91 protein-coding genes and 2 riboswitches (2 of these 93 running past the window's edge) are annotated in these 115,343 nt (G+C 71.9%); of the genes, 55 read left to right on the top strand and 36 right to left on the bottom strand.

What is annotated here, in order from left to right; genetic code table 11:
* The 3 genes in view from OG917_RS02875 to OG917_RS02865 are tightly spaced (each overlapping or abutting the next) and all read right to left on the bottom strand, a layout consistent with a single transcriptional unit that may run on beyond the window.
* Positions 1 to 235: the beginning of an acyl-CoA dehydrogenase family protein gene (locus OG917_RS02875; RefSeq protein ID WP_328315907.1), read on the bottom strand. 800 nt of this gene lie to the left of the window's left edge; the window shows 235 of its 1,035 coding nt (coding positions 1–235); the start codon lies at positions 233 to 235; its stop codon lies off the left edge, out of view.
* Complete coding sequence (locus OG917_RS02870; RefSeq protein ID WP_328315906.1) at positions 232 to 1,404, bottom strand: acyl-CoA dehydrogenase family protein; 1,173 nt, start codon at positions 1,402 to 1,404, stop codon at positions 232 to 234. The genes OG917_RS02875 and OG917_RS02870 overlap by 4 nt, the downstream gene beginning before the upstream one ends.
* Positions 1,404 to 2,255, bottom strand: a complete 852-nt coding sequence (locus OG917_RS02865) for an enoyl-CoA hydratase (protein ID WP_328315905.1) — start codon at positions 2,253 to 2,255, stop codon at positions 1,404 to 1,406. The genes OG917_RS02870 and OG917_RS02865 overlap by 1 nt, the downstream gene beginning before the upstream one ends.
* 114 nt (positions 2,256 to 2,369) lie before the next feature.
* On the opposite strand from OG917_RS02865, the gene OG917_RS02860 reads away from it, so the two are divergent.
* From OG917_RS02860 to OG917_RS02850, 3 genes are all read left to right on the top strand, one after another.
* On the top strand, positions 2,370 to 3,155 hold the full coding sequence (locus OG917_RS02860; protein WP_328315904.1) for an SDR family oxidoreductase: 786 nt from the start codon (positions 2,370 to 2,372) through the stop codon (positions 3,153 to 3,155).
* Between the two features lie 99 nt (positions 3,156 to 3,254).
* Positions 3,255 to 3,854, top strand: a complete 600-nt coding sequence (locus OG917_RS02855) for a TetR/AcrR family transcriptional regulator (RefSeq protein ID WP_328321621.1) — start codon at positions 3,255 to 3,257, stop codon at positions 3,852 to 3,854.
* A gap of 57 nt (positions 3,855 to 3,911) precedes the next feature.
* On the top strand, positions 3,912 to 5,069 hold the full coding sequence (locus OG917_RS02850; protein WP_328315903.1) for an acetyl-CoA C-acetyltransferase: 1,158 nt from the start codon (positions 3,912 to 3,914) through the stop codon (positions 5,067 to 5,069).
* Positions 5,070 to 5,150: 81 nt separating this feature from the next.
* Here OG917_RS02850 and OG917_RS02845 read toward each other — a convergent pair whose 3' ends face one another.
* Genes OG917_RS02845 through OG917_RS02830 form a run of 4 tightly spaced genes read right to left on the bottom strand, consistent with a single transcriptional unit; the run spans position 5,151 to position 8,681 of the window.
* Positions 5,151 to 6,272, bottom strand: a complete 1,122-nt coding sequence (locus OG917_RS02845; protein ID WP_328315902.1) for an NAD(P)H-dependent flavin oxidoreductase — start codon at positions 6,270 to 6,272, stop codon at positions 5,151 to 5,153.
* Positions 6,269 to 7,054 (bottom strand): CoA-transferase subunit beta, encoded by a 786-nt coding sequence (locus OG917_RS02840; RefSeq protein ID WP_328315901.1) that lies wholly within the window; start codon positions 7,052 to 7,054, stop codon positions 6,269 to 6,271. Before OG917_RS02840 ends, OG917_RS02845 begins: the two co-directional genes overlap by 4 nt.
* On the bottom strand, positions 7,051 to 7,899 hold the full coding sequence (locus OG917_RS02835; RefSeq protein WP_328321619.1) for a CoA transferase subunit A: 849 nt from the start codon (positions 7,897 to 7,899) through the stop codon (positions 7,051 to 7,053). Before OG917_RS02835 ends, OG917_RS02840 begins: the two co-directional genes overlap by 4 nt.
* Positions 7,900 to 7,931: 32 nt before the next feature.
* Positions 7,932 to 8,681: an enoyl-CoA hydratase family protein gene (locus tag OG917_RS02830; protein ID WP_328315900.1), complete on the bottom strand. Its 750-nt coding sequence runs from the start codon at positions 8,679 to 8,681 to the stop codon at positions 7,932 to 7,934.
* A gap of 120 nt (positions 8,682 to 8,801) precedes the next feature.
* On the opposite strand from OG917_RS02830, the gene OG917_RS02825 reads away from it, so the two are divergent.
* A complete protein-coding gene (locus OG917_RS02825) occupies positions 8,802 to 9,785 on the top strand; it encodes an SDR family oxidoreductase (protein ID WP_328315899.1) in 984 nt (327 codons plus the stop codon).
* Positions 9,786 to 9,950: 165 nt separating this feature from the next.
* Here OG917_RS02825 and OG917_RS02820 read toward each other — a convergent pair whose 3' ends face one another.
* Complete coding sequence (locus OG917_RS02820; protein ID WP_328315898.1) at positions 9,951 to 10,748, bottom strand: SDR family oxidoreductase; 798 nt, start codon at positions 10,746 to 10,748, stop codon at positions 9,951 to 9,953.
* 480 nt (positions 10,749 to 11,228) lie between these two features.
* On the opposite strand from OG917_RS02820, the gene OG917_RS02815 reads away from it, so the two are divergent.
* The 7 genes from OG917_RS02815 to OG917_RS02785 all read left to right on the top strand — a co-directional run bounded on the left by OG917_RS02815 (position 11,229) and on the right by OG917_RS02785 (position 21,216).
* Positions 11,229 to 12,704, top strand: a complete 1,476-nt coding sequence (locus OG917_RS02815; RefSeq protein WP_328321617.1) for an aldehyde dehydrogenase family protein — start codon at positions 11,229 to 11,231, stop codon at positions 12,702 to 12,704.
* 62 nt (positions 12,705 to 12,766) lie between these two features.
* Positions 12,767 to 14,326, top strand: coding sequence for a GMC family oxidoreductase (locus tag OG917_RS02810; RefSeq protein WP_328315897.1), 1,560 nt, complete (start codon positions 12,767 to 12,769; stop codon positions 14,324 to 14,326).
* Positions 14,323 to 15,444 (top strand): quaternary amine ABC transporter ATP-binding protein, encoded by a 1,122-nt coding sequence (locus tag OG917_RS02805; RefSeq protein ID WP_328315896.1) that lies wholly within the window; start codon positions 14,323 to 14,325, stop codon positions 15,442 to 15,444. Before OG917_RS02810 ends, OG917_RS02805 begins: the two co-directional genes overlap by 4 nt.
* 61 nt (positions 15,445 to 15,505) lie before the next feature.
* On the top strand, positions 15,506 to 17,497 hold the full coding sequence (locus OG917_RS02800; protein WP_328315895.1) for an ABC transporter permease: 1,992 nt from the start codon (positions 15,506 to 15,508) through the stop codon (positions 17,495 to 17,497).
* 3 nt (positions 17,498 to 17,500) lie between these two features.
* Complete coding sequence (locus tag OG917_RS02795) at positions 17,501 to 18,508, top strand: ABC transporter substrate-binding protein (RefSeq protein ID WP_328315894.1); 1,008 nt, start codon at positions 17,501 to 17,503, stop codon at positions 18,506 to 18,508.
* A gap of 261 nt (positions 18,509 to 18,769) precedes the next feature.
* Positions 18,770 to 19,570 (top strand): VOC family protein, encoded by an 801-nt coding sequence (locus OG917_RS02790; RefSeq protein ID WP_328315893.1) that lies wholly within the window; start codon positions 18,770 to 18,772, stop codon positions 19,568 to 19,570.
* Between the two features lie 194 nt (positions 19,571 to 19,764).
* On the top strand, positions 19,765 to 21,216 hold the full coding sequence (locus OG917_RS02785; protein WP_328315892.1) for an amidase: 1,452 nt from the start codon (positions 19,765 to 19,767) through the stop codon (positions 21,214 to 21,216).
* A 125-nt stretch (positions 21,217 to 21,341) separates the two neighbouring features.
* Here OG917_RS02785 and OG917_RS02780 read toward each other — a convergent pair whose 3' ends face one another.
* The gene (locus OG917_RS02780) at positions 21,342 to 22,406 is read right to left on the bottom strand and encodes an aldo/keto reductase (RefSeq protein WP_328315891.1); all 1,065 of its coding nucleotides are present in this window, start codon (positions 22,404 to 22,406) and stop codon (positions 21,342 to 21,344) included.
* Between the two features lie 116 nt (positions 22,407 to 22,522).
* Here OG917_RS02780 and OG917_RS02775 point away from each other — a divergent pair, with 116 nt between their 5' ends.
* A complete protein-coding gene (locus OG917_RS02775; RefSeq protein ID WP_328315890.1) occupies positions 22,523 to 23,356 on the top strand; it encodes a helix-turn-helix transcriptional regulator in 834 nt (277 codons plus the stop codon).
* Between the two features lie 165 nt (positions 23,357 to 23,521).
* On the opposite strand, the gene OG917_RS02770 is transcribed toward OG917_RS02775, so the two are convergent.
* Both OG917_RS02770 and OG917_RS02765 read right to left on the bottom strand, forming a co-directional pair.
* Complete coding sequence (locus OG917_RS02770) at positions 23,522 to 24,931, bottom strand: glycoside hydrolase family 76 protein (protein WP_328321615.1); 1,410 nt, start codon at positions 24,929 to 24,931, stop codon at positions 23,522 to 23,524.
* Positions 24,932 to 25,174: 243 nt separating this feature from the next.
* Positions 25,175 to 25,909, bottom strand: coding sequence for an SDR family NAD(P)-dependent oxidoreductase (locus tag OG917_RS02765; protein WP_328315889.1), 735 nt, complete (start codon positions 25,907 to 25,909; stop codon positions 25,175 to 25,177).
* A gap of 268 nt (positions 25,910 to 26,177) precedes the next feature.
* Between OG917_RS02765 and OG917_RS02760 the strand changes: the two genes are divergently transcribed.
* Positions 26,178 to 27,041: a universal stress protein gene (locus OG917_RS02760; RefSeq protein WP_328315888.1), complete on the top strand. Its 864-nt coding sequence runs from the start codon at positions 26,178 to 26,180 to the stop codon at positions 27,039 to 27,041.
* 143 nt (positions 27,042 to 27,184) lie between these two features.
* Entirely contained in the window at positions 27,185 to 29,584 is a 2,400-nt protein-coding gene (locus OG917_RS02755) for a phosphoketolase family protein (protein ID WP_328315887.1), read from the top strand.
* A gap of 100 nt (positions 29,585 to 29,684) precedes the next feature.
* Here OG917_RS02755 and OG917_RS02750 read toward each other — a convergent pair whose 3' ends face one another.
* Entirely contained in the window at positions 29,685 to 30,005 is a 321-nt protein-coding gene (locus OG917_RS02750; protein ID WP_328315886.1) for a hypothetical protein, read from the bottom strand.
* A 530-nt stretch (positions 30,006 to 30,535) separates the two neighbouring features.
* On the opposite strand from OG917_RS02750, the gene OG917_RS02745 reads away from it, so the two are divergent.
* The 4 genes from OG917_RS02745 to OG917_RS02730 are packed head-to-tail and all read left to right on the top strand — an operon-like array spanning position 30,536 to position 42,948.
* A complete protein-coding gene (locus OG917_RS02745) occupies positions 30,536 to 40,855 on the top strand; it encodes a non-ribosomal peptide synthetase (protein ID WP_328321613.1) in 10,320 nt (3,439 codons plus the stop codon).
* Positions 40,852 to 41,058, top strand: a complete 207-nt coding sequence (locus tag OG917_RS02740; RefSeq protein WP_328315885.1) for an MbtH family protein — start codon at positions 40,852 to 40,854, stop codon at positions 41,056 to 41,058. Before OG917_RS02745 ends, OG917_RS02740 begins: the two co-directional genes overlap by 4 nt.
* 58 nt (positions 41,059 to 41,116) lie before the next feature.
* Positions 41,117 to 42,160: an ATP-binding cassette domain-containing protein gene (locus OG917_RS02735; RefSeq protein ID WP_328315884.1), complete on the top strand. Its 1,044-nt coding sequence runs from the start codon at positions 41,117 to 41,119 to the stop codon at positions 42,158 to 42,160.
* The gene (locus OG917_RS02730; RefSeq protein ID WP_328315883.1) at positions 42,148 to 42,948 is read left to right on the top strand and encodes an ABC transporter permease; all 801 of its coding nucleotides are present in this window, start codon (positions 42,148 to 42,150) and stop codon (positions 42,946 to 42,948) included. The genes OG917_RS02735 and OG917_RS02730 overlap by 13 nt, the downstream gene beginning before the upstream one ends.
* 40 nt (positions 42,949 to 42,988) lie before the next feature.
* On the opposite strand, the gene OG917_RS02725 is transcribed toward OG917_RS02730, so the two are convergent.
* A complete protein-coding gene (locus tag OG917_RS02725; RefSeq protein ID WP_328315882.1) occupies positions 42,989 to 43,459 on the bottom strand; it encodes an ATP-binding protein in 471 nt (156 codons plus the stop codon).
* A 106-nt stretch (positions 43,460 to 43,565) separates the two neighbouring features.
* Between OG917_RS02725 and OG917_RS02720 the strand changes: the two genes are divergently transcribed.
* Complete coding sequence (locus OG917_RS02720; protein WP_328315881.1) at positions 43,566 to 44,417, top strand: DUF5753 domain-containing protein; 852 nt, start codon at positions 43,566 to 43,568, stop codon at positions 44,415 to 44,417.
* Positions 44,418 to 44,480: 63 nt separating this feature from the next.
* Here the strand turns inward: OG917_RS02720 and OG917_RS02715 are convergent, their stop codons facing one another.
* The 3 genes from OG917_RS02715 to OG917_RS02705 form a co-directional block, all read right to left on the bottom strand.
* Complete coding sequence (locus tag OG917_RS02715) at positions 44,481 to 44,663, bottom strand: CsbD family protein (RefSeq protein WP_328315880.1); 183 nt, start codon at positions 44,661 to 44,663, stop codon at positions 44,481 to 44,483.
* A gap of 125 nt (positions 44,664 to 44,788) precedes the next feature.
* The gene (locus OG917_RS02710) at positions 44,789 to 46,333 is read right to left on the bottom strand and encodes an alpha/beta hydrolase (RefSeq protein WP_328315879.1); all 1,545 of its coding nucleotides are present in this window, start codon (positions 46,331 to 46,333) and stop codon (positions 44,789 to 44,791) included.
* A 540-nt stretch (positions 46,334 to 46,873) separates the two neighbouring features.
* A complete protein-coding gene (locus OG917_RS02705) occupies positions 46,874 to 47,530 on the bottom strand; it encodes a transglycosylase SLT domain-containing protein (RefSeq protein ID WP_328315878.1) in 657 nt (218 codons plus the stop codon).
* Positions 47,531 to 48,167: 637 nt separating this feature from the next.
* Between OG917_RS02705 and OG917_RS02700 the strand changes: the two genes are divergently transcribed.
* Positions 48,168 to 48,623, top strand: coding sequence for a cyclic nucleotide-binding domain-containing protein (locus OG917_RS02700; RefSeq protein ID WP_328315877.1), 456 nt, complete (start codon positions 48,168 to 48,170; stop codon positions 48,621 to 48,623).
* Positions 48,624 to 48,699: 76 nt separating this feature from the next.
* On the opposite strand, the gene araB is transcribed toward OG917_RS02700, so the two are convergent.
* From araB to OG917_RS02680, 4 genes are all read right to left on the bottom strand, one after another.
* A complete protein-coding gene (gene araB, locus OG917_RS02695) occupies positions 48,700 to 50,433 on the bottom strand; it encodes a ribulokinase (RefSeq protein ID WP_328315876.1) in 1,734 nt (577 codons plus the stop codon).
* 128 nt (positions 50,434 to 50,561) lie between these two features.
* Complete coding sequence (locus tag OG917_RS02690) at positions 50,562 to 52,070, bottom strand: right-handed parallel beta-helix repeat-containing protein (RefSeq protein ID WP_328315875.1); 1,509 nt, start codon at positions 52,068 to 52,070, stop codon at positions 50,562 to 50,564.
* 99 nt (positions 52,071 to 52,169) lie between these two features.
* The gene (locus tag OG917_RS02685; RefSeq protein ID WP_328315874.1) at positions 52,170 to 54,347 is read right to left on the bottom strand and encodes an alpha-N-acetylglucosaminidase; all 2,178 of its coding nucleotides are present in this window, start codon (positions 54,345 to 54,347) and stop codon (positions 52,170 to 52,172) included.
* A gap of 129 nt (positions 54,348 to 54,476) precedes the next feature.
* The gene (locus OG917_RS02680) at positions 54,477 to 55,148 is read right to left on the bottom strand and encodes a TetR family transcriptional regulator (protein ID WP_328315873.1); all 672 of its coding nucleotides are present in this window, start codon (positions 55,146 to 55,148) and stop codon (positions 54,477 to 54,479) included.
* Positions 55,149 to 55,270: 122 nt separating this feature from the next.
* On the opposite strand from OG917_RS02680, the gene OG917_RS02675 reads away from it, so the two are divergent.
* From OG917_RS02675 to OG917_RS02665, 3 genes are all read left to right on the top strand, one after another.
* Positions 55,271 to 56,035, top strand: coding sequence for an SDR family NAD(P)-dependent oxidoreductase (locus OG917_RS02675; protein ID WP_328315872.1), 765 nt, complete (start codon positions 55,271 to 55,273; stop codon positions 56,033 to 56,035).
* A gap of 207 nt (positions 56,036 to 56,242) precedes the next feature.
* Complete coding sequence (locus OG917_RS02670; RefSeq protein ID WP_443059052.1) at positions 56,243 to 57,076, top strand: VOC family protein; 834 nt, start codon at positions 56,243 to 56,245, stop codon at positions 57,074 to 57,076.
* A gap of 560 nt (positions 57,077 to 57,636) precedes the next feature.
* Positions 57,637 to 58,857 (top strand): S53 family peptidase, encoded by a 1,221-nt coding sequence (locus OG917_RS02665; RefSeq protein ID WP_443058899.1) that lies wholly within the window; start codon positions 57,637 to 57,639, stop codon positions 58,855 to 58,857.
* A gap of 111 nt (positions 58,858 to 58,968) precedes the next feature.
* Here the strand turns inward: OG917_RS02665 and OG917_RS02660 are convergent, their stop codons facing one another.
* Complete coding sequence (locus OG917_RS02660) at positions 58,969 to 59,565, bottom strand: TetR/AcrR family transcriptional regulator (protein ID WP_328315870.1); 597 nt, start codon at positions 59,563 to 59,565, stop codon at positions 58,969 to 58,971.
* Between the two features lie 112 nt (positions 59,566 to 59,677).
* Between OG917_RS02660 and OG917_RS02655 the strand changes: the two genes are divergently transcribed.
* Both OG917_RS02655 and OG917_RS02650 read left to right on the top strand, forming a co-directional pair.
* Positions 59,678 to 60,868, top strand: a complete 1,191-nt coding sequence (locus OG917_RS02655; protein ID WP_328315869.1) for a cytochrome P450 — start codon at positions 59,678 to 59,680, stop codon at positions 60,866 to 60,868.
* Between the two features lie 4 nt (positions 60,869 to 60,872).
* Positions 60,873 to 61,088 (top strand): ferredoxin, encoded by a 216-nt coding sequence (locus tag OG917_RS02650; protein WP_328315868.1) that lies wholly within the window; start codon positions 60,873 to 60,875, stop codon positions 61,086 to 61,088.
* A gap of 282 nt (positions 61,089 to 61,370) precedes the next feature.
* Here OG917_RS02650 and OG917_RS02645 read toward each other — a convergent pair whose 3' ends face one another.
* The 3 genes from OG917_RS02645 to OG917_RS02635 are packed head-to-tail and all read right to left on the bottom strand — an operon-like array spanning position 61,371 to position 64,206.
* Positions 61,371 to 62,306, bottom strand: coding sequence for an alpha/beta hydrolase (locus OG917_RS02645; protein WP_328315867.1), 936 nt, complete (start codon positions 62,304 to 62,306; stop codon positions 61,371 to 61,373).
* A complete protein-coding gene (locus tag OG917_RS02640; RefSeq protein ID WP_328315866.1) occupies positions 62,303 to 63,082 on the bottom strand; it encodes an SDR family NAD(P)-dependent oxidoreductase in 780 nt (259 codons plus the stop codon). Before OG917_RS02640 ends, OG917_RS02645 begins: the two co-directional genes overlap by 4 nt.
* The gene (locus OG917_RS02635; RefSeq protein ID WP_328315865.1) at positions 63,079 to 64,206 is read right to left on the bottom strand and encodes an LLM class flavin-dependent oxidoreductase; all 1,128 of its coding nucleotides are present in this window, start codon (positions 64,204 to 64,206) and stop codon (positions 63,079 to 63,081) included. Before OG917_RS02635 ends, OG917_RS02640 begins: the two co-directional genes overlap by 4 nt.
* Before the next feature lie 235 nt (positions 64,207 to 64,441).
* Here OG917_RS02635 and OG917_RS02630 point away from each other — a divergent pair, with 235 nt between their 5' ends.
* Positions 64,442 to 64,972, top strand: a complete 531-nt coding sequence (locus tag OG917_RS02630; RefSeq protein ID WP_328321609.1) for a PadR family transcriptional regulator — start codon at positions 64,442 to 64,444, stop codon at positions 64,970 to 64,972.
* Here the strand turns inward: OG917_RS02630 and OG917_RS02625 are convergent.
* A complete protein-coding gene (locus OG917_RS02625; protein ID WP_328315864.1) occupies positions 64,900 to 65,454 on the bottom strand; it encodes a flavin reductase family protein in 555 nt (184 codons plus the stop codon). The two genes, OG917_RS02630 and OG917_RS02625, sit on opposite strands and share 73 nt — an antisense overlap.
* Before the next feature lie 110 nt (positions 65,455 to 65,564).
* Here OG917_RS02625 and OG917_RS02620 point away from each other — a divergent pair, with 110 nt between their 5' ends.
* From OG917_RS02620 to OG917_RS02610, 3 genes are all read left to right on the top strand, one after another.
* Positions 65,565 to 67,181, top strand: a complete 1,617-nt coding sequence (locus OG917_RS02620; RefSeq protein WP_328315863.1) for a FadD3 family acyl-CoA ligase — start codon at positions 65,565 to 65,567, stop codon at positions 67,179 to 67,181.
* Entirely contained in the window at positions 67,178 to 68,251 is a 1,074-nt protein-coding gene (locus OG917_RS02615; RefSeq protein ID WP_328315862.1) for an acyl-CoA dehydrogenase family protein, read from the top strand. Before OG917_RS02620 ends, OG917_RS02615 begins: the two co-directional genes overlap by 4 nt.
* 76 nt (positions 68,252 to 68,327) lie before the next feature.
* A complete protein-coding gene (locus OG917_RS02610; protein WP_328315861.1) occupies positions 68,328 to 69,494 on the top strand; it encodes an acyl-CoA dehydrogenase family protein in 1,167 nt (388 codons plus the stop codon).
* A 37-nt stretch (positions 69,495 to 69,531) separates the two neighbouring features.
* On the opposite strand, the gene OG917_RS02605 is transcribed toward OG917_RS02610, so the two are convergent.
* The gene (locus tag OG917_RS02605) at positions 69,532 to 70,464 is read right to left on the bottom strand and encodes a tyrosine-protein phosphatase (RefSeq protein ID WP_328315860.1); all 933 of its coding nucleotides are present in this window, start codon (positions 70,462 to 70,464) and stop codon (positions 69,532 to 69,534) included.
* Positions 70,465 to 70,874: 410 nt separating this feature from the next.
* Here OG917_RS02605 and OG917_RS02600 point away from each other — a divergent pair, with 410 nt between their 5' ends.
* From OG917_RS02600 to OG917_RS02575, 6 genes are read left to right on the top strand one after another with little or no spacing between them, the layout of a single operon-like run.
* Complete coding sequence (locus tag OG917_RS02600; protein ID WP_328315859.1) at positions 70,875 to 71,657, top strand: 2-keto-4-pentenoate hydratase; 783 nt, start codon at positions 70,875 to 70,877, stop codon at positions 71,655 to 71,657.
* A 7-nt stretch (positions 71,658 to 71,664) separates the two neighbouring features.
* Complete coding sequence (locus OG917_RS02595; RefSeq protein WP_328315858.1) at positions 71,665 to 72,576, top strand: acetaldehyde dehydrogenase (acetylating); 912 nt, start codon at positions 71,665 to 71,667, stop codon at positions 72,574 to 72,576.
* A 10-nt stretch (positions 72,577 to 72,586) separates the two neighbouring features.
* Positions 72,587 to 73,609: a 4-hydroxy-2-oxovalerate aldolase gene (gene dmpG / locus OG917_RS02590; RefSeq protein WP_328315857.1), complete on the top strand. Its 1,023-nt coding sequence runs from the start codon at positions 72,587 to 72,589 to the stop codon at positions 73,607 to 73,609.
* Positions 73,610 to 73,668: 59 nt separating this feature from the next.
* Positions 73,669 to 74,805: a Rieske 2Fe-2S domain-containing protein gene (locus tag OG917_RS02585; protein ID WP_328315856.1), complete on the top strand. Its 1,137-nt coding sequence runs from the start codon at positions 73,669 to 73,671 to the stop codon at positions 74,803 to 74,805.
* Position 74,806: 1 nt separating this feature from the next.
* Positions 74,807 to 75,007 carry a hypothetical protein gene (locus OG917_RS02580; RefSeq protein ID WP_328315855.1) on the top strand — a complete coding sequence of 67 codons (201 nt, stop codon included), beginning with the start codon at positions 74,807 to 74,809 and terminating at the stop codon, positions 75,005 to 75,007.
* On the top strand, positions 75,000 to 76,052 hold the full coding sequence (locus tag OG917_RS02575; RefSeq protein WP_328315854.1) for a ferredoxin--NADP reductase: 1,053 nt from the start codon (positions 75,000 to 75,002) through the stop codon (positions 76,050 to 76,052). Before OG917_RS02580 ends, OG917_RS02575 begins: the two co-directional genes overlap by 8 nt.
* Positions 76,053 to 76,126: 74 nt before the next feature.
* On the opposite strand, the gene OG917_RS02570 is transcribed toward OG917_RS02575, so the two are convergent.
* The gene (locus OG917_RS02570) at positions 76,127 to 77,005 is read right to left on the bottom strand and encodes an IclR family transcriptional regulator (RefSeq protein ID WP_328315853.1); all 879 of its coding nucleotides are present in this window, start codon (positions 77,003 to 77,005) and stop codon (positions 76,127 to 76,129) included.
* Positions 77,006 to 77,107: 102 nt separating this feature from the next.
* Between OG917_RS02570 and hsaA the strand changes: the two genes are divergently transcribed.
* From hsaA to OG917_RS02540, 6 genes are all read left to right on the top strand, one after another.
* Complete coding sequence (hsaA, locus tag OG917_RS02565; RefSeq protein ID WP_328315852.1) at positions 77,108 to 78,283, top strand: 3-hydroxy-9,10-secoandrosta-1,3,5(10)-triene-9,17-dione monooxygenase oxygenase subunit; 1,176 nt, start codon at positions 77,108 to 77,110, stop codon at positions 78,281 to 78,283.
* Positions 78,280 to 79,140, top strand: coding sequence for a 4,5:9,10-diseco-3-hydroxy-5,9,17-trioxoandrosta-1(10),2-diene-4-oate hydrolase (gene hsaD / locus OG917_RS02560; RefSeq protein WP_328315851.1), 861 nt, complete (start codon positions 78,280 to 78,282; stop codon positions 79,138 to 79,140). The genes hsaA and hsaD overlap by 4 nt, the downstream gene beginning before the upstream one ends.
* A gap of 14 nt (positions 79,141 to 79,154) precedes the next feature.
* Positions 79,155 to 80,048, top strand: a complete 894-nt coding sequence (locus OG917_RS02555; protein WP_328315849.1) for a VOC family protein — start codon at positions 79,155 to 79,157, stop codon at positions 80,046 to 80,048.
* Entirely contained in the window at positions 80,036 to 80,533 is a 498-nt protein-coding gene (locus tag OG917_RS02550) for a flavin reductase family protein (protein ID WP_328315848.1), read from the top strand. Before OG917_RS02555 ends, OG917_RS02550 begins: the two co-directional genes overlap by 13 nt.
* Before the next feature lie 103 nt (positions 80,534 to 80,636).
* On the top strand, positions 80,637 to 82,325 hold the full coding sequence (locus tag OG917_RS02545) for an FAD-dependent oxidoreductase (RefSeq protein WP_328315847.1): 1,689 nt from the start codon (positions 80,637 to 80,639) through the stop codon (positions 82,323 to 82,325).
* 323 nt (positions 82,326 to 82,648) lie between these two features.
* Positions 82,649 to 85,462 (top strand): PDZ domain-containing protein, encoded by a 2,814-nt coding sequence (locus OG917_RS02540; protein WP_328315846.1) that lies wholly within the window; start codon positions 82,649 to 82,651, stop codon positions 85,460 to 85,462.
* A 96-nt stretch (positions 85,463 to 85,558) separates the two neighbouring features.
* On the opposite strand, the gene OG917_RS02535 is transcribed toward OG917_RS02540, so the two are convergent.
* Positions 85,559 to 88,783 carry an alpha-L-rhamnosidase gene (locus OG917_RS02535; RefSeq protein ID WP_328315845.1) on the bottom strand — a complete coding sequence of 1,075 codons (3,225 nt, stop codon included), beginning with the start codon at positions 88,781 to 88,783 and terminating at the stop codon, positions 85,559 to 85,561.
* A gap of 382 nt (positions 88,784 to 89,165) precedes the next feature.
* On the opposite strand from OG917_RS02535, the gene OG917_RS02530 reads away from it, so the two are divergent.
* Positions 89,166 to 91,385 carry a LamG domain-containing protein gene (locus OG917_RS02530; protein ID WP_328315844.1) on the top strand — a complete coding sequence of 740 codons (2,220 nt, stop codon included), beginning with the start codon at positions 89,166 to 89,168 and terminating at the stop codon, positions 91,383 to 91,385.
* Complete coding sequence (locus tag OG917_RS02525; RefSeq protein ID WP_328315843.1) at positions 91,385 to 91,663, top strand: DUF6332 family protein; 279 nt, start codon at positions 91,385 to 91,387, stop codon at positions 91,661 to 91,663. Before OG917_RS02530 ends, OG917_RS02525 begins: the two co-directional genes overlap by 1 nt.
* A 64-nt stretch (positions 91,664 to 91,727) precedes the next feature.
* On the opposite strand, the gene tsaD is transcribed toward OG917_RS02525, so the two are convergent.
* Positions 91,728 to 92,798, bottom strand: a complete 1,071-nt coding sequence (tsaD, locus tag OG917_RS02520) for a tRNA (adenosine(37)-N6)-threonylcarbamoyltransferase complex transferase subunit TsaD (protein ID WP_328315842.1) — start codon at positions 92,796 to 92,798, stop codon at positions 91,728 to 91,730.
* Positions 92,799 to 93,045: 247 nt separating this feature from the next.
* Between tsaD and cbiE the strand changes: the two genes are divergently transcribed.
* On the top strand, positions 93,046 to 94,314 hold the full coding sequence (gene cbiE, locus OG917_RS02515; RefSeq protein ID WP_328315841.1) for a precorrin-6y C5,15-methyltransferase (decarboxylating) subunit CbiE: 1,269 nt from the start codon (positions 93,046 to 93,048) through the stop codon (positions 94,312 to 94,314).
* The gene (gene cobM / locus OG917_RS02510) at positions 94,311 to 95,063 is read left to right on the top strand and encodes a precorrin-4 C(11)-methyltransferase (protein WP_328315840.1); all 753 of its coding nucleotides are present in this window, start codon (positions 94,311 to 94,313) and stop codon (positions 95,061 to 95,063) included. Before cbiE ends, cobM begins: the two co-directional genes overlap by 4 nt.
* A gap of 131 nt (positions 95,064 to 95,194) precedes the next feature.
* On the opposite strand, the gene OG917_RS02505 is transcribed toward cobM, so the two are convergent.
* The gene (locus tag OG917_RS02505) at positions 95,195 to 96,319 is read right to left on the bottom strand and encodes an FAD-dependent oxidoreductase (protein WP_328315839.1); all 1,125 of its coding nucleotides are present in this window, start codon (positions 96,317 to 96,319) and stop codon (positions 95,195 to 95,197) included.
* 585 nt (positions 96,320 to 96,904) lie between these two features.
* Here OG917_RS02505 and OG917_RS02500 point away from each other — a divergent pair.
* From OG917_RS02500 to OG917_RS02490, 3 genes are all read left to right on the top strand, one after another.
* Positions 96,905 to 97,312: a hypothetical protein gene (locus tag OG917_RS02500; protein WP_328315838.1), complete on the top strand. Its 408-nt coding sequence runs from the start codon at positions 96,905 to 96,907 to the stop codon at positions 97,310 to 97,312.
* A 157-nt stretch (positions 97,313 to 97,469) separates the two neighbouring features.
* On the top strand, positions 97,470 to 98,027 hold the full coding sequence (locus OG917_RS02495) for a quercetin 2,3-dioxygenase (RefSeq protein WP_328315837.1): 558 nt from the start codon (positions 97,470 to 97,472) through the stop codon (positions 98,025 to 98,027).
* Positions 98,024 to 98,908: an alpha/beta hydrolase gene (locus tag OG917_RS02490; RefSeq protein ID WP_328315836.1), complete on the top strand. Its 885-nt coding sequence runs from the start codon at positions 98,024 to 98,026 to the stop codon at positions 98,906 to 98,908. Before OG917_RS02495 ends, OG917_RS02490 begins: the two co-directional genes overlap by 4 nt.
* A 107-nt stretch (positions 98,909 to 99,015) precedes the next feature.
* On the opposite strand, the gene OG917_RS02485 is transcribed toward OG917_RS02490, so the two are convergent.
* Complete coding sequence (locus tag OG917_RS02485) at positions 99,016 to 99,624, bottom strand: TetR/AcrR family transcriptional regulator (protein ID WP_328315835.1); 609 nt, start codon at positions 99,622 to 99,624, stop codon at positions 99,016 to 99,018.
* A gap of 287 nt (positions 99,625 to 99,911) precedes the next feature.
* Between OG917_RS02485 and OG917_RS02480 the strand changes: the two genes are divergently transcribed.
* Entirely contained in the window at positions 99,912 to 100,841 is a 930-nt protein-coding gene (locus OG917_RS02480) for an SDR family NAD(P)-dependent oxidoreductase (protein WP_328315834.1), read from the top strand.
* Between the two features lie 132 nt (positions 100,842 to 100,973).
* Here OG917_RS02480 and OG917_RS02475 read toward each other — a convergent pair whose 3' ends face one another.
* Positions 100,974 to 102,101: a cobalt-precorrin-5B (C(1))-methyltransferase gene (locus OG917_RS02475; RefSeq protein WP_328315832.1), complete on the bottom strand. Its 1,128-nt coding sequence runs from the start codon at positions 102,099 to 102,101 to the stop codon at positions 100,974 to 100,976.
* Positions 102,102 to 102,112: 11 nt separating this feature from the next.
* On the opposite strand from OG917_RS02475, the gene OG917_RS02470 reads away from it, so the two are divergent.
* Positions 102,113 to 102,853, top strand: coding sequence for a cobalt-precorrin-6A reductase (locus OG917_RS02470; protein WP_328315831.1), 741 nt, complete (start codon positions 102,113 to 102,115; stop codon positions 102,851 to 102,853).
* Between the two features lie 46 nt (positions 102,854 to 102,899).
* On the opposite strand, the gene OG917_RS02465 is transcribed toward OG917_RS02470, so the two are convergent.
* The 3 genes from OG917_RS02465 to cobG are packed head-to-tail and all read right to left on the bottom strand — an operon-like array spanning position 102,900 to position 106,361.
* Positions 102,900 to 104,399 carry a precorrin-2 C(20)-methyltransferase gene (locus OG917_RS02465; RefSeq protein WP_328315830.1) on the bottom strand — a complete coding sequence of 500 codons (1,500 nt, stop codon included), beginning with the start codon at positions 104,397 to 104,399 and terminating at the stop codon, positions 102,900 to 102,902.
* Positions 104,400 to 104,407: 8 nt separating this feature from the next.
* Positions 104,408 to 105,034 (bottom strand): precorrin-8X methylmutase, encoded by a 627-nt coding sequence (locus OG917_RS02460; RefSeq protein WP_328321607.1) that lies wholly within the window; start codon positions 105,032 to 105,034, stop codon positions 104,408 to 104,410.
* A gap of 19 nt (positions 105,035 to 105,053) precedes the next feature.
* Positions 105,054 to 106,361 (bottom strand): precorrin-3B synthase, encoded by a 1,308-nt coding sequence (gene cobG, locus OG917_RS02455; RefSeq protein ID WP_328315829.1) that lies wholly within the window; start codon positions 106,359 to 106,361, stop codon positions 105,054 to 105,056.
* Between the two features lie 154 nt (positions 106,362 to 106,515).
* Positions 106,516 to 106,612, top strand: a riboswitch (cobalamin riboswitch).
* A 92-nt stretch (positions 106,613 to 106,704) separates the two neighbouring features.
* Here cobG and cobN point away from each other — a divergent pair.
* The 5 genes from cobN (at position 106,705) to OG917_RS02430 (ending at position 114,903) form a co-directional block, all read left to right on the top strand.
* On the top strand, positions 106,705 to 110,301 hold the full coding sequence (cobN, locus tag OG917_RS02450; RefSeq protein WP_328315828.1) for a cobaltochelatase subunit CobN: 3,597 nt from the start codon (positions 106,705 to 106,707) through the stop codon (positions 110,299 to 110,301).
* 157 nt (positions 110,302 to 110,458) lie between these two features.
* Positions 110,459 to 110,661, top strand: a riboswitch (cobalamin riboswitch).
* 29 nt (positions 110,662 to 110,690) lie between these two features.
* Positions 110,691 to 111,779 (top strand): HoxN/HupN/NixA family nickel/cobalt transporter, encoded by a 1,089-nt coding sequence (locus OG917_RS02445; protein ID WP_328315827.1) that lies wholly within the window; start codon positions 110,691 to 110,693, stop codon positions 111,777 to 111,779.
* A gap of 373 nt (positions 111,780 to 112,152) precedes the next feature.
* Positions 112,153 to 112,830 carry a polysaccharide deacetylase family protein gene (locus tag OG917_RS02440; RefSeq protein WP_328315826.1) on the top strand — a complete coding sequence of 226 codons (678 nt, stop codon included), beginning with the start codon at positions 112,153 to 112,155 and terminating at the stop codon, positions 112,828 to 112,830.
* Positions 112,831 to 112,931: 101 nt separating this feature from the next.
* The gene (locus tag OG917_RS02435) at positions 112,932 to 113,843 is read left to right on the top strand and encodes a TIGR03619 family F420-dependent LLM class oxidoreductase (protein WP_328315825.1); all 912 of its coding nucleotides are present in this window, start codon (positions 112,932 to 112,934) and stop codon (positions 113,841 to 113,843) included.
* A 262-nt stretch (positions 113,844 to 114,105) separates the two neighbouring features.
* Positions 114,106 to 114,903 (top strand): hypothetical protein, encoded by a 798-nt coding sequence (locus OG917_RS02430; protein ID WP_328315824.1) that lies wholly within the window; start codon positions 114,106 to 114,108, stop codon positions 114,901 to 114,903.
* A gap of 147 nt (positions 114,904 to 115,050) precedes the next feature.
* Here the strand turns inward: OG917_RS02430 and OG917_RS02425 are convergent, their stop codons facing one another.
* Positions 115,051 to 115,343: the 3' portion of a hypothetical protein gene (locus OG917_RS02425; protein WP_328315823.1), read on the bottom strand. Its footprint extends 895 nt past the window's final position; only the last 293 of its 1,188 coding nucleotides appear in the window; its start codon lies beyond the right edge, outside the window — the gene reads right to left on this strand; its stop codon occupies positions 115,051 to 115,053.

Genomic DNA, 115,343 nt, shown 5'->3' with positions numbered 1-115,343 from the left:
CCAGCTCCACGAACGCCACCGCGAGCTCGACGGGCAGCGACCCCATGCCCTCGTACTCCTGCGGTACGGCGAGGGCGAAGACCCCCGTGTCGGCGACCCGCTTCCACAGGGCCCGGCCCGGCCCGGTGTCGCCCGCGCTCCAGGCCCGCACCGCCGCAGGGGTGCCGGCCGCGGTGAGCATACGGTCCAGGGTGCGGCCGAACTCGGTCTGCTCGTCGTCCAGCAGGAATCTCATGCCCGGCGTCCCTTCGGCAGGCCCAGCAGCCGCTCGGCGATGATGTCGCGCTGGATCTCGTTGGTGCCCGCGTAGATGGGGCCGGCCAGCGAGAAGGTGTAGCCGTCGGCCCAGCTGCCTCCGGCGGGAGCGTCCGCGGCCTCGTCGGCGAGTTCGCCCCGGGGGCCGAGCAGGTCGAGTGCCGTCTCGTGCAGGCTGATGTCCAGCTCCGACCAGAAGACCTTGTTGAGACTGGACTCGGCTCCGATGGACCCGCCCGCCGCGATCCGTGAGGCGTTGGCGTAGGTGAACAGCTGATAGGCGCGGGAGCGGATCACCGCGTCGGCGACCCGGTCGCGCAGAGCGGTGTCGCCCGGGTCCGCCTCGGTGCGCCACAGCGCCGTGAGCCGGTCGGCGGCTGCGGTGAAGCGCCCTGGGCTGCGCAGGGTCAGACCGCGTTCGTTGCCCGCGGTGCTCATCGCGACCTGCCAGCCGCGGCCCGGCTCCCCGATGACGTCCGCGTCGGGCACGAAGACGTCGTCGAGGAAGAGCTCGGCGAAGGCGGGCTTGCCGTCCAGCCGCCCGACGGGCCGTACGGTCACGCCATCGGCGTCGAGCGGGAACATCAGATAGGTGAGGCCGCGGTGCGGCCGGTCGGCTTCCGGGTCGCTGCGGAAGAGCCCGAAGGCGCGGTCGGCGAATGCGGCCCGCGACGACCAGGCCTTCTGACCGTTGAGCAGCCACCCGTCCGTCGTCCGGGTCGCGGTGGAACGCAGCGAGGCCAGGTCCGAGCCGGACTCCGGTTCGGACCACGCCTGCGCCCAGATCACCTCACCGCTCGCCATGGCCGGCAGGATCCGGCCGCACTGTTCGGGGCTGCCGTGCTCGAACAGGGTGGGGGCGAGGAGGTTGATGCCGTTCTGGCTGACGCGGCCCGGTGCGCCCGCCGCGAAGTACTCCTCCTCGAAGATCAGCCACTGCAGGACCGACGCGTCCCTGCCGCCGTGCCGGGCGGGCCAGGAGACCACCGACCAGCGGTCGTCCGACAGGGTGCGCTCCCACGCGCGGTGCGCGGCGAAGCCGTCGGCCGTCTCCAGGGAGGGCAGGGGTGCGACGGGGACGTGTGCGGCGAGCCAGTCGCGCGCCTCGGCGCGGAAGGCGTCCTCGGCGGCGGTGAAGTCCAGATCCATCAGCGTCCCGCTTTCTTCATCGCACCGATGTCCATACCGCCGAGCGGGTCCGCCGCCGTCTCGGCGTTGTGCGCGTGAGCGAGGTGGTGGAGGCCGAACACCGAGTCCAGACCGCTGTGCAGACCCTGCAGGTCCTCGGCCTGGTTGACCGCACGCTTGGTCAGGGCCAGCCCCATCCGGGGCATCCCGGCGATACGGGTGGCGAGCTCACGGGTGGCACCGGCCAGCTCGGCGCCGGGCACGACCCGGTTGACCATCCCGACCTCGTAGGCCCGCCGGGCGCTCATCCGGTCGCCGGTGAAGAGGAACTCCTTCGCGATGCGCGGGGGCATCACCCACGGATGGGCGAAGTACTCGACGCCTGGGATCCCCATCCGTACGACCGGGTCCGCGAAGAAGGCGTCGTCGGAGGCGACGATCAGGTCGCAGACCCAGGCGAGCATCAGCCCGCCCGCCACACACGCGCCCTGCACGGAGGCGATCAGTGGCTTCGGCAGCTCGCGCCACCGCCGGCACATGCCCAGGTAGACCTCGGACTCCCGGGCGAACCGGCTCTCGGCACCCGTCTTGTCCGAGTGGTCCCACCACAGTCCCGCGGTGCGGTCGAAGGGGAGGTGCGCATCGCGCTCGGGGGTCCCGATGTCGTGGCCCGCGGAGAAGTGCCGGCCCGCGCCCGCAAGGACGACGGCCTTGACCTCGTCGTCGTCGGCGGCGCGGTAGAAGGCGCGGTCGAGTGCGTAGGTCATCGCGGAGTTCTGGGCGTTGCGGTAGTCCGGGCGGTTCATGGTGATGAGGGCGACAGGGCCCTGCCGCTCGTAGCGGACCACGGGCTCTGCATGGTCGGCGGTCATCGGCGACTCCTTCCCTAACAAGTGTTTGGTAGGTTAACGTACGGCCATGAGCAGCGTCGAGGAATCCGGCACCGGGCCCGCCCGGCCGCGGACCGCATCGCGAGGTGGACATCCGTGAACAAGCCCCCGCAGTACCTCCCCGGGCACCAGCTGCTCGACGGCCGTACCGCGGTGATCACCGCGGCGGCCGGGGCGGGGATCGGCGGCGCCACCGCTCGCCGGTTCCTGGAGGAGGGCGCCCGTGTCGTCCTCGGTGACAGCCACGCCCGCCGCCTCGGCGAGACCGTCCGGACACTCGCGGACGAGTTCGGCGCCGGCCGGGTCACCGGCACCGCCTGCGACGTCACCGACGAGGAGCAGATCGGTGCGCTCTTCGACCTGGCGCAGGAGCGGCACGGCCGGCTCGACCTCGTCGTCAACAACGCGGGGCTGGGCGGAACCGCCGAGCTGACCGAGATGACCGACGCGCAGTGGGACAAGGTCATCGACGTCACTCTGAACGGGACCTTCCGGTGCACCCGCGCCGCACTGCGCCGGATGAAGGCAGCCGGCGGCGGAGGGGTCGTCGTCAACAACGCCTCCGTCGTCGGATGGCGTGCCCAGCGGGGGCAGGCGCACTACGCGGCTGCGAAGGCCGGTGTCATGGCCCTCACCCGCTGCGCCGCCGTGGAGGCCGCCGCGTACGGCGTACGTGTCAACGCGGTCTCGCCCAGCCTGGCCATGCACCCGCACCTGGTGAAGGTCACCACTCCCGAGCTGCTCGAACAGCTCACCGAGGCCGAGGCCTTCGGCCGGTACGCGGAGCCCTGGGAGATCGCCAATGTCATCGTCTTCCTGGCCAGCGGCTACTCCTCGTACATGACCGGCGAGACCGTGTCGGTCAGCAGTCAGCACGCGTGAGCGGGGAACGACAATGGGTCTGTGCCTACCCCCAAGAATGCGCCCGCCGCCAAGAACATGCCCGCCGCCACGAGAGCTCCCGCGGCGAAGAAGAGCGCGATGAGCCCCTCGCCTGAGCGGCGCAGCGAGCTGCTCGCCACCGCTGCCGAGGTGTTCGCAGCCCAGGGCTACAACGCCACCACCGTGCGCAAGATCGCGGACGAGGCCGGGATCCTGGCCGGCAGCCTCTACTACCACTTCGACTCCAAGGAGTCGATGCTCGATGAAATCCTGACCACGTTCCTGGACGAGCTGTGGGCCGGGTACGACTCCGTACTCGCCTCCGGCCTCGGCCCCAGGGAGACCATCGAAGCCCTTGTCACCGAGTCCTTCCGGGAGATCGACCGCCACCGTGCCGCGGTCGCCATCTACCAGAAGGAGTCCAGGTACCTCTCGCTGCAGCCGCGCTTCGGCTATCTCGCCGACTCGCAGGAGAAGTACGAGAAGGCCTGGCTCGGAACGCTCGAACGCGGGGTCTCCGAAGGGGCCTTCCGCGGCGACCTCGACGTCCGCCTCACCTACCGCTTCGTGCGGGACACCGTCTGGGTCGCCGCGAGCTGGTACCGGCCGGGCGGACAGCACAGCCCGGAGGAGATCGCCCGCCAGTACCTCGCGATGGTGCTTGAGGGCATCGCGTCCGGGCCCCACCAGCACTCGTAGACCGGCCGCCCCCCACCGGGCGGCCGGCACCACCAGGTTCCCCATGGAGGAGCAGTCATGGCCGAGGCCTACATCGTCGAAGCGGTACGCACCCCGGTCGGACGGCGCAAGGGCGGGCTCAGCACCGTCCACCCGGCCGACCTCGGCGCGCATGTGCTCAGGGCGCTCGTGGAGCGCTCCGGTATCGACCCGTCCGCCGTCGAGGACGTCGTCCTCGGCTGCCTGGACACGGTCGGCCCGCAGGCCGGGGACATCGCCCGGACGAGCTGGCTGGCCGCCGGGCTCCCCGAGGAGGTGCCCGGGGTGACCGTCGACCGGCAGTGCGGCTCCTCCCAGCAGGCCGTGCACTTCGCCGCCCAGGGAGTGCTCTCCGGCACCCAGGACCTCGTGGTCGCGGGCGGCACCCAGAACATGTCGATGATCCCGATCGCCTTCGCCAGCCGGCAGGCCGCCGAGCCGCTCGGGCTGACCGAAGGGCCGTACGCGGGATCGCGGGGGTGGCGGGCGCGCTACGGTGACCGGCCCGTCAACCAGTTCCACGGCGCCGAACTGATCGCCGAAAAGTGGGGCATCTCCCGTACCGACATGGAGGAGTTCGCGCTCCGCTCGCACCAGCGCGCGATCCGGGCCATCGACGAGGGGCGCTTCGCGCGTGAGACCGTCGCCCATGGCGAGGTGACCACCGACGAGGGGCCGCGCAGGGACACCTCGCTGGAGAAGATGGCCTCTCTGAAACCCGTCGTGGACGGCGGCCGGCTCACCGCGGGCGTCTCGTCCCAGGTCTCCGACGGTGCGTCGGCCATGCTGCTCGCGTCCGAACGGGCCGTACGCGAACACGGGCTGACGCCGCGCGCCCGTATCCACCATCTCTCGGTGCGCGGCGAGGACCCCATCCGGATGCTGTCCGCGCCGATCCCGGCCACGGCGTACGCGCTGAAGAAGGCGGGCATGTCCATCGACGACATCGACCTGGTCGAGATCAACGAGGCGTTCGCCCCGGTGGTGCTGGCCTGGCTGAAGGAGACCGGCGCGGACCCGGAGAAGGTCAATGTCAACGGCGGCGCCATCGCGCTGGGCCACCCGCTCGGAGCGACCGGGACCAAGCTGATGACGACCCTCCTGCACGAACTGGAGCGCACCGGCGGGCGCTACGGCCTCCAGACCATGTGCGAGGGCGGCGGCCAGGCCAACGTCACCATCATCGAGCGCCTCTGACGCCGTGGAGACGGACGACGGCCGTGCGGCCCCGGCATCCGCGGATGCCGGGGCCGCACGGCCGCCGGCCGGTCCGGCGTCTCAGCCGGTCCCGGCAGCCGCCTGCGGGACGGCCGCCGCCGCTTCCAGCGCCGCCAGCGAGCGCAGGGTGTCCCGCGCCTCCGACATGACGCGGGCGACGAGTTCCGCGCAGGACGGCAGATCATCGATCAGGCCGGCCACCTGTCCTGATGCCATCACGCCCAGATCGGGGCGGCCGTCCACCATGGACGCCTTGAGCATCATCGGTGTGTTGGCCGCCAGCAGCACCTGGCTCCAGGTCAGGTCCTTCCCGTGCTTCATGGCCAGGCCGTCGCGGACCATCCCGGCCCAGCCGAGGCCGGAGTGCGCCTTGAAACCGGCTGCGTGCCGCAGTGCCCGCAGCAGGGCAGCGGCCCGCCCCGAGCGTTCCAGTGAGGCGACGAGAGGGGTGCGGAGCATCCGGTGCGGCAGCCCGTCGACCTTGGTGGTGACGGTGATGTCCCTGACGCCCGCCGCGAGATACTCCGCCTTCACGGCGTCCGGCACCGTACTGTCCGACGTGAGCAGGAAGCGGGTGCCCATCGCGATGCCGGCCGCGCCCTGGGCGAGGGCCGCCACCAGGCCGCGGCCGTCACGGAAACCGCCCGCGGCGATGACCGGGATGTCCACCGCGTCGACGACCTGCGGAAGCAGCACGGTGGTGGCGACCTCGCCGGTGTGCCCGCCGCCCTCGCCGCCCTGCACGATGACCGCGTCGGCGCCCCACGCGGCCACCTTCTCGGCGTGCCGGCGCGCACCGATCGACGGGATGACGACGACGCCCGCTTCCTTCAGACGTCCGATCAGCGCCTCGGAGGGCGCGAGCGCGAAGGATGCCACCCGTACGCCCTCCGCGATGATGAGGTCCACCCGCTCCCCGGCGTCGCCCGCGTCGGCGCGGAGATTGACGCCGAAGGGCTGCTCCGTACGGGACTTGACCTCCCGCACCGCCGCGCGCAATTGCTCCACAGTCATGGTCGCGGAGGCCAGGATGCCCAGCGCCCCTGCGTTGGCCGATGCCGACACCAGACGGGGGCCCGCGACCCACCCCATGCCGGTCTGCACGATCGGATGGCGTACGCCGGCCAGCTCGGTGAGCGGGGTGGACAGCGTGGCGCACGGACCGGCGCCGGGCCCGGTCATGCCCGCACCTCGCGGTCCCGCAGCCCGTTGGGGTCGATGACCGTACGGATCAGCCGGAGTTCCTCCGCGCTCGGTTCGCGGGTACGGGGGACGTCGTCGGCGATGGCGAGCGGGAACCCGGTGGCCTCGCGCACCCGTTGCGCGCTCACCCCCGGGTGCAGCGAGCGGACGCGCAGTGTCCCGTCCGGCGTCTCGAAGTCCAGCACGGCCAGATCGGTGACGACCCGGCGGAGCTGGTGGAAGCGGGTCGCCGAAGGGCCCGCGGCGGCGGCGCGGTCATGGCCGACGCCGCTGACCATGTCGACCTTGTCGACGAAGACCCGGGCCGAGTGCCGGGGCACCCAGTAACTCGTCGGGTTGTTGATGGTGTTGACCGGGGCACCTCGTACCCCGAGCAGCTGTCTGGCGGGCTGCTTCCAGTCTCCGATGCAGCTGATGTTCTGGTTCCCGTACCGGTCCAGCTGGCTGGCGCCCATCATCACGTGGCGCTTGCCGCCGGTCACCATGGCCAGGTGCCGCCGGTACGGCAGCCAGCCCTCGACGACCTCGGCCGCGGCGCCGATGGCGGGGACGTCGCCGATCACCAGGGCCTCGCCGTCGGTGAGCAGCAGGCCGGGGGAGAAGGTCAGCCGGGCGAGCCTGGCACCGGCGGAAGGTACGGTGCCCATCGGGCTGGCCAGGATCTCGCCGTCGCCGCGCCATGCCTCGGCGCAGGCGATGACGCAGTACTCGGCGCGGGTGACATCGGTCCCCGTCCCTGTGGTGGCGTCCTGTGTGGTCATGCGTCCTCCCCGGCGAACGCCGCGACCGCGGCCTGATAGGTGTCCTCGTCCCCGGAGAGGAAGCGCGCGGTGAACTCCCGCCAGGCCGCCGGGTCCGCCGCGGCCTTCGCGTACGCCGCCTGGAACGGCTCGTCCCGCCCGTAGTCGGGCACGCAGGACGTGAAGTGGGCGCCGTTCGGTGTCTCGACGACCCCGGTCACCGACTGCCGTCCGACCAGCAGGGTCTGCGGCGGGCCCGCAGCGGCGAACTCCGTGCTCGGCACGATGCGTTCGCAGGAGACGTAGGCGTCGGTGGCCGCGTCGCAGAAGAGGTCGTCGAAGTACGGATCGGGGCCCAGGTACTGGGCGTTGCCCCGCGCGTCGGCCCGGTTGAGGTGGACGAGCGCGGCGTCCATCCGCAGTGCGGGCACCGCCACCAGCTCCTCGCCGTCCGGGTAGGGCGAAGTCACCGTCCGCAGCTCGGGGTTGACCCGCATCACGTCCGAGCCGAGGCCGGCCCGTACCGGCAGGAACGGCAGCCGGTGGGTGGCGGCGGTCAGCCCCCACATGAACATCGCCTCGTCCAGCTCGGTCAGTTCGAAGTCCCCGCGCTGGCGTGCCGCACGGAAGTGCGGTTCCAGCGGAATGGAGTCGAGCGTGGCGAAGGCGGCCACCAGTTTGCGGATCTTCCCGGCGGCGGCCAGCAGGCCCACATCGGGGCCGCCGTACGAGATGACGGTCAGGTCGGTGACGTCCGACCGCAGCAGGGCCCGGACGAGCGCCATCGGCTTGCGCCGCGAGCCCCAGCCGCCGATCCCGATCGTCATCCCGCTGCGCAGCCGGCCGGCGACCTCGTCCGGCGTCATGATCTTCCCGGTCTCCCCGGGGACATCGCCGCTCACGACTTCTCCTTGCTTCCGAAGGTGTCACGGACGCGGTCGGCGACGCCCAGCAGATTGGCCTCGAAGGTGAAGCCCTGCTCGAAGCGGTAGCTGCGGCGGACGTCGACCGGGTCGATCCCGTTGATGGCCGCCTTCGCGAGGCGGATCAGGGTGCCGTCCTTGGCGGCGATCTCGGACGCCAGCCGCACGGCCGCGTCCAGCAGTTCCGCACGGGGGACGACCTCCCAGACCGAGCCGTGGTGGTGCAGCTCCCGGGCGGTGGCCGTGCGCGAGGTGTAGTAGAGGGTGCGCATCAGGTGCTGGGGGACCAGGCGGGCGAGGTGGGTCGCGGCGCCGAGGGCGCCCCGGTCCAGCTCGGGGAGGCCGAACGTCGCGTCGTCGCTCGCCACGATGGCGTCGGCGTTGCCCGCCAGGCCGATCCCGCCGCCCAGGCAGAAGCCCGCCACGGCCGCGACCACCGGCACCTCGCACTCGTACACCGCGGCGAACGCCTCGGCGCAGCCGCTGTTGGCGCCCACCAGGGCCTCGTGGCCATCGGTGCGCTGCATTTCCTTGATGTCGACTCCGGCGTTGAATCCGCGCCCGGCGGCGGTGAGCACCACGCAGCGCACGGCCGGGTCGGCGCCCGCCGCGCGTACGGCTGCCGCCAGGTCGTACCAGCCCTTGACGGGCAGCGCGTTGACCGGGGGGAAGTCGACGGTGACCACGGCGACGCCGTTGTGCGGGCTTGAGGTGGAGACACCCATGAGCAGATCAGCTACCTTTCCACCAAACATTTGTTAGGTGAGAAGGTAGCAGTGGATCGCGTACCGCGGGAGGGGGCGCCCGGCGCCCCACCCGTACGACAGCCGAAGAGGAGAAGTGGGATGACGGCAGCACAGAACACGGAAGGCACCGGGGCCCGCCCGGGGGAGACGGCGGACGGCGTCACGGGGGCGAGTCGGGGGATCTGCGCGGGGCGGGTCGCCGTCGTCACGGGCGCCGGCCGCGGTCTGGGCCGCGCCCACGCGCGCGCCCTGGCGGCCGAGGGCGCCCGGGTCGTCGTCAACGACCTGGGGGTCGGGCTCGACGGAGCCGGCGGCTCGGCAGGACCGGCTCAGGAGGTGGTGGACGAGATCGTGGCGGCGGGCGGCGAGGCGGTCGCCCACGGCGGCGACATCGCCACGACGGACGGTGCGGCGTCGCTGGTCGCCACCGCACTCGATGCCTTCGGACGGCTGGACGTCCTCGTCAACAACGCCGGATTCCTGCGGGACAGGATGCTCGTCAACCTCGACGAGGAGAGCTGGGACGCGGTCATGCGCGTCCACCTCAAGGGGCACTTCCTGGCGCTCAAGCACGCCGGGGCGCACTGGCGTGCGGAGGCCAGGGCCGGGCGGATGCCGCAGGCCAGGGTGGTCAACACCAGTTCCGGCGCAGGGCTGCTCGGCAGTGTGGGGCAGGGCAACTACGCGGCGGCCAAGGCCGGGATCCTCGGGCTGACCCTGGTCGCCGCGGCCGAACTGGGGCGTTACGGCGTGCAGGTCAACGCCATCGCCCCGGCGGCCCGCACCCGGATGACCGAGACGGTCTTCGCCGACGCGATGACCGCGACCGGTGACGGCGGTTTCGACGCGATGGCCCCGGAGAACGTCTCGCCGCTCGTGGTCTGGCTCGCCTCCGGGGCGTCCGGCGGGGTGACCGGCCGGGTCTTCGAGGCGGAGGCCGGGCGGATCACGGTCATGGAGGGGTGGCGCCCGGGTCCCGGCGCCGACAAGGGGGCGCGCTGGACACCGGTGGAGGCGGGCGAGGCGGCGCTGCGGCTGCTCGCCGCTGCCGAGCCCGCGCAGCCGGTGTACGGCGCGCGGTGAGCGCCGCCGTGCGGGCGCCGCGGGTGCGCCCGCACGGAGTCCGGCGCACCCGGTGCGCCCGCGGCGGCCGGGTGCGGCCACGGGGACAGGGTGGCGGGAGCGGACCGGTGCGGCCCGTCAGCCTGCCGGCCCGTCGGCCCGTCGGTCCGTCAGCATGTCGGCCCGTCAGGCGGTCGCTGCGGCGGCCGGGGCCGAGCGTGCCGCAAGATAGCGCCCCGGGACGTCGCCGCCCCCGTGGACCGCGAGGTCGGCCCCGTTCACGTACGACGCCTGACGGCCCGCCAGGTACAGGCAGGCGTCGGCCACGTCGGACGGGACGGCCATCCGCCCCATGGGGATGGTCCGCGCTACTGCCGCGCCCCCGTCGCCGCCGTAGACGGCTGCCGCGTTCTCGGTCCGGATCAGCCCCGTCGTGATGTGGTTGACGCGGACCAGCGGCGCCCACTCCAGTGCCAGGGCGCGCGTCAGGCCGAGCAGCCCGGCCTTGGCCGCCGAGTAGGCGGCCGTACCCGGCTGCGGGTCGTGCCCCGAGACGCTGCCGATGTTCACCACCGAGCCGCCCTGCTCCTGCGTCCGCATGACGCGGTTGGCCGCCTGGGCCGTGTAGAAGGGTGCCAGCAGATTGAGTGCGACGATCCGCTCGACGAACCGCGGCGAGACGGTGGCGGCGTCCGATTCGGGTGAGCCCCCCGCGTTGTTGACGAGCGTGTCCAGCCGGCCGAACAGGGCTGCCGCGTGGTCGACGAGGCCCGCCGCCGCGTCGGGATCGCGTACGTCCGCCGCGAGGAAGGCCGCGGTGCGCCCGTCTGCGGCGGGCAGCGAACCTGGTTCGCCCCGGCCGCAGACGAGCACTTCGGCCCCTGCGGCGAGAAACGCCTCGGCGATCGCGTATCCGATGCCTTTGGTGCCGCCGGTGACGACGACTGCTCGTCCGGTGAAGTCCGCCGGGTTGCTGATGGTCATGAGCCGCCTCCGTGCCGTCCGGGCCCGGCATCGACAGGGACGGCCGGGGGAGCTGGTGCACAGTCAACCTACCAAGCGTTAGGTAGGTGAGCCAGGGTGTGCCGGATCCCGGGCGTTCCGCCGGCGGGCGGGGGAATCGCCCACGGGGTGGGTCTCCGCCGGACCGCGAGGCGCCGTGCGATGCCGTGCTGCTCGACGGCAACCGGCGGGTGGCCGGGCCCCGTCCGCCGACTCCGTCCCGAATTCGGCGGCTGCGGACGTTTTGTGGTGCCCGGGCGGAGTTCCGGTTCACCTTGTGACCGCTCCGGCCGGGCCTATGCGGTGCACGGTGAGTGAGCCGGGTCACTTTCTGTTGATGTTCAGGCATAGGTAAAGGCCCAGCGGGGAGGTGACCAGACCGCTGGTTGAACCAGCGGCATCGGTTCAGTGAGGAAAGGCAGAACACACGTGTCGGCAAGCGAGACCATTCATGTAGACGGGATGTGGCGGGGCGCCGCATCCGGCGCCACACGGGAGGTCCTCGACCCCGCCGACGCAACCCCCTTGCAGAGCGTGGCCGAAGGCGGCGCCGCGGACGCGGACGCCGCCGTACTGGCCGCGCACACCGCCTTCGCGGGCGGCCGGGGGGACTGGCCGAGCACCCCGGTGGCCGAACGCGCCGCGCTGCTGCGCCGGGTCGCCGGGCTGCTCCAGCGCGACCGCGAGGAGATCGCGCTCATCGAGAGCCGCGACACCGGCAAGACCCTGGAAGAGGGCCGGGTCGACGTGGACGACGTCACCAATGCCTTCCGGTACTTCGCCGATCTGGTCATGAACGAGAGCGGCGGCCGGGTCGTGGATGCCGGCTCGCCCGATGTGCACAGTGTCGTCGTCCATGAGCCGGTCGGCGTCTGCGCGCTGATCACGCCCTGGAACTACCCGCTGCTTCAGGCCAGCTGGAAGATCGCACCGGCGCTCGCCGCGGGCAACACCTTCGTCGTCAAGCCCAGTGAGGTCACCCCCCTCTCCACGGTCCACCTGGTGAAGCTCCTTGCCGAGGCCGGACTGCCCGCCGGAGTGGCCAACATCGTGACGGGGCCCGGTGTCCCGGTGGGTGCCCGGCTGGCCGAACACCCGCAGGTCGACCTGTTCTCCTTCACCGGGGGCCTGGCCAGCGGCACCACGGCCGCGAGGGCGGCCGTCGCCGGTGCGAAGAAGATCGCCCTGGAACTGGGCGGCAAGAACCCCAACGTCGTCTTCGCCGACGCCTGCGCCACCGAGGAGGGCTTCGACACCGCCGTCGACCAGGCGCTGAACGCCGCCTTCATCCACAGCGGCCAGGTCTGCTCGGCGGGTGCCAGGCTCATCGTCGAGGAGTCCGTCCGCGACCGCTTCGTCGCCGAACTGGCCCGCCGCGCCGAGCGGATCAAGCTGGGCCGCGGCACCGCCGACGGCGTCGAGTGCGGACCGCTCGTCTCCCAGCAGCAGCTGGACAAGGTCGAGGCGTACGTGGCGTCCGCGCTGGCCGAAGGGGCGCAGCTGCGCTGCGGAGGCAGCCGCCCCGAACCGTCCGGCGACCGGCCGGCCACCGGGTACTTCTACGCGCCCACCGTCCTCGACGGCTGCCACCGCGAGATGAAGGTCGTCCGCGAGGAGACCTTCGGCCCGATCCTCACCGTCGAGACCTTCCGCGACGAGGAGGAGGCGGTGACACTGGCCAATGACACCGAGTACGGGCTGGCCGGCGCCGTCTGGTCGGCCGACACCGCCCGCGCCCGCCGCGTCGCGGCCCGGCTGCGGCACGGCACCGTCTGGATCAACGACTACCACCCCTACCTCCCGCAGGCGGAGTGGGGCGGCTTCGGCAAGTCCGGTATCGGCCGTGAGCTGGGCCCCACCGGCCTGGACGAGTACCGCGAGTCCAAGCACATCTACGAGAACCTCCGGCCCGCACCGGTCCGCTGGTTCACGGGCTGACTGCCCGTCTGTTCCCAGTAACACGTACGACCGTCAGCACTTTGCAGAAGGAGCAACGCCTCATGCCACCGGAGCACTCCACGGTCACCGCCGACTACGTCATCGTCGGCGGCGGCACCGCCGGCTCGGTCATCGCCTCCCGGCTCACCGAGGACCCCGACGTCAGCGTCGTCGTCGTCGAGGGCGGCCCGACCGACATCGACCGCGACGACGTCCTCACCCTGCGCCGCTGGCTCGGCCTGCTCGGCGGTGACCTGGACTACGCGTACCCCACCACCGAGCAGCCGCGCGGCAACTCGCACATCCTGCACAGCCGCGCCAAGGTCCTCGGCGGCTGTTCCTCGCACAACACCCTGATCTCGTTCAAGCCGCTGCCCGGCGACTGGGACGAGTGGGCCGAGCACGGCGCGGCCGGCTGGGACGCGAAGTCCATGGACCCGTACTTCTCCAAGCTCCGCAACAACATCGTCCCGGTCGGCGAGAAGGACCGGAACGCCATCGCCGGTGACTTCGTTACCGCCGCGCAGAAGGCGGCGGGTGTCCCGCGCGTCGAGGGCTTCAACAAGAAGCCCTTCCACGAGGGCGTCGGCTTCTTCGACCTCGCGTACCACCCGGAGAACAACAAGCGCTCCTCGGCCTCGGTCGCCTATCTGCACCCGCACATCGAGGCGGGGGACCGGCCCAACCTCACGATCATGCTGGAGACCTGGGCCCACCGCCTCGAACTGGACGGCACCCGCGCCACCGGGGTGCACGTGCGCACCAAGGACGGCGACGAGGTGCTGCTGCGGGCCGCCCGCGAAGTACTGGTCTGCGCGGGCGCGGTGGACACCCCCCGGCTGCTGATGCTGTCGGGCATCGGCCCGAAGCGGGACCTGGAGGCCCTCGGCATCCCCGTCGTGCACGATCTGCCGGGCGTCGGCGAGAACCTCCTCGACCACCCCGAGTCCGTCATCGTGTGGGAGACCGACGGGCCCATCCCGGAGAACTCGGCGATGGACTCCGACGCCGGACTCTTCGTCCGCCGTGACCCCGGATCGCGCGGTCCGGACCTGATGTTCCACTTCTACCAGATCCCCTTCACCGACAACCCCGAGCGGCTGGGCTACGAGAAGCCCGAGCACGGCGTGTCGATGACGCCCAACATCCCCAAGCCGCGCAGCCGCGGCCGTCTCTACCTCACCAGCGCCGACCCCGAGGTCAAACCGGCCCTGGACTTCCGCTACTTCACCGACGAGGACGACTACGACGGCCGGACACTGGTCGACGGCATCCGCCTCGCCCGTGAGATCGCGAAGACCGAACCGCTCGCCCACTGGCTCAAGCGCGAGGTCTGCCCGGGCCCCGATGTCACCTCCGACGAGGACATCAGCGAGTACGCCCGCAAGGTCGCGCACACCGTCTACCACCCGGCGGGCACGTGCAGGATGGGCGCGCCCGACGACGCCCTGGCCGTGGTCGACCCAGAACTGCGGATCCGCGGACTCTCCGGGATCCGGATCGCCGACGCGTCCGTCTTCCCGACGATGCCTTCGGTCAACCCCATGATCGGAGTCCTCATGGTCGGCGAGAAGTGCGCCGAACTCCTGACCGCCACCCCCGCCCAGGGCGGTGCGGCATGACAGCGACCACCCCCGCCGCCGGCGGACCGGCCACACCGCCGGCACCGGACCCGGCGGACGGCAAGCGCGGCACCGTCTTCTCCGTACGCAACCTCTGGAAGGTCTTCGGCCCCCGCGCCGAGCGGATTCCCGGCGACAGCTCGCTGACCGGCCTGTCCGCCGGAGAGCTGCGAGAGCGCACCGGCTGCACCGCCGCCGTGCGTGACGTCTCCTTCGACGTCCGTGAGGGCGAGGTCTTCGTCGTCATGGGCCTCTCCGGCTCCGGCAAATCGACGCTGGTGCGCTGTCTGACCCGGCTCATCGAGCCCACCAGCGGCGACCTCACCATGGACGGCGAGGACGTCCGTGCCATGGACAAGACCGCGCTGCGCGAACTGCGCCGCCACCGCGCCGCCATGGTCTTCCAGCACTTCGGTCTGCTCCCGCACCGCACCGTCCTGGACAACGTCGCCTACGGGCTGGAGATCCAGGGCGTCGGCCGCGCCGAACGCCGCGCCAAGGCCGCCGAGTTCATCGAGAAGGTCGGCCTGACGGGCCTGGAGGACCGGCGCCCGAGCGAGCTCTCCGGCGGCCAGCAGCAGCGGGTCGGCCTGGCCCGCGCACTCGCCGTCGACCCCGAAGTCCTGCTCTTCGACGAGCCGTTCAGCGCGCTCGACCCGCTCATCAGGCGGGACATGCAGGAGGAGGTCGTCCGGCTGCACAGGGACGAGGGCCGCACCATGGTCTTCATCACCCACGACCTGTCCGAGGCCCTGACCCTGGGCGACCGCATCGCGCTGATGCGCGACGGCAGGATCGTGCAGCTCGGCACTCCGGAGGAGATCGTCGGCTCGCCCGCCGACGACTACGTCCGCGACTTCGTCCGCGACGTGCCGCGTGAACAGGTCCTCACGGTCCGCCGTGCCATGCGCCAGGCGCGCGGAAACGAGGCGGAGGAGGGCGAGTCGGTGGCCCCCGGCACGCTCATATCCGACGCCATCGACACCGTCGTCCGCTCCGGAGGCGCCGTGCGCGTCGTCGAGGGGGAGCGGTGCCTGGGCATCGTGGACCACGCCTGCCTGCTCGCCGTGGTGGCCCGCCTGGACGAGAACCCGGACCCGAGCGGGGTGGCCGCCTGATGTGTACGCACCCGGCCTCCGCGCCCGTCCCCCCGGCCCGCGCGGCGATGCGGAGGCGCGCATGACAGCCGCCACCGCCGCGCCCCCGCGCACCGAGAGCCCGGCCGCCCCCGGCAGGGCCGCCAGGATCCGTACCGCGCTGCTCCACCGGGGCGCGGGCAAACTCGTGGTGCTCGCCGTCGCCGCCGCCGTCCTCGTACCGATCGCGAACGCCGTCTGGTCCAGCGGGCTGTGGCCCGGCGCGCTCACCGTGGACGTCTCGGCGCCCCTGGGCCACGTCAGCGACTGGATCATCGACAACCGCGACACCCACCCGCTCTTCCTCTACTTCCTCGGCTATCTGAGCAACGCCGTGGTCATCGCCGTACGCGCCGTCTACCTGGTGCTGCTCGCCCTCGGCTGGACCGGGGTCACCGCCGCGGTCACCCTGGTGGCCTGGCGGGTGGCCGGATGGCGCATCGCCGCCACCGCACTGGTCTCCTTCCTGGTCAGTGGCGTGCTGGACATGTGGGTGCCGACCATGCAGACGCTCGCACTCATGGTGGTGGCCGTCGTGGTGTCCGCCGTCGTCGGAGCGGTGCTGGGTCTTGCGGGCGGTCTCTCCGACCGGATGTTCCGCATCCTGCGCCCGGTGCTCGACACCATGCAGGTGCTGCCCGCCTTCGCGTATCTGCTGCCCGTGGTCCTGGTGTTCGGCATCGGCGTCCCTGCCGCGCTGCTCGCCACCGTCGTCTACGCGGCGCCGCCGATGGCCAGGCTCACCGCGCTCGGGCTGCGCGGCGCCGACGCCGGGGTCCTGGAGGCCGTCGCCTCGCTCGGCTCCACGGCACGCCAGCGACTCGTCACCGCCCGGCTTCCGCTGGCCCGCAAGGAGCTTCTCCTCGGCCTCAACCAGACCATCATGATGGCGCTCTCGATGGTCGTCATCGCCTCCCTCATCGGAGCCGGCGGCCTCGGTGACCGCGTCTACCAGGCGCTGGCCTCCGTCGACGTCGGCGGGGCGCTGGCCGCGGCCATCCCGATCGTGCTGCTGGCCATCGTCATGGACCGCACCACCGCCGCAGCCGGGACCCGGCTCGGCACCGAGCCCTCCGGGCCCGCCGCACTGCGCGGCCCGCGCGGCTGGGCGCTCGCGGCCGTGGCCACCGCGCTTGTCGCGGTGGCCGGCCGGCTGGCGGGCTCCACGCTCTGGCCCGGGGGATACACGGTGGCCATCGCACGGCCGGTCGACGACTTCAAGGAGTGGATGGTCGACCACCTCTACTCCGGAGTGCCCGTCGTCGGCGGCACCGCCGACTGGGCCGCGCACTTCACCTCGTGGATCCTGGACCCGCTCAGGGACGGACTGACCGGCCTGCCCTGGTGGGGCGCGCTGCTGATCGTCGCCGCCCTCGCCTGGCTGATCGGCACCTGGCAGACCGCCCTCACCGCGGTACTCGCACTCTGCGCCATCGGCGTCCTCGGCATGTGGAAGCCGTCCATGGACACGCTCTCGCAGGTCCTGGCCGCACTCGTCGTCACACTCGTCATCGGATTCGGCGCCGGGATACTCGCCGCGGGCAGCCGCCGCGCCGAGGCCGTACTGCGCCCGGTCCTGGACGTCATGCAGACCATGCCGCAGTTCGTGTACCTCATCCCGGTCGTCGCGCTCTTCGCTGTGGGCCGCGCCCCGGCCGCCGCGGCCGCGGTCGTCTACGCCCTGCCCGCCGTCATCCGCATCACCACCCAGGGCCTGCGCCAGGTCGACCCCGCCGCCGTGGAAGCGGCCAGGTCGCTCGGCGCCACCCGGCTGCAGACGCTGCGCCAGGTCCAGCTGCCGCTGGCCCGCCCGGCGCTGCTGCTCGCCGTCAACCAGGGCGTGGTCCTCGTTCTCGCCGTGGTCATCATCGGCGGTCTGGTCGGTGGCGGGGCGCTCGGCTACGACGTTGTCACCGGACTGGCCACGGGCGACCTGGCCGTCGGGCTCGTCGCCGGTGTGGCCATCGTCTGCCTCGGCCTCATGCTCGACCGCGTCACCCAGCCCACCGAACGCCGCACACGGAAGGGAGCCTGAGCCGTGACCCGTACACGTACCCGTGGCACCCGCCGCGCCACAACCGGCCTCGCCGCCCTGGCCTCGGCAGCCCTGCTGGTCTCGCTCAGCGGCTGCGGAGCCGCCGATATGACGAAGCAGTCCTCACCGTTCGCAGCGGCCAAGGGCGCCAAGTCCGTCACACTCTCGGTGCAGAGCTGGGTCGGTGCCCAGGCGAACGTGGCCGTCGCCAAGTATCTGCTCGAACACCGGCTGGGCTACCGGGTCGACACCGTCCAGGTGGACGAGATTCCCGCCTGGGACGCCCTCAGCCAGGGCCGCGTCGACGCGATCCTGGAGGACTGGGGCCACCCCGACCAGGAGAAGCGGTACGTCAAGGACAAGAAGACGATCACGGCGGGCGGCGACCTCGGAGTCACCGGTCACATCGGCTGGTTCGTCCCGAAGTACTGGGCGGACAAACACCCCGACGTCACCGACTGGAAGAACCTCAACAAGTACGCGGGGCAACTGCGTACGGCGGAGAGCGGCAGCAAGGGCCAGCTCATGGACGGTTCGCCGTCCTATGTCACGAATGACAAGGCGCTGGTGAAGAACCTCAAGCTGGACTACGACGTGGTCTTCGCCGGGTCGGAGGCCGCGCAGATCACCCAGATCCAGCAGTTCGCCAAGGAGAAGAAGCCCTTCCTCACCTACTGGTACGAACCGCAGTGGCTCTTCAACCAGGTGCCGATGAAGGAGGTCAAGCTCCCCCGCTACACCGCGAAGTGCGCGGACAAGGGGGTGAAGGACCCCAAGTCCGTCGACTGCGCCTACCCGTCGACGCCCCTGCAGAAGTACTTCAACACCGACTTCACCAGGACCGGAGGCGCCGCCGCCACGTTCCTGAAGAAGTTCAAGTGGACGAAGGACGACCAGAACAAGGTCTCCGCGATGATCGCGTCGCAGGGCCTCTCGGCGGACGAGGCGGCCAAGCGCTGGGTGGACCAGAACCCCGCCGTCTGGAAGAAGTGGCTTCCGGGCACGGAGTGACGGGAGCAGGGCCACGGCGCGGGAGCCGCGGCCGACGAGCGCGGCCGGCCGCGGTCCTTACGGGCCGCGGCCGGCCGCGCTGCGCCGTCCGGGTGGGGGCCGGGAGCCGTCCGCAGGGCCCGGCCGCCCATGCTGTTTCGGCGGCGGGGCACGCCGGTACCCATGGGACGACAGGTCAGTGGCCGCCGTGCTCACCGGGCGCGAGAGGGAATCCGGTCCGTGTACGGCCGGCCACCACCACGCGTACACCGGAGGTTCCCCGTGCTGACGACCCACTACGTCCCTGGCTCGCCGAACTGGCTCGACCTCGGCGCCCCGGACATCGACGCAGCCGTCGCGTTCTACACCGGCGTGTTCGACTGGACCTTCCAGTCGGCGGGTCCCGAGGCGGGGGGCTACGGCTTCCTCCAGAAGGGCGGCAGAACGGTGGGAGCCATCGGCCTGCTGACGGAGGAGGGTGCGAGCTCCGCCTGGACGGTGTACTTCCACACGGCCGACGCCGAAGCCACCGCCCGCGCCGTGGAGCAGGCCGGCGGTACCGTCCGCTTCCCGGCGGCCGACGTCTTCACCGCCGGTCGCATGGCGGGCTTCACCGACCCGGCGGGCGCCGACTTCGCGGTCTGGCAACCGGGCGATGTGCAGGGCCTGGACACCGTCATGGAGCCGGACGCGATGTGCTGGACTGAGCTGCACACCGCCGACACGGCGGCGGCGAAGTCCTTCTACCGTGCGGTCTTCTCCTGGGAGTACCAGGACATGTCCATGGGCGACGGCATGGTGTACACCATCGTTTCCGCGCCGGGCGGAGGCAAGGGTGACGACACCAGCCACGGCGGCATCATGCAGCTTCCCCAGGAGAACCTGGACGCCGGAGCGCGGCCGGAGTGGCACCCGTACTTCGGTGTCGAGGACTGCGACGCCACATTCGCCGCGGCCACCGGACGCGGCGCCACGGCTCTGATGCCGCCGAGCAGCGTTCCGGGCGTCGGCCGGCTGGCCCTGCTCACGGACCCGGCAGGCGCGATGTTCGCACTGATCAAGGGCGACCCGTCCATGACCTGACCTGACCTGACCTGACCTGACCCGACCCGACCGGGCGGGCTCGGCCGGGCCGGGTCAGGCTCGCCCGGTTCCGCCCGGCGGCCCGGGAGGCTCTCTCTCCGGCCGGAGAGAGAAGTGACGTGTGATCAGCTCTCGTTCCCGTTGCGCGAAATGGTATTTCGTGGCTCCTGGCAGGGGCCGCTACGGTCGAAATCATGGAGTCGAAATTTCGGACGGCCGGAGAAATCGCGGCTGCCTTGCGTGCTGGTGAAGTGAGTTCGGCGGAACTGACCGACGAGGCGATCGCCCGCATCGAGCGGGACGACGAAGAAATCAATGCGATCTGCGTGCCGGACTTCGACCGTGCACGGGCCGCCGCGGACGGCGCCGACCAGGCGCGCGCCCGCGGAGAGGACCGGCCGCTGCTCGGTATTCCGGTGACGGTCAAAGAGTCCTACAACATCGCAGGCCTGCCCACGACGTGGGGACTGCCGCCGCACCGGAACCACCTGCCGGCCGAGGACGCGGTCCAGGTGGCCCGGCTCAAGGACGCGGGCGCGGTGGTGCTGGGCAAGACCAATGTGCCGCGGGGCCTGCAAGATGTGCAGAGTTTCAACGAGATCTACGGCACCACCAACAACCCCTGGGATCACCGTCGTACGCCCGGTGGGTCCTCCGGCGGCTCAGCGGCGGCCCTGGCGTCCGGATTCGGTGCGCTCTCCATAGGCTCCGACATCGCCGGTTCCTTGCGCACCCCCGCACACTTCTGCGGTGTCTACGCGCACAAGCCGACCCTCGGACTCGCGGCGACCCGCGGCATGGTGCCGCCGGGCGTCCCGGCGCTGCCGGGGGATCACGACCTCGCCGTCGTGGGTCCGATGGCCCGCACGGCCCGCGACCTCACGCTGCTGCTCGACATCATGGCCGGGCCGGACCCGCTGACGCTCGGTGTGGCACACACGTTGAAGCTGCCGCCCGCGCGTCACGAGCGGCTCCGCGACTTCCGGGTCCTGGTCCTCGACCAGCATCCGTTCATCCCGACCGGATCCGCCGTGCGCGCGGGCGTGGACAAGGTGGCCGGTGCGCTCGCCGACGGCGGCGCCCGTGTGGAACGGCACAGTCCGCTGCTGCCCGATCTGACCGAAGCAGCCCTCCTCTACACGCAGTTGCTGTTTTCGAGCACCGTCGCACGTTTTCCCGTCGAGTCGTACGAGCAACTGCGGACCCGCGCCGCCGGGCTGAGCCCGGACGACCGGAGCCTTGATGCGGCCCGGCTGCGCGGCATGGTGTTCCGGCACCTCGACTGGATCGACGCCAACAACCGCCGCGAGGTCCACCGGCACGGCTGGCGGCACCTGTTCGCCGAGTTCGACGTGGTGGTGTGTCCCATCACGCCCACTCCCGCGTTCCCGCACGACCACAACCCTCATCCGGAGGAACGCCGGCTCGACATCGACGGCGTCCCGTACCCGTACTTCGACCAGCTCGTCTGGGCCGGTCTCGCCACCATGCCCGGACTGCCCGCCACCGCCATACCGACGGGCCTCTCCCCGGAGGGCCTGCCGGTGGGAGTGCAGCTCATCGGCCCGATGTCCGAGGACCGCACCCCGCTGCGGCTGGCCGAACTGCTCGAACAGGAAATCGGCGGCTTCCAGGCACCCGCGTAGGGCCTGTCGGGGCTGCTGCGAGCCGGATCGCGGGGAGGAGGAAGGAAGAGCGTCGACCACCGGACAAGTGTGCCGGTGATTGCCCCGGGGGCGGTGGTATCCCCGCCCCCGGGGCCCGGGCGATTTCAGCGGCGGGTCTCGACGCTCATGGTGCCGTGGGTCACCGCGCGCATCCTGTCACCGGCGAGCATGGCGTGCGGGTAGCCGGGCTCGATCGCGCCCGCCGCGTCGAGGCGGGCCAGTTGGGAGGCGGTGAACTCGACCTCCAGGGCGCCCAGATTGTCCTCCAGCTGAGCGGGGGTACGGGCGCCGATGAGTGACGTCGTCACACCCGGGTTCTGCAGGGTCCAGGCCAGACCGACCTGGGCGGTTGTCCGGCCCAGCTCCGTGGCGACGTCCTTCACGACATCGGCGACGTCCAGGTTGCGTTCGGTGAGCCCGCCGTTGGCGATGTTGAAATTCCTGCGCGTGCCGTCGTCGGCCGGGGCGCTCGCCGCGGTCAGGTCGTCGCGGCTGTACTTGCCGGTGAGCACCCCGCCGGCCAGCGGAGAGTACGGCACCACGCCCAGGCCCATCTCGCGTGCCATGGGGATCAGGTCACGCTCCCCGGTACGTTCGACCAGGTTGTACTCGATCTGCAGTGCGACAAGCGGCGACCAGCCGCGCAGGTCGGCGATCGCCTGCATGCGCGACACCTGCCAGGCCGGGGCGTTCGAGATCGCGACGTACAGGACCTTGCCCTGCCGGACCAGATCGTCCAGGCCGCGCAGGATCTCCTCGACCGGTGTCGTGAAATCCCACACGTGCAGGTAGAGCAGATCGATGTACTCCGTATTCAGCTGCCGCAGACTCGCCTCCACCGACGCGAACAGGCTCTTGCGGTGCGGGCCCCCGGAATTAGGGTCGCCGGGGCGGCGCAGTGCCGTGTATTTCGTTGCCAGCACCAGGCTTTCGCGGTTGGTTCGGGTGAATTCGCCCAGCAGCCGCTCGGAGCCGCCATTGGTGTAGGTGTTGGCGGTGTCGATGAAGTTGCCTCCGCGCTCGACGTAGAGGTCGAACAGCTTGCGCGCCTCGTCCTGCTCGGCGCCCCAGCCCCATTCGGTGCCGAAGGTCGCCGCGCCGAGTGCCAGGGGTGAGACTCGCAGCCCGGAGCGGCCCAGCAGCCGGTAGCTTTCGAGGGTGAGCGGCATCGTGTCCTCCTGAGTCGGTGATCCGTCGTCGAGAACAAGACTGTGACGGCCGCCGGCCAGAGGTAAGGGACGGAAGTTCCTGGGAACACGAGTCCTACCCAGGCTGTTGGACGGGCATGACGACCCGCACAGTGGACACGACACAGGAGCTGGCCGCGTTCCTGCGGACCCGGCGCGAGCGCCTGGACCCGGACGACTTCGGCCTGCCGCCGCGCAGGCAGGCCAGGCGGACCCCGGGGCTGCGCCGCGAAGAGGTCGCCGAACTGGCCGGGGTCAGCGTCGACTACGTCGTGCGGCTGGAGCAGGGCCGCGGACTGCGACCCTCGGCGAGCGTGGTGGAGGCGCTGGCCGGGGCGCTGCGCCTGGCCCCCGACGAACGCGCCTACCTCTTCGACCTGACCCGGCAGCGCCCCCGCAGCGCCGGCAGACCCGTAACCACTGCGGCCCCTTCGCTGGCCCGGCTGGTCGCCGATCTGTCGCCGCTGCCGGTCATGCTGCTGAACCACCGCTACGACATCCTGGCCTGGAACGGCGAAATGGCGGGGCTGCTGACGGATTTCGACACGCTGCCGCCGGAGCAGCGCAACGCGATGTGGCTGTGCCTGATGCATCCGCGGATCCGTGAGCTCTATGTCGACAGGGAACGCGTCGTGCGGGAGGGGATCGCCCACCTTCGCGCCGCCTGGGCCGCGCATCCGGAGGACCGGGCGCTGGGCGATCTCATCGCCGGACTCACCACGTCCAACGAGGAATTCGCACGACTGTGGGCCGAGCGGGATATCAAGGTCAACGGCCGTGGGAACAAGGTGATGCGGCACCCGGTCGTCGGTGTGATCACCGTGCAGTTCGAAGTGCTGACGCCGCTTGAGGATCCGGGCCAGCGGTTGGTGATCTACCGCGCCGCGGACGACGAGAGCCGCGCGGCGCTGGGCCGGTTGTGCGTGGGGTGAGAGGGGGCCGTCCTTCCGTACGCCGAGCCGGAGAACCACTCCGGCGTGCTTCCGGACGCGGTCTCGCGACCGGTTCCGGAAGCACGCAGGAATGAGCGCTCGGGCGTGCCGGGCAGCGGGCGCGGCGCGAGGGGAGGCGACCGGTCCCGGGCGCAGCGGCCGCCCTCAGCTCGCGGGAGCGGCGTTGAGCAGGTCGAGCGTGCTCTGCTGGCAGCCGTAGTCGGGTGTTCCGGCCCAGGGGCCGTTCCAGTGCGGTCCGTACAGGTCGAGCGCGTTGCGGTCCTTGCTGTGTGCGGCCTCCGCCCACCGCTTCAGCGCCGTGCTGTACGGGTGGTCCGACAGCTCCCCGTCGAGCGTGCCGAGCCCCCGGACGTAGGCTCCCTTGAACGACGGGCCGTCGCCGGTGCACCCGTCGGACTCGCCGGGCTCGCGGAGCACTCCGTCGGTCTCCAGCCGGGTGGTGGAGGCGCCGGCCAGGGTCCGCGCGGTGTCCAGCAGTGTGCTGTCACCGGTCGCCCGGTGCAGTTCGGTCAGTCCGCCGAGGACCACACCCTGGTTGTAGGTCCAGGTCTGCTGGCCGTTGTTGGAACAGTCGTCGTTCAGACCGTCGTTGATCATGTGGTCCGAGTTGATCATGCCGCTCGCGCTGAACCACTTCCACTCGTTCTCCGCCCGGTCCAGATAGGCGGAGTCGCCGGGTATGCGGTTGTGCAGAGCGGCGTTGAGCTGGAGGAACAGTTCATTGGTGATCGCGTTCTTGTATGTCTTGGTCTCGTTCCACAGCACTCCGCCCCCGCAGGCGTCCGTCCAGTTGGCGAACATGTGGTCGGCGTCGGCGCGTGCGGTGGTGAGGTAGCGGCTGTCGCCGGTCAGGTCGTACGCGGCGACCCAGGCGAGCCCCCACCAGCCGGTGTCGTCGAGGTAGTCGTTGGTGAAGTTGCCGCCCTGCGCGCCGATGTTCTTGTCGTAGGTGCTGGACACGGCGTACGTGTAGCTGGACATGCCACTGGTCCGGATGTTGTCGATGACGGCCGTCAGTGCGTTGGCACTGGTCCACCAGCCGTTGCCGCCGAACAGGCCGGTGTTCCTGTCGTACGACATCATCAGCGCGGTCGCGGCGGCGGTGCTCCTGCTGCCCGCGTTCCAGTCCGTGCGGGCCCACTCCGTACAGGCGACCTCGGCCCGGTCCCCGGCCTTTCCGCAGGCGCGGAGTGCGCCCACCCCGGCCGTGTTCCAGTCGTCGACGTTGTACATCTGGGTGCGCCAGCCCGCCGATCCCGACGGGGTGCTGGTGTCCCCCAGTTTGCTGCCCGACGACCAGGTTCTGCCGCCGTCGAAGGAGCGGTCCAGCCATACCTCGTCGCCCGCGTTGCCGTTGTCGATGGAGGCCCACCCCATGACATCGTTGTCAGAGAGATGCAGGGCGACGGTGCGCGAGTAGATCGAGGCGGTGACCGGCGTTCTGTCCCCCGTCGCACCGGAGGGATCGCGGGCATCGCAGTACTTGTTGCAGATCGCCGCCTCGGTTCCGGCGGAGGCGGCCTGCGGAAGGAAGCCGAGGAGCAGGCACGACATGGCGGCGAGGAGGGTCAGCCGTCTGGGTGTGGGGGACATGTGAGCCTTCCGGGTGGGACGGAGGGCGTCGGGTCGGCGCCCGGGCGAGCGGCGAACAAGATATCAGGGGCATGTCAAAAAGGGACCCTGTGTCACAGACCGGCTCCGTCACAGACCGGCTCCGTCACGGACCGGGCTCCGTCGCGGCCGGATCCGATCCGGCCGCGACGGAGCCGGTCCGTGACGGAACAGCGGCGACGGGTGTCACCTGCCGCCCGCCACCCGCAGGATCGCCCCGGTGGCGTACGACGCGTCGTCCGACAGGAGCCAGGAGACGGCGCCCGCGATCTCGTCAGGGAGGCCCGCCCGGCCCATCGGCACGGTGGAGGCGAGCTTGTCGGGGCGTTCGGGGTCCAGGTGGAACTCCGTCCTGATGACACCCGGCGCGACGCAGTTGACGCGGATGCCCGCAGCGGCCGTCTCCTTCGAGAGGCCGATGGTCAGGGCGTCCACGGCTGCCTTGGCGGCGGCGTAGTGGACGTACTCGCCCGGGCTGCCGAGGGTGGCGGCGGCGGACGAGATGTTGACGATGGAACCTCCGCCGGACGGTGTCATGACACGGATCGCCTGACGTGCGCAGAGCAGATAGCCCACGACATTCACGTCCAGGGCCTGACGGATACCCGCCGCGTCCGCGTCGGCGAGCGGGCCGACGGGTCCGCTCACCCCGGCGTTGTTGACCAGTCCGGTCACCACACCGAGTTCGGCGGCCGCGGTCTCGAAGAGCCCGGCCACCGCGGTCTCGTCGGTGGTGTCGACCTGGACCGCCACGGAGCGGCGGCCGGTCGCGCGTACCGAAGCGGCGACGGCCTCTGCCGCGGTGGCGTCCGACCGGTACCCGACGGCGACATGGTGGCCGTCAGCGGCGAGCCGCAGGCAGGCCGCGGCGCCGATGCCGCGACTGCCTCCGGTGACGACGGTGACAGGACTGCGGGTCATGGGATACCTCGGGCTTCCGTGATGCGGGCGTCCTGCGACGGGATATCCACCCTAAGGAGCGGGGCGGCAGCAGGCCCGGCCGGGGTTATCCTCCGCGGGCCGCGGAGGGCCGCTGCGTTTGCGGGCGTGTGTCCCTCGCGCCGAGAATCGGATGCAGTACGGTCCTGGCGCCGGCGGTGCGAGCGTGGATCGACCGTAACCGGGCCACGCCGCGGCAGCGTGCGGGGAGAACTCGCGCGGAGACCCGCGCGGAGAACGGAGCACGGCCATGAAACCGATCGTCACCGTGGGTCTGGACAGCAGGGCCGAGTCGCTCTCCGCGGCACGCTGGGCCGCGCGTGAGGCGCAGCTGCGCGGCGCGACGCTGCGCATCCTGCACGCACGGGCGCCCCGCCCCGAAGGCCCCGGGGGGCCGGCGGACGGGGGAGGCCCGCAGGATCTGCCCCGCTGGATCATGGAGCGGGCACGTGTCGTCGTCGACGAGCGGTGTCCCGGGCTGCCCGTGGTCGAGGAACTGTCGGACGGCGACCCGGTGGAGTCCCTGCTGGAAGCGGCGGGTGACTCGGACGCGGTGGTGCTCGGCTCGCGGGACATGGCTCCGCTGGCCAGTTACTACCTGGGTGACATCGGCCTGCATGTGGTGGCACGCGCCGGGGCCCCGGTCGTCCTCGTACGGGCGCGCGAGGCCACCGGGCCGGTGGCTGACGACGGCGCCGTGGTCCTGGGGCTGTCGCTGCACGGCCCGTGCGACGCGTTGTGCGCGTTCGCCTTCGACACCGCAGCCAGACGCGGCGTCATGCTGCGGGCCGTGCACGGGCGGAGCCTTCCGGAGCACGCCTACACCCGGAGCGGAATCGACGCGCGCGCCTCCGGGCGCACTACCGAACGCGCCCAGCAGGAGCTCAGTGAGGCGCTGCGGCCATGGCAGGAGAAGTTCCCGCAGGTGAGGACCGCCGGGAGGGTTCGGACGGAGAGCCCGGCCCAGGCCGTCGTCCGCGGCGCGGCGGGCGCGGGGCTCCTGGTGGTCGGGCGCCGCACCAACCGTCCCCCGCAGTCGCCGCCGGTCGGCCCTGTCCTGTCCTCGGCCGTGCACCACGCGCCGTGTCCGGTGACGGTGGTCCCGCACGACTGAGCGGCCACGGCATCCGGTCAGCCGTCACGGCGGCGGTCATGACGCCGGGCAGGCGCGGGGGCGGGCCGGCCAGGAGATACGGGGCACACATACCGGACCCCCCGCAGGCACCATGCGGCACCACCCATGAGGCGAGGAGCACCATGCACGAGACCAGCACGGAAGCGCCGGCGGCGGTCGGCGACGAGGAACTCGCGGGGCTGGTCGCCCACTGGCGGGCCGCGAACTACCTGTCGGCCGGTCAGATCTACCTCATGGACAACGCGCTGCTCACCGAGCCGCTCCGGCCGGAGCACATCAAGCCCCGGCTGCTCGGCCACTGGGGCACCTCACCGGGGCTGAACCTGGTCCACACCCATCTGAACCGCGTCGCACGGGCGCGCGGCCAGGACACGGTGTGCGTCTGGGGCCCCGGGCACGGCGGCCCTGCCGTGCTGGCCAACTCCTGGCTGGACGGCAGCTACTCCGAGACGTACCCCGACGTCGGCCGGGACGCGGAGGGCATGGCCCGGCTCTTCCGTCAGTTCTCCTTCCCGGGCGGGGTGCCCAGCCATGTCGCGCCCGAGACCCCTGGCTCGATCCACGAGGGCGGTGAGCTGGGGTACTCCCTCTCCCACGCGTACGGCGCGGCCTTCGACAACCCGGATCTGCTGGCCGCGTGCGTCATCGGTGACGGGGAGGCGGAGACCGGCCCGCTGGCAGGCTCGTGGCACTCCAACAAGTTCCTCGACCCGGTGCGCGACGGCGCCGTCCTGCCGGTCCTGCACCTGAACGGGTACAAGATCGCCAATCCGGCGGTTCTGGCGCGCATCCCCGAGGCGGAGCTGGACGAACTGCTCCGCGGGTACGGCCATGACGTCCTGCACGTCACCGGCGGCGACCCGGACACGGTCCACCGGGCCATGGCCGCGGCGATGGACACCGCCCTGGACCGCATCGCCCTCATCCAGCGCGCCGCCCGCGCGGAGGGCAGCACCGAGCGCCCCCGCTGGCCGATGATCGTGCTGCGCACGCCCAAGGGCTGGACCGGCCCCGTCAGCGTCGACGGACTGCCGGTGGAGGGCACGTGGCGGGCCCACCAGGTGCCGCTGCCCGCAGTCCGCGAGAACCCGGAGCACCTCGCGCAGCTGGAGACGTGGCTGCGCTCCTACCGGCCGGACGAACTCTTCGACGCGGCGGGCCGGCCACGTCCCGAGGTGCTGGCCTGTGTCCCGGACGGGCCCCTGCGCCTGGGAGCCAACCCGCACACCAACGGCGGGCTGCGGCTGCGCGACCTTCCGGTGCCGGCCCTGGAGGAGTACGCGGTGGAGGTCGCGCACCCCGGCGCGGCCATGCACGAACCGACCCGCGTCCTCGGCGGCCTGCTGGAGGCGGTCATGGCGGCCACCGCGGAACGGCGCGACTTCCGTGTGGTGGGTCCCGACGAGACGGCGTCCAACCGGCTGGAGGCCCTGTACACCGCCACCGGGAAGGCCTGGCAGGCGCAGACCCTCGGGGTCGACGAACACCTCGACCGGCACGGCCGGGTGATGGAGATCCTCTCCGAACACACCTGCCAGGGCTGGCTGGAGGGTTACCTCCTCACCGGGCGGCACGGGCTCTTCTCCTGCTACGAGGCCTTCGTCCACATCGTCGACTCGATGGTCAACCAGCACATCAAGTGGCTCAAGGTGTCCCGCACGCTGCCGTGGCGCCGCCCCATCGCCTCCCTCAACTACCTGCTCACCTCGCATGTCTGGCGGCAGGACCACAACGGCTTCTCCCACCAGGATCCGGGCTTCGTGGACCACGTACTCAACAAGTCACCGGAAGTCGTGCGGGTGTACCTCCCGCCGGACACCAACACCCTGCTCTCGGTCGCCGAACACGTGCTGCACAGCAGGGACTACGTCAATGTGGTCGTGGCCGGCAAGCAGCCGACCTTCGACTGGCTCACCCTCGACCAGGCGCGCGCCCACTGTGCGCGCGGAGCCGGGGTCTGGGAGTGGGCCGGTACCGAGCGGGAGGGCGAGGAGCCCGACGTCGTGCTGGCCTGCGCGGGCGACGTCCCCACCCAGGAGGTACTCGCCGCGGCCCAGCTGATCCGCCGCCACCTGCCCTGGCTCGCGGTCCGTGTGGTCAACGTGGTCGATCTGGCCCGGCTGCTCCCGGAGTCGGAGCACCCGCACGGGCTCTCCGGCAAGCAGTACGACGCGCTCTTCACCCGCGACAAGCCGGTGATCTTCGCCTACCACGGGTATCCCTGGCTGATCCACCGCCTCGCCTACCGCCAGGCGGGCCACGACAACCTGCACGTACGCGGCTACAAGGAGTCCGGCACCACGACCACCCCGTTCGACATGGTGGTACGCAACGACCTGGACCGCTACCGGCTGGTGCTGGACGTCATCGACCGGGTCCCCGGGCTCGCGGTACGCGCCACCCGTGCCCGCCAGGCCATGGAGGACACCCGCCTCAGGCACCACGCCTGGATCCGCGAGCACGGCACCGATCTCCCCGAGGTGGCCGACTGGGCCTGGGAGCCGCGGCCCGCCGGGAGCTGAGACCGGCCGGCCGAGCGGTACGGCCCGCACGGCTCCGTCAGGAGGACCGTGCGGGCCGCGTTCCGTCAGGGGCGGTCTGCCGGGGCTGTCTTCCGATCCGTCAGGGGCGGACGGTGCAGACGGCAAGCAGGCAGAAGTTCGCTCCCTGTGTGTTGCTGGGGCCGGTCGAGCCGCTATCCGACCCCTGGTCGCCGACCGTGCACCGGGCCAGCAGGCAGAAGTTGACCCCCTGTATGCCCCGGTAGGCGTCTGCGAGTGACCGCGCGACCGGTGCCTGCCGCCCTGTGCTGTGTGCCGGGGCCGCGCTCGGCTGTGCTCCTGCGGGGGAGGCTGCCGCGGCCCCGCCGGCGGACACCAGCAGGAGCAGGCCGGCGGCCGCGGTCGCGGTCCCCCAGCGGGGCAGGGAAACGGGAATCCTCAAGGGGTCTCCAAGTCTCGTACGGGCCATACGGTTTCGCAGTCGTTCGGCGCGGAGGCCGGCGCGGTTTGGCCGCAGGGCTCGGTGTGACCCAGCTCTCTTCCCGGGTGCCCCGGGCTCGACTCGCTGATGGACAGGCCCGATTCGCCCGGCTGATGACCCGGAATGTGATCTGAGGCACAGGCGCAGTCCATGGTGCTCCCGGCTCCGAACGATGTGTTGATGGCGCAGATGACGCGATGTCGGCATAGGAGGCAGAAGCTGTGGTTCGTCGTGGAGGGGCTGGAGTACCGACCGGTCGAAGGGGCTTGCGGCGGGCCCGCCGGGGACCGGTGCACGGGGACGCGTACCCACCGGGGCGGCCCACGGGATGAACCCGCTACCGCCCTCCCCCTTCCCGGCCGGCGCCCCGCATCCTTCGTCGGCCCTCCGGCCCCCAGTCCCGAGGTGAGTTCCGCTTGACCCACGCACAGACCGACGACAGCCGTGTTGACGACAGCCGTGTTGACGACAGCCGGGGCGCGGTCCTCCCGCTGACCGCCGCTCAGCGGGGGCTGTGGTTCGCGCAGCGACTCGACCCGGGCAACCCGTCGTACAACGTGGCGGAGTACGCCGTCATCCCGGGCCGGGTCGATCCCGTTCTCCTCGGGCAGGCGGTGCGGCACGTAGCCGGCGAGACGGACGCGATGAGACTCACCTTCGGTGAGCACGACGGTGTCCCCCATCAGCGGATCAGTGGGGACAGCGGGATCGAGGTACCGCTCGTCGACCTCTCCGGCCACTCTGACCCGGAGCGCGAGGCGCAGCGCCTGATGGCAGCTGACCTCGCGACGGCCGCCGACCCGGCGGTGGGGCCGCTCGTGCGGATGACGCTCTACCGGCTCGCCGCCGACCGTCACTTCTTCCACCAGCAGGTGCACCACCTCGCCCTGGACGGATACAGCGCGGTCCTCGCACTCGGCCGTATCGCCGACGCGTACACGAGGCTGACCCTGCCGGAACCGGAACCCGTCGCATCACTGCCCGCGCCGCTTGAGCCGCTGATCGACGAGGACCGCGCCTATGAGGTGTCCGGACTCCGTTCCACCGACAAGGAGTTCTGGGACGGATACCTCGACGGTGCTCCCGCCGCGGTGGGCCTCGCGGAGGAGGCGTCAGGCATCGGCCACGGATTCCTGGCCGTGAGAGGGGCGATGGGCCCGGACGCGGCGGAACGGCTGCGCACGGCCGCGCGCACCTCCGGTGTGGCCTGGCCCGCCTTCTTCATGGCAGCGGTGGCCGCCTACCTCCAGCGGAGTCGCGGGGTGCGCGAGGTCGTGCTCGGGCTGCCGGTCACCGGGCGGCGGACCGCCGTGGCGCGTACGACGCCCGGCATGCTGTCCAACATCCTGCCGCTGCGGCTGCCGGTCTCCCCGTCCGACCGGGTGAGCGAGGTGGCGAAGCGTGCGTCGGCGCGGGCCCGTGAGGTGCTGCGGCACCAGCGCTACCCCGCCGAGGACCTGCGCCGCGACCGCGGGCTCGCCGGCGCCGGTGGCCGCCTGGCCGGGCCCTCGGTCAATGTCCTGGCGTTCGACGACACCCTCCGCTTCGGACCCCACACGGCCGCACTCCACAACCTCTCCGTCGGCCCGGTCGACGACATGGTCGTGGCTGTGCACGCGTCCTACGGGGGCGGCGGGCTGCGGATCGATCTGCTGGGCAACCCCCGGCTGTACACGCAGCGGGAACTGGCGGACCACCACGACCGGCTGCTGCGCCTGGTCGAGCGGTTCACCGAGGACCCCCGCAGGCAGATCGGCTCGCTGCGGACCGTCGGCGACACCGAACAGCGACGGCTCATCGACCTGGGCGCCGGGGACTCCGGAGGCCCGGGCGGGCCCGGCGCCGCCGCCACCGGGACGCTGCCCGAGCAGTTCGCCGCGCAGGCCCGCGAGCGGCCGCAGGACACCGCCGTGGTGTCCGGCACCGTCCGGCTCACCTTCGGTGCGCTCGACGCGCGGGTGAACGCGCTCGCCGCACGGCTCGCAGCCGTCGGCGCGGGGCCTGGCACCCGGGTCGCGGTCGGGCTGCCCCGCTCGGCCGACCTGGTGGTCGCGATGCTCGCCGTCATGCGTACGGGCGCCGCCTATCTGCCGCTCGACCCCACCTACCCCGCCGACCGCATCGCCTACATGATCGAGGACTCCCGCCCGGTCGCGCTGGTCGCGACGCGGGAGTCGGCGAGCCGTACGGACCCGGCGGGCGTGCTGCCGCTGGTCGGGCCGGACGCCGCTGGCCCGCCCGGCCCGGTCGGCCGCACGATGCCCGGGCCCCGTGACTCCGCGTACGTCATCTACACCTCGGGCTCCACCGGCCGCCCCAAGGGCGTGGTCGTCGAGCACCGGTCCCTGAGCAACCTGCTGGCGCACCACCGCAGGGAGGCCCACACCCTGGCGGAGCGGGCGCTGGGCCGGCGCCTTCGGGTCGCTCTCACGGCGGCGACCTCGTTCGACGCGTCCTGGGATCCGGTCCTGTGGATGCTGGCAGGACACGAGCTGCACATCGTGGACGACGACACCCGCAGGGACCCGGAGGCGCTCGTGGCGTTCCTGGTGGACCGGCGCATCGACGCCATCGAGACCACGCCCAGCTATCTCCGGCAGATGATCACGGCGGGACTGCTCGGTTCTCCCGTGCACCGGCCCCGGGTCATCGCACTCGGCGGGGAAGCGGTCGACGACGAGCTCTGGCAGCAACTCGCCCGCCACCAGGATCTGTTGGTGTTCAACTTCTACGGTCCCACCGAGACGACCGTCGACGCGGTCACCACCCGGATCTCCGGCGGTGCCCCGACGATCGGCCGGCCGGTCTCCGGTGCGCACGCCTACGTCCTGGACTCCGCGCTCCACCCGCTGCCCGTCGGCACCGTCGGTGAGCTCTACCTCGCGGGCGAGGGCGTCGCCCGCGGATACTCGGGCCGCCCGGGACTGACGGCGGACCGCTTTCTCCCCGACCCGTTCGGTGCGCCCGGCAGCCGGATGTACCGCACCGGGGACCTGGCGAGCTGGAGCGACGAGGGCACCCTGGAGTTCGCAGGCCGCAGCGACCAGCAGATCAAGGTGCGGGGATACCGCGTCGAGACCGGCGAGATCGAGTCCGCACTGCGTGCCCTGCCCGGTGTCGACGAAGCCGCGGTGACACTCTTCGCCCCGGCGGACGGGGGAGTGGAGCGGCTCGCCGCCTACCTGGTGGGGCGCCCGGGGTCCGTGCCGGTGTTCTCCGACGTACGACACGCCCTCGCCGACGTGCTGCCCGAACACATGGTGCCCACTGCGTACGCGGCCGTCGACCGCCTGCCGCTCACTGCGAACGGCAAGCTGGACACCGCCGGGCTCCCGAGCGCCGTACCCGTGGCGGCCCCGGGAGGTGGCGAGCCCCGCACGCCCGACGAGGCAGCGATGTGCGCCCTCTTCGCGGAGTGTCTGGAGCTGCCGCGGGCCGGCCGCGACGACAACTTCTTCGCGCTGGGCGGCCACTCCCTGCTGGCGACCCGGCTGGTGAGCCGGGTGCGTGCGCGCTTCGGTGCCGAGATACCGATCCGCTCACTCTTCGAGGCGCCCACTCCCGCGGGCCTGGCCGCGCTCCTGGACACCGCGCGCGGAGCACGGCCCGCCGTGACACCCGCGGCGCCGCGCCCCGCACGGATCCCGCTCTCCTTCGGCCAGCAGCGCCTCTGGCTGCTGGAGCAGATGGGAGAAGGGGGCCGTGCCTACCACCTGCCGGTCGCACTGCGGCTGACCGGATCGCTGGACCGGGAGGCGCTGTCCGGCGCGCTCGACGACGTCGTACGACGGCACGAGAGTCTGCGCACCGTCTTCGCCGAGGACGGGGAGGGCCCCTACCAGCGGGTCCTCGCACCGGAGGACATCCGGGTGCCGTTGCTGACCCCGGCCGGCGCCGCCGCGCCCACCGGCACCGACCGGAGCGGGTTCGCCCTGGACCGTGACCTTCCGCTGCGGGCGGAGCTGACGTCCGAGGGCGCAGGGACGCACCTGTTGATCCTGACGTTGCATCATATCGCCGCTGACGGATGGTCGATGGGGCCGCTGCTGCGTGATCTGTCGGCTGCCTACGCCGCACGCTGCGGCGGCGCGGAACCGGACTGGGCTTCGCTGCCGGTGCAGTACGCCGACTACGCACTCTGGCAGCGGGCTCTCCTCGGCGACCCGGAAGCCCCGCAGAGCCTGGCGGGCAAGCAGCTGGAGCACTGGTCGACAGCCCTGGACGGGCTGCCCGCCGAGGTTTCCTTCCCCGCCGACCGGCCCCGCCCGGCGCGCCCTTCGGGCCGGGGCGCCACCGTTCCGCTGCGGATCGACGCCGCCACCCACCGGGCCCTCGCGCAGCTGGCCGCCACCGGCAGTGCGAGCAGCTTCATGGTGCTGCACAGCGCCCTCGCCGTCCTGATGGCCCGTCTGGGGGCCGGGGACGACATCGCGGTGGGCACCCCGGTCGCCGGGCGCACCGACGAGAGCCTCGCCGATCTGGTGGGCTTCTTCGTCAACACCCTCGTCCTGCGCACGGACATCTCCGGAGCGCCCGGCTTCCATGAGGTGCTGAGGCGGGTCAGGAGCGCGGACCTGAGCGCCTACGCCCACCAGGACCTGCCCTTCGAGCGACTGGTCGAGGCGCTCAACCCGCCGCGTACCCCCGCACGCCACCCGCTCTTCCAGGTCATGATCAGCCTCAACAACGCGCCCTCCCCGGTGGTCTCCCTGCCCGGGCTGCAGGCTCGCCACGACTCCGCGATCGGACGCACCGGTGCGAAATTCGACCTGACCTGGGACCTGTCCGAGCACCATGACGCGGCGGGGGTGCCCGCCGGGATCACCGGTGAACTGGAGTACAACGAGGACCTCTTCGACCGGGCGAGCGCCGAACGCTTCGCCGGGCACTACGCCCGTCTCCTGAGCGCCCTGCTGGACAGCCCGGACCTGCCGGTCACCGACGCGGACTTCCTCACGGACCCCGAGCGCACCGCCGCGCTCGGCGCCCCGGCCGACGGCGACGCTCCGTCCCGGGACGGCCACCCCGGCCCCGGTGACACACCCGGAACGGTCGTGGACGTGCTCGGGACGCAGGCCACCGTCACCCCCGGCCGTACGGCCGTGGTCGACGGCAGCCGCACCCTCACCTTCGGCGACCTCCACGACCGTACGGAGGAACTGGCCCTTCTGCTGCACGAGTCGGGCATCCGGCACGGTGACCGGGTGGCCGTCGCGCTGCCGCGCACCTCGCTGCACATCGTGGCCATGCTCGGTGTGCTGCGGGCGGGCGCGGTCTATGTCCCGCTCGACCCCTCGCACCCGCACACCCGCAACCGGCTCATCCTCGACACCGCCGCACCGGCCCTGGTCCTGGCCACCGGTGACACGGCCGCCGCCCTGCCCGCGACGGAGCACAGCAGACTCCTCATCGGCGACCGGACGCCGCGGCCTCGCACCGCAGGCCCGGCTCCGCGACCGCCCCGCCCCTGCGACGCGGCATATGTGCTGTACACCTCGGGGTCCACGGGGCGCCCCAAGGGCGTGGTCGTCGAACACCGGTCGCTCGCGGCCCTGCTCGCCAGCCACCGGCAGCGGCTGATCGGACCAGCGGAGCGGGCCAACAACGGGCTCGCGCTGCGAGTCGCCCTCACCGCCGCGACGACGTTCGACGCTTCCTGGGACCCGCTGCTGTGGATGGTCGCGGGCCACGAACTGCATCTCGTGGACGACGCCGTCCGGCGCGATCCCGAGGCGCTCACCGGGTATCTGCACACGAGCATGACCGACGTACTGGAGACCACCCCTTCCTTCCTCGAACAGCTCCGCGCCTGCGGCCTGTTCGCACCCGGACGACCTCGCCCCCGGGTGCTCGCCCTGGGCGGTGAAGCGGTCAACGAAGCGCTCTGGGACGAGCTCGGAGAGCTGGAGGACGTCACCGTCTGGAATCTGTACGGGCCCACCGAGGCCACCGTGGACAGCGTCATGGGACAGATCACCGCCGGGACCAGGCCGCACATCGGCCGGCCGGTCGACGGGATGAGCGCGAGGGTGCTCGACTCCCGGCTGCGTCCCGTCGCCCCCGGCGTGACCGGAGAGCTCTACCTCTCCGGAACCGGGCTCGCCCGCGGGTACGAGAACCGGGCAGCGGCCACCGCCGCCCGCTTCCTGCCCGACCCCTTCGGCGCCCCGGGCGTGCGGATGTACCGGACCGGCGACCTGGTACGCCGCCGTTCGGGACACCTGGAGTACACCGGCCGCGCCGACGGCCAGGTCAAGGTCCGCGGCTTCCGGGTCGAGACCGGCGAGGTCGAGGCCGCGCTCCTGCGGCACGCCGGAGTGGCCCAGGCCGCTGTGGCCGTACGCCCCGACGCGTCCGGCACGGGACGGCTGGTGGCGTGGGCCGTCCCCTGCGACGGTCAGGATCTCTCGCCGCGCGTCCTGCGGGAGTTCGTGGCCGGGCGCCTCCCCGCCTACATGGTCCCGTCGTCGGTCGTTCCGGTCCCCGGGCTGCCGCTGACCGTGCACGGCAAGGTCGACTTCGCCGCCCTGCCGGACACCGTGGCCGAGAGCGACGAGACGGCCGACCCGCCGCGCTCGGCGCAGGAGGAGATCCTCTGCGCGCTGTTCGCCGAGACCCTCGGACACGCGCGCGTCGCCCGCACGGCCGACTTCTTCGACCTGGGCGGGCACTCCCTGCTGGCCACCCGCCTCGTCGGCCGGATCCGCTCCGCCTTCGGCGGGGAACTGCCCGTCCGTACGCTCTTCGAGGCCACCACACCCGCCGCCCTGGCGGAACGGCTCGGGGAGGCCGGTGCCGCACGGCCCGCGCTGCGCCGGGCTGCCCGCCCCGACCGGCTGCCACTCTCCCCTGCCCAGCAGCGCCTCTGGTTCCTGCACCGCATGGACCCCGGTGACGCGGCGTACCACATCCCCGTCGCGATCCGGCTGACCGGGAGGCTCGACCGCGCCGCCCTGCGTGCCGCGCTGGCCGACGTGGTGGCCCGGCACGAGAGTCTGCGTACGCTCATCCAGGAGACCGGGGGCGAACCCCACCAGACCGTGCTCGCCCCCGGCGGAGCGCGGCCCGAACTCCCGGTCACACCGGCCGACCCGTCCGGGCTTCCCGACGCGCTCCGCGCCGGCGCTGTCCGACCCTTCGACCTCGCACACGAACTGCCCCTGCGGGCCGAGCTGTTCGCGCTGTCCGATGACCGCCATGTACTATTGCTGACGGTCCATCATGTCGCTGCTGACGGCTGGTCGATGGGACCGCTCGCACAGGACCTGGCCGGTGCCTACAGTGCCCGGCTGGCAGGCCGCGCACCCGCCTGGGCGCCGCTGCCCGTCCAGTACGCCGACTACGCGCTGTGGCAGCGGGCCGTTCTCGGCGCCGCCGACCGCCCCGACAGTCTCGCCGCGCGCCAGCTGGCCTACTGGCACAGGCAACTGGTCTCCGCACCGGCCGACACGGTTCTGCCGGCCGACCGCCCCCGTCCCGTACGTCCCAGCGGCCGGGGCGGCACCGTCCCACTGCGGTTCTCACCGGAGACCACCGACGCGGTGACCCGGCTCGCCCGCTCCACCGGCACCAGTACCTTCATGGTGCTGCACGCGGCGCTGACCGCCCTGCTGCACCGGACCGGCGCCGGCGACGACATCACCGTGGGGACACCGGTCGCCGGACGGACCGACGAGGAACTGGACGGGCTTGTCGGGTTCTTCGTCAACACCCTGGCCCTGCGCGTCCGCACCACGGGCGCGCCCACCTTCCGGGAGCTGCTGGGCCGGGTCCGCGAGACGGACCTGGCGGCCTACGCCCACCAGGACGTTCCCTTCGAGCGGCTCGTGGAGGAGCTCAGGCCCGATCGCTCGCTCAGCCGGCACCCCCTCTTCCAGGTCATGCTCACCCTCAACAACACCTCCCAGCCCCAGCTGGAACTGCCGGGCCTGCAGGCGCACATGAGCGGGGTCGGCACCGGGGGAGCCAAATTCGACCTCTCGCTGAGCCTGACCGAGCAACGGGAGGCCGGCGCCCACCGGCTCGAAGGGACGCTGGAGTTCAGCCGGGACCTCTTCGACACCGCCACCGCCCGCTCCCTGGCGGACTGGTTCGTACACCTCGTCGAGGGCGCGGCCGCCGCGCCCGACACCCCGTTGCGCGACCTCCCGCTGATCTCCGCCGCGGAACAGGGCCGTCTGCTCGCCCTCGGTGACGGACGGGCCGCACCGGAGGAAGCCGGAACCGTACTCGACCGCTTCGCCCGGACCGTCGCCACCGCGCGCACCGGTGACATCGCGGTCACCGCGCCCGACGGCAGCCTCTCCTTCACCGAACTCGACTCCCGCTCCGACCGCATCGCAGCGCTCCTCACCGGCGACGGGGTGCGCCCCGGTGACCCGGTCGCGGTCCTGTTGCCCCGCTCCACCGACTCGGTCGCCGCGCTCATCGGCGTACTCAAGGCGGGAGCCGTGCACGCTCCGGTGGACGAGAGCCTGCCGGCCGGGCGCATCACCGCGATACTCGACGACGCCCGCCCGCGGACCGTCGTCACCGTGGCGGACACCGCCGGGCGGATACCCGGGCCGTGGCACCGAACGGTCCTCGACAGCGACCGGTCGGCGCGGACCCTGGCCCTCTCCGCTCCGAGCCCTGCGCACCGCCCCGCGCCGGGCGACCCCGCGTACCTGATCCACACCTCGGGTTCGACCGGCAGGCCCAAGGGTGTGCTCGTCGCGCACCGCTCCCTGGCCCGCCTCCTGGAGCACCACCGTGACCACGTCTTCACACCGGCCGCGCGCACCGCGGGCCGCGCCCGCCTGACCGCCGCGCTCACCGCGACGCTCTCCTTCGACGCCGCCTGGGACCCGGTGCTCTGGATGTTCGCGGGCCACCACCTGCACCTCGTGGACGACCTCACCCGGCGCGACCCGGAAGCCCTGGTCGCGAGCGTCAGGAAGGACCGCATCGACGTACTGGAGACCACCCCCACCTATACGCGGCAGCTCCTGGACAGCGGGCTGCTCGCCGAGGGGGAGCACCACCCGGCCGTGCTGATCCTGGGAGGCGAATCGGTGCCGCAGGAGCTGTGGAGTGAGCTGAGCGCCGCCCCCAGAACGCAGAGCTGGAACTTCTACGGTCCTACCGAGGCCACCGTCGACACCCTGGAGGCCCTGCTCACCGCAGCGGCCCGCCCGGTACTGGGCTCCCCTGTGACAGGCACCCGTGTGCGTGTCCTCGACGACGCGATGCGGCCGGCACCCGCGGGCGTCACCGGTGACCTCTACCTGGCGGGCGACAGCCTGGCGCTGGGATACCTGGGCCGCCCGGCCGAGACCGCCCGCGCTTTCCTGCCCGACCCCTACGGACCGCCCGGCAGCCGCATGTACCGCACCGGTGACCGGGCCCGCAGGACCCGGGACGACGCGCTGGAATTCGCCGGACGCTCCGACAACCAGGCCAAGATCCGCGGTTTCCGCGTGGAGCCGGACGAGATCGCCGCGGTACTCGCGGCGCACCCGCAGGTCGACGAGGCCGCGGTGGTCGTGCACGAGACCGCCGGTGCCGGGGCCGCGCTGGCCGCCTATGTGGTGCCCGCCGCGGGCGCCGACCCGGCCGGCTTCGCCGTCCTCCGCGATCACGCGGCCCGCCTGCTGCCCGCGTACATGGTCCCGTCCGGCTGGCTCGCCCTGGACAAGCTGCCGCTCACCCCGAGCGGCAAGCTCGACCGCGCCGCCCTCCCGCCGCCCGCGCCCCGCACCCGGGACGACGGAACAGGCCGGGTGCCGCGCACCCCGCGTGAGGACGTGCTCTGCCAGCTGTTCGCCGAGGTGCTCGGGCTCGAACAGGTCCTCATCGACGACGACTTCTTCGCACTGGGCGGGCACTCGCTGCTGGCCACCCGCCTCATCGGCCGCATCCGCACGGCGCTCGGCGCGGAGCTCGGCATCCGCGCCCTGTTCGAGTCCCCGACCCCCGCGGGGCTCGCTGACCGGCTCGACGGAGCCGCCGACAGCGCGCTGACCACGCTGTTGCCGCTGCGTACGGCGGGCGACCGCCCCCCGTTGTTCTGCGTCCACCCCGCGGGCGGCCTGGCCTGGTCGTACGCCGGCCTGCTTCCGCACCTGGACGAGGGCCGCCCGCTGTACGGGCTCCAGGCCCCGAATCTGGACGGCGGTGCCCCGTTCCCTGACAGCATCGAGGCGATGGCCGCGGTCTATGCGGCGGAGCTGCGGAAGGTCCAACCGCACGGCCCCTACCACCTGTTCGGCTGGTCGTTCGGCGGGAACGTGGTCCAGGAAGTCGCCGTCCAGCTCCAGGAGGCCGGGGAGCAAGTGGCTCTGCTCACCATCCTCGATGCGTTCCCGGTGGCACCGCTCGACGACCTGGACAGCGCCGACCGGGACACGGTCTTCCGCGCGCTGCTCGGCAACCTGGGCGTGGACGGCGCCGCGCTCGACGGCGAGGGGGCCGTGGACGCCGCGACCGTACGCGACGAGTTCCGGCGCACCGGCAGCCCCCTGGGCGCACTCGAACCGGCCACCATCGACCACATGGTGGACAACTTCGCAGGCCAGGCACGGCTGATGCGGGCTTACACACCCCGCACCTTCGACGGCCCCGCGCTCTTCTTCACCGCCACCGAGGGCCGCCCCGCCGGCACCTTCGGCACCGGCCTCTGGGCGCCGTACATCACCGGCCCCATCGACAACCACGACGTGCCCTGCGCCCACGCCCGCATGATGCAGCCCGCTGCCCGCGAACAGATCGGAACCACCGTGGCCGCAGCCCTGCGCGCCACTCACCGCACCGCACAAGGAGATCCGTCATGACGAACCCCTTCGACGACCCGCAGACCCAGCACCGCGTCGTGGTCAACGACGAGGGGCAGCACGCCCTGTGGCCGTCGTTCGCCCTGGTGCCCGCCGGGTGGGACGCGGTGTACGGCCCCGCGGAGCACGGTGCCTGCCTCGCATACGTCGACCAGCACTGGACGGACCTGACACCGCGCAGCGCACGTATCCCCGTCGGCTGACCCGCCGCCGGGAGACCCGGTGTACGAGACGCGCCCCCGCCCCCGACGAAAGGCAGTGATGACGGCTCAGCCGACGTCCCCAGCGATCCAGGCAGAAGGGATCACCAAGAGATTCGGTGCGAAACAGGCCCTCCGGGGCGTCGGTCTCGAAGCCCAGGCCGGGACCGTCCTCGGCGTACTCGGCCCGAACGGGGCCGGCAAGACCACCCTGGTGCGGATCCTGTCCACGCTGCTGAGGCCCGATGCCGGACACGCCCGGATAGCCGGCCGCGACGTGGCCGTGGACCCGGACGGTGTACGCCGCAGGCTCGGTCTTTCCGGACAGTACGCCGCCGTGGACGAGAAGCTCACGGGGCGCGAGAACCTCTACCTGGTGGCCCGCCTCTACGGAATGCGGCGGGCGGCTGCCCGGCGCCGGGCAGCCGAACTGCTCGCCGACTTCCGCCTCGACGAGGCGGCCGACCGGCCGAGCGGCACGTACTCCGGCGGCATGCGCCGACGCCTCGACCTGGCCGGCGCCCTGGTGGCAAGGCCTCCGGTGGTCGTGCTTGACGAGCCCACCACCGGGCTCGATCCCCGGGGCCGGGCCGACACCTGGCACTCCATCCGCCGACTCGTGGGTGCGGGCACCACCGTCCTGCTCACCACCCAGTACCTGGAGGAGGCGGACCAGCTGGCCGACAGCATCCTCGTCATCGACGGGGGCACCGTCATCGCCCGCGGCCCGGCCGCCCAGCTGAAGGCCCGGGTGGGCGGCGAACGTCTCGCGCTGACCGTCCCCGACCCGGACGCCAGGTCGCGGGCCTTCGGGATTCTCGGCTCGCTCGGGGTGCCCGAACCCGAACTGGACCAGCGCACCGGCCGGTTCACGGTCACCACCGAATACGGCGCGCACACCCTGGAGTACGCGCTCGGGTGCCTGAGGCTGGCCGACATCACCGTCCAGGACGTGGAACTGGCGCCGCCCACACTTGACGACGTCTTCCTCGCACTGACCGGAGGCCCGTCGCCGCGAACCGCCGCTGACGGTCTCCCGGCGGAGCCCGTGGCAGCGGTCGTCACCGCCGGAGGAGCAGAGGAGGAAAAGCCGTGGCAGCGCTGAACCGGGTGGCGAGGGACGCCACCATCATCGCCTGGCGCAATCTGCTCAACCTGCGCCGTACCCCCGGGTCGGTGATCGCCGCACTCGTCCAGCCGGTGATGTTCGTCCTGCTCCTGGCCTATGTGTTCGGCGGCAGCCTCGGCGGGGTGCACTACCGGACCTTCCTGATGGGCGGGATCTTCGCCCAGGCGGTCACGTTCAACGCGGCCTTCACCGCGCTCGGACTCGCCCACGACATGGACAAGGGCATCGTCGACCGCTTCCGCTCGCTGCCGATGCCCAGAATGGCGGTGATCCTCGGCCGGACCCTCTCCGACCTGACCATGAGCGTCGTCACGCTGACCGTGACATCGCTCTGCGGGCTGCTCGTCGGCTGGCGCATCGCCAACTCCGCGGCCGAGGCGGCCCTCGCCTACCTGCTGGTCCTGCTCTTCGCCTTCGCCATGTCCTGGGTCGGCGCCACCATCGGTCTGATGGCCCGCAGCGTAGAGGTGGCGCAGAGCGCGGGACTCATCTGGCTCTTCCCGGTGACCTTCATATCGTCGGCGTTCGTGTCGACGGACACGATGCCGGGGCCGCTGAAGGCTGTCGCGGAGTGGAACCCGGTGTCGGCCACCGCCACCGCGGTCCGCGCGCTTTTCGGCAACCCGCCGCCCGGTGGAGTACCGGTGGACGCCGCGTGGCCGGTGGTGCACGCGCTGCCGTACGCGCTGCTGTGCGCGTGCGCGATCACCGGAGCCTTCATGGCACTGGCGTTGCGGCGCTTCCACCGGATCACGGTGCGCTGATCCAAGGCGTCCGCCGGGGCCGGGCGGGCTGTCGCCCGGGTCAGATGTCGGCCCAGACCAGCCTGCCGCCGGCTTCCTGGCTGGTGCCCCAGGCGGCGGCCAGGGCGGTCACGATCAGCAGACCGCGGCCGCGCTCGGAAAGTTCGGGGTGGACGCTTCCGTCCGGCTCGGTCTCGCACTGCGGCGCACGGCGCTGCGAGGGGATGCCGTCGCCGCCCGCGTCCCACACCTGGATTCTTATCCGGGAGCAGGTGCGCCGCAGGCAGCACCGTACGGTCGCCGAACGGGCGCTGTAGCGAACGGAGTTGGTGACGAGCTCGGAGACGAGCAGGACGGCGGTCTCGGTCCGCTCCTCCGCTTCCCCCCAGGCTTGCATGGCATCGCGGACGTGCCGGCGGGAGTCGACGACCCCCTCGGACAGGCGCGGCATCGACCAGCGGTACGCCGTGTCGTCGGTGTCGTCGGTGTCGTCGGAACGCGCGTCAGTGGCATCACCATCGAATTCGGCCATATACGCACTATCAGCATATTCGGCATACTCTGCAAGTGTCAGAGTGTGAATCATACGGAATGTGACAGGACGGTCGCCCGGATTCGCCGCGAAGGAGAGGGACGCCGTGAGAGCCCGCTCAGGCCCGACCCTGGAGCACCGTGTCGTCGCGGAACAGCTCAGGCTGGCCCGCGAACGCGCCGGTTGCGGCCTCGCCGCGGTCGCCGCCGCGCTGGATCTTTCCGAGGCCACCGTGCGGCGCGTCGAGCGGGCGGAGACCGCTCTGGACGCCGGGCAGGTCAGGGATCTCCTGGCGTACTACGACCATCCGGCGGACGACTCCCGGCGGATCATGGCCAGCCTGGCCAGGGCGAACGAGCCCGGCTGGTGGCACCGCTGGCGGGACGTCCTGCCGGCCTGGCAGCGTGACCTCATCGGGATCGAGTCGTCGGCCGGTGTGATCCGCATGTGGCACCCCGCCCTGGTCCCCGACCTGCTGCGCACCCCCGCGTACGCCGCCGCTGTCGATGCCGTGAGGCGCCCTGGGGCATCACCCGCCGTACTGGCGCGGCGAGCGGAACTCCTCCGGGCCCGGCAGGAGCGCCTCAGGGAGCGGGGGGCCGTCCTGTGGGCGCTCATCCCCGAGGCGGCGCTGTACACCTCCGTCGGCTCCCCGGATGTCATGCGGGAGCAGCTGGACGCCCTGCGTCAGGAGACCGCGCGGCCGGACATCACCCTCCAGGTGATGCCGCTGACGGCGGGGCCGCACGCGCTGACCGGGGCGCCGTCGCTCGAACTGATCCGGCTCCCCGTCCCGGAGATCCCGGACCATGCCGTCGTGGGCGGTCCCGGCGGCGAAGCGGTGGTCACCCAGGACCGGGCGGTCGTCTCCGCGTACCGGATGCTGCTGGACTCCGCCTGCGGCGTGGCGCCCGCGGCAGGCACCGCCCTGCCCGCGGTGGCCGTGGATCCGGCGTGACGAGCAGGGCACACGGAGTGCGGGCCCCGGCCGGACGGCAGGGGCCCGCACTCCGTGCGGGGCTCAGTCCTTGAACGAGTCCTTCATGCCCTCCGCGCGGTCCTTCGCGTCATCGAGAGCACCCTTGGACTTGCCCTTCGCCTGGTCGGTCTTGCCCTCGGCCTCCTGGCGCTTGTCGCCGGTGGCCTTCCCTGCTGCTTCCTTGGCCTTGCCCTTGATCTTGTCCATGGCGCTGTCGTCGCCCATTGCTGCTCCTCATGCGGTGCGGATCACTGACCAGCCCACGGTAGGACCGTTCCCGGCATATCGCCCGATATCGCATCCGATCGCGCAGCTGCACCGCTGCCCGGCCCTTACCGCACTCCCGGCCCTTACCGCGCCCCCCGGCAGTGCCGCGGCCGCACGGGCGACTCGCTCAGCAGGAAGTCCGCCACGGCATCGGCGGCGCACCCCTTCGTCATGGCCACACCGTGCCCGGTCGCCTCGACGGTGACCATGGCGGCCCGGCCGCCGAAGGCGCGCAGCGTCCGGCGGGCCTCGCTGAGCGGGGTCGACGGGTCTTCCGTGTTCTGGGTCAGCAGGATGTTGTGCGGACCGTCTGCCACCGGCTTCGGCGGATGGTCGGAACCGGCCACGGGCCAGAAGGCGCAGGGCCAGATGTTCGCCGGGGACCCAGCCGTCAGCGGGAACCGCGCCGCGCTGCCGGCGACGGCCCGCCGGTAGCCGGGGACATCCTTCGGCCAGACGCTGTCGTTGCAGGCGATGGCGTCCTGTGCGCTGACGAAGTTGTCCGGGAGCACGCTGCCGAAGGGGAGCTTCGACGTCACCCCCGCCGGGATCGAACCGGTGTGGGCCGCGGCGAGCAGTTCGGCGAGCCCCGGGAAGTTGCCCTGCTGTTCGAGCAGTACCTGCTCGGCCTCCAGCAGCAGATTGCCGGTGAGGCTCTCCCCGGTCATCAGGCGCAACGGTGCCGTGTTGAGCTCCCGCACGGTGGACAGGACCATTCGCCGCACGTCCTTCGCCGAACCGCCCAGGTGGTAGCTGCCGTCCCGGGCCGATGCCCACCGTGCGAAGCCGCCGAAGGCGTCCTCGACGCCACGTCCCTTGTTCTGGATGGCCGCTTTCACGCCGCCCGGCGGGACGACGCTGTCCAGGAGCACACGGCCCGAGGTCACCGGGTACAGCGAGGCGTAGACCTGCCCGACGAAAGTTCCGTACGAGGTCCCGGTGTACGACAGTGTCCGCAGCCCCAGCGCGGTCCTGATCCTGTCGATGTCGCGGGCGATGTTCACCGTGTTGAAGAAGGGCAGCGCGGCTCCCGCGCGCCGGGCGCAGGAACCTGCGATGCGCCGGGCCCACGCGGCATTCGCATCGATGCTCCCGTCGGCCGCCGGATAGGGGATACCGGTGGCCGCGGTGCGGTCCGTCCCCGCGATACCGCAGTTCAGCGGGGTGCTGTGACCGATACCCCGGTAGTCGAGTCCGTACAGGTCGGTGGCCCGGGTGACGCGCGGGGGGAGCGTGGACACGGCCAGCGACGGCAGGTCCAGCCCGCTGCTGCCCGGGCCGCCCTGACCTGTGATGAGGGACAGCGGCCTGTGGGCACCGGAGCGGATCCGGGAGACCTCGACGGTGAGACGGCGGCCACCGGAGTGGTGGTAGTCGAGCGGTACCCGGACGGCCGTGCACTGCTGGCGCGGGTCACGGCGCACCGGGGTGCCCGAACCGGCCTCCGTCGCCGGACAGGCGCCCCACTTCACCCCCGCCCCGCCGCGCATACCCGCGGTGGGAGGACCCGCCGTACGGCGCTCGGCGGAGCCGGTGCACGCGACCGCCCCGGCCAGCAGGGAGGCGACGACTGCCAGCGCGAGCCGTGTCCGGCGCGGCCCGTACCTGTGCTGGGGCAGGGCCTTCATGCGGCGGCCGGCCGGCGGGTGGCCTGCCGGATCCGTACGACGTCTGCGACAGCGGCGTTGTCGACACCGGAGCTATCCACGGAGATGAACCTTTCAGCACGACGATGGGGCGTTCACTCCCTGAGTGTGTCGTCTGAGTCCCGTGAGAACGCTCAACCTGATGGAGTGTTGGACGGGTGTCTGTCCCGGTGAACGCCGATGCCGGAACGCGGACGGCTCATGGCGGGCAGCCGTGGAGGCCGCCCGCCATGAGCCGTGCGGGGCTGTGCTGGTGTCGTCCACTCAGGCGGACGGCACGTCCGTCGTCACCGTGGGCCCGGGAGGCCGTGCGCGGTGGTGTCCGGGTGGGTCTGCGGGCCGGGCGGAACGGCGGGGCCTGTTCCGTGTGGCTTCCGCAGCCCAACGCGGATACTGGTCAAGTGTGTTGAGCCCGGATCTGCTCACCGGGCCGGTGTTCCGGCCGACTTCGCTGTCGGCCGGGGACGGACCGCGCGGGCGGGGGCGTCACGAGCCCGCCGGTGATCGCGGTGGATCTCCGTCTCAGTAAGCCGAGTTGACGTTGTCGATGGAGCCGTAACGGTGGGCCGCGTAGTTGGCGGCGGCCGTCAGGTTCGCGACGGGGTCGGTCAGCTTGTCAGCCGTTCCGGAGACATGGTAGATGTCGAAGGTGGGCTGGATCACCTGCAGCAGGCCCTTCGACGGGACGCCGTTCTGGGCGTTGATGTCCCAGTTGTTGACGGCGTTCGGGTTGCCGCTGGACTCACGCATGATGTTGCGGTGCAGGCCCTCGTAGGTGCCGGGGATGTGCTTGGCCTTCATGATGGCCAGCGACTCCCTGATCCAGCCGTCGAGGTTGTTCGTGTAGCGCTTGGGCGCGGCGGCCTTGTGCTTGACCGCACCCTTCTTGGCTGCGCTCTTCTTGGCTGCGGCCTTGCTCTTCGCGGCCTTCTCGTCCTTGTCGTTCTTCTTGGCGGGCTTGGCCGCGGCCTTCTTCGTGGTGTCCTTCTTCGGCGCGTCCTTCGCGGGAAGGCCGTTGGCGGAGACCGGCTTGACCGAGACGGCGGCGTGCGCCGCGGGTATCTGGGCGCTGCTCGGCTCGGCGGTGGCGGCCAGCGCGGTGCTGGCTCCCACGGTCACGAGGACGGCGGCGGCGATCTTGTGCGTACGGGTCGAGCGGGGGATGGAGATGCGGGGCATGCTGGCCTCTTCCAGGTGGGGGACGTGACGTTGCGGCCTTCGGCGGCGCAATGGATGGGAACCGAGGGTCTTCTGCCGCGTTCGCCGTCTGGCGTGGGTCGCTGGCTCGTACTCGGTGCTTGCCGGGATCTATGGTTAGCGCCCGGTTTCGGCGGAGGCAATGCCCCTCTGTACTACCTCTCATCGTGAGATGAGGTGAAATGCCCGAAATCATGCCTGTTCTGCCGTGCGGGGCGGGGGATGCGGTACGACTATCGCGGGTCGTAAGTGACCTAGGTCCTGTGGCTGGTGTCACCTGGCGAAGAGCCCCGAATCGCCAACGGAGTTGTGTGGGTCACAGGGTTGGGGACGCGTTCCGGCCGCCGGCGCGGGTAGACGGGGGCGCCGCAGCCGGTGGGCGGAGCCCCCGTCGGCCCGCCCCGCCCCTGGCATCGCCGCGCGCGGCGGTGAGGCTCTGCTGAGCCCGGTCCTCCGTGCCCGGCCCGCCCGGCGGACCGGGCTCAGCAGAGGGGAGATGAGGGGCCCGGAGCCGGAACGGAGGGCGGCACCGGAGCTACCCTCGAAGCAAGGGCATCCCGCCTGTCACCCGGCGGTACGGCGGCCATGGCGCGCGGGACACTCAGCGAGGAGGCTCCCCATGACTTCCACTTCACGGCTGATGACCGTTCTTCCCGCATCCCACCGCGACCGGCTGATGGACCTTGCCCGTGACGTCTTCTTCCCTCAGGACACCCGGATCTTCGAAGAGGAATCGCCCGCGGACAAGTTCTGGATCATCCACACGGGCACGGTCTCACTCGATCTGCACGTACCCCAGCGGGGGAGGGTGATGGTCGACACGCTGGAGGTCGGCGACCTGCTGGGCTGGTCCTGGCTCTTTCCCCCGCACCGCTGGCATTTCGGGGCCGAGGCCTTCAGTCCGGTCCGGGCCCATGAGTTCGACGCCGTCACCGCCCGGAAAGTGTGCGAGAGCGACCACGAGCTCGGCCTGGCGCTGGCCAGCTCCGTCGCCGAGGTGCTCGCGACCCGTCTTGAGGTCGCCCGTACGAAGCTGCTCGACCAGTACATGCTGCACGGGACCGTCGGTATATAGGGCCCGCCGGGATCTGCCGGGCCCGGCGGACGAGTCGGCCGGGGACTGACGAGGGCTGTGGGGGCAGCGCCGCGGCTCAGGGCTGCGACGGCAGAGGCGCGGCGCGGTCCGCTGCGCTCCGCGCCCGGGCGGTCACGGCTGCGCGCCGCAACTCTCTGAGCCGGTGCATCACGTCGTTCGCGCCCCGGCCGAAATAGTCGTGCAGCAGGCAGTACTCGGCATAGAGCCGGTCGTACGCCGCCGACCTGGCCGGGTCGGGCTCGTGCACGGTCCGGCGGGTCCCGCCCATCGCGGCGGCCGCGGCGTGGATGTCCGGCATGGCCCCAGCGGCCACCGCCGCGTGCATGGCCGAGCCCAGCGCCGGACCCCGGGACGAGCGGATCAGGCTGAGGGGCCGCCGGGTGACGTCGGCGTACAGCTGGGTGAGGAAGGTGTTCTCCAGCAGACCGCCGGCGAGGGTGATGCCGGTGACCGGGACTCCCGCCTCCTCGAACGACTCGATGATCCGGCGGGTACCGAAGGCCGTCGCCTCCAGCAGCGCCCGGTAGACGTCCTCGGGCCGGGTGGCGAGCGTCAGGCCCACGACCGTGCCGCTGAGTTCATGATCGACGAGGACCGACCGGTTTCCGCTGTGCCAGTCCAGGGCCACCAGACCGTGTTCGCCGACCCCCTGTGCGGCGCCGAGCACGGTCAGGTGCTCGTGGAGCGTGCGGCCGAGGCGCCGTGCCTCCTGCGCGTACGACTCGGGCACCGCGGTCCGTACGAACCAGCCGAAGATGTCACCGACACCGCTCTGACCTGCCTCGTACCCCCAGAGCCCCGGGACGATCCCGCCGTCGACGACCCCGGACATGCCCGGCACGGGGCGGAGGCCGGGCGAGCTCACCATGTGGCAGGCGGAGGTGCCCATGATCAGGACCATCCGGCCCGCTCCGGCCGCGCCCGTCGCGGGCACGGTCGCATGCGCGTCGATGTTCCCCACACACACCGCGATCCCTTCGGGCAGCCCGGTCCAGGCAGCCGCCCGCGCGGTGAGACCGCCCGCCCGGGCGCCGAGCGCGCCGGCCGGGTGGTCGACCTTGTCGGCCACGAAGCCCCGGAATCCGGGGTCGAGTGCGGCGAGGAACTCCGCGCTGGGGTGGGAGCCGTCCTGCAGCAGCCCCTTGTAACCGGCGGCGCAGGCGCTGCGGACGTAGCGCCCGCACAGCTGCCAGACGATCCAGTCGGCTGCCTCCACCCAGTGCTCCGTGCGGGCGTACAGCTCCGGGTCCTCCTCCAGGAGCTGCAGGCCCTTGGCGAACTGGCCCTCCGACGAGACCCTGCCCCCGTAGCGCTCCAGCCACGGCTCCGCCCGCTCGGCCGCCAGGGCGTTGATCCGGTCCGCCTGGGGCTGCGCCGAGTGGTGCTTCCAGAGCTTGACGTAGGCGTGCGGCCGTTGCGCGAACTGCGGCAGTTCGCACAGCGGTGTGCCGTCGGCCGTCACAGGGATCATGGTGCACGAGGTGAAGTCCGTCCCCACCCCGATCACCCGGTCCGCCGGTACCCCGCTCGCGGCCAGGGCCTGCGGAACCGCGCTGCGCAGTACGCCGGTGTAGTCGGAGGGGACCTGGAGTGCCCACTCGGGCGGCAGCCGGGGGCCGCCCCCGGGAAGTGCTTCGTCGATCACGCCGTGCGGATAGACGTACTCGGCGGCCCCCAGCTCGGCGCCGTCCCGGACGCGGACCACCACCGCTCGGCCGGACAGGGTGCCGAAGTCCACCCCCACGACGTACGACTCCTGGTCCCTGCCGCTCCCCGGCGCTGCGCTCACGGCTCACTTCTCCTGCCCATAAGGAGGGGCCGGCCTGCGCTGCCGGTCCGGTCGGCGGCGGACGCACGGGAGCGCCGCTCGCCGCAGGTCATCGTACGCGGCAGGCCTCCGTCACCCCGTGGTGTCGTTCACCCCTGGTCCGCGCCCAGGCTGGGGCGGGCGGGGATCGGGTGACCGAAGAAGTCCCGGACCGTTCCGTCGTCCACCGCGGTTCCCGCGCCCCGCGCGGGAGAGCCGGGGCGCAGCCGGACATCGTCCGGCGCGGCGGGGTGGGCGGAGCGCAGCAGCGGGTCCGCGTCGACAGCGGAGGGGTCGCGGGGCTGCGCCGTGTTCCAGTACAGGTTCCCGGAGTAGGTGCTGAGCGTGTCCGCCACCGGGGAACCGCTCCCGGCGCCGACGAAGACATTGCCGGAGAAGGTCACCCCGCTCTGGCCGTTGTCGGAGACCATCGCGGTGTCCGGACGGGAGGTGACGACGGTGTTGCGGTAGACACGGGTGTCCGTGGTGCTGCCGCAGACCACCGAGATCACCCCGTAGGGGGCCGAGGTGTTTCGGTCGTCGATGCTGATGTTGTCGTGTACGCGGTTGCCTTCGGTGGTCGTCGTCGCGCCGTTGCAGACGAGCAGGAAGCCGCCCTCGTTGTCGTGGCTGTAGTTGTAGCGGTAGACGTTGCGGGTGTTGGCCCCGTCGATGTCGTAGGCCATGGAGTCCCGGGTCCCGTGGCCGCCGCTCACCTCGTTGTACTGGTAGAGGACGTCGTCCGAGTTCCAGGCCCACACCCCCGCGTTGTAGGCGGCGGAGCGCATGTTGAAGCCGTCCACCCGGTTGTGCTCGACCAGTGCCCCGCGCGCGTTCTGCACGACGATCCCGTCGCCGCCCGCGTCGGAGACCGTGTTGCGGTCGATGACCAGCCCCGTGATGGCCTCCCAGCTGCTGCCGGTCCCGTCCGGGTTCTCGGCGCGGTGGCTCCACGTCGAGGCCGTTCCGATCCCGGTGCGGTCCGTGTGCCTGACCGTCGAGCCCGTGATCCGTACCCCGTCGAAGCGGGTCGGCACGCCGGAGCCCTGCACCACGAAGAGGATGCCGCCGCTGGGGTCGGGGTCCTTGCTGTCGGAGCCGTTGACGTCATGGACGTCCACACCGTCGACGACGTAGTGGTGGCCGACGCCGAAGTCCCGCAGCAGGACGAGCAGTCCGGCCCGGCGGTCCGTGGTCGTGGCCGGGCCCGTGTCGGAGAGGTCCAGGTCGCGGATCTCCCAGCCCTCCGCGTCGCGCAGCAGCACGGCGGCCCGTGCGCCCGCGCCCTCGATGTGCGGTTTGGCCCCGCTGCCGTAGGCGCCGAGCCGGATGGGGGCATCGGCCGTGCCCGAGCCGGTGGGGGCGAGCATCCCCGTACAGCTGCGCCCCCGGGCCAGCAGCAGCCGGTCGCCCGGGCCATAGGCACGCGAGGCCTTGGCCAGGCTGCGCCAGGCGTGGGCGGCGCTGGTGCCCGCAGCGCCGTCACTGCCACCGCGGCAGTCCACGTAGTACGTGGTTCCCGCGGGGTGCTCGGCGGCGGCAGCGGTGGGCGCCAGGCCGGCCACGGTGGCCGCCAGCGCGGTCAGTACGGCCTTCGTTCGCAGCAGTTCTCTGAGCATGGCCGGACGCTAGCCACCGCCCCGCGGCCCCGGCCATGGACATACGTGTGCGGCACTTGGACCTCCGTGCACGCGACTTGGCGGTCGCGGGCGCACGCCTCAGCCCCGCCCCGCCCCGGCGACGCGGCGGGCGATACGCACGATGTCGCCGGACGGCGCCGCCCGGTACGGGGGGTGGTCGCGGATCCAGCCGTCCTCGACGGCGTACCAGTCGATGTCCCGGGGAGCACGCTGCTCGGTCAGTGCGGTGTCCAGCTCCTGGAAGTAGGTCTTCCAGCGCAGTGTGTAGAGACCGCCGACCAGCCCCGCCCACTCGCGGTTCGCGTAGTCGCGCAGCCCGCCGTCGTCGGCCGCCGCGCGGCCGCCCCAGACGGTGAGGAGCGATACCGCGTCCCCGGCCAGCCGGTCCTTCTCGGCGCTGTCCGCGCCCCAGGAGCGCGCGTCGGCGATCCAGCGGCCCAGCAGGAACCGGTCGCCGGTGGCGACGGTCTCCTCCAGGAGTCCCATCCACACGAACCACTCCGCGGTGAGCCGCCGGAACTCCGCACGGTCGGCACTGTCGCAGGCGGCCTTGATCCGGGGCAGCAGGGTGCGGCTGTGGTGCGAGAGGGTCTGCCGGGTGACGTCGAGAAGGTCGTACCGGTAGGCGCTGCTGCGCCGCAACGAGGCGGGTACCGCGAGGAGTTCGGGCAGCGCGCGGGCGAACTCGGCAGTGTCGTAGCGCAGGCCGCCGGGGGACCAGGCCGCGCCGCTGCGGGCGGTCAGCGAGGGGCGGGCGCCGAAGAGGCCGTCCGGGGCCTCGCTCCAGCCGTCCTGACGGGTGGTCCCGTACGCCGTCCGGCGCAGGATGTCCCAGGCCGCGGCCGCGTGCCGGTCGGGCGCCCCGTACCGCTCGGCCGACCACCGGTCGAACCAGGCGGTGAGGGAGACGGGCCCGTCGCTCCAGGGCAGATCACTGAAGAGCGCGAAGGCGGCCGGGTTGTTGTCCGCACCCTCGGGCATCAGCGCGATCCCGTCGAGCGCGCTGCCCCGCCTGGTGCGCCACTTCTCGTACAGGGCGGTCCAGTCGGGGGTGTTGGCGCCCATGGTGGTGTGCCCGCCGAAGTTCCAGATCGAACCGAAGGCGTACGGCGTTCCGGCCCAGTCCTGCTCGCGGTCGGTCACCGTCGGATAGCGGTCCGAGAGGCCGTCCACGATGAACATCCGGGACTTGTCGACGGCGTCGATGATCTCGCGGCGGGGGTTGGTCTGCCAGCCGAGCACGTTCCAGAGGGCCCCGGGGTGTGCGGTGCGCAGGGCCTTCTCGACCGCCTTCGCGGCGTCGCCGACGGGGACGTCCCCGGGGTCCCCGCCCTCGTGCAGAAGGTCGACCTTGTACATGTCCGAGTCGCCGAGCAGGGCGCTCTGGATCCGGTAGAAGGTCTCGGCGACCCGCCCGAAGACAGCGGTCCGCGGATCCAGCCAGTCGGGGCGGGTGAAGCCGGTCCACGCGCCCTGCGGTACGACATGGGCGCCCGGGTTCCGGTCCGCGAAGCCGGGCGGGACCGTGCCGAAGTACCCGGGCAGTACCGGGGTCATGCCCAGCTCGCGCAGCCGCCCGGCGATCCGCTGCGCGAGCCGCAACCGCCGGTCCAGGAGCTGCTGGGACACCGGTCCGCCGAACGCCGACATGTTCTGCAGCAGCCACCACGGCTGATGCGCCGGCCCCGGGATCCACGACCTGAGCTCGGCGTCGCCGTAGCCGAACTCCCGGAATGTGCGGTGGTAGACGGTGTCCGCGCCCAGGTAGACCAGGACCTCGTTGTAGCCGTGCAGGGCCAGCACGTCGAGTTCGTGCTCCCAGTACTCCCAGCCGCTGTACGGGCCCGTGTAGCCGTCGCTGGTGTCGTTGAGGACGAACCGGTGCGCCACGTTGGCGGACTTGACCAGCGGCTCCCGCGGGGCGGGGAGCCGCCGGGGGAGACGGGTCTGCTCGCCGTTCCACGAGAAGTGCGCGTACGCCGTCTCTCTCAGGTAGTGGTGCACCCCGGTGAGCTGCACGGCGGGAGTGGTGCCCTCCACCAGGATCCGGCCGGCCGTCCCGGACACCCGGAAGGCGTCCGCGCCGTCCTTGGCCGGCACGGTGCGGAAGGTGACCTGGTCGCAGTGGCGGGGGAGGAGCCGCGCCAGCGCCCGGGCGGCGGGCGGCGGCGACGCCGCCTGTGCGGCGCCCTGTCCGGCGCCGAGTGCGGCGGTGGCACCGAGAGCGGTGAGGATCGTGCGTCGGCCGATGTCCATGGGGGCTCCCTGGAGGCAGTGGGACGGACGGGGATCACTGGCCGGGGATCTTAGGCCGGGTCGGGGACGGCCGGTCAAGGTGCGCGTACAGGGGAAGCCGGGTGTCCGTGCCCGGTCCGTCCCGCTCGCTCAGCGGGCGGGCGCCTCCCCGCCGGGGCCGTCCCACAGGCGAAGGCCCGCGGTGAGGCCGTGGACGCAGCGTGCCGCGAGCTCGGCGGGCCCGCCGGGACCGTGGTCCGGTGCGTCCGTGGTGGCCCAGACCTCGACGGCGACGCGCATCGCCGTGTTGGCTGCCGCGGAGGCCAGTCTGATCTCCAGTGGATCGGCTTCCCGGCCCGCCAGCGCGGCGAGGACCGGGGCGAGTTCCTGTTCGGCGTCGTGCGTCACCCGCAGCCATACGGAGAGCAGAGCCGGATGGGTCTCCATCGCCCGGATCAGCCCGCGCGTCCAGTGCAGGGCCTGGGCCTCGGCCTCGTCGTCCGGGGTGAGCGCCCGCAGCGCGGCCCTTTCGAGCGCCCGGGGCGCGGGCAGGTCACCCGGGCTGTCACGCAGATCGGCAATCCACTGCCTGACCCCGCTGGACAGCAGCGGGGCGACCGCGTCCTCCTTCGTCCTGAAGTACCGGTAGAAGGTGCGCAGCGCGATGCCCGAAGCGCGGGCGATGTCCTCGGCCGTGGTGGTGTCGGCGCCCTGTTCGGCGAAGAGGGCGGCGGCGGTGCGGGCGATCTCCAGCTGGGTCGCCGCCTTGCGCCGCTCGGTCAGTGAGGGCCGGGTGGCGGCCGTCCGGGACGTGTCTGGCATGTCCACAGGGTATGTCCCGATGCCCGCGATCCGCTTGATCTGCCTATGTGGCACAACGTGCCAGTTAGGCGTACCGTGCAGGAGACGGGCCCGGAGGCGAGCCCGGAACGGAGACAGGGACAATGAACCGCTTTGACGGACGCCGCGTACTGGTCACCGGTGGTGGCTCGGGCATCGGGCAGGCCACAGTGGCCCGCATCCTCGCCGAGGGCGGCACCGTCGTCGCCGCCGATATCGTCGAGGCGGGGCTCGGCGCCACCCGCGAGCAGGCGCGCGCCGCAGGGGTCGAAGACCGGCTCACCACAGTCGTCGCCGACATCTCGGACGAGGTGTCGGTGCACTCGGCCATCGGCACCGCCATCAGCGACCTCGGAGGCCTCGACGCGCTCGTCAACGCGGCCGGCATTCTGCGGTCGTCGCACACCGCCGACACCACCCTGGAGTTCTGGAACAGGATGCTGGCGGTGAACCTCACCGGCACCTTCCTGGTCACGCGCGAGGCACTGCCCGCCCTGCTGGCCGGCGGCAAGGGCGTGGTGGTCAACTTCAGCTCCACATCGGCGACCTTCGCGCACCCCTACATGGCGGCCTACGCCGCGACGAAGGGGGGCATACAGTCCTTCACCCACGCCATCGCCATCGAGTACGCCAAGCAGGGGCTGCGGGCCGTATGCGTCGCGCCTGGCTCGATCGCCTCGGGGATGACCAGCGACCCGGGCCTGCCGGCGGACGCCGACCTCAGCCTGCTCGCGAAGCTCTCCCCGGCCATCGGCCAGGGCTTCGCGGGGCCGGAGACAGTGGCCGGTGTGATCGCCATGCTCGCCTCCGACGACGGCGCGTTCGTCACGGGCACCGAGCTCCGTATCGACGGCGGTACCCACGCCTGACCTGCCCGGCGGGGACCGCAGCAGCCACCGCCGGCGGTCGTCCCGCACATCTCTCCACCGGGTGATCAACGAGCGGTGACTGCCGTCCGTGGGACAGACTGGGAGAACCGGACGAGGCGCCGTCGTGGCGCCGCGCCCTACCGCGCCGCCGCACCGGCACCGCAGGCGGCGCGGAGCGGTGGACGGTTCCCGGCGGACGAGGAGGGCATCCCGGTGGATACCGCAGGCGTGGAGTGGAGCGACGCGGTGTCCGGGGCACCCTGCTGGGTCAATCTGACCGCACGGGACCTGGCAGCCGCCCAGGACTTCTACGGCTCGGTGATGTCCTGGGACTTCCGGCCGGCGAAGCTCGGTGAGGAATTCAGCGTCGCCCTCCTGGACGGATCGCCGGTCGCCGGTATCGGCGCGCTCGCGCAGACCCTCCAGGTGGCTGTCGCCTGGACGCCCTACTTCGCCGTCTCCGACGCGGACGTGGCCGCCGCCCGGATCAGGGAGCGCAGTGGCACGGTGGCCATCGGGCCGGTCTCTCTCGTCTCCGGGCGGGGCGCACTGGCAGCGGACCGCGACGGAGCGGTCTTCGGTATCTGGGAGGGGCAGCTCCTCTCCGGCTGGGAGGCGTGGCGTGACAGCGCACCCGCGTGGATGCGGCTGCGTACCCGCAACGCCTTCGACGCGGCGATCTTCTACGGGGGAGTGCTCGACTGGGCCAGCGGGCTCCCCGGCAGCTGTGAGGTCGAGTACGAACAGGACGAGGTCGTGCTGCGCAGCGGCGGGCATGTGGTCGCCCGGCTCAGCTCGGGCGCGCTGGAGGCGGCGCGCGATCCCGCGATCCGGCCTCACTGGCAGGTGCACTTCCCGGTACGCGACGTGGCTGCCTGCGCGGAGGCGGCGCTCGCGCACGGCGGCACAGTGGTCGCCCGCCATGCGACACCCTCCGGTACGGAGGCGACGCTGCGCGACCCGGACGGCGGCCTCTTCACGGTGACCCCGCTGCACCCCGGGGACGTGGGTGCCAGGCTCTCGCCCGGCCCGGCCGAGTAGCAGGCCCCGGGTCCGGAACCCGGCCTGCCGGGTCACCGCATTCACGGCTTGCGCCGGAGTGCTCCGGCCGGTGCTCCCACGGCCGCACCGGCCGGCCCCGGCATGTGTCCCGCCCCGGCGGGGCGGACCCGGGCCGCCCTGTCCGCCGGAGGCTGAAGGTCATCGTCTCCCGGATGTGAACCGCTGTAGCGCCGCCGTCCCAGCGCGGTAACGCCGTCGTCCCCAGCAGGGGGCGACGGCTTCTTCGCGTGGCGCCGGATTCCCGGGGTGCCGTGCCGCCCCCGCCCTTGCACACCCTCAACACTCCTGTGTGCAGCTGTCGTTGGGCGTCACGTCGGTACCGTGTCTGCTCACTCTCCCCAGCAGGCAAGCCTTTGGCCATGGGATGCCCATCGGTCGCCCCCGAGAGTAAAACGCGCGTACAGACGACCCCGGTCATCTTGTTGACGTGTTCCTGGCGACCATAAGTTGTGGCCGCCCGGCTGCGTACCCCGCCGGCCCGGGCTGCAAGCGCACTCCCCCAGCTCCTCGTTCCCCCACAAGACGGAGGCAGAACGTTGTTGCGCAGATCCCTTTCCCTCACGGCGGTGGCCGGCATGGCCACCGCCGCGCTCGCCCTGGCCGCACCCATTGGTCAGGCGGCGCCCGCCTCGGGCTCATCCGCCCACGGCATCAAGGTCGCTCGCTCGTGTGCGCAGCCGACGAAGAAGGACTACATGGCGTGCAACGCACTCCATGTCACGTCCGGCACACCCGCGTCGGCGAATGCGGAGCGTAACCTCACCGCCGCCGCTGCTCCTTCGGGCCTCGGCCCGTCCTCGCTGCAGGCGGCGTACAAACTCCCCTCCGCCACCGCGGGTTCGGGAGCGACCGTCGCGATCGTCGACGCGTACGACGACCCGAAGGCCGAGTCCGACCTGGCGACCTACCGGTCGCAGTACGGACTCTCCGCGTGCACCACGGCCAACGGCTGCTTCAAGAAGGTCGGCCAGGCCGGTACGTCCTCGCTGCCCTCGGCGGACGGCGGCTGGGCCGAGGAGATATCCCTCGACCTGGACATGGTCAGCGCGGCCTGCCCCAACTGCAAGATCCTCCTGGTGGAGGCCACGTCCCCGACGATGGCCAACCTGGGCACCGCGGTCAACTCGGCCGTCAAGCTCGGCGCCAAGTACGTCTCCAACAGCTACGGCGGCGGCGAGTCCTCCTCCGACAGCTCGTACGACACCAAGTACTTCAACCACCCCGGTGTGGCCGTCACCGTGAGCTCCGGTGACGACGGCTACGGCGCCGAGTACCCGGCATCCTCGCGCTACGTCACCGCTGTCGGTGGTACGTCGCTCAAGACCGCTTCCTCCACCCGCGGTTGGGTGGACACGGTGTGGAGCGGCGCCGGATCCGGCTGCTCGGGCTACGACGCGAAGCCGACCTGGCAGAAGGACACCGGCTGCGCCAAGCGCACGGTCGCCGATGTCTCCGCCGTCGCCGACCCCAACACCGGCGTGGCCGTGTACGACACCTACAGCCCGGGAACCGGCTGGATGGTCTTCGGCGGCACCAGCGCGTCGTCGCCCCTGATCGCGGCGGTCTACGCACTCGCGGGCACCCCGTCGTCCGGCTCGACCCCGGCGTCGTTCCCGTACGCGCACACCGGCTCGCTCAACGACGTCACCAGCGGCTCGAACGGCAGCTGTGGCTCGTCGTACCTGTGCACCGGCAAGGCCGGCTATGACGGCCCGAGCGGCCTTGGCACCCCCAACGGAACCGCTGCCTTCACCGGCTGACGTCCGTTGCTCCGACTCCTCGCGGGGCGGTCCCTCACCGGACCGCCCCGCGAGGCTGTCCGCGTGCGGTGGCGCGGCTGAGCGGCGGCCCGTTCCCCGGGACCCGGCCCGTCAGTCCTCCGCCGGCGGCAGATACTCCAGCAGACCGCCCAGCGCACCGAGCACCAGCCGGGAGATCTCCTCCGGTGCGGCGCCTGCCAGCGGCTCCTTGGCCACCACCACCCGCATCAGGCCGATTCCGAGCAGCCATGCCATGGCCAGGTCCGCGCGCAGCAGGCTGTCCTCCTCGCCGGACAGCGTGGAAAGCGCCGCGGAGTACTCCTCTCCCAGCGCCTTGACCATGTCGCCCGCTCCGCCGCCGGTCCCGATCGACCGCAGATAGACCGCCAGCGGGAGGTCCGCCGCCTCTTTCCCGCCACCCGTGAGCATCCCCCGCAGCGCCGTGGCGAACAGCTGCTCCGGCGCCGTCGTACGTACCTGCTCCTGGCCCCCGGATGCCATCACCTCGGTGAGCAGCGCCTGCTTCGAGCCGAAGTACCGGAAGAGCAGGGCCTGGTTGACCCCGGCCTCCGCGGCGATCTCCCGCACGGTAGCGGCCTCGTATCCCCGTTCGGCGAAGAGCCTCGCTGCCGCTTCGGGGAGCAGTCGCCGCGTCCCCTGGGCGTCGCGGCGCCGCTCGGCGGGTCCGGTGCTGGGGCGTTCCGCCATGGTCGGCTCCTCCTCGGTGAGGCGTCAGCATAACGGCCGTATCCCGCCGTTGACGGTGCCCTGATGCCCGCCTACGGTTTGTAAGCAGGTGCTTACAAAAGAGGAGAGCAGTGTGACCACAGCCAGCACGGAACCTCTCGCCTATCCCTTCAACGCGGCCGAGGGCCTCGCCCTGGCCGAGGAGTACGAACAGGTACGCAACCAGCCGGGCCTGCTGCGGGTCCGCATGGCCTACGGCGAACCGGCCTGGCTCGTCACCCGTTACGAGGAGGCCCGCTTCGTCCTGGGCGACCTGCGCTTCAGCCGGGCCGAGGGCTACAAGCACGACGAACCCCGCCAGGGCGAGGGGCGCAGGGACAGCGGGATCCTGGGCATGGACCCGCCCGACCACACCCGGCTGCGCTCGCTGGTGGCCAAGGCCTTCACCGTCCGCCAGGTCGAGAAGCTCCGCCCCCAGGTGCGGGAGCTGACGGCTGGGCTGCTCGACCGGATGGAGGCCGCCGGGCCACCGGTGGACCTGGTGGAGGAGTACGCGCTGCCCATCCCGGTTGCCGTGATCTGCCGGATGCTGGGTGTACCGGAGCAGGACCGGCCGAAGTTCCGTGTCTGGAGCGACGCCGCGCTCTCGACGAGTTCGCTGACGGCCGAGGAGTTCGACGCCAACCGCGACGAACTCCGCGCCTATATGGCCGGATTGATCGCCCAGCATCGCGCCGATCCGCAGGATGACCTGATGACGGCCCTGATCGAGGCCCGGGACGGCGGCGACCGGCTGTCGGAGCTCGAACTGGTCGACCTCTGTGTCGGCATCCTCGTCGCCGGCCATGAGACGACCGCCAGCCAGATCCCCAACTTCGTCCACACGCTGCTCGACCACCCCGGGGAGTGGCAGCGGCTGGGGTCCGATCCGGCGCTCATCGACAGCGCGGTCGAGGAACTGCTCCGCTTCGTACCGCTGGGCAGCGGTGCGGGCCAGCCCCGGTACGCGAAGGAGGACATCGAGGTGGGCGGCACACTGGTGCGCGCGGGCTCTCCCGTCCTGGTCGCGGTGGGTGCGGCCAACCGGGACGCGCTGCGTTTCCCGGCCCCCGGCAAACTGGACCTCTCCCGCGCCACCAATCAGCACCTCGGTTTCGGACACGGAGTCCATCACTGCCTCGGTGCCCCGCTCGCCAGGCTCGAACTCCAGGAGGCGCTCGCCGCGCTCACCGCCCGCTTCCCGGATCTGAGGCTGGCGGGTGACCTCGTCTGGAAGGGCGAGATGCTGGTCCGGGGCCCCCGAGTCATGCCGGTGGGGTGGTGAGCGGATGACCTGGCACGTCGAAGTGGACCGGCAGCAGTGCATGGCGTCGGGGATGTGTGCGGGGGCCGCCCCCGACCTCTTCGTCCTCGACCACGACCGGGCCCGCGCACGCAGCAGCGACATCGCGGAGGACGAGCGGGCCCTGGACGCCGCGGACATCTGTCCGGCGATGGCCATCACGGTCCACGACGGGGAGAAGCCCATCGGGCCACGCGACTAGGAACTGTCCGGCGGGTCCTCGCGGGCTGATCCGCGGAGGTCGGCAGACCAGGGCCGGGCGCGCCATCGGCCGCCCGGGTCCCGTGCCCGGTTGCGGGCCGCCCCGCCAGGGCCGCGCGACCGGAGCCTCAGCGCTGCCCGGTCACCGGGCATGTACCCACGGGCATGCGCACACGGGTATGTACACACGGGTATGCGCACACGGGTATGCGCACACGGGCCTCCCGCCGGACACGCCGCCGCCCCGCCCCTCCTTCCGAGGTCCGGGGCGGCGGGGCACCTCTCAGATGCCGAGCAGCCACCGGGCCGCCGCGCCGAGTGCCGCGTCCGCCTCCGGCAGGACACCGGTGGCGCCGAGGAATCCGTGGAACATCCCCCGCTCCAGCCGTACTTCGGCCGGGACGCCGGCCTCGCGCAACTGCTCCGCGTAGCGGATCCCCTCGTCGCGCAGCGGGTCGCACTCGGGCAGTATCAGCAGGGCGGGGGGCAGCCCGGCCGGATCGGCGGCGCGCACCGGCGAGGCGCGCGGGTCCGCACCGTCGCCCTGCGGGCCGAGATACTGCTGCCAGTACCAGCGCATATGGGCGGTGGTGTGGAAGAACCCGGTGGCGTACTCGGTGGCAGAGGCCGTCTCCAGGCGGTCGTCCAGGGCCGGGTAGACCAGGAGCTGTGCGGCGATGGCGGGCCCGCCCGAGTCCCGTGCCGTCAGGGCGACGGCCGCTGCCAGATTGCCTCCGCTGGAGTCGCCGGCGACGACCACGCGGTCCGGGTCGCAGCGCAGCTCGCGGGCGCGCCCCGCTGCCCAGTCCAGGACGGCGTACGTGTCGAGCAGCGCGGCAGGGAAGCGGTGCTCGGGCGCGCGACGGTAGTCGACCGACATCACCAACGCGCCGGTGCGGGAGGCGAGTTCACGGCAGAGCCCGTCGTGCGTGTCCAGGTCGCACATCACCCAGCCACCGCCGTGGCAGAAGACGACGAGAGGCCTGCCGTCGGCCGTGCCGTCCGGGTCGGGATCGTAGATCCGTACGGGCACGGACGGGGCACCCGGCGGCCCCGGTGCGGCGGTGTCGCTCACCCGGGCGACCCCGGGGAGCCCGCGGACCGGTCCTGCCGAAGAGGCCCGGCGCAGGGCGGCCACGTCCAGGGGCCCGTCCGCCGGATCGGGGAAGCCGTGGGACAGCGCGTCGGCGAAGCGGCGCGCGGCGGGTGTGAGGCTCATCCGGTGGTCAGCCCCCCGTCCACGGTGAATTCGGCGCCCGTGATGTAGGAGGCGGCGTCGGAGGCCAGGAAACGGACGAGCTCGGCGACCTCGTACGGCCGGCCCATACGCCGCAGCGGCACCCGCGGGTGCTCCCGCCGGCCGGCGTCCTCACCCAGCGCCCCCGCGACCATCGGGGTGTCGACCATCCCCGGGTGCACCGAGTTGACCCGGATGCCGTCGGCCGCGAGATCCAGTGCGACGTGTTTGCTGAGTCCGCGCAGCCCGAACTTGCTGGATCCGTAGGCCGCGTGCTGGGCGATGCCGACCAGGCCCGCGGTCGACGAGATGTTGACGACGGACCCGCCGCCCGCCTTCCGGAGTTCGGGGAGCGCGGCCTTGATGCCCAGGAAGGGCCCGAGCAGATTGACGCGGAAGAGCAGCTCGAAGTTCTCCTGCGTCTCGGCATCGACCGGGGCCGTCCGCCACAGGGCCGCGTTGTTGACGAGGACGTCCAGCCGCCCGAAACGGTCTGCCGCCGTCGCGACCGCTGCCGCCCAGCTCTCCGCGTCGGTGACGTCGTGCCGGACGAACACGGCGGCGCCGCCCAGTCCGGCAGCGACTTCGCGCCCTTCGTCCTCGCGGACATCGGTGAGTACGACCCGTGCGCCCGAAGCCACGAACAGCCGTGCCTCGGCGGCTCCCTGGCCCCGGCCCGCACCGGTGATCAGGGCCACCTTGCCGTCCAGCCGGACGCCGCCCCCTGCCGCGTCCGCGTCCGCCGTCCGGGCGGTCACTTCCCGCCCTCCGTGGTGCGGAAGTGCGGGATGACCTTCTCGCCCCACTGGCGGATGGTCTCCATGCATGCCTCCTGCGGCACCGTCCCCATCTGGATCAGGCACATCACCTCGTCCACCCCTGTCTCGCGCAGCTTCTCGACATACGCGATGGCGGTCTCGGCACTGCCGTAGGCGTGGTCCGCGTTGTAGGTCCCGGTGTCGACCGGGCGAGCCGGGATATCGGCGTCGTGCAGCTTCGCTACCAGGGCGTCCCGGTCGCGCGCCATCACCGCCACATGGTCCTCGTCCTCGTCGTCGCCGGTGGGAGCGGGCGAGTTCCCGTACCAGTGCGCGATGGACTCGGCGAAGAAGCGCTGGCCCCGGGTCCCGATGCGCAGCGCGCGCTCCGCGTCGTCGAGGACGATCGTCGGGCAGAGCGCCGAGAAGTGGTCGTTGACCTCGGTGGACACGCACCGTTCGCCGGTCCTGGCCGCGATGGCCTTGTCGTACACCGCACGCATCGCACGGACGTCGTCGGCCCCGGCGAAGCCCATCACCAGTGCGCCGATGCCCAGTTCGGCGGCCAGTTTGAGGGTCTCGTGCTTGCTGCACGCCATGAAGAGCGGCGGGTGCGGGCCCTGGACAGGGCGGGGCAGCACGGCGCCGGGGCCGATGTCGATGGAGCCGTGCCACTCGAACTGCTCCTCCCGCCACGCGGCGGAGAAGATCCGCAGCGCCTCCTCCATCTGCGGGTAGGTGTCCTCGGGGCGCACCCCGTACATGGACATCTCCTGCTTCGTCGCACCGCGTCCCGAGCCGATGTCGACGCGCCCGCCGGAGAGCACGTCGAGCATGGCCGCGCGCTCGGCGACCCGGACCGGGTGCTGGTAGCCGAAGGGCATGGTGACGACGCCGTGCCCGATCCGGATGCGGGAGGTCCGGGCGGCGACCCAGGTCAGGAAGATCTCGGACGCGCTCATGTGCGCGTACTGCGTGAGCGAGTGGTGCTCGACCGCCCAGATCCGGTCGAATCCCATCTCCTCGGCGTACACGGCCTGTTCGACGCAGTCGTGGATGACCCGGCGTTCGCGCTCCGGGGTCGGGTTCGAGAGCTGTGCCTCGAAGATCATGGAGAACTTCACGGAATGCCTCCGAGTATTTCGATTAGGAATACTTCTATCAGGCATAGATGTCCGACGGAAGGGGCCGGGTCCGGCACTGGGACGCGATGGGCCGCCGCGGCGCAGTGGGACGCGGCCGGACCGTAGACTGCGGGACGTGGCGGAGAAGCGGACGAGCAGCGAACAGAGCGGCGAGCAGGGTGGCGAGCAGGGCTCTGAGCCCGGCGGGCCGGCGCTCCCGGCGACCAGTTGGGCCGTGCTCGGGCTGCTCTCCTTCGGTGAGGAGCTGTCCGGCTACGACCTCAAGAAGTGGTCGGACTGGTCACTGCGGTTCTTCTACTGGAGCCCGTCGTTCTCGCAGATCTACGGTGAGCTCAAGCGGCTGGAGAAGGTCGGCTATGTGACGTCCCGGATGGTCGCGCAGGAGACCGGGAACCGGGACAAGCGCGTCTACGCCATCACCGCGGGCGGAATGGACGCTGTGCGGACCTGGGCGCGCGAGGCACCCGTCGAGCCGCCCGTGCTCAAGCACGGCGTCATGCTCAGGATCTGGCTCGGCCACCTGCTGGAGGGTCAGCAGATGCGCGATGTGCTGGGCACCCACCGCGAGTACGCGGAGAAGATGCGGCAGCGCGCCGAGGTGGACATCGCCGGGGCGCGGGAGGAGGAGGCGTGGGCGTACCCCATGCTCACCCTCAAGTGGGCCGAGCGGTACTACGCATCGGAGCGTGACCTCGCCGACTCGATGCTGACCGACCTGGAGGAGCTGGAGCACAGGCGGCCGTAGCCCCGCCTGAAGTACAGCAGCGGCTCGGCGTCACCGTGCCGCTCCAGTGCGGTGACCCGGCCGAGCGCGATCAGATGGTCCCCGCCGGGGAAGGTGCCCGCGAGGTCGCATTCGACGGTGGCCAGTGCTCCGTCGAGCAGCGGGGCCCCGTTGGCGCCGGGGTGCCAGCCCACGCCCTGGAACTTCTCCTTCCCGGTCACCGCGAACTGCCTGCACAGGTCCTGCTGTCCGGCCGCCAGGATGTTCACGGCGAAGCGGCCCGCCGCGCGGATGTGCGGCCAGGTCGTCGAGGTGAGAGCCGGGCAGAAGCAGATCAGTGGCGGCTCCAGGGAGACCGGTGAGAAGGACTGCACGGCCATGCCCGCGGGGCGGCCGTCGGCCCGGACTGCGGTGACGACCGCGACTCCGGTGCAGAAACGGCCGAGGACCTCCCGCATGGAGTCGTCGGATCCCGGAGTGGGGTGAGGGGTGAGGGTCGGCATGCTGCGCCTCCTATATTCCTACTAGGTATATGCCTAACCGAAACATGTGTGATTGGATACCGGCCACGCTCGCACGTCAAGTAGGGAGGGTCATCATCAGCGCACACCAGGTGCCACCACCCACCACCCTCGCGCAGCTGGCGGACTTCTCGGCCCGCGCGTACCGGGGTCGCGAAGCCCTCGCCGACGGAGAGGTCCGCTGGAGTTTCGGACAGCTGAATGACGCGGCCCGCGCCGCGGCGCGTGCCGTCATCGCCCACGGTGTGGAACCGGGCGACCGGGTGGCCGTCTGGGCCTCCAACAGCCGGGAATGGATCTCGGCCGCCCTCGGCCTGCTCGCCGCCGGCGCCGTGCTCGTCCCCCTCAATACCCGGTACAAGGCAGCCGAGGCCGCCGACATCATCCGGCGCAGTGGCGCCCGCACCCTGCTCACCGAACGCGGCTTCCTCGGCATCGACTACGTGGCCATGCTGAGCGACTCGGGAGAGGACCTCGGCCGCCTCGAATCCGTCGTCGTACTCCGGGGCGGGGCGACCGGATCCGCGGTGAGCTGGGCCGACTTCCTCGCGCGCGGCCGTGACGTCTCCGAGGCCCTGCGATCGGACCGCGCAGCGGCCGTCCGCCCCGACGACCTCGCGGACATCCTCTACACCTCCGGAACCACCGGGCACCCCAAGGGCGTGATGGGCACCCACCGGCAGGTACTCGCCGGAATCGAGGCCTGGTCGGAGGCTGTCACGCTGCGCCCCGGCGACCGCTACCTCCTGGTCAACCCCTTCTTCCACACCTTCGGGTACAAGGCCGGGTTCGTCGCCTGTCTGCTGCGCGGCGCCACCATGGTCCCCGAGGCGGTCTACGACGTGGACCGGGTACTGCGCCGCGTCGCGGACGAGCGCATCAGTGTGCTGCTGGCCCCGCCGACCGTCTTCCACGAGCTGGTCCGCCACCCGCACCTCGCCGGTCACGACCTCGGTGCCCTCCGTCTCGCGGGGACCGGGGCTGCCGCAGTGCCGGTCTCGCTCGTCGACGAGATACGTGAACGGCTCGGCGTGCCGGGGCTGTTCACGGCCTACGGACTCACCGAGTGCATGGGCGTCGTCGCGGTCTGCCCTGTCGACGCCGACGCGTGGAGCATCTCGCACTCCGTCGGCCTGCCGCTGCCCGGGACCGAGATCCGTGTCGTCGGCCCCGGCGGTCCGGACGGCGGGACACTCCCCGTGGGCGGCGTGGGGGAGATCGCCGTACGCGGCCCCCAGGTCATGTGCGGCTATCTCGACGACCCGCAGGCGACCGCCCGCGTCCTGGACGGCGACGGCTGGCTGTACACCGGTGACATCGGCGTACTCGACGCACGCGGTTACCTCTCGATCACCGACCGGCTCAAGGACATGTACGTCGTCGGCGGCTTCAACGCGTATCCCGCCGAGGTCGAGAATGTCCTGCGCGGCCACGCGCTCATCAGCGAGGCGGCAGTGGTCGGCGCCCCCGACGAACGGCTCGGCGAGGTCGGCGTCGCCTATCTCGTCACCGAGGACGGACAGTGCCCCGACCCGGCCGAACTCACCGCGTGGACACGGGAGCGGCTCGCCAACTTCAAGGTGCCGCGCCGTTTCCACGTCATCCCGGAGCTGCCGAGGAACGCGGGCGGCAAGATCCTCAAGGCCGGACTGCGCCGTGCCGCCCGGGAGGACGTCCTGCACCACCAGCCGGAGGGAGAGAGCGGATGAGGCTCGGCGAAGAGCACCAGGAGCTGCGCACGGCCGTACGGTCGCTGCTGGCCCGGCACGAAGGGGCCGCCGCCTGGGGGCCGCTGACCCGGCAGATCGGCGCGGCCGGGCTCGCCGTTCCTGAGGAGCACGGCGGCGCGGGCTGCGGCCCCGTCGAGGTCCACGTGGTCATGGAGGAGCTGGGACGGGTGCTCGCCCCGCTCCCTTACCTGGGCTCCGCTGTCCTCGCCACCCAGGCACTACTCGCCGCGGGCGACACGGAACTGCTGCCCGTGCTGGCGGACGGCCGGGCCACCGGGACGCTCGCCTGGGCGGAGAACGGGTCGTGGTGCCCGGAGGACGTACACGCCCGGGCCGTGCACGGCCCGGGCGGCTGGCGGATCACCGGGGTCAAGGAACACGTCCTGGACGGGGCCGGCGCCGGGGTCCTGCTGGTCGTGGCCCGCACCGACGCCGGGCTCGCGCTGTTCCACGTCCCGCCGGAGTCCGGGGGCGTCACCCGCACGGCGCTCACCACCATGGACCTGACCAGGCCGCAGGCGACGCTCAGCTTCGACGGGGCCGAGGCCCGCGCGGTCGGCGGCGACGCCGGGCAGGCCCTCGCCCGGGTCAGGGACCTGGCCTGCACGGCGCTGGCAGCCGAGCAGGTCGGAGCGGCGGAACGCTGCCTCGAAATCACCGTCGCCCATGTGAAGGACCGTGTGCAGTTCGGCCGGCCGATCGGCTCGTTCCAGGCCGTGAAACACCGGCTCGCCGACGCCTTCGTACGCGTCGAGTCCGCGCGCTCCGCGGCGCTCGGCGCCTCCTGGGCAGCCGCGGACGGCTCGCCTGACCTGCCCCGCTACGCGGCCGTGGCCAAGTCCGTCTGCTCCGAGGCGTTCTCCGCCGTGGCCGGGGAGATGATCCAGCTCCACGGCGGGATCGGCATCACCTGGGAGCACGACGCCCACCGCTACTTCAAGCGGGCCCACGGCTCGGCCCAGCTCCTCGGCTCGCCGGCCCGGCACCGCGGCCGGATGGCCGAGTCCGTGATCGGACCGTGCGGCCCCGGCGCCGGCCGCTCTGCCTGATACGGCGCGGCCCGCGGGTGGCCGCGGCGCCGGCCGGACCTCATCCCCCAGCGATCGTTTGGCAGGTGTATGCGTCATGAGCAGTACCGAGACCTTCCGCTCCGGATTCCGTACGTGGCTGCGGTCCGCGCTCACCGGCGAATTCGCCGCGCTGAAGGGGCGCGGCGGACCCGGCCGCGAGCACGAGGCCTTCGCCGAACGGCTGGCCTGGGAACGGCACATGGCGGCCGACGGCTGGACGTGTATCGGCTGGCCGCCCGCGTACGGCGGACGCGGCGCGACGCTGGAGGAGCAGGTCGCCTTCCACGAGGAGTACGCCCTGGCCGATGCCCCGGCCCGGGTGGGACACATCGGGGAGCAGCTTCTCGGCCCCACGCTCATCGCCTTCGGGACGGCCACGCAGCGGGAGCGCTTCCTCCCGGGCATCAGGTCCGTCGGTGAACTGTGGTGCCAGGGCTACAGCGAACCCGGCGCCGGGTCCGATCTGGCCGGCGTCCGTACCCGCGCCGAACGGGACGCGGACGGCTGGTCGGTCACCGGGCAGAAGACCTGGACCTCGCTCGCCCATGAGTCCCAGTGGTGCTTCCTGGTCGCCCGTACCGGGCCGGGCACGCGCCGGCACGCGGGCCTCTCCTGTCTGCTGGTGCCCATGGGGCAGCCGGGGGTCGAGGTGCGGCCCATCACTCAGCTGACCGGCACCAGTGAGTTCAACGAGGTCTTCTTCGACGGGGCCCGCACCGGTGCGGACAACATCGTGGGGGAGCCGGGCGACGGCTGGAAGGTGGCCATGGCCACCCTCGGCTTCGAGCGCGGTGTCTCCACACTGGGCCAGCAGGTCGGGTTCCGGCGCGAGCTCCAGGAGCTGATCACCCTGGCGCGCCGCAACGGGGCGGCGGACGACCCGCTCGTCCGCGACCGGCTGGCCCGTGCCTGGACGGGCCTTGAGATCATCCGGTTCAACGCGCTGCGGATGCTCGACGGCGCCGCCGCCGGCGCCCCCGGCCCCGACGCGTCCATCAGCAAGATCTACTGGGCGACGTGGCACCGGGAGCTCGGCGAACTGGCCATGGACGTCTGCGGCGCGGGTGGCATGCTGGCCGACGGGGCGCCGTACGAACTCGGCGACTGGCAGCGGCTGTTCCTCTTCTCGCGCGCCGACACGATCTACGCGGGATCCAACGAGATCCAGCGCAACATCATCGCGGAGCGGGTGCTCGGCCTGCCGAAGGAGGCGACGGCCTGACCGCGAGGGGCTCCGCCGCGGCGCCGCGGCGGAGCCGCTACCGCAGCAGCCTCGCGCGGAGCCTGCGCAGCGTCCCGACGTCCAGACCGAGCCCCTTCGTGAGGTAGGCGCCGAAACTGCCGTACCGCCGGCCGGCCTCGGTGAGTGCGGCGCCCAGGTAGTCCTTGCGGACCTCCTGCAGCGGGACGATCAGCTGCGGATCCCGCATGATCCCCGACTTCCTCAGGCCTTCGCGGGTCCGCATGTCGGCGGTCCTGCGGATGCCGTTGGAGAGCAGATAGTCCGCCTCGGCCGTGCGGGCGGGGACGCCTGCCGCGCGCAGCAGGACGTAACTCATCCACCCGGTGCGGTCCTTGCCCGACGTGCAGTGGAAGAGCAGGGGCAGCCCCTTGCCGTCGGCGACGGAGGCGAGGACCCGGGCGAACTGCCGCCTGGCCCCCGCCTCGGTGACGAAGGTGCGGTAGATCCGCCGCATGGTCGCGGCGCCCAGGCCGTGTCCCAGCGCCTTCTGCTGTGCGGCCGGGTCACGGCTGCCGATGGCCGCCGTCGTCCGCTCGTAGAGTCCGGTGTCGTCGATCGGCAGTGCTACGGCGGACACCCCCTCCGGCAGCCGGTCGGCGCCGTCCGTCCTGACTTCGAGGGGCAGCCGGAAGTCGACGACCGACCCGAGCCCGAGCTTCGAGACCGCGGTCAGGTCGGCGGGGGTGAGCTTGCCGAGTGCGTCGCCGCGGAAGACGACCCCGTAGCGCAGCTGTTTGCCGTCGTCGGTCCGGTATCCGCCCAGGTCACGCACGTTGACGGCGCCCTTGAGCGCGATACGCCCTGCGGCGGGTGACGTCTCGTGCGAGCCGACGGCGGGGTGCGGGGAACGCGTGGCGGGTCCGGAACACCCGGTGACCACCAGGGTCGTGCTGAGTACGGCCGTGACGGCGCGGGTCAGGGTCCGGCTTCGGTTCGGGGTACAGCGCATCGGAGCGACTCCCAGAGGGCGGGGGCGGGGTGGCATGCGGGGCCGGAGCGGTGCGGACGCGCAGCGCAGTGCGGCCGGGCCGCCCGGCGCCGGGCAGAGACCCGGACGGAGCAGGGCTGTGCACGGCACCGGGGGCGGGGCCGCTCGGGCGGCCCGCGCCGTACGGGCAGCGGCGACCGGCGGCCCCGTGGGGCTGGGGGCCGGGCGTCTCCGCTGCTCCGCCCGGTGCGGCGGACGGGTACTGGACGGGAAGGTAGCAGCGGATCAACGCCCCCGGGAGGTGCCGTCGGCGCCGACCGTGCGGGATTCCCACTCAGCGGGAGAAGCCGCTCGGCCGCTCGGGGTGGCCCGGCCTAGCCTCGGCGCACTGTCCCACCAGCCCGTCCCATCACCCCCGCGGAGGACCGCCCATGCTCACGGCCAGTGAACGGCAGACCGCCGCCGACGCCCTCGGCGCTGCCGAGCGGGACCGGCAGCCCATCGCCCCGCTGACCGAGCGCTTCCCGGGAATCGACACCGAGGACGCGTACGAAATCCAGTTGCTCGGCATCGGCCGCCGGGTCGCCGGGGGGGCCGAGGTGCACGGTCACAAGGTCGGACTGTCCTCACCGGTCATGCAGCGCATGATGGGCGTCGGCGAACCGGACTACGGCCACCTCCTGGATGACATGCGCCTCTCACAGGACCGCCCGGTCCCCGCCGACCGGTACTGCGCGCCGCGTATCGAGGCCGAGGTCGGCTTCGTACTGGGCGACGACCTGCCGGGCGAGGGCTGCACCGTGGCGGACGTACTCGCCGCCACCGAACGCGTCGTCCCCGCGATCGAGTTGATCGACAGCCGGATCGCCGACTGGCGCATCGCCATCGCCGACACCGTCGCCGACAACGCGTCGTCCGCCGGATTCGTCACCGGCGACGGCCGCGACCCGCGCGAACTGGACCTCAAGTCCATCGACGCCGTACTGCGACGCGGCAGTCAGCGACTCGCCGAGGGCCGGAGCGACGCCGTACTGGGCGACCCCGCGGCCTCCGTCGCCTGGCTGGCCCGCACCGTGGCCCGCTTCGGCGTCCCGCTGAGGAAGGGCCATCTGATCCTGCCCGGCTCCTGCACCCGCGCGGTCGACGTCACCGCCGGGCACACCTACACCGCCGACTTCACCGGGCTCGGCCCGGTCTCGCTCTCCTTCATCTGAGGTGATGATGACCCACAGGACCAAGGCGACCGCCGCCATCGTCGGCTCCGGCAACATCGGGACCGACCTGCTCCACAAGCTGTTGCGGTCCCCGTACATCGAGCCCCGCTGGATGATCGGTGTCGACCCGGCCAGCGAAGGGCTCGCCAGGGCCCGGGCGGCCGGGGTCGAGGCCGGTTCCGACGGCGTGGGCCCGCTACTCGACGGGGACGAGCGGCCCGACCTCGTCTTCGAGGCGACCTCCGCCGCCGTGCACCGCGCCAACGCGCCGCGCTACGCCGAACTCGGTATCCGTGCCATCGACCTCACCCCGGCCGCTGTCGGTCCGGCCGTCGTGCCGCCCGCCAACCTCCGCGCCCACCTCGACCAGTCGAACGTCAACATGATCACGTGCGGCGGCCAGGCCACGATCCCGATGGTGTACGCCGTCTCACGGATCGTCCCCGTGCGGTACGCGGAGATCGTGGCGTCCGTCGCCTCCGTGTCGGCAGGGCCCGGAACCCGCGCCAACATCGACGAGTTCACCCGGACCACTGCCCGCGGTATCGAGGACATCGGAGGCGCGGAACGCGGCAAGGCCATCATCATCCTGAACCCCGCGGACCCGCCCGTGATGATGCGCGACACCGTGTTCTGCGCCATCCCCGAGGACGCCGACCGCGACGCCATCACGCTCTCCGTCAAGCAGGTCGCCGAGGACGTGGCCTCGTACGTACCGGGCTACCGGCTGCGCTCCGAGCCGCAGTTCGACGACCCCACCCCGGAGAGCGGCGGCATGGCACGTGTCGCGGTCTTCCTGGAGGTGGAGGGCGCGGGCGACTACCTCCCGCCGTACGCCGGGAACCTCGACATCATGACCGCCGCCGCCACCAGGGTCGGCGAGGAGTTCGCCAAGGCGCTCCTCGCTCCCGGCCTCTGAGGAGTACCAGATGCCCTACTCGGACACGCTCGACATCCGCGTCACCGACTCCTCGCTGCGCGACGGATCGCACGCCATGCGCCACCGGTTCACCGAGGAGCACGTACGGTCGATCGTCACCGCACTCGACGGCGCGGGGGTTCCCGTCATCGAGGTGGCACACGGTGACGGACTCGGCGGCTCCTCCTTCACGTACGGCTTCTCCGCCACGCCCGAACAGGACCTGATCAAGGCCGCGGTGGAGTCGGCGCGGCAGGCCAGGATCGCCTTTCTGATGCTGCCCGGACTCGGCGTCAAGGACGACATCCGCGCCGCCCACGCCAACGGCGCCGCCATCTGCCGTATCGCCACGCACTGCACCGAGGCGGACATCTCCGTCCAGCACTTCGGGCTGGCGCGCGAGCGGGGACTGGAGACCGTCGGCTTCCTGATGATGGCGCACTCCACCACCCCCGGTGCTCTTGCCCGGCAGGGCCGCATCATGGCCGACGCGGGCTGCCAGTGCGTGTACGTCGTCGACTCGGCCGGCGCCATGGTCATGGACGACGTGACCGACCGGGTCGCCGCCCTCGTCGCCGAACTCGGCGAGGACGCACAGGTCGGCTTCCACGGCCACGAGAACCTCGCGCTCGGCACCGGCAACTCGATCGCCGCGATCCGGGCCGGAGCCGTCCAGATCGACGGCTCGACACGGCGCCTCGGCGCCGGTGCGGGCAACACCGCCGTGGAGGCACTCGTCGCCGTCTGCGCCAAGATGGGCATCCGGACCGGCATCGACGTGCTCAAGATCATCGATGCGGCCGAGGACGCCGTCCGCCCCGTGATGGACGACGAGTGCCGGCTCGACCGGCTCGCCCTGCTGATGGGACACGCGGGGGTCTACTCCAGCTTCCTCAAGCACGCCTACCGCCAGGCCGGCCGGTACGGCGTGTCCGGCGCCGAGATCCTGCTGCGGGCGGGCGAGCGCGGGCTCGTCGGCGGCCAGGAGGACCAGCTCATCGACATCGCGCTCGAACTCTCCGCCGGCCGCTGACGCAGATCCCCCAGCGGAGCAGACGCCCCGGCGCGTCACCCTCACCAAGGAGGCACAAGATGTCCGCAGCAAGCGAAGAAGTCCGCGTCATTGAGGCGGCAGCGCCGCCCACCCGCTTCGCACGGGGCTGGCACTGCCTGGGCCTCGCCGACTCCTTCAAGGACGGGCAGCCGCACGAGATCGAGGCGTTCGGTACCCGGCTCGTGGCCTTCCAGGGCCAGGACGACGGCGAGCTGCACGTCCTCAACGCGTACTGCCCGCACATGGGCGGCAACCTCGCGCAGGGCACGGTCAGGGGGGACGCCGTCGCCTGTCCCTTCCACGACTGGCGCTGGTCGGGCAACGGCCGCTGCGCGGGGATCCCCTACGCGCGCCGGGTGCCGCCGCGCGCCAGGACCCGCGCCTGGACCACCGTCGAGGAGAACAAGCAGCTGTTCGTCTGGCACGACCCCGAGGGGAACCCGCCGCCGCCCGGTGTCACCGTTCCGCGCATCGAAGGAGTCTTCAGCGACGAGTGGAGCGACTGGAGCTGGAACGCCCTGCGCGTCGAGAACTCCAACTGCAGGGAGATCGTGGACAACGTCGTCGACATGGCGCACTTCTTCTACGTGCACTACTGCTTCCCGACGTACTTCAAGAACGTGTTCGAAGGGCACACCGCCACCCAGTACATGGAGAGCTCACCCCGCGGCGACATCGACCTCGGCACCCTCAGCACCGAGGGCGTGCTCCGCTCCGACGCCTCCTACCACGGCCCCTCCTACATGATCGACTACATGTGGAGCGACGTCGGCGCCGACGTGGACATGGAGAGCGTACTGATCAACTGCCACTATCCCATCGACGCCGGCAGCTTCCTGCTGATGTACGGGGCGATCGTCAAGAAGATGCCCGGCATGACCGACGAGCAGGCGGCGGACGCCGCCCGGCTCACCTCCGAGGGGCTGGCCGTCGGCTTCGAGCAGGACGTGCACATCTGGAAGAACAAGACCCGCATCGACAACCCCCTCCTCTCCGACGAGGACGGTCCGGTGTACCAACTGCGCCGCTGGTACGAGCAGTTCTATGTGAACAGCGGCGACGTCAAGGACGAGATGACCCAGCGCTTCGAGTTCGAGATCGACACCTCCCGCGCCACCGAGGCGTGGCAGCGCGAGGTCGACGCGAACGTGGCGCGCCACCGGAGCGAGGGCTGAGATGACACCGGTCGAGTGCGCGGCCTGCGGCAACCAGGTCCTGTGCGAGAAATTCTCCATGGCCCACACCTCCGTGCAGTGGACGGCCGACGCGGCAGCCGTCTGCGGTGAGTACCGGGACCGGATGCGCACCTGCGCGGCCCTGCGCGACAGCATCGACCGGGCCGTCGGCGACGGCCGGCTGGCGGTGGCCGATGCCTGAGCTGCCCCAGGTGCCGGGGGCCCGGACGCACCGGGTCCGGGTCGCCGCGGTGGTGGCCGAGACGGCCGACGCGCGCTCCTTCGTCCTGGCCCCCGCCGACGGCGCACTCGCCTACCGGCCGGGCCAGTTCCTGACCCTGAGACTGCCGGGCCCGGACGGGGGAGTGACCGCACGCTGCTACTCCCTCGCCGGTTCTCCACACTCCGGCGACCCGTTGAAGATCACGGTGAAGCGGGTGGCGGGAGGCCACGGCTCCAACTGGCTCTGCGACCACGTCGTCGAGGGCGACGAACTGGAGGTGCTGCCCCCCGCCGGTACGTTCGGCTCCGGTCCGCTGGACGGCGATCTGTTGCTGGCGGCCGCGGGCAGCGGCATCACCCCGGTGATCTCCCTCGCCAAGGCGGCGCTGGCCGAGGGCAGCGAGCGCGTCGTGCTCCTGTACGCCAACCGCGACCAGGAGTCGGTGATCTTCCGGGACGAGCTGCGCGCCCTCGCGGTGGAGCACCCGCGGCGGCTGCTCGTCCTGCACTGGCTTGAGGCGCTCGACGGCCTGCCGACCGCGGAGCGCCTCGCTGTTCTCCTGGCCCCCTACGCCGGCCACCGGGCGTACCTCTGCGGGCCCGCCCCCTTCATGGACGCGGTGGACGACGCCCTCCGCGCGGCGGGCGCCGCCCCGTCCGCCATCCACCGGGAGCGGTTCTTCTCGCTCAGCGGCGATGTCTTCCGTGAAGTCCCGGCAGCGCCCCCGGAGTCCGCAGGGACTGCGGCCGGTGCGGCCGAGGCGGTCGTGGAGCTGGACGGCGAGACCCACCGGGTGCCGTGGGGCGCCACCACCCCGCTGCTCGACGCCCTGCTCGCCGCGGGAGTCGACGCCCCGTACTCCTGCCGGGAGGGTTCCTGCGCCGCCTGTGCCTGCCGGGTCGTCGAAGGAGAGGTCACCGTCGTCCGCGACGGCGTACTGGACGACGAGGACCGCGCGGACGGCTACGTCCTGGCCTGCCAGGCGCTGCCGGCCAGTGAGCGGATCACCATCAGCTACTCCTGAACAGCCGCCGCAGGCCCGGCGCCCCCGCCCACGGCTCCCGGCCGTCTCCTCGGGCACGGCACGACGCTCCGGCCTCACATCCAGTCGGCGAACCGCAGCCACGACATCATGTTGTCCATCTCGGCGGCGCCGACGGGCGTGGCCGCCGCGGGGGCGGGCGATGGCGCGGGATCGGGAGCGGGATCGGTCCGCTTCCGGGCCGCATCGGCGCGCCCCGGCCCGAAGAGCGAGCGCCACACCGCCCGGGAGGCGGCCAGCACCACGGGCGCCAGCCGCTCAAGTTCGCGGTGTGTGCCATTGCCGCAGAGCGACACGGAGGCCACCGCCCGCCCCGCGCCCCGCAGGGGAGCGGCCACGCACGACACCCCCCGGAACGCCTCCTCGACGTCGAACGCCACGCCCCTGTCACGGATCCGGCGCAGCTCCTCGTGGAAGGCCGCGGGCCGGGTGATCGTGCGGGTGGTGCGCGGCCGCAGCCCCGCCCGGACGGCCTCGGCGACGAGCGCGTCCTCGCTGAACGCGAGGATCGCCTTCCCGGTCCCCGTGCAGTACGCCGGCTGCCGGCCGCCCACCCGCGAGGGGACGCCCCCGTCCTGGGCCCCGCCGATGCGCTCCAGATACACCACCTCCGGCCCGTCGAGCACCGCGAGGTGCGCCACATGCCCCGTGGACTCGTGCAGCGCGTGCAGATGCGGCAGCGCCGCCCTGCGCAGCCGGTTGTGGTGCGAGGCCAGCGCGCCGAGTTCCAGCATCCGCATGCCCAGGCGGTAGTCCCGGCCCTCCCGGTCGAGCCAGCGCAGCCGGACGAGCTGATCGAGGATGCGGTGCACCGAGGAGCGCGGAAGACCCGAGCGGTGCATCACGTCGGTCAGCGTCAGCCGGGGGGCCGGGCCTTCGAACGCGCCCAGCACGAGGGCTGCCTTCTCCAGCAGTGAGGGTGGCTGCTCTGCCATGCCGTGAGGCTTCCACGGTTCCCGCTCAGCGGGAAGAAGGTATTTCGTTTCGGAATAGTAAAAGCGTAGGTTCCTCGCACCATCCAGGACGACCGAGAGGGGATGCGCATGAGTGCCGACGAAGTCCTCGCCGCAGTGCGGGCCCTTGCCCCGGCCCTGCGCGAGCGCGCCGCCGAGACCGAGGCGCTGCGCCGCGTGCCGGACACCTCCATCAAGGAACTCGCCGAGACCGGCTTCTTCCGGCTCCTCCAGCCCAGGGCGTACGGCGGCTTCGCCGCACATCCCGCCGTCTTCTACCGCGCCGTCAGAGAGATCGCCAGGGCCTGCGGCTCCACCGGCTGGGTCGCATCCGTCGTCGGTGTCCACCCCTGGCACGTCGGGCTCTACGACCGGCGCGCCCAGGACGAGGTGTGGGGCCCGGACAGCCGCGCCCGCATCTGCTCCTCGTACGCCCCGACCGGCAAGGTCACACCCGTCGACGGCGGCTTCCGGATATCCGGGCGCTGGCGCTTCTCCTCCGGCTGCGACCACGCGGACTGGGCCCTGCTCGGCGGCATCGTCAACGACGCCGACGGCGCCCCGGTCGACATGCGCACCTTCCTGGTGCCACGCGGCGAGTACCGCATCGACGACGTCTGGGACACCGTCGGACTCCGCGGCAGCGGCAGCAACGACATCATCATCGACGACGCGTACGTCCCCGACCACCGCGCCCTGAGCTTCGGACCGGTCACCGCCCTGCAGGCCCCCGGACTGCGGCACAACCCCGAACCGCTCTACCGGCTGCCGTACGCCTCGGTGTTCACCACCACGATCTCCACCCCGGTGATCGGCATCGCCGAAGGCGCGTACGACAGTTACGTGGCCGCCACCCGTGAGCGGATCCGCGTCTCCTACGGGCAGCAGGTCGCCGATGACCCCTTCGCCCAGGTACGCATCGCCCGCGCCGCCGGCGACATCGACGCCTCCTGGCTGCAGCTCGTCCGGAACATCACGGAGCTTTACGAGTGCGCCGAACGCGGCGAGGAGCTGCCGACAGCGCTGCGCACCCGCACCCGCCGCGACCAGGTACTCGCCACCGAGCGCGCGGTCGCCGCCGTCGACCTGCTGATGGAGAACGCCGGCGGCAGCGCCATGCGGACCGGTGACAACGCGATCCAGCGGGCCTGGCGCGACGCACACAACGCCCGCGGCCACGCCGCCAACGACCCCGAGCGCGCGCTCGTCCTCTTCGGCCGCGGAGCCCTCGGCCTCGACCCCCAGGACACGATGCTGTGATCGACCACGACTCCACCTCCCGCACCGCCCGGGCTGCCGGACTCACGCTCCACTACCACGAGGCGGGCCCCGCCGGCCCCGGGGCACCGGTCGTGATCATGCTGCACGGCGGTGGCCCGGGCGCCTCCGGCTGGTCCAACTTCGGCGGCAACCTGCCCGTCTTCGCCGAGCACTTCCGCACCCTCCTCGTCGACCAGCCCTGCTTCGGCGCATCCGACAAGCCCGAACCCGACAAGGACTTCTTCAGCTACAGCGCGGAAGCCGTGGCCGCCCTGATGGGCGAACTGGACATCTCCCGCGCCCACTTCATCGGAAACTCACTCGGCGGCGGCACCTCCGTACGGATGGCACTCGACCACCCGGACAAGGTGGACAAGCTTCTGCTGATGGGGCCCGGCGGGATCTCGCTCAACCTCTTCGCCGCCGACCCCACCGAAGGCATCAAGCGGCTCTTCGAGTTCGGCGCGGCCACCGAACCGACCAAGGCCCAGCTGCGCACCTTCCTCACCACACTCGCCTACGACCCGGCCATCGTCACCGACGAACTGATCGAGGAGCGCTGGGCCCAGGCCACCGCACCCGGAGCCAAGCTCGGCAACGCCCGGATGGCGGCCTCCTTCGCCAACCCGGCCTGGCGGCAGGACACCATGCTGTGGCGCGAGGCCCACCGGATCACCGCACCGACGCTGCTGACCTGGGGGCGCGAGGACCGGGCCAATCCGCTCGACGGGGCACTGGTGGCGCTCAAGGCGATCCCCGACGCCCGCCTCCATGTCTTCCCGCACTGCGGTCACTGGGCGCAGACCGAACAGGCCGACGAGTTCAACCGGCTCGCCATCGACTTCTTCACGCACTGAGAGGCACCTGGTTCATGGATATTCGCTCACTGGGCTATCTGCGTCTGGAAACCGCCAGGTTCGACGAGTGGCGCGCCTTCACACTCGGCGTGCTCGGCATGATCGAGGCCCCCGGCTCGACCGAGGACATCCTGCGGCTGCGGATCGACGACCGCGCGCACCGCATCACCCTCGTCCGCGGCGCCACCGACCGGCTCCTCGCCGCGGGCTGGGAAGTACGCGACGCCGCAGCGCTCGCCGCCGCCCGCACGGAGCTCACCGCGGCAGGGGTCCAGGCCGGTGATGCCACGGCCGGTGAACTCGCCGACCGACGGGTGCAGGGCATGTTTCACTGCCAGGATCCGGCCGGCAACCAGCTGGAGATCTTCTGGGGGCAGGCACAGGACCACACCCCGGCCGTCACGCCGTACGGCAACCGCTTCGTCACCGGTGATCTGGGCCTCGGTCATGTGGTGCTGCCGGCGCCCGCCATCGAGGAGTCGTACGACTTCTACGAGAAGCTCCTCGGCTTCCGGCTGCGCGACTCGATGCGGCTGCCCGCCGCGATCGTGCCCGGCGGCGCGCCCGACCGCGAGTTCCACTGGATGCACTTCATGGGGTGCAACCCCCGCCACCACAGCCTTGGCCTCTACCCGGGCCTGATCGAGCCCGGCATCGTGCACTTCATGGTCGAGGTGGCCACGCTCGACGACGTGGGCCGCGGACTCGACCGCCTCCACGCGGCCGGGATCCCTGTCGCGTCGACCCTCGGCCGGCACACCAACGACCTGATGGTGTCCTTCTACGCCCAGGGCCCCGGGGGCTTCCAGGTCGAGTACGGCACCGAGGGCCGTCTGGTGGACGACAACACCTGGGTCGCCAAGGAGATGACAGCCGACAGCTTCTGGGGCCACCAGTGGAACGGCTGACGGAGCAGACCGGCCCGGCCGCCTTCCGCGAGGTGCTCGGACGGTTCGCGAGCGGCATCACGGTCGTCGCCTCGGCCGGGGAGGACGGCAGGCCGGTAGGGCTCGCCTGCCAGTCCTTCGCGTCGCTCTCCCTCGATCCGCCGCTGATCATGCTCTGTGTGGGCAAGTCGTCGACCAGCTGGCCGCGCGTCGCCCGCACCGGCAGGTTCGCCGTGAGCGTCCTCGCCGAGGAGCAGCGTGAAGTCTGCGCCGCGCTCGGCGGACGCGGCGGCGACAAGTTCGGCGGAGTCGGCTGGACGGTGTCGGACCACGGGACCGTACGGATCGACGGCGCCCTGGCCACCGTGGACTGCGCGCTGCACGGTGTCAGGGAGGCGGGCGACCATCTGGTCGTCACCGGCGAGGTGCTGGAGCTCGCCGCACGGCCGGACGGATCACCGCTGCTCTACTTCGGCAGCGCCTACGCGGCGGGTGACTTCCGGTGAGGCGCGGCGGCGCGGTGCGCCCCGCGCGCCCGCTGCGCATCGAAGCCGCGACACGTGACCAGGAGCCGGCGCCGGCCGGCGCCCGGCCGGAGAGGACCGCCCCATGAACACCCGCTGGGACCACAGTTACGACGTGGTCGTCGTCGGATCCGGCGCGGCCGGTCTCGCCGCAGCCATTACCGCACGGCTGCGCGGCCTGACCGCCCTGGTGATCGAGAAGACGGAGTTGTACGGCGGCTCCACCGCCCTGTCCGGCGGCGCCATCTGGGTGCCTGGCAACTTCCATCTGGACGCCGCAGGCCTCGGCGACACCCCGGCCAAGGCGCGCGCCTACCTCGACGCGACCGTGGGCGACCGGGTGCCCGCCGCACGCAAGGCCGCCTATCTGGATCACGGGCCGCGTATGGTCCGGGAGTTCCACGACCGCACCACGGTCCGGTTCGCCTACACCCCCGGCTACTCCGACTACTTCCCCGAGGCGCTCGGCGGCTACCCGCAGGGCCGCTCCATCGAACCTCTGGTCTTCGACTTCAGGAAGCTCCCGCCCGACCGCCGTGCCACCATGCGCCGGGCAGGACTGCCGACCTACGGGCTCACCATCACCTCGTACGACTTCCGCTTCCTCAACATGGTCGCCCGCACCTGGGCGGGCAGGAAGACCTCGGTGAAGGTCGGCATGAAGGCGGTCGGCGCGCTGGCCACCGGTGCGAAACCGATCGCGCTCGGGGAGGCCCTCGTCGCCCGGATGCGGCAGTCGCTCGATGCCCTCGGCGGCACGCTGTGGCTGTCCACCCCGCTCACCGGCCTGATCGATGAGGGCGGCCGGATCGCGGGGGTACGTGCCGAGCGCGACGGCTCGTCCGTCACCATCCGGGCTCACGGCGGCGTCGTCCTCGCCTCCGGCGGCTTCTCGCACGACCAGAAGCTGCGGGAGAAGTACCTGCCCGCGCCCACCTCGACGGCCTGGACCTCGGCATCGGAGGGACAGACGGGCGACGCCCTGCGCCTCGGGGTCGGAGCGGGGGCCGCCACGGACCTGCTCGACAAGGTGTGGGGCGCGCCGTCCGTCGTACCGCCGGGCCCCGGAGAGAAGCCGTTCTTCCTGGTCGCCGACCGGGGGATCCCCGGGATGGTCATCGTCAACGGCGCGGGGGAGCGCTACGCCAACGAGGCCGCCCCGTACCACCGGTTCGTCGACGAGATGTACGCCCGCGACCGGCCGGATGCCTCCACGGTGCCGTCCTGGCTCATCCTCGACGCGCGGTCCAAGGCCCGCTACATCTTCATGGGGCTCTTCCCCGGGCAGCCCTTCCCGAAGAAGTGGCTGGCGAGCGGCTTCGTCAGGAAGTCGGGGTCGCTGCCAGGACTGGCGGCCCTGATCGGGGCGGAGCCGGACCGGCTGGGCGCGGCCATCGGCCGGTTCAACGGATTCGCCAGGGCGGGCCATGACGAGGACTTCCACCGCGGCGAGAGTGTCTACGACCGCTACTACGGTGACCCGACTCTGCCCCATCCCAACCTCGCCCCGCTCGACAAGGCCCCGTACTACGCGATCCCCGTGCACCCGGGCGACATCGGCACCAAGGGCGGGCTGGTCGCCGACGGGTCCGCGCGGGTCCTGCGCGAGGACGGCACCGCCATCAAGGGGCTGTACGCCTCGGGCAACGTCTCCGCGGCGGTCATGGGGGAGACCTACCCCGGGCCGGGGGCGACCATCGGTCCCGCGATGGCGTTCAGCTGGGCGGCCGTGGGTGACATCGCGAGGGAGCTCAAGGGCGTACGCCGGACGTGAATCCGGCCGCGGCGCACTGAGGAAGGGGGCGGTCGACACGACCGCCCCCTTCTGCTGTTGATGCGCTCCTTGCAGCTGATACATCGGACAACTAGAGGACAGAGTCGCGCTATTGATGACCTGTCGAGCCTCTTGACACCTGACTGGAGTGGATAGCAGAGTTCCGCCGACCGTCGAATTCATCGATACATCCGATGAAAGTCCGTCGTGGTCGACATATCTGCTGGGCAGTCAGCCCCTACCGTGGCAGGGAGTCAGAAGTGCATCGCAGCTCGGACACCGGACCAGGAGGCAGAGCCGCGCGGAAACGCCGGCTCGCGACAGTGGCGGTTCTCACCGCCGTGACCATGGGCGCCGCACCCGCGCTCACCGCGGGCACCGCGGCCGCGGCCCACCCGCCTTCGAGCCGGAACATCTACGTATCGCTGTCCGGCAGTGACCACAACTCGGGGCTGTCCACCCGCGCACCCCTGCTGACCCTGGCGGCGGCGCAGATCTCGGCGCGCAAGGCATCCCGGACGGGGCACCCGGTCCATGTATGGGTCCGCGGCGGCACCTACCACCTCGCCGCCACCCTGAAGTTCGGTGCGGCGGACTCGGGCAGCGCGTCCGCGCCGGTGGCCTACTCCTCGTACCCGGGCGAGCGGGCCGTGCTCAGCGGGGGCCGCAGAGTGAAGGCCGGGTGGACGGCAGACCAGCACAACAGCGCCATCCGGGTGGCTGACATCGGCGCGCACCGGAGGATCGACGGGCTGTTCGTGGGCGGCGCCCGCCAAGTGCTCGCCCGCTACCCGGACTTCGACCCGGACACCGCCGTACTCAACGGCTCGACGACCATGGCCACCCTCAACGCCCGGTCGGCCCGGTGGAAGAACCCGTCGACCGGCGACATCCGCGGCCTGCACTCCTCCCACTGGGGCGGTAACGACTACACGATCACCGGGCGGGACAGTTCGGGCCTCGAACTGAAGTGGGCCGGGGACAACAACAGGGGTGGCGATGTGGACACCGCCCATGTCGTCGCAGAGGGTGTGTTCGAGGAACTCGACGCGCCAGGCGAGTGGTTCTACGACCAGGAGACCGGGAAGCTGTACATGATCCCGCCGACAGGCACCGATCTGTCGAAGACCACGGTGGACACAGCCGAACTGGACGAGCTCGTCCACGTCGAGGGCGCGTCGGCCGCCCGCCCCGTCCATGACCTCACGTTCGACGGGCTCACCTACACCGCGACGCACCGGACCCTCTTCGACACCCCCTACGAGCCGCTGCAGCTCGGCGACTGGGCGGTGGCGCGGGCCGGAGCGGTCCACATCAAGAACGCCAGGAACATCACCGTCTCGCGCTCCTCCTTCGCCCAGGCAGGCGGCAACGGCGTCTTCATCGACGGCTACAACAAGGACGACGCCGTCACCGGGAACACCTTCGTGGGATCCGGCGCGAGCGACGTACAGGTGGTGGGCTCCACCGAGGCCGTCCGGAACCCCTCGACCTGGGCGCACATGATCGATCCGCCCACGGACCTGACCCCCGGCCCCAGGACCGACGACTACCCGCGTGACATCGACATCAGCGGCAACAGCATGGCGGACATGGGACGGTTCGAGAAGCAGAGCGCCGGTGTCAACATCTCGATGAGCAGCCGCGTCACCGTCGCCCACAACACCATCCACGGCAGTCCGCGGTCCTGTGTCAACGTCAACGACGGCACGTGGGGCGGACACCGGATCCAGTACAACGACATCTTCGACTGTGTGAAGGAGACGTCGGACCACGGGCCGGTCAACGCCTGGGGCCGGGACCGGTACTGGCCCATCGCCGGGCCCGCCGTCAACCCCAGTGCGGAGTCCGACGCGCTGCAGAAGAGCTACTCGCTGCTGGACGTGGTCCAGCCGATCACGATCAGCAACAACCGGATCTGGCACGACAGCGAATGGGCGGTCGACCTGGACGACGGATCGAGCAACTACGTCGTGAAGAACAATCTGCTGCTGGGCGGCGGCATCAAGCTGCGCGACGGATTCAGGCGGACGGTCACGAACAACATCGTCGTGGGCGGATCGGTCTACGAACAGATCTCGCACCGGGACAACGGCGACGCCATCACCAGGAACATCGTCCTGGCGGACTCTCCCTACTCGCTCACCGGCAGCGATCCCGCCACGGCCGGGTACACCGCCGACAACAACCTGTTCTGGGACAACGGCCGGCCGGTCTCCCTGCCCGGCGTCTGGGACGCAGGCCGGCTCGACACCCACTCGGTCACCGCGGATCCGCGGTTCGCCGGGGGCTCGCCGTGGGACTCGCCCGGTATGACGGACTACACGCCGGCCGCGGACTCGCCCGCGAAGGCCCTGGGATTCGCCGACTTCCCGATGAACCTCTTCGGCACCGGAAGGCCGGGCGAGGCGACACCGCCCGCCGTCGGCCTGCCGGCTGCCCCCGGGCCCGGCACCGTGGTCGAGACCCAGCCCGAGCCACTGATGGGAGCCACCGCCCGCCAGATCTACGACAAGGCCACCCAGTCGGCCGTGGGCCTCGGCGACTTCGACGGGCTCTACCTCCAGAGCGTCCCCTCCACCTCCTACGCCTACGGTCAGGGTCTGCGCCCCCTCGACGTGATCCGGTCCGTGAACGGGACGGGCCTGACGGACCGTGCGAGCTTCTGGTCCGTCTACAACAAGCTCGCCCCCGGCAGCAGTGTCGCTCTCGGCGTGTGGCGCGCCCAGTCCGCCACCGACGTGACACTCGTCAAGCCCACCGGACCGCAGGAGTACAACAACACGGCGGGCGTGATCTGCACCGGGAGCGGCTGGGGGTGGCGGGGCGCCCAGACCGGCGGCCAGGGCTCGTTCCAGAACGACATCGAGGCCACCACCACCGCCGGTGACTCCTTCGCCTTCACCTTCAACGGCACAGGAGCCGACTTTCTCACCGAGCTGAACGTGGACGAGGGAACGATCGACATCGCGGTCGACGGGGTCCACCGGGCGACGGTCGACGCCACCAGCGGCTCCCGGCAGTACCAGCGGAAGCTCTACTCGGTCAGTGGTCTCCCGGCCGGGGTGCACACCCTCACGGGGACGATGAGGAGCGGGCAGTACATGATCGTGGACGGCTTCACCGTACGGAGCTGACGTACGCAGCCGGTGTACGGGGCCGGCACACGCGGCGCCGCGGGACGGATGTCACACATCCGTCCCGCGGCGCCGCGTGTGCCCGGACCCGGGAACTCAGCCCGGGACCCGGACAGTGAAGCCGTGGGTCCCCGATCCGGCGTGGAAGACGGCGCAGCCGTCCTCCATCCGCAGGAACTCCGCCGTCCCGTGGGCGACATCGGAGGCCCGGCCCGCGGGAACCCACACCTCCGCCGTCGTGTTGGCGGGCAGCGACACGGTGAGGCGGAACCCTCCGGAGGTCGTCCAGCGGGTGCTGACCGGTCCGTAGCGCGAGTCGAAGCGGGCTTCGGCCTCCGTCACCCCGCCACCGGGCCGCGGCCTGATCACGGTCTTGCGGAACCCGGGTTCACCCGGCGCGATGCCCGCGATGTTGGCGTACATCCACTCGCCCACCGAGCCGTACGCGTAGTGGTTGAAGGAGTTCATCGCGGCGTCCTGGAAGCTGCCGTCCGGCCGGATCGAGTCCCAGCGCTCCCACATCGTCGTGGAGCCCTTGTCGATCTGGTAGCCCCAGCTGGGGAACGACCGCTGGAGGAGCAGCCGGTAGGCGACGTCCGTGTGCCCGGTCGCGGTGAGGACGGGAAGGAGCCTCGGCGTGCCGAGGAATCCCGTCGACAGGTGCCAGTCCCTCGCCTCGATCAGCTCGACCAGCCGGTCCGCTGCCGGTCCGCGCTCGGCGTCCGACAGCAGGTCCATGGAGAGGGCCAGGACGTACCCGGTCTGGGTGTCGCCCTTGACCCGTCCGTCCGCGGAGACATATGCGGTGCGGAAGGCGTCCCGGATCTGCCCGAACAGGGCGCGGTGCGGCGCCGGGTCCTTGCCCAGCGCGCCGGCGGCCCTGGCGACCAGGTCGGCGCTGTGTGCGAAACAGGCCGTGCCGATGACGTCCTTGGGGGTCTCGTCGTCGACGTTGAGCCAGTCCCCGTACCCCTCCGCGGGACGGAGCAGCCCGTCGCTGTGCTGCCGCAGATAGCCGATCCACCGGATCATGGAATCCCAGGACTGCTCCAGCACCCGGGTGTCGCCGTACGCCTGGTAGAGCGCCCAGGGGACGGTGACCCCTGCGTCGCCCCACCCCGCCGAGCCGTTGCCGACGTTGCCGACGAGGGGTGCCACATCGGTGAAACTGCCCTCCGGCGTCTGGCTGCCACGCATGTCGTAAAGCCACTTGGTGAGGAACCGCGCCGACTCCATGGTGTACGTGGCGGTGGGGGCGAAGACGTTGATGTCGCCCGTCCACCCGAGGCGTTCGTCCCGCGCCGGGGTGTCGGTGGGGACCGAGAGGAAGTTCCCGCGCTGGCCCCAGGTGATGTTGCTGTGCAACTGGTTGAGCATCGGGACGTTCGTCCTGAACTCCATCGTGAACGGCGCCGACGTGTGGATGACCCGGCCGGTGGCGGCGCTCAGCGGCGGCCGGCCCGGAAAGCCGGTCACCTCGACGTAGCGGAAGCCGTGGAAGGTGAAACGCGGGGTGTAGGTCTCGGTGCCGCGGCCCGCCAGGGTGTACGTGTCCGTCGCGGCGGCGGTGCGCAGATTGGCCGTGTAGAGCGTGCCGTCCGGGTTGAGTACTTCGCCGTGGCGCAGCTGGACCGTGGTCCCCGCCTTGCCGGAGACCCGTAGCCGGACCGAACCGACCATGTTCTGGCCGAGGTCGAAGACGAAGACCCCGGGCTGCGGCTCGGTGACCTTGCGGGCGGCGATCTCGCGCTCGACCCGCGCGGGGCCGTCGACCTCAGCCACCAGCTGGGCCGTGACCTTGTCCACGACATCGGCCGTGGCCCACCCGGAGTCGTCGAAGCCGGCCCGCGTCCAGCCCGGCGTCTCCCGGCGGGCGTCGTAGTGCTCGCCCATCAGCAGATCGGCGTCGGTCACCGGCCCGGTCATGACGCGCCAGCCGGCCCCCGAGCCGAACCGGTCGGTCGTCCCGTCCTGGTAGACGACCTCAAGCTGGGCCAGTACGGCCGGCGTCTCGCCGTACTGGTGCGGGCCGAACATGCCGACGTGCCCCGCGTACCAGCCTGCCGCGACGGTCAGCCCCAGTGCGTTGGCCCCGGATGTGAGCAGCTTCGTCACGTCGTACGTCTGGTACTGGACGCGCTGGTGGTAGTCGGTCCACCCCGGCGCGAGCTCGTCCTCGCCCACCCGCTCGCCGTTCAGCCCCGCCTCGTAGACCCCCAGCGCGGTGGAGTAGAGCCGCGCGCGGGCGACGGGCCTGGCGCGCAGCCGGAACTCGTGGCGGAGCTGGACGGCAGGGGCAGATGTGACAGCCACTTGCCCCCAGGGCCCCGCGCCCCAGGCGCCGACCACCTGTGCGGGCTGCCAGGAACTGTCGTCGAAACCAGGGGAGTTCCAGCCGGATGCCGGTTCCTGCGCAGCCGTCCGCCAGCCGGCGTCGGTCACGGCTGTTCGCGTTCCGTCCTTGCCCGTCACCTCCAGCAGGCCCAGCAGCCCGGCGGCTCCGGCCGTCGCGTTGACAGCGGAAACGGCCACCAGATTGGTACCGGGACGCAGCAGCCCGGTGACGTCGACGACGACGGGGCTGCGCCAGTTCTCCGCGGGGCCGTCCGCGGCGGTGTGCGCTACCTGGGTGCCGTTCACATAGGCCGTGAATCCGTCGTCGGCGGTCATGACGAGACGGGCCCGGGTGGTCCCGTCGGCCACCTCGACACTCCGGCGGAACCAACGGGTGGCTGCCGGGGCGCTGTTCGCCGGGTCGCCCTCCGGGAACCAGATCCAGGACGCCCCCTCCAGCGACGGGGCTGCGACGAGCTGCGACGGCGCGCCGATCCACTGCGCCGACCAGTCCGACGCCTCGGTCAGCCCGGTCTCCCACCAGGAGGGCTCGCTCCACCCGGACACCTGGCCGGTGTCGTCCCAGACGCATACCGACCAGTGGTAACGGGTCCGGGAACGGAGCGGCGGCCCCGCGTACGGCACCAGGACCGAATCGGGTGAGGCGACCCGGCCGCTGTCCCACACATCGGGCTCGGCCAGCCTGCCCGGGTCGGTCGCGACCCGTATCCGGTAAGCGGTCTGCGTCCTGTCGTGACCGCCGGACGCGAGCGGCCAGCTCAGCCGCGGCTTCGCGACATCGAGTCCGAGCGGCTCCCCGGTGTACTCGACGGTCGGTCCGGTGACGCGAAAGGCATCCGCCGTGCCTTTTCGCTGTCCGGCGGCTCCGGAAGCCCCGGCGGCGCGTGCGGCAGGCGCCGTTCCCGCTACCGCGGCCGCTGCCAGGGCCGCTCCGGTGGTGCTGAGCAGTCGTCTTCTGCTGATCATGTTCGGCTCCGTCACGACGCGGCAATGAATCGTTTCACAAACGGGGAAGCTAGGGTTGCCGTCGCGGACTGTCAAGAGTTCGGTCCGAACTCCGGTGAACTGCCCCCGGTATGTGTCCTGACCGTTGACGGCGCGGCTGCCGACCACTAGCTTCCGCCGGTTGAAAGCATTCACCCCATGGCTGCAGGCGCTCTCGGATTCCGGTCACCCCGGGTGAGTGGCAGGTGCGGCGGCCCTCCGGCAAGTACCGTGAGACATGGGGGTGGTTGCGGCGGTGCGATCCGCCCCGCTCGTCACCGCGCCGTCGTATTCCGGATGTTCCGCGGTCCTCCTGACGGAGCCCGGGCCGTCTTCTGGGGGTTTCATGCTTTCTGGGGGGTTCATGCAGAGGTCAAGAACGCTGTCGGTCGCTCTCGCCATGTCGTTCGCCACGGCCGGCCTGGGGGTGATCGCGGCACCCGGCGCGTCCGCGATCACGCCGCCCGTGGCGTTCACCGCCGACGCGCTGCCGACCTGGCAGACCAACGGAATCGTCTGGGCGCTGGCCCAGAGCAACGGCGTGGTGTTCGCGGGCGGTACGTTCTCCGCGCTGCGACCGCCGGCCGGAGTCTCCGGCAAGGCGCGCGCCGCGGTGAACTTCGCCGCGTTCAACGCGTCCACCGGCGCACCCACCGGCTGCGCCCTCTCCTTCACGGTCTCCAGCGGAACCGCCACGGTGCGGGCCCTGGCGGTGTCGCCGGACAAGAAGACGCTCTACGCGGGCGGTTACTTCGGAGCAGTCAACGGAACCAAGGTCTCCTCCCTGGTGGCCATCGACATCGCCACCTGCAAGCCGAAGACCTCGTTCAGGCCCGCCTTCGCCGCCACCGTGCGGGCGCTGACGGTGACCAAGGACACGGTGTACGCGGGAGGGGACTTCGGCACCGTCAGCGGAGAGAAGCGGCAGCGCTTCGCCGCGGTCAAGGCGTCCGACGGTTCCGTACTGCCTTTCACAGCGGACGCGGACGAGCCGGGCCGCGCGCTCGCGCTGACCCCGGACGGCAGGAACGCGGTGCTCGGCGGCGACTTCTTCAAGGTCAACGGCGCTTCTTCGCACGCCCTGGCCGTGGTGGACGCCAAGTCGGGCAAGGTGACGAAGGCCTACCCGGGCTTCATCGAGACCAACTCGGTGGTCAAGACCCTCGACACGGACGCCACCGGGATCTACACCGGCAACGAGGGCACCGGCTTCGGTGTGTTCGACGGCCGGATCGCGCTCGACGCGAGCAGCCTGAACCAGCGCTGGCGCGACACCTGCCTGGGTGCCACCCAGTCCGTGAAGTCGTACAAGGGTGTGCTCTACAGCGCCTCCCACGCCCACGACTGTTCCAGCGTCGGGGAGTTCCCCAACGGGCCCCGCCACCACTTCCTGGCGGAGCCCACCACGGGCACCGGAAAGCTCGGCTGGTTCCCGGACACCAACGACGGAAACGGCGAGGGCATCGGCCCCCGCGCGCTCACCATCGCGACCTCCGGAACCACCCAGTACCTCTGGTCCGGGGGCGAGTTCACCACCGTCAACCGCTCCGCGGCACAGAGCCTCACCCGTTTCGCTTCCACCGGTGACAAGGGCGCGCCGACCGTTCCGGTGGGCGCGGCGGCCAGTGCGAAGCCGGGACAGGTGCAGATCAGCTGGCGCGCCAGCTTCGACACGGACGATTCGAAGCTGACCTACAAGGTCTACCGCGACGGGGCCACCAAGCCCATGGCGACCGTGCAGGCCGATTCACTGATGTGGGCCAGGCCGCAGGTGTCCGTCAAGGACACCTCGGTCACCAAGGGCAAGACCTACGGCTACCGCATCACCGCGTCCGACGCCGCGGGCAACACCAGCGCCAAGTCGGCCGAGGTCAGAGCCACTGCCGCGTCCGCCGCCGAGCGCTATCCGGAAGCGGTGACCGGCGACGGCGCCTCGCTGTACTGGCGTTACGACGACGCCGTCCAGCCGTACGTGGCCGACGCGTCGAGCGGCAACCGCTCCGGGGTGGACGTCAACGCCCCCTCGCCGCGCCGGACTCCGGGGGCCGTCGGCGGCCCGTCCACCGCCCTCGGCTTCAACGGGGCCGATCAGTGGGTCTACAGCGACCGCCGCGCTGCAGCCCCCACCACGTACAGCCTGGAGACCTGGTTCAAAACGACCAGCACCGCGGGCGGCAAGCTCATCGGGTTCGGTGACAACACGACGGCAGCCAGCAAGAAGTACGACAAGCAGGTGTACATGACCAATGCGGGCAAGCTCGTCTTCGGCGTGAGCGCCGGCGGGTTCAAGACGCTCGTGAGCCCGAAGGCGTACAACGACGGCAAGTGGCACCAGGCCATCGCGACACAGGGGCCGGCCGGTATGCGTCTCTATGCCGACGGTCGCCTCCTGAAGAGCAACACCGCGACGAAGAGCGAGAGTTCCAGCGGTTTCTGGCGGGTGGGCGGTGACACGCTGGCCGGCTGGCCCTCGCGCCCCACGAGCGACTTCTTCAAGGGCGAGCTGGACGAGACGGCTGTCTACCCCGGGGTGCTCGGCGCCGCGCGGGTGGCTGACCACTACGCGCTGGGCGAGCAAAGGTGATGGGCGGAGGGAGCCGGGCCACACGCGACGCAAGGACCGTCGAGATCGGCTACGCACTGGTCAGCGCGGGCTTCCTCGGCGCGGTGGTGTTCGGTGTGATCGCCGGTCCTGCGGCCGTGTGGAGCCTGCCGCATCGCGTCACGACCGCGCTGCTGCTGGCCGGGGTATCGGTCGCCGGACTGCTCGCCGTGGTGCGCGTGGTCCACGTGCTGCGTGCGTTCGAACGCGGGCCCGGGGCGCGGGACCGCTCAGGGGACACGGGCGCGACGGGAGACTGAAGGGACGGCGGGAGCGGGAGCGGGACCGTTCCGCTCTCCGCTCTGCGCTCTCCGCCCTGCGCCGTCAGGCGGCCCGCGCCGGGGCGCTGTGCGCCGGGTGCAGCAGCGCGTACCGCAGGGGTGCCGACGGGTCGGTCGACACATCCGGCGGAGCGGCCTCCGCACCCGCGCGGACCAGCAGATCGCCGACTGCCGCGATCATCGCGCCGTTGTCCGTGCACAGCGCGGGCGGCGGGACGCGGAGGGTGATCCCCGCTGCCGCGCAGCGCTCCTCGGCGAGCGACCGCACCCGCGAGTTGGCGGCGACGCCGCCGACGACCACGAGCGTCCCGACCCCGTACGCCGAGCACGCGGCCACCGCCTTGCGGGTCAGCACATCGGCGACGGCCTCCTGCAGTGCCGCGGCGCCATCGGCGACCGGGAGGGGGGTCCCCTGGACGCGGTGCTGCTCCGCCCACCGGGCCGCCGCGGTCTTCAGCCCGGAGAAGGAGAACGCATAGGGGGCGTCGCGCGGACCGCTGAGCGGCCGGGGGAGGGTGACGGCCCCCGGCTCCCCGGCCCTGGCCGCCCGGTCGATCGCGGGGCCGCCCGGGTAGGGCAGGCCGAAGACCCGGGCGACCTTGTCGAAGCACTCGCCTGCCGCGTCGTCGAGCGTGTCGCCGAGATGGACGATCGGGTCCCGCGCCAGGTCCCGCACCAGCAGGAGCGAGGTGTGCCCGCCCGACACGATCAGCACCACGCAGGGGACGGGCAGCGGTCCGTGCTCCAGGGTGTCGACCGCGACGTGCCCGGCCAGATGGTGCACCCCGTGAAGCGGTACCCCCAGCGCGTACGCCAGCGCCTTCGCGCCCGCCAGACCCACCTGGAGGGCGCCCGAAAGCCCCGGACCCGTGGTCACCGCCACCGCGTCGATGTCGGGCATCCGCAGCCCGGCGCGCTCCAGCGCGCTGTCGACGACCGGGATCAGGGCGTGCACATGGGCCCGGGCGGCGATCTCCGGCACCACCCCGCCGAAGCGGGCATGCTCGTCCATGCTCGACGCCAGGGCGTGCCCGAGCAGCCGGCCGCCGGACACCAGCCCGGCGCCGGTCTCGTCGCACGAGGACTCGATCCCCAGCACCACGGGAAATCCCACCACGCCACCTCTCGCAATCTATGTGTAATTGCAACAAGTATGCAGGAGGGGGCGGGGCGTGCGCTCGGCCTGCTTGCGGGACGCCCGTCCTGTGAAGACGCCGCCGCCGGCAATTTGTGCATGTCACGGGCGTGCCATAAGAATGCGACGGCGGCTCCGTGAACAGCCGCAGGAGCACGCGCTGCAGGCCGGGCCTGCACCGTGACGATCCACCCCGAACCACCCGACCCGTGAGGAAGCCCCGGCCGTGGCCCCCGCACCGCCCCCGCACCCCGCTCCGGCGCCCGTCACCGTCGTCGGAATCGGCGCCGACGGGTGGGAAGGCCTCCCCGCCACGTCGCAGCAGTCACTGCTGGACGCCCAGATCCTCGTCGGTGCCGCCCGTCAACTGGCTCTGCTCCCGGAGCGATGCACGGGTGAGCGGGTCGAGTGGCCCTCACCGCTGCGGCCCGCCGTTCCCGGGATCCTGGCCGCTCACGCCGGGCGCCGGATCGCCGTGCTGGCCAGTGGCGACCCCATGTTCTACGGCATCGGCCGCACGCTGACCGAGGTACTCGGTGAAGGTGAGCTGCGCGTCGTGCCGCACCCGTCGTCCGTCTCGTACGCCTGTGCCCGGCTCGGCTGGCCCGTCGAGGACACCGAGGTCGTCACTCTCGTCGGCAGGCCCACTGCCCGGCTCGCCGCAGCCCTGCACGACCGGCGGCGGGTCCTGGTGCTCAGCGCGGGCGCCGCGACCCCGGCCGAGGTGGCTGCGCAGCTCAGCGCCCACGGCTTCGGCGCGAGCCGGATGAGGGTGCTCGAACAACTCGGCGGCGAGCGGGAGAACCTCACCGAGGGCACCGCTTCCGACTGGCCCCATCCGCCCGGCGATCCGCTCAACGTGATCGCGGTCGACTGCCGCCGTACGCCCGGCGTCCCGAGGACGGGCGCCGTACCCGGGCTGCCGGACGCGGCGTACGAACACGACGGGCAGCTCACCAAACGCCATGTGCGCGCGGCCACCCTGGGCGCGCTCGCCCCCGCCCCCGGCGAACTGCTCTGGGACATCGGGGGCGGCTCCGGGTCCATCGCGATCGAGTGGATGCGCACCCACCCCTCCTGTCGCGCCGTCACCGTCGAGCGCGACCCCGTTCGGGCCGGCCGCATCGCCCGCAACGCCTCCCGGCTCGGGGTCCCCGGGCTGCGGGTCGTCACCGGCGCGGCCCCCGAGGTACTGGCCGGACTGCCCACCCCGGACGCGGTGTTCATCGGCGGTGGCCTCACCGCTCCGGGCCTGCTGGACGCGTGCTGGGACGCACTGCCCGACGGCGGCCGGCTAGTCGCCAACACCGTGACGCTCGAGTCGGAGGCCCTCCTCGCCGACCGCTATCGCAGGCACGGTGGCGACCTGGTGCGCCTCTCCGTCGCGCACGCCGTGCCCGTCGGGGGCTTCACCGGCTGGCGGCAGGCCATGCCGGTCACCCAGTGGGCCGCCGAGAAGAACCCGTACCCACCCCTCCCTGGAGAAGACAGATGACCGTGTACTTCATCGGTGCAGGACCCGGCGCCGCGGACCTCATCACGGTGCGCGGCGCCCGGCTGCTCGCGTCCTGCGGTGTCTGCCTCTACGCGGGCAGCCTGGTTCCGCGCGAGCTGCTCGCCGCATGCCCGCCTGACGCCCGGCTGACCGATACCGCGCAGCTCGACCTGGACGAGATCACCGCCGAGTTGGTGCGCGCCGACCAGGAGGGCCAGGACGTGGCCCGCCTGCACTCCGGTGACCCGTCGGTCTTCAGCGCGGTGGCCGAGCAGATGCGCCGTCTCGACGCGGCGGGTATTGCCTACGAGGTGGTGCCGGGTGTGCCCGCCTTCGCGGCGGCCGCCGCGGCACTGAAGCGCGAACTGACCGTCCCCACCGTCGGCCAGACCGTGATCCTCACGCGGGTGGCCCAGCGCGCCACCGCGATGCCGGCCGGCGAGGACCTGGACACACTCGGCCGCAGCGGCGCCCTGATCGTGCTGCACCTGGCGGTGCAGCACACCGACCGGGTCGTGGCGGAACTCCTGCCGCACTACGGCGCCGACTGCCCGGCCGCTGTCGTGGCCCTGGCGAGCCGGCCCGGCGAGGTGGTCCTGCGGGGCACCCTCGACACCATCGCGGGCCAGGTCGGCGAAGCGGGGATCCAGCGTACGGCGGTCATCATGGTCGGCCGCACGCTCGGCGCCGAGCAGTTCGGCGACAGCCACCTCTACTCGCCGGAGCGCGAGCGGGAGTGCCGCTCCTGAGGGTTACCCGTCCGGGCCGGGCGGAAGCGTTCGTGGAACGGTCACCGTGACCGTTCCACGGACGGGAATCACCGAGCGGGTGGGGCGCCCGGGCGGGAGCGACCATCACCGTGGTGGTCCGGACCGACGCCTCACACGGTCTGCTCGTCCCGGGTGAAGAAGTCGATCACGTCTTCGAGTGTGGGGTTGTCAGGGACTTCGGCTCCGGCGTCGCCGACCGCGCTGCTGCGCGGGAACATCGCCTGCTCGTACGCGGCGAGGGCGGTCTCGATGTCGCCGGGGTGCGCGGCGAGGGCCTCCCCGAGTTCGGCGCCGTCCAGCAGGGCCAGGTTGGCGCCTTCGCCGTTCGGGGCTATCAGGTGGGCGGCGTCGCCGACCAGTGTCACCCCGGGCACCCGGTCCCACCGGTGTCCGACCGGCAGCGTGTAGTGGGGGCGGTGAACAGGCGCGGTATCGCTGTCGGTGATCAGGGCGGTGATTTCCGGGGCCCAGCCGTCGAACTCCGCCACGATCCGCGCGGTCGCCGCGGAGGGATCGCCGAAGTCGATGCCGGCGAACCAGTCCAGCGGCTTGGACAGCATCACGTAGGCGTGCAGGGTCTCGCCCTTCTCCCGGTGTGCCCCGATCTGCTGCTTGCCCGGCTCAAGTGCGAACATCGCCCCGCCACCAACAGCCTCGGCGGCAGCGGGGTGCCGCCTGCGACCGTCGAACAAGAAGGTCTCGACGAAGGACATGCCGGTGTACTCGGGCACGGCGTCGGAGAGCAGCGGCCGGACGCGTGACCAGGCGCCGTCCGCACCCACCAGCAGACTCGTCACGACGGTGGCTCCGCCGGCGAAGGTCACCTCATGACGGCCCCCGCCGAGGCCGCGGACACCGCCGACCTTGTGGTCCCACCGGACAGTGCCTGCCGGCAACGCGTCGATCAGCATCTGCCGCAGCTCGCCACGCTGTACCTCGGGGCGTCCGCCCGTGCCGTCGTCGGGCTGGTCGAGCAGGACGTTTCCCTCCCGGTCCAGGACTCGCGTCGCCTGACGGCCCTCCAGGACAATACTGCGGAACTCGTCCATCAAGTCGGCTGCCTGCAAGGCGAGTTGCCCGTTGTAGTCGTGGATGTCGAGCATGCCGCCCTGGGCGCGTGCCATCGGGGAGGGCTCGGCCTCGTAGACGGTGGCGGGGATTCCGTGTACGTGCAGGACGCGGGCGAGCGCGAGGCCCCCGAGGCCGGCGCCGATGATCGTGACGTCAGTGGTCATACGCATTCCTGGTCTGTCGCATGCCTGCGGGCTGGGCACCCGGCAGGATCTTCAGCAAGGCTCCAGCCCTCCGCCGACAAACCACCCACATCGAACCGACAGCCCCGACACGTGACCGACAGGGCGGCTCAGCGGCCCGGAAACCGCAGGCCGGGGCGGTCGTCAGCCGCCGGGACGAGGCCGGACGCGCGAGCCGGCGCAGGCGTCCTCTCGCCGGCCGGATCGGCCGAAGACCGCTGGACGGGCGGTGTGTTCCGCGCCGCGACCCTGCGGTGCCCGCCGACCGGCCCCTGTTGCGATCCCTGGTGTACCGGTAGCCGCAGCCGCAGCCGCAGCCGCAGCCGCAGCCGCAGCCGCAGCCGCAGCCGCAGCCGCAGCCGCAGCCGCAGCCGCAGCCCCGGGTCCTGGCCGTGCGCGCGAGTTCCGCGTCCGCACCGCGCGGGGGCGCGGTATCCGCCTGACTAGCATGGCTATGCCTGCATGCGACGGGGGAGGGGACGTATGGGCGAGAGAACCGATGGTCCGGCTGCCGGGGGACGAAGCGGTGGGGCTCCGCCTTCCGTACTGCGGCGGCACCTTGGCGCTATGCATCTCAGCGGAGCCATACTCCTGCTCACGTTTCTGGTGCCCCCGTCGTGGATGCTGGACGCCGGCTACGCGACCCCGCCGGGCGGCCCCACCGCGGATGCTCCCTTCTTTCTCCTTATCGCCGTGCCGCCGGTGTGCGCGAGCTTCCATGTGCTGGTGCAGATCCCGGCCGGGCTTCTGGGGGCCTGGCTGGGCAGGAGCCGCACGCCTCTGGCCACCTACGGGAGTGCGGTCGTGGCGGCAAGCGCACTGAGCTTGCTCCTCGTCCGGAGCGCGGGAGGGGATGCCTGGTCCACCGTCTTGCCGGTGTGGGCCGACGCCATGGTGCGCGGCTCGATCGGTCTGGCCGGGTACACATGGGCCGCGCGGATGCGGCCCGCACCCGCGCGGCCCGGACGGGGCTGACCGACGGGCCCGAACTCGCCATGCCGGGGCCGGCCTTCACGCCGGGCCGGTCCACGGTGCGCGATCGGCGGGCCCCCTCTTCTGCGGGCGGGTTGTCATTCCGTGACCCTCGTGTCAGGGTACCTGACAGTCGTTGTCCGATTCCAGGAGGAGCCCCATGACGATCGAGTACGCCACCGCCTACCGGCGGGCTTCCCGCATTCCGCCCGAGCCCGGCAAGCCGTATTTCATCGAGAAGGGCGAGGGTGACCGCGCCCACCTCTTCGGCGACCTCGTCACCGTCTACGCCGGTGGCGAGCAGAGTGAGAACGCCTTCAACTTCTTCACCGTCGAGGGGCCCAAGGGCGACATCATCCCCGCGCATCTGCACCCCGACACGTACGAGGTCTTCTATGTGACGGCCGGCGCCGTCCGCGTGTTCGTCGAGGACACCGGGGGCACTCAGCAGGAGAAGCTCCTTGCCCCCGGCGACTTCGGTTTCGTACCCAAGAACTGTCCGCACGCCTACCGCATCGAGCGTCATCACAGCCAGGTGGTCGGTGTGGCCGCGGGCCCGGGCGGAACCTTCGAGCGGTTCTTCGAGAGCTTCGGTGCCCCCACCGACCAACTCGGTCTGCCGCGCGAGCCGGTCGTGCCCACGCCCGACAAGTTCGCCACCATCCCTCAGCAGTACGACGTACGGTTCCTCCCCGGCCACCAGTGGAGGACGCGGTGAGCGCCGGAATGTCCCTGCCCGCGCGACTCGTCGCGCCGCACCCGGATGTCGCCCCGCTGCCGCACGCCGTGACCTTCGACAACGGGACCCGGTTGCTGCGCGGTGTCCCCTACGCGGCCCGTGACGGAGTGCGTCCCCTGGAGCTGGACCTGTGGCTGCCCCGCACCGCCCGCGCCGGGGCCGCCCCGCTGGTGCTCTTCGTGCACGGCGGTGCCTGGCTGCGGGGCCGGCGTGACGACATGGGATTCCGGTTCCGGGAATGGTCCCCGGGGCCGATGGCCCGTATCGCGGCCGAGGGGTTCGCGGTCGCCTGCGCCGACTACCGGCTCAGCGGTGAGGCGGTCTTCCCCGCTCCGCTGGACGACCTCGCTTCCGTGCTGCGGTGGCTGACGCTGCGCTCCGCCGAACTCGGCGTGGACACCGGCCGGACGGTGGTGTGGGGCGAGTCCGCCGGCGCGCACCTGGCCTCGCTGCTCGCCCTCACCCACACGAGTCCGCCCCTCGCCGCGGCGGTGGTCTGGTACGGACCCAGTGACCTCACCACCCCTCGCGGTGGCTTCAGTCCGGACAGCCCGGCATCGCCGGAGGCCGGGCTGCTGGGCGGCGCCCCTGCTGAGCTCTGCGATCAGGCCCGCGCGGCCAGCCCGCTCTTCCGCGTCCACTCCGGTGCGCCATCGTTCCTCGTCATGCACGGCGCGGCGGACACCATGGTCAGCCGTGCGCACAGCGAGGAGCTGGCGGCCGCGCTGGAGAAGGCGGGCGTGCCCGTCGGGCTGCGGCTGGTCCCGGGCGCCGACCACGGCTGGGCCGGGCTGTCCGACGGCCAGGTGGAGGAGATCTTCACCCGATCACTGCGCTTCGCCCGGGAGTCGGTGTCCTGAGGGCTGTCCTGAAGCCGTGGCTCTTCTGAAGTCATGGGAAACCACCGTTCTCGCCCCGTGCCGCCCGGCCGTGACGACCGGGAGGGGGCGCGCCGGGGAACGGTCGCTCAGGTGTGTTCGGGCTCGCCGTGGCCGCGCCCGGCCGCGCCGTACCTGAGGCCGTCCATCAGGAGGTCCAGGAGCCGGTGGGCGAGGTCGCTCAGGCCCGAGTCTCCCGCGATGAGCGTGGTGCCGCCGAGGCTCATCAACACGTCTTCGGGGGAGACGTCCGGGCGGATCGTGCCGTCCTCGGCCCCTGCCCGGACGAGGGACGCCAGCGCTTCCGTGAGCAGATCCCGGGTCTCCATGCGCAGCTCACCGTCCGCGACGAGCACCTCATGGAGCGCGTCTGCCATGGCGTGTTTCGTCGCCATGAAATCCATGAAGAGCCCCAGCCAGCTGCGGAGTGCCTGATCGGCCGGGGCCGATGCCAGGAGGCCGGGGGCGGCCGCGCAGAGTCTGGCGGTCTCGTTGCGGTACGTCGCCTCGACCAGGCGCTCGCGTGAAGGGAAGCGCCGGTAGAGCGTGCCGATGCCCACTCCGGCATCCTGAGCGATGGACTTGAGCTGCGCCTTGGCCCCGTCGCGGGCGAACGCCTGCGCGGCGGCCCCGAGCAGCCGGTCCTCATTGAGCTGCGCGTCAGCACGGAGAGGTCGCCGCTCTCCCTGGCCGTCCACCACGTTCTCCCCTGTCTGCCGACTGCCCCCGCGGGCCCGGACCGTGCCCGCGGGGGCACGCCGTTTGCAATGCGGAGCCGGGTCCGCTTAGTCTGGCTGTGAGCGGACGCGGCTCCGTTTACCGAGTTTAGAGGATCAACTGCACGGCAGTTCCCCCGCTCACGTTCGACGACTCGCCGACGACTCGCCGACGACGGCTCCCGCGGCGTCGCCAGGGCATCCGCCCCGTCCGAGCCGTGGCCCGCAGCACCGCCCCTCGCCGCCGCTGGAGTCAGGAGACAAGCCTCATGGCACGCACACTGCTCACCACCCCGTTCGGAGCGGAGTCCACCGCGCTGGAAGTCGTCAGCGGCGTCGACCTGTCGGGCAGGCGCGCCGTCGTCACGGGCGGCTCGTCAGGCCTGGGCGTGGAAACAGCACGGGCACTGGCCGCGGCCGGGGCAGACGTGACGCTCGCGGTGCGCAACACCGAAGCCGGTGAGAGGGCCAGGAGCGACATCGCGGCGACCACGGGAAATCAGAACCTCCACGTAGCGCCGCTCGACCTCGCCGACCGGGCGTCGGTGCGGCGCTTCGTGGCCGCATGGCAGGGGCCGCTGCACATCCTGGTCAACAACGCCGGCGTCATGGCGACGCCCCTGGTCCGGACGCCGGACGGCTGGGAGACACAGTTCGCCACGAACCACCTCGGGCACTTCGCCCTCGCCGCAGGACTGCGTGACGCACTTGCCCGGGCGCGCGGGGCGCGCGTCGTGGCCGTCAGCTCTGTCGGTCACACCGGCGGCAGCGTCGACTTCGACGACATCATGTTCGACCACCGCCCCTACGACGAGTGGGTCGCCTACGGCCAGTCGAAGACCGCCAACATCCTCTTCGCCGTCGAGGCAGCGAAGAGGTGGGCCGCCGACGGCATCCTCGTCAACGCCCTCAACCCGGGCCGCATCCCCTCCACGGGCCTCATGAGACATGTCCCGCACGCCGATGCGTCCACCGGCAGCGCCGGCGTCTCCTGGAAGAACGAGGAACAGGGCGCTGCGACGTCGGTTCTGCTCGCGGCATCGCCTCTCCTCGACGGCATCGGAGGCCGGTACTTCGAGGACTGCAACGAGGCCGGCCCCCACCAGCCCGGTGTCCGCCGCGGAGTAGCCGCTTACGCGCTCGACGAGGAGAACGCCGCACGCCTGTGGCGGGTTTCGCTCGACCTCGTCCAGGCCTGACTTCCGGTCTCCTCGACGCACCGGAGCAGCCGACGGCCGGTCCGCGGCGCAACCGGCGCCACGGGCCGCGCACGTGAGGCGCGCGCCGGGGCTCCGCCGCGTATCCGGCCGGGCAGGCGTGGGCAGCGGGCGCTACCTGAGCGGTCCCCCCGCCGCGCTGCGGCCCACGACGCCGCCCGCGCGGTCGATGCAGATGACGTCCACCGTGACGGGCGCGCCGCGCAGCACCGCCCTGGCCTGGTCGCGGGCGGCCACGGCCACCAGGTCGCCCAGCGGGATCCCCGCCGCACGGCACAACTGCAGGGCGGCAAGCCCGGTGTTGGCCTCCGCGACCTCGGCGGCCAGTGCCTCACCCGCGCCGCCCTGCCGTGCCAGTCCGGCGAGGAACCCCTTGTCCACCTGCGAGCGGGCCGAGTGCAGATCGAGGTGGCCGGCCGCCAGCTTCGAGAGCTTGGCGAAACCGCCGCAAATGGTGAGCCGGTCCACGGGGTGGCGGCGGACGTACTTGAGCACGGCCCCCGCGAAGTCGCCCATGTCGAGGAGCGCGTCCTCGGGGAGCCCGTGCTCGGCCACGACGGTCCGCTCCGACGTGGAGCCGGTGCACCCGGCCAGATGCGTACGTCCGGCTGCCCGCGCGACATCGACGCCGCGCCGGATCGAGTCGATCCAGGCGGAGCAGGAGTACGGCACCACCACGCCGGTCGTTCCCAGGATGGAGAGGCCGCCCAGGATGCCCAGCCGGGGGTTCCAGGTGGAGCGGGCGATCTCCTCGCCGTGGTCGACGGATACGGTGATCTCCGCGTCCGCCCCGGTGTTGTGGTGCTCGGCCACCCGCGCGATGTGCTCGCGCATCATCCGGCGCGGTACCGGGTTCACCGCCGGCTCGCCCACCTCCAGTGGCAGCCCGGGGCGTGTGACGGTGCCGACCCCCGGGCCCGCTCTGAACACCACCCCCGAGCCCGCCGCCAGCCGCCGGACGGTGACCCGCACCAGGGCGCCGTGGGTGACGTCCGGATCGTCCCCCGCGTCCTTGACCACACCGGCCATCGCCCGCCCGTCGCCCAGCTCCTCCACCGCCAGCGCGAACGACGGCGTCTGGCCCTTCGGCAGGGTGACCGTCACCGGGTCGGGGAACTCGCCGCTCAGCAGCGCGGTCCAGGCGGCCGTGGCCGCGGCCGTCGCGCAGGCGCCGGTCGTCCAGCCGGGCCGCAGCCCGGTGTGCTTGAGTTGGGCGCTGCGGCCACCACTCACTTCAGCCACGGAAGGCTCCGATGCACGTACTGATACTCGGCGGCACCAGCGAGGCCCGGCAGGTCGCCACGGGCCTGCACCCCGGGGTCCGCGTCACCAGTTCGCTGGCCGGGCGGGTCACACGGCCCGTGCTGCCGCCGGGCGAGACCCGTATCGGCGGATTCGGTGGAGCCGGGGGACTGGCGCAGTGGCTGCGCGAGCACGAGGTGGACGTGCTCATCGACGCCACCCATCCTTTCGCCGGAACGATCAGTTTCAACGCGGCGTCCGCCGCTGCCACCGCCCATGTTCCCCTGCTCGCCCTGCGCAGGCCCGGGTGGGTGGCGGGAGAGGGCGACGACTGGCATCCGGCGGACTCCCTTGAGCAGGCCGCCGCCATGCTGCCCGCGCTCGGACAGCGGATCTTCCTCACCACCGGGCGGATGGGCCTGGCCGCGTTCGCGGCTCTGGACGGGCTCTGGTTCCTGGCGCGGTCGGTCGACGCCCCGCACCCCCCGTACCCGCTGCACATGGAGACCCTGCTCGACCGGGGCCCGTTCTCGCTGGAGGGCGAGCGAGCGCTGCTCCACGACCACCGGATCGACGTGCTGGTCACCAAGGACAGCGGGGGACCCGCCACCGCAGCCAAGCTCACCGCCGCACGCGAGGCGGGGCTGCCGGTGGTCGTCGTCCGCCGTCCCCCCGTTCCCGGGGGCGTGCCGGTCGCCCGGAGTGCCGAGGAGGCCGTCCGCTGGGTGCGGGACCGGCAGGGCGCGGCCTGAGTCAGCGGCCTGAGCCGGGCCCGCCGCTCCGGCGGGTGGATCCGCCCTACCCCTCGGGGTACGTCCGGGGAGTCCAGACGATCTCCTCACCGCTGCCCCGCCGCACCGTCCGTGTCCGGGAGGAGCCCACGAGCAGAATGGTGCGCATGTCGACCTCGGCCGGATCGAGCGCCGCCAGCCGTACGATCCGGACGCTCTCCTCCGGCCCGCCGATGTCCCGGCCCAGCACCACTGGCGTATCAGGGGCGCGGTGTTCGAGGAGAACGTCGCGGGCCTTGCCGACCTGCCAGGTACGGCTGCGCGAGCCCGGGTTGTACAGGGCGAGCACCAGGTCGGCCGCCGCCGCGCTGCGGAGCCGCTCCGCGATCACCTCCCACGGCTTGAGCCGGTCGGAGAGCGAGATCGTGGCGTAGTCGTGGCCCAGCGGCGCACCCGCCCGGGCGGCAGCCGCGTTGGCGGCGGTGACGCCCGGCAGCACGCGCACCGGAACATCGCTGTACACGTCCTGGGCCGCGACCTCCAGCACGGCGGTCGCCATGGCGAACACCCCGGGATCACCACCCGAGACCACGGCGACCTTCCTGCCGCGCCTGGCCAGTTCGAGAGCGAACTCGGCGCGCTCCGACTCCACCTTGTTGTCGGAGCCGTGCCGTCGCTGCCCGGGCCGGACCGGGCAGCGGTCCAGATACGTGGTGTAGCCGACCAGGTCGTCGGCGGCGGCCAGCGCCCCCCGGCTCTCCGGGGTGAGCCAGAGCGGCCCCGCGGGGCCGGTGCCGACCACGACGACGTCGCCGTGCTCCCGTACCGGCTCGGGCGCACCCACACGGCTCGGCAGCACCGCGACCGAGAAGTACGGCACCGATCCGGCCTCCACGTCGGCCAGTTCGCCGGTGCGCTCCCCGGGCATCGTGGCGCGCTCCACATAGCGGGCCTCCGCCATGCGGCCCGAGCGCCCGATCGCGCGGTGCACCGCGGGGAAGGTCCGGCCCAGTTTCATGACGACCGCGGAGTCGGTCGACGCCAGACGTGCTGTCAGCTCCTCCTCGGGCAGGGTGCCCGGCAGGATCGTCAGCACCTCCTCGCCCTCGACGAGCGGCACACCCAGCCGGGCGGCGGCCGCACTCACCGAGGTCACTCCCGGGATCACCTCGGTCGGATAGCGGTCGGCCAGCCGCTTGTGCATGTGCATGTACGAGCCGTAGAAGAGCGGATCGCCCTCGGCGAGCACCGCCACGGTCCGGCCGGCGTCGAGATGCGCGGCCAGCCGGGCCGCCGCCTCCGCGTAGAACTCCTCCATCGCGCCCCGGTAACCCCCGGGGTGGTCCGTGGTCTCCGTGGTGACCGGGTAGACCAGCGGCTCCTCGATGTGGTCGGCCCGGATGTGCCCGGCAGCGATGGACCGCGCTATGGACCGGCCGTGCCGGGCGCTGTGGAAGGCGATGACCTGTGCCTGGGCGATGACCTCCACGGCGCGTACGGTCATCAGCGACGGGTCACCCGGGCCGAGCCCGACTCCGTACAGCCGCCCGGTGCTCTGCTCGCTCATGCTGGTGTTCATTCCTCTTCGCTCGCAAGGGCGTTGATCGCGGCCGCGGCGATGGCGCTGCCGCCGCGCCGCCCGCGCACCACCAGGTGGTCGAGCCCGTGGACCGGGTCTGCGAGTGCGTCCTTCGACTCGGCGGCGCCGACGAAGCCGACCGGCACCCCGATGACCGCGGCCGGGCGCGGCGCGCCGTCGCGGACCATCTCAAGGAGGCGGAAGAGCGCGGTCGGCGCGTTGCCCACCGCCACCACGGCGCCCTCCAGACGGTCGCGCCACAGCTCCATCGCGGCGGCGGTGCGGGTCGTGCCGAGCTCCGCTGCGAGGCCCGGCACCGACGGGTCGGACAGCGTGCACACCACTTCGTTGCCGGCGGGCAGCCGCTTGCGGGTCACTCCGCTGGCGACCATGGCCACATCGCACAGGATGGGCGCCCCGGCACGCAGCGCCTGCCTGGCGCGTGCCACCACCTGTGGCGTGTAGGCGAGATCACGCACCAGGTCGACCATGCCGCAGGCGTGGATCATCCGTACGGCGACCTGGCTCACATCGGCGGGCAGCCCCGAGAGGTCCGCCTCGGCGCGGATGGTCGCAAAGGACTGGCGGTAGATCGCCGGGCCGTCCTTCTCGTAGTCGAACACTGTCTTCTCGCTCATTTCGTCACTGCGGGAGGGTCGTGGTCCGGGCTTCCGCCACGGTGGCGGCGAACTCTGAGGGGTCGTTCATGCTCGTGCGCAGCGGTTCGCCGCGTACGGAGACGTCATATCCGGTGGCCGTGGCGACCACGTCCACCCGGTCGCCCTGGGGACGGCCGCAGCGCCGCGCGCACCCCGACCAGTACACGGGAAGGCCGTGCCCCGTGCCGGGCGCCAGAGCGGCGTCGGCGCGCACATCGGCCAGGGACTTCGCACAGCCTGGGCGCCCGATGCACGCCCCCACTCCGTGCCAGGGGGAGTCCGGTCCTGTGATCATGCCCGCGCCGGACAGCGCGGCGAGCCGGGCCGCCGCGCTGTCCGGGCCGAGACCGGGGACCACCACGCCCCGCCAGGGCGTCAGCCGCAGCTCGCCGCTGCCGTCGTGCAGCGCGGTGCCGGTCAGCAGGTTCCACTGGGCGGAGGTGAGAAGGCCCAGCGGCGCGATGACGGACAGCGCCGCCCGGCCGCCCGGGCCCGTCACGATGCCCGGAGCGGGACCGGCTGAGGACGGCCGGCGTTCCGGCCGGTCCCGGACCCGGGCCGGGAGGCCGGCAGCTGCCAGCCGCTCCGCCACCGCACGGACGAACACCGCTGGCCCGCCGGGCAGTTCCGCCACCCGCCAGGCGCCGGTCCCCGCTTCGGCTGCCGCGTCCAGGAAGGTCTCGGCAGCCACCAGTGCGCAGCGGGCCGCGTATGCGGCCGGGACCGCCAGTGCTTCCCGGGCATCGCCGGCCCACAGCAGCGCCTCACCTCCCGGCGAAGCGACCAACGTCACATCCGCGCCGAGGCGCGCCACATCACCGCGGCCGTCGTCGAGCGCGAACAGGAACCGCCCGGACAGCCCGGAAGCCTTCTCGCAGTCACCGAGCAGGGAGTCCAACTCCCTTGCCCAGCGCTGCACATCGGACGCGCCCCGTCCGTCGAGCCCGCACAGCGGCGAGGCCACCACATTGCGGGCCCGCTCATGGCGTACGGACGGAAGCAGCCCGGCGTCCCCGAGCACATCCGCGAGTTCCCGGCCGCTGTCCGGGGCCAGCCCGCGCAGCTGCACATTGCCGCGTGACGTCAGGTGGAGCGCCCCGTCGCCCAGCCGCTGCGCCGCGTCGAGGAGCGTCCCGGCCTGGGCCACCGTCAGCACGCCCGCCGGGATCCTGACCCGCGCCAGCGCACCGTCGTCCGCGGAGTGCAGGCGCAGGCTGCCCGGACACGCGTCACCCCGGTCACGGCGGCGGGCCGGCTCCCGTGGGGACGCAGGTGCGGAGGACTGGGGCATGGCGGCGAGCATACCGACCGGTCCGCAAGGGCCGTGTCCTGCACCGATGCGACGGCCCGCGCTGCCGGGCGTCCGGCGGGCGGGCCCGGCGGCCCACTGCCGGCCGCCCCCCAAGGTCGTTACTATGCTTGCCGACGGGCCGTACGGCCCGTCATCGCCTAAGACGGCGACAGGGGAGGAAGCCCGGTGAGATCCCGGCGCGGTCCCGCCACTGTGAGCCCGGCTCTCCGAGCCGGGTGAGCCAGAGACTCCCTTCCCCACGCTCCCGGCTCCGCCGTGAGCAGGGGAGACCCATTCCTACACAGCTCGGGGCGCGGACACCCCGGGGAAGGAACGACGCCGCATGCTCCTGCTCCTGTCGACGTCCGACACCGATCTGCTCAGCGCCCGTGCTGCGGACGGCCCGGTCGCGTACCGCTTCGCCAACCCCGCCCGGCTCCAGCTGACCGATCTGCCCGCGCTCCTCGAAGGCGCCGACCTCGTCGTCGTCCGTCTTCTCGGAGGCATCCGCGCCTGGCAGGAAGGGCTCGATCTGCTCCTGGCGGACGGGCGCCCCGTCGTCGTCCTCACCGGGGAGCAGGCCCCCGACGCCCAGCTGATGGAGGCGTCGACCGTCCCGGTGGGCATCGCCGCCGAGGCCCATGCCTACCTGGCACACGGCGGCCCCGCCAACCTCGACCAGCTCGCACGCTTCCTCTCCGACACCGTGCTCCTCACGGGCCACGGCTTCGAGCCCCCGGCGCCGGCGCCGAGCTGGGGCCCGCTGGAACGCACCGCCCGCACCACGGACGGGCCGACCGTCGCGGTGCTCTATTACCGCGCTCACCACATGAGCGGCAACACCGCCTTCGTGGACGCCCTCTGCGAAGCAGTCGAGTCCGCGGGCGGCCGGCCCCTGCCGCTCTACGTCGCCTCGCTGCGCGCTCCCGAGCCGGAGCTGATCGACACGCTGCGCGCCGCGGATGTGATCGTCACCACCGTCCTGGCCGCCGGCGGAACGAAGCCCGCCGAGGCGTCCGCCGGGGGCGACGACGAGTCCTGGGACGCCGGCGCGCTCGCCTCGCTGGACGTCCCCATCCTCCAGGCGCTCTGCCTCACCGGTTCACGGGCCGCCTGGGAGGACAACGACGAGGGCGTCTCACCGCTGGACGCGGCCAGCCAGATCGCCGTGCCCGAGTTCGACGGCCGGCTGATCACGGTGCCCTTCTCGTTCAAGGAGGTCGACCAGGACGGGCTCCCCGCCTACGTCGTCGACCCCGAACGTGCCGCCCGTGTCGCCGGGATCGCCGTGCGCCACGCGCGTCTGCGGCACATAGCCCCCGCCGACAAGCGCCTCGCCCTGGTGCTCTCCGCGTACCCGACCAAGCACTCCAGGATCGGCAACGCCGTCGGACTGGACACGCCCGCCAGCGCCGTCGCCCTGCTGCGCCGCCTCCGCGAGCAGGGGTACGACTTCGGTCCGCAGGAGGTCCCCGGTCTCGCATCCGGTGACGGCGACGAACTGATCCGCGCGCTCATCGAGGCCGGCGGCCACGACCAGGAATGGCTCACCGAGGAGCAGCTCGCCCGCAACCCCGTCCGTATCCCCGCCGCCGACTACCGGCGCTGGTACGCCACACTTCCCGCCGCGCTCCGGGCGAACGTCGAGGAGCACTGGGGCCCCGCGCCCGGGGAGATGTTCGTGGACCGCAGCCGCAACCCCGAGGGCGACATCGTGCTTGCCGCCCTGCGGCACGGCAATCTGCTGGTCCTCATCCAGCCGCCGCGCGGCTTCGGCGAGAACCCGATCGCGATCTACCACGACCCCGATCTGCCGCCCTCGCACCACTACTTGGCGGCCTACCGCTGGGTCGCCGCCTCCGCGGACGACGGCGGCTTCGGCGCGGACGCCATGATCCACCTCGGCAAGCACGGCAACCTGGAGTGGCTGCCGGGGAAGAACGCCGGCCTGTCCGCCGCGTGCGGCCCCGACGCCGCCCTGGGTGATCTTCCTCTCATCTACCCGTTCCTGGTGAACGACCCGGGCGAGGGCACCCAGGCCAAGCGCCGTGTCCACGCCACGCTGGTCGACCACCTGGTCCCGCCGATGGCCCGGGCCGACTCCTACGGCGACATCGCGCGCCTGGAGCAACTCCTCGACGAGTACGCCCAGATCGCGTCCATGGACCCGGCGAAGCTCCCCGCGATCCGGGCCCAGATCTGGACGCTGATCCAGGCCGCCAAGCTCGACCACGACCTCGGGCTTGAGAACCGGCCCGACGACGAGGGCTTCGACGACTTCATCTTCCACGTCGACGGCTGGCTGTGCGAGATCAAGGACGCGCAGATCCGCGACGGGCTGCACGTCCTGGGTACCCCGCCCGCCGGGGCCGACCGGGTCAACCTGGTGCTGGCCATTCTGCGCGCCCGGCAGATCTGGGGCGGCACCGCCTCCCTGCCGGGGCTGCGCGAAGCCCTGGGCCTGGACGAGGCCAACGCGACCCGCACCGCGGCCGACACCGCCGAGGAGCAGGCGCGTGTCCTGGTCGAGGCCATGGAGGCGGCCGACTGGGATCCCGGGGCCGTCGCCGAGGTGGCCGAGGGCCACCCCCGCGCGGTCGCCGACATCCTCGGCTTCGCGGCCCGCGAGGTCGTGCCGCGGCTGGCCGCCACCACGGACGAGATCGACCACGCCCTGCACGCGCTGGACGGCGGCTTCGTCCCGGCAGGCCCCTCCGGTTCCCCGCTGCGCGGTCTGGTCAACGTCCTGCCGACCGGCCGCAACTTCTACTCCGTCGACCCCAAGGCCATCCCGTCCCGGCTCGCCTGGGAGACCGGACAACTGCTCGCCGATTCGCTGCTGGAGCGCTACCGCACCGACAACGGCGAATGGCCCACATCGGTGGGTCTCTCCCTGTGGGGGACCAGCGCGATGCGCACGTCGGGCGACGACGTTGCGGAGGCTCTCGCGCTCCTGGGCATCCGTCCGGTGTGGGACGACGCCTCACGCCGCGTCACCGGTCTTGAGCCGGTCCCGCTCGGTGAGCTGGGCCGCCCCCGCATCGATGTCACCCTGCGCATCTCGGGCTTCTTCCGGGACGCGTTCCCGCACACCATCGGCCTGCTGGACGACGCGGTACGGCTGGCCGCGTCCCTGGACGAACCCGACGAGCAGAACTTCGTACGCGCCCACACCCGGGCCGACCTCGCCGAGCACGGTGACGAACGCCGGGCCACCACCCGGATCTTCGGCTCCCGCCCCGGCACCTACGGCGCCGGGATCCTCCAGCTCATCGACAGCCGGGACTGGCGCACCGACGCCGACCTCGCCGAGGTGTACACGGTCTGGGGCGGCTATGCCTACGGCCGGGAGCTGGACGGCCGCCCGGCCCGCGCGGAGATGGAGACCGCGTACAAGAGGATCACGGTCGCGGCGAAGAACACGGACACCCGCGAACACGACATCGCGGACTCCGACGACTACTTCCAGTACCACGGCGGCATGGTGGCCACGGTCCGGGCACTGCGCGGAAGCGCGCCGGAGGCGTACATCGGGGACTCCACCCGTCCCGAGACCGTTCGCACCCGCACCCTCGTCGAGGAGACCTCACGGGTCTTCCGCGCGCGGGTGGTCAACCCCCGGTGGATCGAGGCGATGCGGCGGCACGGCTACAAGGGTGCCTTCGAACTCGCTGCCACCGTCGACTACCTCTTCGGATACGACGCCACCACCGGGGTCGTCGCCGACTGGATGTACGACAAGCTCACCGAGACCTACGTACTCGACCCGGTGAACCGCGACTTCCTCCAGCAGGCCAACCCCTGGGCCCTGCACGGGATCGCGGAACGGCTGCTGGAGGCTGAGTCCCGGGGCATGTGGGCCGAGCCGGACCCGGCAACGCTCGAAGCGCTGCGCCAGGTCTATCTGGAGACCGAGGGAAACCTGGAGGGCGAGGACTGACCGTCCTGGCCCCCCGAGGCGGGTCCCGAGGGCGGCGCGGCAGCGGAGCCGCGCCGCCCCGCAGTGGTGCGCGGCGACGGAACCCGTCCGCCGGCGGGCCGATGCGCCTCCGATACCCGCCCACGGGGAGCCGGTTGCAGCCACGGCAGCCCGGAACCTAGGGTGAAAGGGCCGTGGTGCTCGGGAAGACCGGTGACAGCCCCTTCGGGGGGTCTCAGACCGGAGCGGCCCTCGCCACTGTGATCGGGGAGCCCCGTCCCGTCGAAGCCACTGGCCGCGCCCGCGGCCGGGAAGGCAGGGCCGGAGGCGAGCGTCAGCGAACCCGTCAGCCAGGAGACCGGCCACGGCATCTCACGAAGTGATCCACGAGGTGCTGGAGCGTGACCCGCATGACCCTGCCCGAAACCGCCGTGTTCGCCTGGCGGCGCGAGGACACCCTGCGTACCGCCGGACTGCTGGCGGTGATAGCGGCGCTCCACGCCGTCGCGTTCGGCGTCCTGTTCCTGCTGGTGGAGCCAGGGCACTACGAAGTCGGCTCCAAGGCGTTCGGGGTGGGCCTCGGCGTCACCGCGTACACACTCGGGATGCGGCACGCCTTCGACGCCGACCACATCGCCGCCATCGACAACACCACACGCAAACTCATGGCCGACGGGAAGCGCCCGGTCTCGGTGGGCTTCTGGTTCGCGCTGGGCCACTCCAGTGTGGTGGTGGCCATGGCCGCGCTGGTCGCCGGGGGAGCGCGGCTCGCCGGCGTGCTCATGAACGAGGGCTCGGACGCCCATCAGGTGCTCGGAGTCGTCGGCACGAGTGTGTCCGGTACCTTCCTGTACCTCATCGCGGCGCTCAATCTCGTGGCCCTCGCCGGGATCCTGCGGGTGTTCCGGGAGATGCGCGCCGGACGTTTCGACGAGGCCGAACTCGAATCGCACCTGGACTCACGCGGGTTCATGAACCGCATACTCGGCCGGTTCACCAAGTCCATCACCAGGCCGGGCCAGATGTACCCCCTCGGCTTCCTCTTCGGCCTGGGCTTCGACACCGCGACCGAGGTCACCCTCATGGTGATGGCGGGCAGCGGCGCCGCAGCGGGGCTGCCCTGGTACGCCGTCCTCTGTCTGCCGCTGCTCTTCGCGGCCGGCATGAGCCTCTTCGACACACTCGACGGCACCTTCATGAACTTCGCGTACCAGTGGGCCTTCTCCAACCCGGTGCGCAAGGTCTTCTACAACCTCGCCATCACCGGTCTGTCGATCGCCGTCGCGTTCCTCATCGGCACCATCGAACTGATCGGTGTGCTGCACGACAAGCTCGGCCTCCAGGACGCGGTCACCGACTGGATAGCGGGCCTCGATCTCGGGAACGTGGGCTACCTCATCGTCGGACTCTTCGTCCTGGTATGGGTCGCTGCACTGGCCTACTGGCGGATTGCCAGGGTGGAGGAGCGGTGGACGCTCCGGGCCGCCGACAGCGGCTGAACCGGCAAGGGCGGGGGCTGCTGGTGAGCCCGCACCCCCGCCTGCCACGGGTGCGACCACGGCGTGTCGCGGGCCGCGGGGGTGAGGGTTGAGCCCGTCGGAGTGGTTGTGCACGCGTTTCCGGCGGTGTCGGCGGTGCTTTCGCGCCGTTGTATGGCAGTACGGTGCCATGCAGTCTGAAAATCACACTAATACGCAAGGGCGTCGCAGGTTCGTACGCGCCGCCGTGGGTCTCGGCGCTCTGGCCGTCGGCGGAGTGTTCTCCCGGGCCTACGGTCCCTCCGGCGCCACCGCGCCCCATCCGTCACACACACCGTCCACCGCCGCACCGCCCCACCGCGTCCGGGCGCCGGCCGCCGGGCCGCCGGCGGCCGTGCCCGCCAGACCCCCCACGTACCGGCTGCGCCCCTTCGCTGGCGAGACGTCGATGGGCTCCCCCTCCCGGAACCCGGCGGTCCGCACCCACGCGGTCTACTCCATGGACGGGCCGGGCCGCAGGATCGCCCTCACCTTCGACGACGGCCCCGACCCCCTCTACACACCCCAGGTGCTGCGCATCCTCGCCCAGTACGACGTGCAGGCGACGTTCTGCGTGATCGGTGAGAACGCCGTCGAATACCCGCAGTTGCTCCATGACATCGCGAACGGGGGCCACGCGGTCGCCAACCACTCCTGGACCCACCCCCAGCTCACCAAGGTGAGGCCGGCCGCCGCCCGGTCCGAACTCACCAGGACCAGCGAGCTGATCGAGAAGGTGCTCGGCGCCCCGCCGGAGTGGGCCCGCGCACCGTACGGCGACTGGAACCCGGCCACCCTCGGGATCTGCGCCGAGCTGGGCATGGAGCCGCTGGGCTGGTCGCTCGACACCAACGACTGGGCGCGGCCGGGAACGAAGAGCATCACCGGCTCCGTGCTGCGCGACGTCAAGGACGGCGCGATCGTGCTCTGTCACGACGGCGGTGGCAACCGGTCCCAGACCGTCGCCGCACTCAGGTACTACCTTCCCCGGCTCCTCGACAGCGGCTACATCCCCGTGCGGCCCGATCTCTGACCCCACGGCACCGCCCCGCCGGGTCACCGCGGTGGCCCGGCGACGTGGACGCGAGGAAGGATGTATGTGCCCCGGTTCCGGATGATTGTTACGCTCGATCGATGAAATTCGGCGCCAACATCCTGAACTTCGGCCCCGGCACCACCCCCGCCACACTCCTCCGGCAGGCGCTGGACGCAAGGGAGTTGGGCTACTCCTTCGCGATGATCTCCGACCACGTCGCAGTGACCGCCGATGTGCACGAGGCGTACCCGGCGCCCTTCTATGATCAGTTCGTGCTCGCCGCGCATCTGGCCGGGCGCGTACCCGGGCTCACCCTCGGCACGACCGTCACGGTGATCCCCTACCGTCACCCGCTGCACACCGCCCGTATGGCTGCCAATATCGACTGTCTGAACCCGGACGGATTCATCCTCGGCGCGGGGACCGGCTGGTCACGGACCGAATACGCGGCGCTGGGGGTCCCGTTCGCCGAGCGGGGACGCATCGCGGACGAGTATCTGGCCGCGATCCGGGCCGCCCTGACCGAGGACCCCACCACCTTCCGGGGACGGTACGTCTCGTACGAGGACGTGCACACCGCACCGGCCCCCCAGGGTGCCCCCGGGCTGCCCGTCTGGGTGGGCGGCAACTCGCCCGCGGCGCTCCGGCGTGCGGCCAGGCTCGGCGAAGGCTGGCACCCCTATCTGGCGACGCTGCCCGCGATGCGGGCGGGGCTCGCGGTGCTCGCCGAGGAGGCGGAGCGCGCGGGCCGGGCGGCGCCCGCCCTCGTGCCCCGGCTGCAGGTGCGGATCACCGGGAGCAGGATCGGCGGGGACCACCCGGTGGGCCACGGCACGCCCGACCAGATCCGCGAGGAGCTCTCGGCCCTGGCGGACCTCGGGGCCACCCATCTGCTCCTGGACACCAATCCGGATTCACCCGCCCTGCGCGGCACTGCGGACGAGGACCGCCGGGTCCTGGAACTCCTCACCGAGCGGGTGCTGGACCCGGAGTCGGGAACCGTTCGCTGACAGGCGGCGGTGAACGGGGCGGTTCCGCCGGTGCGGAGCGCTGGGGCAGTGAGTGGCGCGGGGCGGTGCGGCCGGGCGGTGGATGGAGACGAGCCCGGGGTGCGTCGGGTCAATTACCGCCGGAGGGTGACCGGTTACTACCGCTCGCAGGGGCCTGGCCATAGTAAAAGACAGAAACACGGCGCACCCTCTTGCGGTGCCATAGCAATCGCTTACATGCTGACGCCCAACCGCACACCGGCGATCAGGAGATGTCATGCGCATGCCATTCAGTAGGGTTCCTTCCCTCAGGCCGCCCGGGCGCCGGCTCGTCAGATCCGGCACCGTGCTCGCCGCCACCGCGCTCCTCGCCGTCGGCGCTGCCGGGCAGTCGTGGGCATCGACGCCCACACTGCGCTGGACCACCGGCTCCCCGGCCCCGGTCTCCACGCTGCAGCTTCCGATGTCCGTGGACTCCGCCCCCGACGCGGCCGGCATGTACTTCGCCTACTACACGACACTGGAGAGCGGCACCCGGCCGTACGCCGGTTTCCAGCCGGAACCGGTCGACGCGAACGGGCACCACGCGCTCCAGGCGGTCTTCAGCTCCTTCAACGCCGACGCCACCACCACGGACACCCACTGCACCTACGGGGCCGACGGCGGAGCCGGAGTGAGCTGCGCGGTCCGGTTCGCGTACACACCCGGGACGATGTACTCACTCGTACTCAAGCGCGCCAGTGTCAGCGGTGACACGCAGCTGATGTCGGGGGACGTCGTCGCGACCGCGACGGGTGCGCCGGTGGCGCACATCGGCACCTTCGGCCTTCCTTCGGCGTCGGGGCGGTTCAAGAGTGCCGACCAGGGATTCATCGAGCCGTACCTCACGGCCGGCTGCGGCCAGCGGGTCACGGTGACCTACGGGAAGCCGGTCGGTACCGAGGCGGGTACGGATCATGTGGGGAGTCTCCCCACTGTCGCCGACCCGGCGTCGGGCAGCTGCCTGAGCACCACCTCGCAGACCACGGGGCAGGGGCAGCAGGTCACGGTGGCGGGCAACGCCGTGGCGGCGGATCGCTGAGGCGTGCCGTCAGAGCAGCGCCGACCGCCCGGAGGGGCGGCCCGGTCGGGCCGGACCGGGCCGGGACCGCAGGCCGGGGCGCCGCCGGGCGGTCGGCGGCCCCCGGCCGTTCGCGGGGGAGCGAGAGGGCCCCGGGGCGGCGCGTCCCTACTTCACGACAACGGTCCACCGGGTGTCACTCAGCCCGGTCCGGATGTGCAGCAGTGCCGTGCTGGTGGACTGCGAGGAGGCGACCGCCAGCGGCAGGGTGGTGTGGAACGCGGCACCCGGAGCCAGGGCCGGCACACTCCAGTACTGCCAGCTGCCGCTGAACCCCGAGGTGCCGGTGAACGACTGCATCTGGGTCGCCGCGGTGGTGGATCCGGAGGTGTTGGTGAGGGTGACGGGCACGGAGGTGGTGGTCCCGCGTGGCACGGTGCAGTTGCCGCTGGGGGGTGTCG

Source organism: Streptomyces sp. NBC_00388, assembly GCF_036061255.1.
GTDB lineage: Bacteria > Actinomycetota > Actinomycetes > Streptomycetales > Streptomycetaceae > Streptomyces.
The sequence above is the reverse complement of the archived record's forward strand: the minus strand, read 5'-3'. Positions and strand labels throughout refer to the sequence as shown.

Coding starts and splice junctions, on each gene's coding strand:
- OG917_RS02700 (WP_328315877.1), top strand. CDS start 48,168: ATGACTTCCACTTCACGGCTGATGACCGTTCTTCCCGCATCCCACCGC.
- OG917_RS02580 (WP_328315855.1), top strand. CDS start 74,807: ATGACACCGGTCGAGTGCGCGGCCTGCGGCAACCAGGTCCTGTGCGAG.
- OG917_RS02800 (WP_328315895.1), top strand. CDS start 15,506: ATGACAGCCGCCACCGCCGCGCCCCCGCGCACCGAGAGCCCGGCCGCC.
- OG917_RS02595 (WP_328315858.1), top strand. CDS start 71,665: ATGACCCACAGGACCAAGGCGACCGCCGCCATCGTCGGCTCCGGCAAC.
- OG917_RS02610 (WP_328315861.1), top strand. CDS start 68,328: ATGAGCAGTACCGAGACCTTCCGCTCCGGATTCCGTACGTGGCTGCGG.
- OG917_RS02725 (WP_328315882.1), bottom strand. CDS start 43,459: ATGGCCGAATTCGATGGTGATGCCACTGACGCGCGTTCCGACGACACC.
- OG917_RS02660 (WP_328315870.1), bottom strand. CDS start 59,565: ATGGCGGAACGCCCCAGCACCGGACCCGCCGAGCGGCGCCGCGACGCC.
- OG917_RS02535 (WP_328315845.1), bottom strand. CDS start 88,783: ATGATCAGCAGAAGACGACTGCTCAGCACCACCGGAGCGGCCCTGGCA.
- OG917_RS02470 (WP_328315831.1), top strand. CDS start 102,113: ATGCACGTACTGATACTCGGCGGCACCAGCGAGGCCCGGCAGGTCGCC.
- dmpG (WP_328315857.1), top strand. CDS start 72,587: ATGCCCTACTCGGACACGCTCGACATCCGCGTCACCGACTCCTCGCTG.
- cobM (WP_328315840.1), top strand. CDS start 94,311: ATGACCGTGTACTTCATCGGTGCAGGACCCGGCGCCGCGGACCTCATC.
- OG917_RS02785 (WP_328315892.1), top strand. CDS start 19,765: ATGGAGTCGAAATTTCGGACGGCCGGAGAAATCGCGGCTGCCTTGCGT.
- OG917_RS02760 (WP_328315888.1), top strand. CDS start 26,178: ATGAAACCGATCGTCACCGTGGGTCTGGACAGCAGGGCCGAGTCGCTC.
- OG917_RS02820 (WP_328315898.1), bottom strand. CDS start 10,748: ATGACCATCAGCAACCCGGCGGACTTCACCGGACGAGCAGTCGTCGTC.
- OG917_RS02710 (WP_328315879.1), bottom strand. CDS start 46,333: ATGAAGGCCCTGCCCCAGCACAGGTACGGGCCGCGCCGGACACGGCTC.
- OG917_RS02685 (WP_328315874.1), bottom strand. CDS start 54,347: ATGGACATCGGCCGACGCACGATCCTCACCGCTCTCGGTGCCACCGCC.
- OG917_RS02575 (WP_328315854.1), top strand. CDS start 75,000: ATGCCTGAGCTGCCCCAGGTGCCGGGGGCCCGGACGCACCGGGTCCGG.
- OG917_RS02530 (WP_328315844.1), top strand. CDS start 89,166: ATGCAGAGGTCAAGAACGCTGTCGGTCGCTCTCGCCATGTCGTTCGCC.
- OG917_RS02810 (WP_328315897.1), top strand. CDS start 12,767: ATGCCACCGGAGCACTCCACGGTCACCGCCGACTACGTCATCGTCGGC.
- OG917_RS02690 (WP_328315875.1), bottom strand. CDS start 52,070: ATGCTCAGAGAACTGCTGCGAACGAAGGCCGTACTGACCGCGCTGGCG.
- OG917_RS02735 (WP_328315884.1), top strand. CDS start 41,117: ATGACGGCTCAGCCGACGTCCCCAGCGATCCAGGCAGAAGGGATCACC.
- OG917_RS02870 (WP_328315906.1), bottom strand. CDS start 1,404: ATGGATCTGGACTTCACCGCCGCCGAGGACGCCTTCCGCGCCGAGGCG.
- OG917_RS02815 (WP_328321617.1), top strand. CDS start 11,229: ATGTGGCGGGGCGCCGCATCCGGCGCCACACGGGAGGTCCTCGACCCC.
- OG917_RS02500 (WP_328315838.1), top strand. CDS start 96,905: ATGCATCTCAGCGGAGCCATACTCCTGCTCACGTTTCTGGTGCCCCCG.
- OG917_RS02465 (WP_328315830.1), bottom strand. CDS start 104,399: ATGAGCGAGCAGAGCACCGGGCGGCTGTACGGAGTCGGGCTCGGCCCG.
- OG917_RS02430 (WP_328315824.1), top strand. CDS start 114,106: ATGCCATTCAGTAGGGTTCCTTCCCTCAGGCCGCCCGGGCGCCGGCTC.
- OG917_RS02850 (WP_328315903.1), top strand. CDS start 3,912: ATGGCCGAGGCCTACATCGTCGAAGCGGTACGCACCCCGGTCGGACGG.
- OG917_RS02830 (WP_328315900.1), bottom strand. CDS start 8,681: ATGGGTGTCTCCACCTCAAGCCCGCACAACGGCGTCGCCGTGGTCACC.
- OG917_RS02680 (WP_328315873.1), bottom strand. CDS start 55,148: ATGCCAGACACGTCCCGGACGGCCGCCACCCGGCCCTCACTGACCGAG.
- OG917_RS02765 (WP_328315889.1), bottom strand. CDS start 25,909: ATGACCCGCAGTCCTGTCACCGTCGTCACCGGAGGCAGTCGCGGCATC.
- OG917_RS02495 (WP_328315837.1), top strand. CDS start 97,470: ATGACGATCGAGTACGCCACCGCCTACCGGCGGGCTTCCCGCATTCCG.
- OG917_RS02715 (WP_328315880.1), bottom strand. CDS start 44,663: ATGGGCGACGACAGCGCCATGGACAAGATCAAGGGCAAGGCCAAGGAA.
- OG917_RS02505 (WP_328315839.1), bottom strand. CDS start 96,319: ATGACCACTGACGTCACGATCATCGGCGCCGGCCTCGGGGGCCTCGCG.
- OG917_RS02855 (WP_328321621.1), top strand. CDS start 3,255: ATGAGCCCCTCGCCTGAGCGGCGCAGCGAGCTGCTCGCCACCGCTGCC.
- OG917_RS02840 (WP_328315901.1), bottom strand. CDS start 7,054: ATGACCACACAGGACGCCACCACAGGGACGGGGACCGATGTCACCCGC.
- OG917_RS02705 (WP_328315878.1), bottom strand. CDS start 47,530: ATGCCCCGCATCTCCATCCCCCGCTCGACCCGTACGCACAAGATCGCC.
- OG917_RS02445 (WP_328315827.1), top strand. CDS start 110,691: ATGACCCTGCCCGAAACCGCCGTGTTCGCCTGGCGGCGCGAGGACACC.
- OG917_RS02555 (WP_328315849.1), top strand. CDS start 79,155: ATGGATATTCGCTCACTGGGCTATCTGCGTCTGGAAACCGCCAGGTTC.
- OG917_RS02570 (WP_328315853.1), bottom strand. CDS start 77,005: ATGGCAGAGCAGCCACCCTCACTGCTGGAGAAGGCAGCCCTCGTGCTG.
- OG917_RS02480 (WP_328315834.1), top strand. CDS start 99,912: ATGGCACGCACACTGCTCACCACCCCGTTCGGAGCGGAGTCCACCGCG.
- OG917_RS02625 (WP_328315864.1), bottom strand. CDS start 65,454: ATGCCGACCCTCACCCCTCACCCCACTCCGGGATCCGACGACTCCATG.
- OG917_RS02740 (WP_328315885.1), top strand. CDS start 40,852: ATGACGAACCCCTTCGACGACCCGCAGACCCAGCACCGCGTCGTGGTC.
- OG917_RS02755 (WP_328315887.1), top strand. CDS start 27,185: ATGCACGAGACCAGCACGGAAGCGCCGGCGGCGGTCGGCGACGAGGAA.
- OG917_RS02435 (WP_328315825.1), top strand. CDS start 112,932: ATGAAATTCGGCGCCAACATCCTGAACTTCGGCCCCGGCACCACCCCC.
- cobN (WP_328315828.1), top strand. CDS start 106,705: ATGCTCCTGCTCCTGTCGACGTCCGACACCGATCTGCTCAGCGCCCGT.
- OG917_RS02780 (WP_328315891.1), bottom strand. CDS start 22,406: ATGCCGCTCACCCTCGAAAGCTACCGGCTGCTGGGCCGCTCCGGGCTG.
- OG917_RS02835 (WP_328321619.1), bottom strand. CDS start 7,899: ATGACGCCGGACGAGGTCGCCGGCCGGCTGCGCAGCGGGATGACGATC.
- OG917_RS02645 (WP_328315867.1), bottom strand. CDS start 62,306: ATGAGCCTCACACCCGCCGCGCGCCGCTTCGCCGACGCGCTGTCCCAC.
- OG917_RS02865 (WP_328315905.1), bottom strand. CDS start 2,255: ATGACCGCCGACCATGCAGAGCCCGTGGTCCGCTACGAGCGGCAGGGC.
- OG917_RS02770 (WP_328321615.1), bottom strand. CDS start 24,931: ATGTCGTGCCTGCTCCTCGGCTTCCTTCCGCAGGCCGCCTCCGCCGGA.
- OG917_RS02650 (WP_328315868.1), top strand. CDS start 60,873: ATGACCTGGCACGTCGAAGTGGACCGGCAGCAGTGCATGGCGTCGGGG.
- OG917_RS02585 (WP_328315856.1), top strand. CDS start 73,669: ATGTCCGCAGCAAGCGAAGAAGTCCGCGTCATTGAGGCGGCAGCGCCG.
- OG917_RS02825 (WP_328315899.1), top strand. CDS start 8,802: ATGACGGCAGCACAGAACACGGAAGGCACCGGGGCCCGCCCGGGGGAG.
- OG917_RS02775 (WP_328315890.1), top strand. CDS start 22,523: ATGACGACCCGCACAGTGGACACGACACAGGAGCTGGCCGCGTTCCTG.
- OG917_RS02615 (WP_328315862.1), top strand. CDS start 67,178: ATGAGGCTCGGCGAAGAGCACCAGGAGCTGCGCACGGCCGTACGGTCG.
- cobG (WP_328315829.1), bottom strand. CDS start 106,361: ATGCCCCAGTCCTCCGCACCTGCGTCCCCACGGGAGCCGGCCCGCCGC.
- OG917_RS02525 (WP_328315843.1), top strand. CDS start 91,385: ATGGGCGGAGGGAGCCGGGCCACACGCGACGCAAGGACCGTCGAGATC.
- OG917_RS02605 (WP_328315860.1), bottom strand. CDS start 70,464: ATGCGCTGTACCCCGAACCGAAGCCGGACCCTGACCCGCGCCGTCACG.
- OG917_RS02545 (WP_328315847.1), top strand. CDS start 80,637: ATGAACACCCGCTGGGACCACAGTTACGACGTGGTCGTCGTCGGATCC.
- OG917_RS02805 (WP_328315896.1), top strand. CDS start 14,323: ATGACAGCGACCACCCCCGCCGCCGGCGGACCGGCCACACCGCCGGCA.
- hsaA (WP_328315852.1), top strand. CDS start 77,108: ATGCGCATGAGTGCCGACGAAGTCCTCGCCGCAGTGCGGGCCCTTGCC.
- OG917_RS02675 (WP_328315872.1), top strand. CDS start 55,271: ATGAACCGCTTTGACGGACGCCGCGTACTGGTCACCGGTGGTGGCTCG.
- OG917_RS02600 (WP_328315859.1), top strand. CDS start 70,875: ATGCTCACGGCCAGTGAACGGCAGACCGCCGCCGACGCCCTCGGCGCT.
- OG917_RS02845 (WP_328315902.1), bottom strand. CDS start 6,272: ATGACCGGGCCCGGCGCCGGTCCGTGCGCCACGCTGTCCACCCCGCTC.